Source organism: Actinokineospora xionganensis (assembly GCF_014323725.1).
Classification (GTDB): Bacteria; Actinomycetota; Actinomycetes; order Mycobacteriales; family Pseudonocardiaceae; genus Actinokineospora; species Actinokineospora xionganensis.
In genome coordinates this window covers 624,381-735,619 of the sequence record NZ_JABVED010000001.1, presented here as the reverse complement: position 1 = coordinate 735,619, position 111,239 = coordinate 624,381, and the positions used below count along the sequence as shown (strand labels likewise).

The window sequence follows — 111,239 nt, the reverse complement described above, 5'->3', positions numbered from 1 at the left end:
CTTGACTCCCAGGTCCCGTAGGGAGAACACGGCGGTCACGGCCGTGGCCAGCAGCACGCCGATCAGCGGCACTGGCAGCCGCGGCAGAGTCCGTCCGACCATCAGGAGGAAGACGAGGACACCGGCGGCCAGCAGCAGGGTCGGCGGGTGGACCCGGTCGAGCTGCTCGGCGAAGGACCGCACCTGGGCCAGGATCGACTCGCCCGACACCGGGACCCGGCTGAGCTTGCCGAGCTGGCCGACGATCATGAGGACCGCGATGCCCGCCATGTAGCCGACCAGGACCGGCCGGGAGAGCAGGTCGGCGAGGAAGCCCAGCCGACCCAGCCTGCCGAGCACGCACAGGACGCCGACCAGCAGGGCGAGCGCCGAGGCCAGCGCGGCGTAGTGGCCGGGGTCACCCGCGGCCAATGGCGCGATCGCGACGGCGGTCATCAGCGCGGTCGACGACTCCGGGCCGACCGAGAGCTGCCGGGACGTGCCGAACACCGTGTAGACAAGCAGGGACGCCATGATCGCCCACAGGCCCACCACCGGAGCCAGGCCTGCGACCTCGGCGTACGCCATGACCTGCGGGATCAAGTACGCCGCGACGGTGACACCGGCGACGACGTCACCGCGCAGCCAGCTCCGCTGGTACCCGCGCAGCGCGGTGATGCCCGGGGCGAAAGGGAATCGCACGGCGTCCTCCGATCCGCTGTGGTGTCCACACCGGAGTCGCGGGTCAGGTTCCGGTCAGCGTAGCCAGAGACCGCGGTCGCTCGAACGAAACCAGGCCCTCCCGTTGTGGGCGGATTCTCGGGGTCCTCGCAACACCTGATGGCTTATGCGGTCGTCAGTAGATCACGCAGGCGCTCGGCTGGGGTGTTCCAGCCGAGCGTTTGCGTGGCCGGCCGTTGAGTTGCTGTCGTACTCCGCACGCGCAGGCCAGCCTTCCGCACCCACCCGAACGCCGTGTTCAGGTTCACCCCAACCGACCGGGCGGCCACCGAGACATTGCCGCCTTCACGATCCAGCTCCTCGAAGAACCCCGCCCGCAACCGTGGTGAAAACACGATCCCCGCAACTCCCTGAAGTCCAGGGTGTTGCGGGGATCGCTAGAACCCGCCGTGCCGGGAGGGCCTATTCCTGTCGTGCCTAGGAAAGCGCGCCCGTGTACCCGGTGATCCAGGTCCGGTAGGCAGGCACGTCGCTGTAGATCGACGGGTCGACGGCGCAGGTGCTGGTGCGGCCACCGGCGCGGCTGGTCGCCCCGATGAGCTCCCACGTGCCGTTGACGGCCTTGATCTGCGGGCCGCCGGAGTCGCCGTAGCAGGCGCCCGCGTTGTCGTTCGGGTTGTCGGTGCAGATCTCGGTCGGGCCGTCGATGCGCCCGCCCTTGCATAGCCGGTCCGCCACGATGGAGGTGTCGAGCTCCTGCAGGATCACCGGAGCGCCACACCCGCCGCGGACCGGGCAGGTCTGGCCCCAGCCGATGATGCGGGTGCTGGTGCCCACCGGGCCGGAGGTGTCCGCGATGCGGATCGGGGTCTGCGAGACCGCGCTGCTCAGCTGCAGCAGCGCGATGTCCCCGGTGGTGCGGTAGTTCGGGTGAATGATGATCCGGCTGACGCCGACCACGGTGCCGCCGCTGGTGCGGTCCGTGGTGCCGACGCGCAGACGCGTGTTGCCCGGGGTGCGGCCCGAGACGCAGTGCGCGGCGGTGACCGCCCAGTCGGCCTTGATCAGGGAGGCGCCGCAGACGTGCGAACCGGTGGTGCTCTGCATGGACGCCATGAAGCTGTAGGTCTGGGTGGCGTTTCCGCCGCCGACGATCATCGGCGAGACCGGTCCGTCGTCCGGTGCGGCGCTCGCGATCGGCGCGGCGAGCGCGGTCGCCGCGGCGGCGACCATGCCCACGAGCAGGGTACGTGCCCTCATGTGGTGCTCCTTCCGTCACCGAAGCCCTCGATTCGGTGACGTAGGGAACCTAAGCACTGCGGATGGCCTTGCATACCTGTGCGGAACTGTCACCAGTTGCCATTTGTTGCGCGTAAGGCACGTAAAGTAGTCAATTAATGGCGTAGCCGCAGGCTCAGCCCACCCAGGGCCAGCAGGACGGCCCCGGCGATCAGCACGATCGCGGCGCCGCCCACGGAGCCGCCGGTCCAGTCCCAGATCGCCTCGGGCACCGCGAGGGTGAACCCGACGACGCCTGCGGCGAGCAGCACGGGGGACCGGGTCAGCCGGTAGGCCAGCAAGCCCGCGACCGCGACCGCGGCGGTCAGCAGATAGCCCCACGCGGTCCATTCGGAGGACCCGAGCGGCACCTGGGCGCCGATCAGGGCGATCCCCGCGGCCACGGTGTACCCGGCCCACGCCGGCCGCATCACACCTGCCACCGTCAGGGCACCCCACGCGGCCCCGATCAGGATCAGCGTCCCGGCCAGCCAGGGGGCGTCGGCGTCGAGGAGCTCCACGACCACCTGCCACGCGACGGCCACACTGCCCACGGCCGCGACGGCCAGGCAGGTGAGGGACGGCAGGGCCAGGTAGCCGCAGCCGGCGAGCACAAGCATCGTCGCGGTCGCCCACAGCCCTTCATGGCTGGTCGCGATCGTCGCGGCGGTGATCCCACCCACCACGGCCGTCAGCCCGAACAGCACCCCTGCGACCCGCGTCCGCGCCGTCCCCACCCGCGGTCGCATCCCTTGGGGTCCACCCGCGATCAGTATCCCCGCGGCCGGCAACACCGCTGCCGAGACCAACAACACCGCGATCCGCGCGCCCCGGCTCAACTCCTCCCAGGACGTCCCGATCAACAACGCGGTCCCGGCGAGGACAAGCCCGCCACCGAGGTACCCGAGCACCTCCGCCACCCGCCGCGGCACCCCCGAGTCCACCGTCAAGGCGCCCCGCACGGCATCCCGTTGCCCAGCGGTGAGCACCCCGTCGGCGACGAGCTTGGCCAGGGCTGCGTCCTGTTCGGGGGTAAGTGTCGTGGCCATGGCTGCCTCCTGGAGTGGATGTCACCAGGGTGAGGCATCGGCCCTCGATCAGCGCGGAACGTTCGGCAACGACTTCGCGTGTTCCACGCCGATGGACTAACGACAGAGCGGCTTCGCAGGCGCACCTTGGCGTTCGCCTCCATCCAGACCGGCAGCGCGCCCGACCGTGGTTCCCGTGTGGGCCTCGGCAGGGCGGTGGGTGCGACTGTCCTGACCGGAGGGATCGCCGGGCTGTACCCGGCGATCCGGCCGGCGCGGCTCTCGCCCACGGAGGCGCCCGCCGCCCCATGGCGGCGGCGGTTCGGTGGTGGCGCACCTGCGGGCCGGTTCCCAGCCCGCAGGTGCGCCACCGCGCAAAGCCGTTTACGGCGCGGTGATCGCCGTGATCGTCGCGCCCGCGTCCACCAAACCGGCGCCGCAACCGCCCGGGCAGGAGACGAGTGGGCGTGCGTTGGCGATGAGCGCCGCCTCCACCTCAGCCGGAGCCATCGGGACCTCCCCGAGCATCAGCGCGACCAGGCCCGCCACGTGCGGGGCGGCCATGCTGGTGCCCATGTACGTCTTGTACGACTCGGCGCCCTGGACCGTGGTTCCGGAGTTCAGCGTCGACAGGATGCCGTTCTCCGGGGTGGTGCGGGTTCCCGGCGGGTCCGTCGCCCGACGGACTTCGCCACCGGGGGCGGTGACGTCGATCTTCGGGCCGAAGTTGGAGTAGAAGGAACGTTCGGCGCCGCGGTCGCTCGCCGCGACGGTGACCACGTTCTTGCAGTTGGCCGGGGTGAAGCCCGCGACGTCGGAGTTCGAGTTGCCCGCCGCGACGACGACGGTGGTGCCAGCCTTCACCGCGGTGTTGATCGCCTTCTGATATGTGCCGCCGCAGCGCGGGCTGGCGCCGCCGAGGCTCATGTTGATGACCTTGGCCGGGTGCGGGTTGTTCGGGATGCGCGCGACGCGGCCGCCCGCGGCCCAGGTGATGGCGTCGGCGATGTCGGAGGTGTAGCCGCCGCACTTGCCGAGTACACGCAGCGGGACGATCTTGGCCGCGCCCGCGACGCCCGCGATGCCGGCGGCGTTGTCGGTCAGCGCGGCGATGGTCCCGGCCACGTGGGTGCCGTGCCAGCTGGAGGCCGCGGGCGCGGGGGCGCCGCCGCACTCGCCGGTGTCGTACCAGTCGCCCTCGTCGTTCGGGTCGGCGTCGCGGCCGTCACCGTCGCGGGAGACCGACGGGTAGCTGATGAAGTCGTATCCGGGCAGGACGTTCCCGTTGAGGTCGGAGTGCGACACGATGCCGGTGTCGATCACCGCGACGGTCACGCCCGCACCGTCGGCGCCCGCCCACGCCGGTTCGACGTTCATGCCGCCGAGTGGCTCGTACAGGTCCCACTGCTGGGCGTAGAGGGCGTCGTTCGGCGCGGCCTGGGCGGTGACGATCAGGTCGGCCTCGACCTCGACGACGCCTGCCTGCCTGCGCAGCTCGGCCATCAGCCGCTGCGAGCCCGCTGCGTCGAGTGCCCGGTTCGCCCGGACCACCACGCCACCGGTCGCCAGCTCGCGGTCCTGGGTCACGTCCTTGTGGCTGACTTTGCGCTCACTCACCGTGTCGGCGAACGTGACGATGAACTGGTCCGACACCTGCTTGTTCGCCGCGGCCGCGGGCTGCTTGCCGGTCGGCGCGCCACCCGCCGCGGCGGGAAGGGCCACCAGCCCGCCGACAGTCAGGCCCAGGGCGGCCAGCGCCGCCACGTAGCGTTTCTTCATCGGAAATGACCTCCCGGTCGACCGGGGATGAACCCGGTCTAGTGCCTTCACGCCCCAGTCGCGGACGTTATGTGACAGCGGGCACATACGAAAGGGTCGTTACGTACTGGTGGCACTTTGCCGCTCGGCGGCCGACTCACGCACGCCGACGGTCCACGCGATCAGCGCCGCGCACACCAGGACGGCCGCGAAGTGCAGGACGGTCGACGGCACGGAGATCCCCAGCGGCTCGTTCTCGGCGTCGTCGATCAGCGCGACGACCGAGTACACGCTCAGGCCGAGGAAGAAGACCAGGCCGATGAACCCGAACAGCCGGGTCGTCCTCGAATGGAGCGCGGCGGCCAGGGCCAGCGCGCCCGCGGCGGTGTGGATGATGTTCAGCAGGGTCGTCCCGCCGAGCCCGGCGACCGACTCCGTCCCCTCAAAGGCCTCGGCGCCGGTCTCGACGAGGCCGAGGATCCCGATGACCAGGTAGACCAGGCCGAGCAGGGCGCAGAACGTTCGCGCACCCCAAACCCGAGGACGTCGGCCCCAGCGCCGCGCGGTGGTGCTCATCGACCCGCTCCCTTCATTCGGTCCGGCTCCGGTAGTCCTCGACCTCGTCGGCGGTCGGGTCGACGCCGATCGCTTCGGCGAAGTCATCCGGGTCGGCGTAGTCGTCCACGTCGGTGGTGGTCGACCGCAGTGCCTCCAGGACAGCGTCGAGCACGTCCGGATGGCCCAGCGGGATCGGCGGCGGCACCCGGTCGCGGGCCCCGCCTTCGCTGTAGGCGACGAGCGAGACGTCCACCCCCGCCGCGGCCAACGCCTGGCGCCTGCCCGCGCGTGACCGCATCCACTCGTCGCTCGCCTCCTCGGCGGGCCCGCCGGGGGCCACGTCCGCGTCTGCGCCCGGGTCGACCAGCAGGACGCGGTTCACGCGGTCGGGGGATTCGGCGGCCACTTCGAGTGCCGGGTCGGCGGCGATGCCCGCGGCCAGCAGGTCGACCGGTCCGTCGGCCTCGGCCAACGCCCTGGTCACGGCGTTGCGGAGGCCATCGCGGGCGGTCGCGCACCACAGGACGCGACGGGTCTGGGCGAACGGGCGCCAAGTCGCCGGGAGATCGCCGTGCGCGGCGGTGTCGGCCGGGTCCAGCACGACCAGCGTGGCGTCCATCGCTTCTCCCTCCGGGCGTTCACCGGGGGATTACCCAGATCGGGGCGACCGAATCATGAGTGGTCGTCCTCCGGCTCCTTGCGCGCCAAGAGTCGTTGCAGCAGGTAGAGACCGGCCACGGTCAGACATTGCTCGGAGGTCAACTGGGGGCCGGAGACCAGGAAGTCAGGGCCGGTCAGCAAGATCAGGCCGTGCAGCCCCAGCACCACGTACGCGGCGATCAGACCCGCCCGCACGGTGTCCCGCATGCGGGTGCGTGAGGTCTCACTTTCCTTGGAGCGCACGGTATTCCCTCTTCGGCTCACCGGTCGGACATTGGTCGTCGGCGTCGCACAGCCGTTCGTCCCAGTGAAGTTCCCCCTGGCGGCGTGAAGTAATCGTCCTCCGCTTGGCCTGCCCTGATCGGGGGTACCCGGCGGGGCATGGAGAACTTCCTGAGCATTTACCTCAACGACCAGTTGGCCCTCGGCGTCGGCTGGCGCGAGCTCGCGAAGCGGTCGCGAGCCGCCAACCGCGAAACGGCGCTCGGCGAGGCGCTGGGGACGGTCAGCACTGGCATCGCCGAGGATGTCGCGACCTTCGAGCACCTCATGCGCCGCCTCGGCATCCGCCGCAACCTCGTCAAGACGTCCCTGGCCTTCGCCGCCGAGCGGCTCGGCAGGGTGAAACCGAATGGGCGGCTTGTCCGGTACTCGCCGCTGAGCCGCTTCGAGGAGCTCGAGTTCCTGGTGATGGGCATCGAGTCCAAGAAGCAGCTGTGGGCCACCCTGCGCGACCTCGCGGGCCTGGCCCGACGTCTGCCGGACGTGGACTTCGACGCGTTGATCGACCGGGCGGGCCACCAGATCGCCGCGATAGAGCCGTTCCGCGAACGCGCGGGCCGCGAGGCGTTCGGCGGGCCGAACGCCGCCTGACGCGGTGCCTGCGAGACTGCGCCCATGCACCTGGGGGTGATCGGTCAGGCGGCCGGGATGTTCGCGGTCACCAATGTCGACGACATCCTGATCCTGGCGCTGTACTTCGGGCGGGCCCGCGACCGGGCGGCGGCTGTGCGCGTCGTCGTCGGGCAGTACCTCGGCTTCGGCGCGATCCTCGCCCTGTCCGTCGTTGGGGCGCTGGGCGCATCGCTGCTGCCCGAGTCCGTCCGGCCCTACCTTGGCCTCATCCCGCTCGCCCTTGGCGTCCGCGCGGGTTGGAAGGCTTGGCGCGAACGCGGCGGCGGCGGTGAAGGCGACGATCCGGTCGCGGGCCCCGGTGTGCTCGCGGTGGCTGCCGTGACCCTGGCAGGCGGCGGGGACAACCTCGGCGTGTACATCCCGGTGTTCACCGCGGCGGGGACCGGCAGGCTGCTGGTCTATTCCGCCGTGTTCCTCGCCTTGGTCGCCGTGTGGTGCGCGGCGGGCCGCTTCCTCGCGACCCGCCCCACCGTGGCCCGCGCCCTCTCCCGCTGGGGCCACGTGGTGCTACCCGTCGTGCTGGTCGGCATCGGACTGGTCATCCTCATCGATCGGTGATCACGACTTGTCGAGGCGCGAGGGCCACCACACCACCCGGCCGAGGTCGACCACCAGGGCGGGCACCAGCAGCGACCGCACGATCAGGGTGTCCACGAGCACCCCGAACGCGACGATGAAGGCGAGTTGGGCGAGGAACAGGATCGGTATCACCGCGAGAGCGGCGAACGTGGCGGCGAGGACGACACCCGCCGAGGTGATCACCCCACCGGTCAGCGAGAGACCGCGCAGCGTGCCCTCCCGGGTGCCCAGCGCGCGGGTCTCCTCGCGCACCCGGGTCATGAGGAAGATGTTGTAGTCGATCCCCAGCGCGACCAGGAAAACGAAGCCGAACAGCGGGACCACGGGGTCCGCGCCGGGAAAGCCCAGGATCTCGTTGAACACCAGGGCGGACACGCCCATCGTCGCGGCGAACGACAACACCACGGTGGCGATCAGCAGGGCGGGCGCCAGCAGTGACCGCAGCAGCAGCGCGAGGACCGCGAAGATCACGACCAGGACGATCGGGATGATCACCGCGCGGTCCCGTTCGGAGGTCGCCCGGGTGTCGAGCTGGCTCGCGGTCGGTCCGCCCACGAGCGCGTCCGCGCCGGGGACCGCGTGCACGGCTTGGCGGACACGGGTGACGGTGTCGATCGCGGCGTCGGAGTCGGCCGGGTCCGCGAGCACGACGTCGAGTTTGACCCGGCCGTCGACGACCTTCGGCTGTCCGTTCGACATGGTCACCGCCGCGGTCGAGACGCCGTCGACGCGGGCGGCGGCCAGCACCTGGTCGGCTCGGTCGGCGCGGGCGATCACGACTGTGGGCGCGCCGGTGCCGCCCGGGAAGTAGCGCGAGACCACCTGCTGCCCCGCGGCCGAGTCCACGTCGGTGAGGAACACCTCCGACTGCGAGGTCCCGCTCGCCCGCAGCTGGGGCAGGAAGGCGGCGCCGACGAGCAGCACCAAGGTGGTGACCACCCAGATGGCGCGCGGGGCCCGGCCCACCCACCCGGACACCCGGCCCCACAGGCCCGAGGTCTCCGGGTGCGGTGATCCGAGCGTGGGCCTGCGCGGCCAGAAGGCTGTCCGGCCGAGCACGACGAGCACCGCGGGCAGGAAGGTCGTGGTGGTGAGGAAGGCGGCGGCGATGCCGATCGCGGCCACCGGTCCGAGGCCGCGGTTGGAGTTGAGGTCGCTGAACAGCAGACACAGCACGCCCAGGACCACGGTGCCCGCGGACGCCGCGATGGGCTCGATCGTGGTGCGCAACGACGTTCGGATCGCGCGATGGCGGTCGTCGGTGTCGCGGAGTTCCTCGCGGAACCGCGACACCAGCAGCAGGGCGTAGTCGGTGGCGGCGCCGAAGACGAGGATGAACAGGATGCCCTGGCTCTGGCCGTTGAGGTCGAGCACGTCGTTCTTCGCCAGCAAATACACCGCGAGGCTGGCGAGTCCGAGGGCGAACACCGCCGACAGCAGCACGACCAGCGGCAGGATCGGGCTGCGGTAGACCACGATGAGGATGACGACCACGACGGCGCCCGCGACGAGCAGCAGCAGGCCGTCGATCCCGCCGAACGCCTCGCCCAGATCGGCGGCCTGCGCGGCGGGCCCGGTCACCAGAACCGTGAGTCCGTCCGGTCGACCGGTGTCGAGCCGGTCCCGGACCTCCTCGATGGCCGTGCCGGGGTCGACCTCCGCGTCGACGGAGATGATCGCCTGCCGGGCGGCGGGGGAGTCGGGGGCGGGCAGCCACCTCGGGGTCGCCTGGTCCACGCCGGCAACGTCGCCGACCGCGCCCAGCCGGTCGGCCAGGTAGCGGTCGTCCTGCGCGGTGATCCCGGCCTGCCGCTCGGCGATGAGGATCGCGGGCACGGCACGGCTGCCCGCGAACGCGCGCTGCAACTCGCCGACCCGGGTGGCCTCGGCCGAGCGGGGTAGGAAGGTGGTGCTGTCCTGCTCGGCGACCTCGCTCAGCTTGCCCGCGAAGGGCCCGCCGACGGCGCCGACCAACAGCCAGCCGATGATCAGCAACGCGGGGAGCAGCCACCGCGCCGGTCCGGGTCGCGCGGTGTCGGATGTGGTGCTCACACTCACTACCCTCGGGTCTCGCCGGGACAAGTAGTTCGATCGCCGAATAGTTCGACGACCGAAAGAATAGGGTGGTTTCGCTCGATGGGCAAACCGGAGGATGGGTCAATGGTCGGACCGCGTGCGGACGCCGAGTGCACCGACCAGCAGTTGGTCACTCGGCTACGGCAGCTCGTGGTGGAGTCCGATCGGTTCGCGGAGATGTTCGGCGAGACCCGGGGCATCCACCGCACGGACCTCAACGCGCTCGCCGTGATCATGCACGCCGACCACGCGGGCCGCTCCCTGAGTCCGGGTGACCTGGCCGGATCGCTGCATCTGAGCGCGTCCGCGGTGACCGCGCTGCTCGACCGGCTCGAGGCCGCGGGTCATATCCGCCGTGAGCGCGGCATCGCCGACCGTCGCCGGGTCGAGCTGCGGGTGAACGACCGTGCCCTGGACGTGGGCCGGGCGTTCTTCGCCCCGCTCGGCGCGGAGATGAGCCGCGTCTGGGCCGAGTTCGGGCAGTCGGAGCGCCGGATCATCGACCGGTTCCTCGCGTTGAGCACCGAGGCCACGGTTCGCGTTCGGGAGCAGTTGACCGCGCCCGACCAGCACTGACACCTCAACGCTCGGTGACTCGCAGCCACCGGCACCCGTAGGACTCGAGCTCGATAGTCGCCTTCCCCTTGGTCGACACCTCTGTCTCGCCCTCCCGCAGCAGGTCCACGAGCACCTGCGAGTTGTCCACGCCGTCCAGCGTGATCTCCGGGGCGACCTCGCGATCTGCCAGATTGTGCAGGACCACGACGGTGCCTTGGATGTCGCAGCGGTGCGCCAGCACGGACGACTCGTCGGTGTCGAGCACCTCGTAGCGGCCCCACGCCAGTTCCGGGCACTCCCGGTACCGGTCGATGAGGTGCCGGATCCACGAGTGCAGCGACTCCGCGACACCCTCCTGCGCGCGGACGTTGACGTGCTCCGGCCCGAACCGCCCCTGGGGGATCGGCCCCGGCAGGTCCTTCACGTCCGCCTGGGAGAACCCCGCGTTGCGGGTGGACGACCACTGCATCGGGGTGCGGACCGCCAGCCGTCCCTCGGCGCGGAGGTCCTCGGCCATGCCGATCTCTTCGCCGTAGTAAAGGACGGGGCAGCCCGGCAGCGAGTACAGCAGGCTGTAGACCATCCGGATCCGCCGCTCGTCACCGTCGAACATGGAGGGGACGCGCCTGCGCAGCCCGCGGTCGTAAAGCTGCATGTCCTTGTCCGGCCCGAACGCCGCGAAGACCTCTTGGCGCTGGGAGTCGGTGAGCTTGTCCAGGGTCAACTCGTCGTGGTTGCGCACGAATGTCGCCCAGTGCCCGTCGCGCGGGGGCAGGGGGCGCTCCCGCAGCGCGTCGGCGAGCGGTTCGGCGTCCTCGCGGGCCAGAGACAGATACATCTTCTGCATGCCGATGAAGTCGAAGCACATCGTCAGCTCGTCGGCGACCCCGTCACCGTCGCCGAAGAACTTCATCGTGTCCTTGTACGGCAGGTTCACTTCGCCGAGCATCACCGCGTCGCCGCGGCGACGGCCCAGGAACGCGCGCAGGTCAGCCAGGTAGTCGTGCGGATCGGGCAACTGCGCCGCGTCGTGGCTGCCCGCGGTGTCGAGCAGGAACGGCACCCCGTCGACCCGGAACCCCGATAGGCCCAGCTCCAGCCAGAAGCCCATCACCCGGGCGATCTCGTCGCGCACCGCCGGGTTCGCCACGTCGAGGTCGGGCTGGTGCTTGTAGAACCGGTGCAGGTAGTACCGCTTCGCCTTGCGGTCGTAGGTCCACAGGCTCTCTTCCTGGTCGGGGAAGACGATGCCCTTCTTGGCGTCCGGCGGCGGCTTGTCCTGCCACACGTACCAGTCGTGGTACTGCGAGTCCGGGCCCTCGCGGGCGCTCTGGAACCATGGGTGCCGGTCGGAGGTGTGGTTGACCACCAGGTCGGCGATCACCCGAATTCCTCGGTCGCGTGCGGTACGCAGGAACTCGACGAAGTCTCCGAGCGTGCCCAGCCGGGGGTCGACGTTGTAGAAGTCGGTGATGTCGTAACCGTCGTCGCGATCGGGGGAGGGGTAGAACGGCATCAGCCACACGCAGGTGACGCCGAGCCGGTCCAGGTAGTCGATCTTCTGCGTCAGGCCGCGGAAGTCGCCGTGGCCGTCGCCGTTGCTGTCGAAGAACGTCTCCACGTCCAGGCAGTACACGATCGCGGTCTTCCACCACAGGTCGGCGGTCCGGGTCAGCTCCACGACCCCACCTCCGCGAGTTTCGGCAGCACCGACTCGCCGAACGCGGCGATGAACTCGTCCTGGCGCTGCCCGACGTGGTGCAGGTAGATCTCGTCGAAGCCGAGGTCGGCGTAGGACCGCAGCCACTCGATGTGCCTGCCCAGGTCGGCCGAGACGTTCACGACCTTCGCCACGTCGTCCGCGGTGACGTGCCGGGCGGCGGCGTCGAAGTGCTCGGCCGACTCCCAGTCCCACGACATCGGCGGCCCGAACACGTTGCTGCGCCACTGCTCGTGCGCGACGTGCCGCGCGGTGTCCTCGTCCGGCGCCCACGACAGGTGGACCTGCAGCGCCACCTTGCCGCGTCCCCCGGCGTCGCGGTACGTGCCGATCATGCGCTTGAGGTGCTCCTCCGGGCCCGCCACGGTGATCAGCCCGTCCGCCCAGTCCGCGCACCAGCGGGCGGTCTGCACGCTCACCGCGGCCCCGATCAGCGGCGGTGGCGTCTGCGGCAGCGTCCACAGCCGAGCCCGGTCGACTGTCACCAGCCCGTCGTGGCTGACCTCCTCGCCCGCCAACAGTGCCCGGATGACGTCGACGCACTCGCGCAGGCGCGCGTTGCGGACGTCCTTGCGTGGCCACCGGTCGCCGGTGATGTGCTCGTTGCTGGCCTCCCCGGACCCCAGGGCCACCCAGAACCGGTCGGGGAACATCGCCCCCAGCGTCCCGATCGCCTGCGCCAGGACCGCCGGGTGATACCGCTGGCCGGGGGCGCTGACCACGCCGAACGGCAGGCTCGTCGCCTGCAGCGCCGCACCCAGCCACGACCAGGCGAACCCGGAGTGGCCCTGCCGCGCGCTCCACGGCGAGAAGTGGTCCGAGGACATCGCCGCCCGGAACCCCACCCGCTCGGCCCTGCCCGCGGCGTCGAGCAGCGCCCGCGGATGGACCTGTTCATGCGAGGCATGGAAGCCGAAGACAGTCATGCCATCAGCAATACCCAGGTCGGCCGTTTTGAAGCCCCGCGTTCAGAGCAACTGCACGTCGTCGATCAGCCAGCGGTCGCCGCTCTGGACGAGGCTCAGCCGCATCCGGTTGCGGTCGACCCGCGGCTGCGGCGAGTTCGTGTTGGTGATCGTCTGGTCCAGGAACAGGATCAGCACGGCGCTGTCCGCGTCCGACTCCACGACGCCGAGCTGGGTGACCGACCCCTTCGACGTCGCCTTCATCTGCACGATCAGCTGCGTGAGGTTGTCGCTGACCTGCTTGTACTGCTGGGCGAACTTCTCCGTCGAGTTGGCGGTGACAGTGGTGAAGTTGCCTGCCAGGTTGGTGAAGTCGTAGCTGGCCAGGTCGGTGGCGTAGCGGGTGCCCGCGTCGACGGCGGCGGCCCGGGCCGTGTCGGCCTGGCGGCGCTCAAGGAACTTCCACCCCAGCAACCCCGACAGCACCAGGAGCACGACGATCAGCAGCGCGAGCGCGATCGTCAGCACCCGCGGCCGTCGCTTGTCCTCAGTGGACCCCTCCGGTTCCACAGTGGACTCGGCGGACTCGGCGGACTCGGCGGACTCGGCGGACTCGGTCGACTCGTCGGTGTCGGTCGGTGTCGTCATCAGCTGACTCCCTGCAAGAAGAGTGATTGCCACGAACGGGGTCCGAGCACCTCGGACTGGCCGCCGCCCGCGCCCACGGAGAACCGCTCCCCGGACGGGGTGCTGCCCTGCCCGGTCGCGGGGTCGTACGTCGCCACCGGACGCGGCGCGTTCATCGCCCCGCGCTGCGAGAGCCCTGGGCCCGGTTGACAGTGCCAGCCCAGCTGCGGGTCACGCGGGGAGGTGTCGGTCGGTGTCCGGCGGTCGGTGTCGTTGAAGCACACCGGCCCCTGCGCGCCGACGAGGTACATGTCGACGGTGTCGCCGTGCGCGGTGCTCGCCAGCGCGTCGAGTGCCAGGGGCAGCGCGACCATCGTCTCCTTCAGCGCGGGTATCCGGACGCTGACGATCTGGCTGGTCGTCAGCAGGTTCCCCAGCAGCGCGGTCGCGGCCTGCTGGTTGTTCGCCATCAGCGGCGCCAGGGTCGCGGTGAAGCCGGGGGCGGTGTCGAGGATCGAGCGGACCGCCGGGTCCTGCGCCCGCACCTGGTCGGTGAGCCCGCGCATGCCCGCGGCCAGCTTCGGCAGCCCGTCCGCGGCGCCGAGCACCGAGTCGGCGTTGGTGAGCAGGTTGACCAGGATCGGATCGTTGGCGCGCAGGGCGTCCATCAGGGTCTGCGTGTTGGTCATGATCTGCCGCAGCTGCGGGCCCATTCCGCTGAGTCCGGTGGCCAGGGCGTCGGTGAGCACCCGCAGGTCCTCCGGGTCGATGCTGTCGGCGAGTTCCATGAAGTGCACGAGCAGGGTGTTCAGCGGCAGCGGCACCGCCGTGTCCTTGGCCTGGATCACGCTGCCCTCGGTCAGGTACGGCGGCCGATCGTGGGTGGGCCGCAGGTCGACGTGCTGGATGGCGACCGGCGTGTCCATGCTGATCACGGCCTGGGTGTCGGCGGGAATCCGCAGACCCGGGTCGAGCGTGAGTTCGAGGGTGACGCCCAAGCCGTCGGGGTCGATGGCGACGGAGCTGACCGTGCCCGCGTCGACACCGCGGTAGGTCACCTGCGACTCGCGGGCCAGGCCCGCCGCGTCGGGCAGTCGGACGGTCACCTTCATCGGGGTGCCGAACGCCTGTGGCCCGAGCACGTTGTCCACCACGTAGAGCCCGGCGGCGAGCCCCATCACGGCGAACAGGACGAGCTGGACGACGACCGTGCGGTTCACCGGACCCCACCTCCCAGCGGCACGGGCAGCGGCAGCCCGCCGGTCGACTGGATCAGCCGCAGGACCGAGTTCGGCACGTCGAGCGTCATGTCGACCTTGAGGTAGTCGCCGGGGACCGCTCGGTCGAGCAGACCGCCGAATTTGGTGAGCTGGGCGAGGGTCGGCTCCAGGCGTTTGTCGAACGCGCTGAGCGAGTCGAGGACCGGCCGCAGCTGCCTGAGCTGGGTGGTGAACGCCTGCCCGGTCTCCCCGAGGATGCCGTTCGCCGACGTGCTCAGCGCGGTCACCTTCGTGAGCAGTCCGGTGAACTGGTCGCGCTGTGAGATCAACACCTGCAGCGCGGGTGTGATGTCGGTGAGCGCGGCCTCCAGCAGGGGGCGCTGGGCGGCGGTGTCGGCGGCCAGGGTGTTCATCGAATCGATCAGCCCGGCGATCTGGGCGCCGTGGCTGTCGAGAGAGGCCAGCACAGCGTCGAGTTGGTGCAGCAGGTCGCGGACCTCGTCCTCGCGTCCGCCGAGCATCGTGTTCAGCTCGGTCACAATCGTGCGCACGTGGTCGAGGCCGCTGCCGTTGAGCAGCCCGCCGACCGCGGCCAGCATGTTCTCCACGTCCGGCCCCCGTGAAGTCGCCGACAGCGGGATGACGGAGCCGTCGCGCAGCGGCTCGCCGGGCGTCGGCGTCGCCGGTGGCCGCAGGTCGACGAACTCCTCGCCCAGCGCGGAGGTGAGCTGCAGCTGCGCCGTCGTGCCGGGCGGCAGCACAGTGTCGGCGGTGAGCTCCAAGCCGACCACCGCCTGGAAGTCGCGGGTGTCGATCCTGGAGACGCGGCCGACCGTGGCCTGGCCGATCTTGACCATGCCGCCGATCGGGACGTTCGAGGCGTCGGCGAACACCGCGGTGACGTGGTAGGTCGGGCCGTCGGGGGAGCGGCCGATGGGCAGGTTCTGCATGCTCAGGCCGCAGCCGCTCAGCAGCGCCACGGTCAGCACAGCGGGCCCCAGGCGTCGCATCAGCCACCGCCAAGGGGAAGGCCCGAAGGCGGCAGCGGGATCGGGTTGACCAGGCCCGGACCGGAGCACAGCGGCACCGGCAGCCGCTGGCAGAGCGCCGCGGAGACGGGGAACTGGCTGAGGTTGGTGGACATGTCCATGCGTAGGCGCAGCCGTTCGTCCGGTGACACCGCCCGCGCGGTGTTGCCCATCGCCAGTGGCAGCACATCGAGGGTCTCGGCGAGGTTCTGTTGGTGGGCGGCGAGCATTCCGGTGAGGTTGGCCAGGTTCGTCAGGTCCTCGCTCAAAGCGCCGCCGTGCGCCCGGACCAGTTTGTCCACTTCGGACAGGACGGCCGACAGGTCGCCGATCGTCTTCGAGATCCCGTCCCGTTCGGTCGTGAGATCCGTTCCGAGCCTGCCGACCACCTGGGTCAGCGTGGCGATCTCCGCCTTGTGGTCGGCCAACACCTGGACGAGCTTGTCGACGTTGCCCAGCACCGCGCCCAGGTCGCCCGTGTCGCCCGCGAGCAGGCCGGTCGCCTGGCTGATCTTCGTGACCGCGTCGCGCAGGGCGAGCCCGTTGCCTTTCGCGGTGACCGCCGCGGAGTGCAGCAGCGCGGTCAGGTCGCCGTCCTTGTCGGCGCCGTTCGGTCCCAGCGCCGTGGCGAGCGTGTCCATCGCCCCGACCAATTGGTCCCACTTGATCGGCGCGTGCGTTCGCTGCACCGGGATCACCGCGCCCTCGCGCAGTTCGGCACCGGTCCGGTAGGGCGGGCTCAGCTCGACGAACCGGTCGCTGACGACCTGCGGGCTCATGATGTAGGCCTGCGCGCTGTCCGGGATCCGGGTTTCGCCGGGCAGGGCCATCGTCACCCGAACCACCGAGCCCATCGGCGTGACCGACTCGACCGTGCCCACCGGCACGCCCAGGATCGCCACCCGGTTGCCCGGGTAGACCTGGTCGGCGGCGGTGAAGTCGGCCGAGACCCGCAGCACCGCACCGGGTTTGAACGTCAGCCACGCGCCCGCGGCCAGCAGGGTGAACACGCACACCCCGGTCAGCACGGCGGCAAGTCGGCTCTTCATCGGCACCCCAGGATGAGTCCGGACACGCACAGCAGGTTGTCCGGCAGCGGCCCGGCCGGTCCCACGACGTCAGCCCACGGCCCGTTTCCGGTGGCGTTGGCGAGGTAACGGCTGGTCGGAGCGAGCTGGGTGAGCGTGTCCGACAGGGCTTTCTCGTTGGCCGACATCGCGGTCACCAGCTCGTGCAGGCGGTTCAGCAGCGGACCGAGGACTTCGGCGTTGTCGGCGAGGAACTTCCGCAGCTGCTCGGACAACGAACCGACGTCGGCGATCAGCTGCCGGATCACCGCCCGCCGCGAGTCGAGCAGCTGGGCGACGGTCGTGGCGTCGCCGACCAGGGAGACCAGGGTGTCGCGCTGGCTGAGGAGATCGCCGGTGACGGTCTTGGTCGCTTCAAGCAATTGGTCGAACTGCTGGTCGCGACGGGCGATCAGGTCCGAGGCCGCGGCGACTCCGGTCAGCGCGTTGTTCACCAACCCCGGGTCCTGCGGGATGACCTCGCGCATCGTGTGGACCATCTTCTGCAGCGCGGCCAAGTCGAGCTGCTCGACCGCGCCGGTGGCGGCGCCCGCGAGCTCGTCGAGGCTGTAGGGCACCGACGTGCGTTCCAGCGGGATGACCGCGTCCTCGTCGAGCCTGCCGCCACCAGCGGGCTGCACGCTGAGGTAACGGGTGCCGAGGATGGTGAGCAGCTTGATCGACGCGCTGGAGCCCTCGCCGAGCGGCTGGTCGTTGTCGAGTCGGAACCTCACGTGGACCCGGTCGCCCGCCAGGCTCACCTCGGTGACCCGCCCGGAGGGCACGCCCGCGACGTAGACCTGGTCGTGGGCGGTAAGCCCGGCGGCGTTGGCGAACTCGGCGGTGTAGTCGTTGGTGCGAGCCAGGAACACCAGCTTGGGTGCGATCACGGCGGCGGCGACGAGTGCGAACAGGACCGCGCCCGCGAGGGCGCCGGTGATCATGGGGTTGCGGTGTCTCATCGGCACACCGCCGAATGCGGGCCGACGCCGAGATCGGTCGGGGTGGCGGCGAGGGTGACGCTGAGGTTGCAGATGTAGATGTTGATCCACGACCCGTAATCGCCTGCCCGGTTCAGGTCGGCGAAGAACGCGGGCGCGGCCGCGAGGGCCGCGTCGATGCCGTCGGAGTTGCGCAGGAGCGTCTGGGCGAGGGCGTCGACCGAGCGGACATCTCGGGTCAGGGTCGGGGTGAGGTCGCCGAGGAGATCCGAGAGCGTGCCCGCCAACTGGGCGCCCGAATCAAGCGCCGCCGCGATCTGGTCCCGGCTCGCGGCGACGTTGTCGGTCAGGGTGGCCAGTCCGTCGAGGAGGGCTTCGAGATCGTCGCGGTGGCTGTTGATCGTGCCCAGCACCGCCGTGAGATTGTCGAGCACCTGGCCGATCACCTGGTCCTTGCCGTTGATCGTGGCGGTCACCGACACCACATGCCGCAGCAGGCTCGCGATGGTGCCCGACTCGCCCTGGAACACCGCGACGAGTTCGCCCGCGAGCTGGTTGACCTCCTTCGGATCGATTGCGTTGAACAGCGGCTTGAACCCGTTGAACAGCGACGTCATGTCCAGCGCCGGCGCGGTCCGCTCCACCGTGATGGTCGAGCCCGGCGGCAGGTCGCCCACGCCGCCCGGACCGGGCACGATCGCGATCGCCCGGGCGCCGAGCAGGTCGGCGTAGCGGATCACCGCTCGCGCGTCGGCCGGGATTCGCTGGTCCTCACGCAGGTCGAAGTCCACTGTGGCCAGTCCGTTCTCCAGCCGTACCCCGCTGACCGTGCCGACCCGCACGCCGGCGATCGTGATGTCGCTGCCGTTGATCAGCCCGGCGGCGTCGGTGAACACGGCGTGGTAGTCGTCGGTGTCGTGTCCGATCGGGTCGGTCAGCGTGTTGACCACGACCACGCCCGCGAGGACGGCGACCACGATGTAGAGCGCGAGCTTCATCGAGACGGCGGTCATCTTCACCGGATCATCACCTGGTTTCCGCGCACGAGCGGACCCAGCAGCAGGCTGAACAAGTCCGGCTGGGCCGACCGCTCGGGCAGGGGGCCGATGGGCGGTGTATCCGTTGGCAGATAGGGAAGTAGCTGCTGCAGGGTCTGCTGCTCCTGGGGGCTCCCGACCGGCCCGGTGGTCCCGCTCGACGCCTCGGGCACCGCCTGCCCGCAGTTCGGCCCGGCCAGGCCGGGATAGCGCGGGCAGTCGGCCGGCGTGTACGGGTACGGCTGGTCCATCGTGATCGCGACCCGGATCTTGAGCCGCCCGGTGGAGAACCCGCGGTTGGCGGCTTCGAGGAAGCCGTTGGTGCTGTCGAGCATCCTGCCGAGCAACTCGGGTCGGCCGCCGATCACCTTGGTCACCGGCGCGGTCGTGCGCACCAGCTGGATGAACCGGCCGGAGTTGTCGGTGAGCATCCGCTGAGCCTGGTCGGCGACCTGGCCGCCGCCGACGAGCAGGGCGGCGAGGTTGTGCTGCTTGTCCACCACCGTGCGGGAGAGCGCGACGGCGTTGTCGAGGGTGGCCAGCAGGTCCGGCGCGCTCGCGGCCAGCTGCCGGGTGATGCCCGCGACCTCGGTGACGGTGTCGCCGAGCGAGTCGACCAGTGGCCGGGACCCGTTTACCAGGGTGGCGGCCTCGTCGATCATCCGGCCGTACTCGCCGCCGCGACCCCGCAGCAGGTCGGCCACCGCGCCGAGCGCGACCTGGATCTTCGCCGGCTCCAGGGCGGTGATGAGGTCGTAGAGCTTGGTGTAGGCCACATACAGCTGCACGGTCTGCGCCGAGGTGTCCGGCCGCAGCGCCGCGCCCCGCCGCAGCGTGCCCGCCGACGCCTGGCCCTGCGGGACGGCGAGGTCGAGGTACTGGTCGCCGAACAGGGTGCGGGGCAACAGGCGGGCCTGGACTCCGTCGGGGATGCGGTCGAGTTGGCCGTCCTTGATCCGCAGGGTCAGCGTGGCGCTGTCGGTTCCCGGCCGGATGTCGACGACCCGGCCGATCGGCACCCCCCGGTACTGCACCGGCACGTTGTCCTGGATCGGGCCGCTCGCCGCGGGCAGCACCGCGGTGATCTCGGGTTCCGACGTGAACCCGCCCGCGCTGTTGATCAGGGTGAGCACGGAGACGGCGGCGAGCGCGGTCACGCCCGCGATCCCGCGCAGCAGCAGGCTCGTGCGGCTGACTCCGCCTCGGGTGAGGTCCGGCATCACTGCACCCCCAGACCGGGAAGCGACGGGTGCAGACCCCAGAAAGTGAACGACAGCAGCATGTCCGCGACCGCCAGGGTCACGATGCTCGTGCGCAAGGCCGCCCCCGCCGCGCGGCCGACTCCCTCGGGCCCGCCGGTGGCCGTGTAGCCGTAGAAGCAGTGCACGAGGGTGATGATCACCGCGAAGATCAGCACCTTGAGCAGCGACTTGAGGACGTCGCCTGGGGTGAGCATCAGGTGGAAGTAGAAGTCGTACGTGCCCTGGGACTGGCCGTTGATCGACACCACCGCGACGTTGGTCGCCAGGTAGGAGGCGAACAGCCCGATCAGATACAGCGGGATCACCGCGATGAACGCGGCCGCGATCCGGGTGCTGACCAGGAACGTCATCGACGGGATCGCCATGACCTCGAGCGCGTCGACCTCGTCGCTGATGCGCATCGCGCCCAGCTGCGCGGTGAAGCCGGTGCCGACCTTCGCCGCCAGCGCGATCCCGGCCACCAGGGGCGCCAGCTCGCGGGTGTTGACCAGCGCGGTCATCAGGCCGGACATCGGGGTCAGGCCGATCAGGTCGAGGCCGCGGTAGCCCTCCAGGCCGAGTTGGGTCGCGGAGACGAACGACATGGCGAAGACGACGCCGATCGTGCCGCCTCCCGCGAGCAGCGACGCCCGGCCGAAGCTCACCTCGGCGACCAGCTTGACCACGTGCCGCCAGTAGTGGATGACCGCGCGCGGGACGGCGGCCAGCGCGTAGGCGTAGAAGCTGACCTGGACGCCGAGCCGGATCAGGCCGCCGGCGACCGGCTGGACCAGCCTGCTTCCGCGCCGTACCACGGTTCCCGCCATCAGTAGGCCCCCCGAGCCGGGACGATCACCGTGTAGAGCTCGGTGACCACCACATTGACGATGAAGACCAGCACGAACGCGAGCACGACGGCCTCGTTGACCGCGTCGCCGACCCCGCTGGGCCCGCCCTTCACGGTGAGGCCCTTGTAGCAGGCGACGATGGCGGCGCAGACGGCGAACGCGGCGGCCTTGATCTCGGCGACCATGAAGTCCGACAGGCGGGAGAACTCGGTGAGCGCGCCGAGGAAGCTGCCGGGGGAGTTGTCCAGGGCGATCACCTGGAAGGCGAAGCTCACGCCGATCCCGACGGCCATCACCACCCCGTTGAGCAGCACGGTGACCACGGTCGCGGCGACCACCCTGGGCACCGCGAGGCGCTCGACGGTGGACACGCCCATGACTTCCAGCGCGTCGGTCTCCTCGCGGATCTTGCGCGAGCCGAGGTCGGCGCAGATCGCCGAGCCACCGACCCCGGAGATCATCAGCGCGCAGATCAGCGGCGCCGCCTGCCCGACGATGACGAACGCGACCACCGCGCCGCCGTATCCCTGGGCGCCGAGCTGGCCAGCCAGCGAGCCGATGTTGACCGCGACCATCACCCCGAGCGGGACGGTCACCAGCACGGCGGGCAGCGTGGTGACCGTGGCCAGGAACCACATCTGGTGCACACACTCACGCCACGGGAAGCGCCGGTAGCGCAGCGACCGCAGGCCGGCGAGCAGGGTGAGGACCGCGAAGTCGAGCATGTGCCCGATCTGCAGGGCGGCGTCGGCCACCGGCCCGCGTGAGGGCGGTGTCTCCAAGAGCACTCGCTGAGCCTCCTTCGCCGATGCGTGTCAAGTCACAACGAGCGTTACGTATCGTTGGTTACGGAACGGTCGTTATGCCCAGGAGTCGTCGGAGGTGAAGTCGTGGCACGACAGATCCGGGATCCACGAAGTCGCGAGCTGATCATCGCCGCGGGGTGGCGGCTGATCAGCACCCAGGGCGCGGCGGCGGCCACGATGCGCACCATCGCGGCCGAGGCCGGGGTCACCACCGGGTCCGTCACGCACTACTTCGAGGACAAAGCCGAGTTGATGGGCGCCATCCAGCGCCACAACGGCAGACTCGCGGCCGAGCGGGTCCGGGCCGCGGTGGGCCGCGGACGGGGCCTGGCCGCGGTCAAACGGGCGGCTTTGGGACTGCTCCCCACCGACGCGGACGGCGTCGCGATCTGGCGGATCTGGCTCGCCTTCTGGTCCGACGACCCGCAGCGCTCGCCGACCGCGGGCGGGTTCGGAGCGGGCTACCGCGCCTGGGGAGAGCTCGCCCACCGACACCTCAAAGAGGCCGTCGACAACGGCGAACTTCGCGTCGACCTCGACCTGCGCCACGAGGTCAGCAGGCTCGTCACGCTGGTGGCGGGCATGGGTTTGCTGTCCGGATCGGACCCCGATACCCGAGACCGGCTGCGGCGTCGGGCCAATCGGATGCTCAACGAGCATTTCGCGACCCTGCGGGCCGATGGCTCCGTCGGCTGAGCCGACCAGCCGAAGAGACGGCCGTGGGGCGCGAATGTCGAACTCGCTCGCCGGGCGGGGCGACTCACTTGCTGGAAGGGGCGAGTCGCGTGTGGGATGGTCGTGCGTCGTCATTGGGTTGCCAACTGGGCGGGGGCGCTTCTGCCGTAGAGGGCGCGGGCCTGGGTGGGGGTCAGGGTTTCGGCACGGAGCGGGGGTTCGTCGCGTAGGTGCATGGCCAGCATCCGTGAGGTGGCCGGGCCGAGCAGGCCGGTCGCTGCGAGCATTCCCTTACGCAGGGGGCCTTTGGCCTCCGCGTCGGGGCGGATTTGGCTGCCGATGATCTTCACCGCCAGTTTCGCGGCCGGCATGATCGTGCGGTCCACTACCGCCGGTTGGTCGAAGCCGCCCAGCTTGCGCATCCACTTGGGCAGGGTCGCGATCGCCGCGGGCGCGACTATCCGGCTGCCGCCCCACGCCTTGACGCCCTTCTCCCACGGCACATGCAGCAGGTAGTGCATGCCCTCGTTGGCGCGCTCCGAGGTGCACAGCCGCGGCCGCACCTGCGCGTAGTACTCGCGGACCTCGTCACGCGACCGTGGCACGTCACCGGGCTCGCAGGTCTGCAGTTCCGCGGCGGTGACGCACTCGGCCCAGAACTGGTCCTCCTCCTCCGGGGACAAGCCCGGTCCGTACATCTCGTAGCACTTCAACACCGAGTGCCAGCCCGTGATGTGGATCCACAGCTGCGAGGTCGGGTTGTTCGCGCTGTAGCGCTGCCCGCTGATCGGCTCGACGCCGGTTGCCTTGGCGTGCACGCGCATAAGGAAGTCCGAGGCCTCGATGGCGGTTCGGGAGTCCGCGACGGCCACGGTCAGGAAGTACGCCAGGGTGCGGTCCAGCCGCCCGTACGGATCGTTGTAGATCCCGCGCGAGTCCGCGACCGCCGCGGTCAGGATCGGGTCGAAGTGTTCCAACACGACGGCTCGCTGGAACCCGATCAGCGCGGTCGGGTTCGTCCACACCTTCCACGACGGCGAGCCGGGCCCGAAGAACCCGTGGTCCAGCCGCCGTGGCATCGGCTCGGGCTGTCGCGCGTGGGCTGCCATCGGATCTCCCTCGGTGCCGCAATTGCTACTCCAGAGTAGTAAATATGCTTCAGTGGAGTAGCTTTGTCCAGAGGGTGACACGAATCAGCGAAGTTTGTCGGCGAGCTTGCCTTCGGCGCCGAAAAGCTCGGCGGTCCAGCGCTCCAGCAGTTCGCTGTTGTCGTGGTCGTCCGGATGGAAGCCCGGCCGGTTGTACGCCGTGATCCGCCGGAACACCTGCCGGGTCAGGAACGGCGAATGCCGCAGTGCCGCGATGCTGCGCACGAGCCGGACCGGGTTGTACGCCGCCCGATCCTGCAGCAGCGACAGCAGCGTGTGGCCCAGCACGCCGAGGATGAACGTGACGGTCACGAAGTGCATGGTCCGGATGCGCCTGCGCTCGGTGCCGCCCGCCGCGCGGTAGACGTCGAAGGCGACGGCCTTGTGCTCGGACTCCTCGACCGCGTGCCACAGCAGCAGTGAACGCACCTCGGTCGACCCGAGCAGCCGCTGGGCCCGCTCGTCGGTCAGCAGGGTCTCGGCCAGCGCCGCGGTGTAGTGCTCCAGGGCGGCGGTCATCGCCAGGCAGCTCAGGCCCGACAGCTTCTGCTCCGCCCGGCCCAGGCCGATCCTGGTCCGGCGGTCGACCCGGCGCGTCGGGTAGCCCATCTCCTGTAGTCGCTCGTTGAGCGCCCGGTGCTCACGCCCGTGTGTGACCTCTTGCCCGATGAACCCGGCGACCTGCGCCTTGAGCTCCGGGTCGTCGACCTTGTCGGCGTAGCGCCGCACCGAGCGGACGAAGAAGTCCTCGCCCTCGGGGAACATTGCCGAGAGCACGGCGACGATGTGGCTCATCACCAGGTCGCCCTCGCCTTCGCCCTCCTTCTTCACGAAGTGCCGGTCGAGTGCGCCCGTGGGGTAGGCGAACCGGATGCGGCGCACGCGCGGCACGGGCTTCGGTGTCGGTTCGGTGCTCATGCGCGCTCCCCGGGAAAGGTGTGACCTGCCGTCACAGGGACTTTAGCTACAGTGGTGTAGCAAAACAAGGTTAGAATGCGCCGGTGACCGCGACGAAGGAAGCGAACGGGAAGCGCCCGTACGCACCGCGCCTGCCCGCGGCCGAACGCCGCGAGCAGTTGCTCGACGCGGCGCTGGAGATCATCAACACCCGTGGTCTCGCCGCCGTCTCGATCGACGCCGTGGCGAAGGCCTGCGACGTCACCCGACCGGTCGTCTACGGCCAGTTCACCGACGCCCACCACCTGCTCAAGGAGCTGCTCGACCGCGAGGCCAAGCACGCTCTCGGGCAGCTCGCCGCGGCGGCCGCCCTGCCGGTCGACCTCGCCGACCCGGCGAAGTGGTTCGCCGACGTCTGCCGCGCGCTCGTCGCCGCCGTGCTGGAGCGGCCCGCGACCTGGCGGGCCATCCTGCTCCCGGTCGGCGCGGTCCCCGCCCCGGTGCGGGAGTACCGCCGTCAAGGCGAGCAGGCGGTGATGACGCAGTTCGCCGGGGTGGGCAGGCGGTTCCTGCGCGGCCGGGACAACGCCGCCGACGTCGACGTCGAACTCCTCGCGCGGAGTCTGGTCCGGGTGGCGGAGGAAATGGGCAGGCTGCTCCTGGAAGCCCCCGACGATTACCCGCCGGAGCGCGTGCTCACGTTCGCCGCGATGGCAGCGGACGCCTTCCTGGCCCGCTACCCAGCGCGCGAGCCCGTCGGCGACGCGTAGTTTCGGCCGGTCGTGGGTACCCCGACGGCATGAACGAGCCCAATCGCAGTGTCGCTGAACTGTCCACCGGAGAGTTGGTGGGGCGACTGGGCGAGCAGGTCTCGCGACTCGTGCGCGACGAGCTCGCCCTCGCCACCGACGAACTGAAGGAGAAAGGCAAACAGGCGGGCGGTGGCGCCGCGCTGGGCGGGGCGGCCGGTGTCACGGCGTGGTTCGGCGCCGCGGCGCTGGTCATCGCCGCCATCGCCGCCCTCGCGCTGGTGCTGCCGGTGTGGGCCGCCGCGCTCATCGTCGGCGGCGTGCTGCTGCTGATCGCGGGCGTGCTGGGGCTGATCGGGATGCGCAAGATCAAGCACGCCACCCCGCCGGTCCCGGAGCAGGCGATCCGCAGCACGCGGCGCGACTTCGAGGCGATCAAGGAGGGTGCACACCGATGAGCCGACCGGACGACTTGCGCGAGGACATCCAACGGGTGCGCGGCGATCTGGCCGAGACTGTGGACGCGCTCGTGGCCAAGACCGAGGTGAGGCGGCGGGCCGAGGAGAAGGCCCACGACGTCAAGGACCGGGCAGTGCACAAAGCCCACGAGCTCAAGGAGCGGGCCGCCGAGAAAGCCCATGAGGTCAAGGAGAAGGCGCAGGAGGTCAAGCAGCGCGCCGACTCCAGGGCCCATGAGGTGAAGGAACGCGTCGAGACCAAGGCCCACGAGGTCAAGGACCTGGCGGGCCGCAAGACGCACGACGGCGAGACCGATGCCTGGGGTGGCCAGGTCGACGGCCGCGTCGACGCGGTGCGCCACCGGGCCGACAACCCCTCGGGCAGCCACCCGCTGGGCCAGGTGACCGCGCTGGTGCGGCGCAAGCCGGTTCAGGCAGGCGCGCTCGGGCTGCTGATCGGCGCGCTGATCGCCCTGATCACCCGGCGCTGGGAGAGGTGAGCGCGGTGAAACTTCTCTACCGACCCCTGAGCATGCTCATCAGCGCGCTCGGCGGCCTGGTGTCGGCCGCGCTGTTCAGGCGGATCTGGCGTGGCGTCTCCGGCGAGGACGAAGCCCCCGAGGCGACCTCGCCGGACCACCGCACCCGGGAGGTCCTTCTCGCGGCGCTGCTGCAGGGCGCGATCTTCGGGGTGGTCAAGGCGGGCATCGACCGCGCGGGCGCCAAGGGCTACCGGAAGCTGACCGGCGAGCACCTCGACGACTGACCGACGACGACTGACCGACCCGGGAAGAGGCCTTGGACATGGTGTCCAGGGCCTCTTCGCCGTGCGGGTCGGTCGGGTCGGATCTTTCAGATCTTGGCGTCGGAGACGGTGGCCCGGCGCTTGCCGAGCGCGAGTCCGAGAGCGAGCATCCCCAAACCGAGCAACAGGTGCAGCCAGTTGTCCGCGGTGTTGACCGGGACGAAGTTGGCGGCACTGCTGTGGTCGATGACCAGGCCGTAGATCCACAGCACCAGGTAGATCACACCGCCACCGACCAGGAAGGCCGCGGCGCCTGCCGCGGTCCGCGCCATCGCCAGACCGACGGCGCCGAAGAGCAGGTGGACGATGTTGTGCAGGATCGACACCTTGAACACGCCCAGCAGCATCGCTGTGGACTCGTGTCCGGCGAAGGTCATCCCGTCGTATTCGGTGGTCAGACCGGGGATGAACCCGGCGATACCGACAACGAGGAAGACGGCGGCGACCGCCATAGCGGCCAGCTGCACCGGCGTTCGGGTGGTCTGTTGAGGTAGTGGGTGTGCCATGGCGTACCCCTTCGTGTGTGGATCGTGCACACGGAGTACCCAAACTGGACCGACAAACACCTCCCCACGGTCAACTTCCGCCCCATCGGGCAGCGACCACTCGTTGTCGCCGATCTTTCCCGCCATCATGGGTGGATGGACGTGAACGAGGTTCTCCTGCCCGGGGTCGGCCTGCGCTACGAGTTCACCAACGCCGACGGCCAGCGGATCGGCATCGTGGCCCGCCGCACCGGCGACTTCGAGCTGGTCGACTACCCCAGGAGCGATCCGGATGAGGGCAGGCCACTGTTCCGGCTGACCGCGCAGGAGGCCGACGCCGTCGCCGAGATCCTGGGGGCGCCCCGCATCGCCGAGCGGTTCGCCGACCTCACCCGGGAGGTGCCGGGACTGAGCGCGGGCCAGATCGCGGTGCCCGCAGGCTCGCCGTTCGCGGGCGGATCGCTCGGGCAGAGCCGCGCGCGCACCCGGACCGGGGCGTCGATCGTGGCGATCGTGCGCGGCGAGACCGTTATCGCGTCGCCGTCGCCCGCGGAGGTCATCCAGGCCGACGACGTGCTCGTGGTGATCGGGACCCATGAGGGCATCGCGGCGGTGCGCGAGATCTTCCGGGGCTGAGCCGGATGCACACCTCACTGGCGCTGCTGCTGGAACTGGGCGTCATCCTGTTGGTCCTGAGTGGACTGGGGACGCTGGCCCGGCGGTTCGGGGTGCCGCCGATCCCGCTGTACCTGCTCGCCGGGCTCGCCCTGGGCGAGGGCGGGTTCGCCCCGGTGCCCGCGGCCGCCCAGTTCGTCGAGGCAGGCGCGGCCATCGGGGTCGTCCTGCTGCTGTTGACCCTGGGACTTGAGTTCTCCACCGCGGAGTTCGCCCACAGCGTGCGCAGGCACGTGCCGTCGGCACTGTTCGACATGGTGGTGAACGCGGCGCCCGGTGCGGTCGCGGGGTGGCTGCTCGGGCTGGACGGCATCGGGATCCTCGCCTTGGCCGGGGCCACCTGGATCTCGTCGTCGGGCATCGTCGCGCGCCTGCTGAGCGACTTGCGCAGGCTGGGCAACCGGGAGACGCCCGCGGTGCTGTCGATCCTCGTCCTGGAGGACTTCGCGATGGCCGCCTACCTGCCGGTGCTCGCGGTGCTCGCCTCCGGGGGCGAGTGGTGGGAGGCGGTCATCGGTGTCGTCGTCGCGCTCACCGCGGTGGCGGCCGCGTTCGTCGTGTCGCACCGCTGGAGCCACCACATCAACCGGTTCCTCGCCCACCCCGACGACGAGCAGCTGATGCTGCGGGTGCTCGGGACCACCCTGGTGGTGGCCGCCTTGGCGGAGTTCGTCGACGCCTCGGCCGCGGTGGGGGCCTTCCTGGTCGGCCTGACGCTCACGGGCGCGGCGGCCGACCGCGCCCGTGCGGTGTTGGCCCCGCTGCGCGACTTGTTCGCCGCCGCGTTCTTCCTGGCCATCGGACTCGCTGTCAGCCCGGTCGAGCTGGTCCCGGTGCTGCCCGCCGCTTTCGCGCTCGCCGCGGTCGGGGTGGTCACGAAGATCGCCACGGGCTGGTTGGCGGCCGGTCGTGACGGTGCGGGCAGGCGGGGCAAGCTGCGTGCCGGGACAGCGCTCATCGCGCGTGGCGAGTTCTCGATCGTGATCATCGGGTTGGTGGGCGCCGGGCACGCGGTGCTCGGCCCCCTGGTGACCGCGTATGTGTTGATACTGGCCACGACTGGGCCGCTGATCGCCCGGTGGGCGGGGACAGCCCGGGCGGTTGTCCAGCGGTGACAACGAGAACGCGACCGGATGGTGTGCCCATCCGGTCGCGTGTCCTTCGGCGGAGAGAACGGACGTCAGTCGGCAGGCCTGCGCCTGCCCACCAGGATGAGGCCGGTTCCGGCGCCCAGCAGGAGAAGACCCGCGCCCACCGGGACGCCGAGGTTCACACCGGTGTCCGCGAGGGCCGTGGTGTCGGCCGCCGCGCCTGCCGCTGCCGCGGAGCCCGCCGCCGGGTTGATGCCAGGCTGAGGCGCCGGGACGGTCGACGCGCCAGGTTTGGTCACCGTGGTGGTCGACGTCGTGGTGGTCGTGGTCGTGGTCGGCGGCGGCGGCGTGGTGGTGGTGGTCGACTTGCACCCGGTGTGCGCCGGGTTGCTGCGGCCGATGCCCTTGTTGCCGTCGCACTCATAGCCCTTGTTGCCGTCCTGCGGGCCGGGGAGCTGACCCTTCGGGTTCTTGTTGTCGGCCTTGCCGACACAGCCCGCGCACGGCTTGCCGACGGCTTCGCCGCCGCCGTTGCCGTTACCCGAGGGCGAACCATCCCGAGTGGAGTCATACGGGCCGTGGGTGTCGGCGCCGTGGTCGGTGAAGTCCGCATTGGACGGTGGCTGTGGCACGGTGGTGTCCGCCGGGGCGGGTTTGCCGTGGACCTGGCCGGACTGACCCCGCCCGGTGTTGCCGGGTCTGTCTTCCGGCTGCTCGGCCCAGGCCATGGCCAACCCTGGCCCGCCGACGAGCGCGCCGCTCAGCACCACTGTCGTGAGAATGTTTCGCACGCGCATGATGACCCTCCAGCTGTAACAGCCTCTGGTGAATCCATCGCCCATTCGGACCACCCCGTTACGGACCGTTCACGCCTGAGCGCTCCAGAGTTAGAGACGGCTACCACCGCTGAGGGTTGTCTAACGGACACTTTCGGGGGTTCGCGTGCGGGTGCGGGTGATGGCTTTGCCGATCAGCGGCCAGAGCAGGATCACTGCGATGATGGCGTAGACCGTGACCGAGAAAGTGGTGTTCACCAGGCCACTCAGGTTACCGTCGCTGATCTGCAGGGCGCGCCGGAGTTGTTGCTCGGCGTTCGGGCCGAGGATGACGCCGATGATGGCGGGCAGCACCGGCAGGCCGAACCGTCGCATCATGAAGCCCAGCAGGCCGATCACCAACAGCAGCACCAGGTCCAACACGTCGCCACTGACGGCGTAGGCGCCGACGCTGGCGAAGAACAGGATGCCCGCGTACAGGTAGGCGCGTGGGATGCGCAGGAGTTTGGACCACAGTGGAGCCATCGGCAGGTTCAGCACCAGCAGCAGCACGGTCCCGACGAACAGGCTCGCGATGAGCGCCCACACCAGCTGCGACTCGCGCTGGAACAGCAGCGGGCCGGGCTGGATGCCGTACTGCTGGAACGCGGCCAGCATCACCGCCGCGGTGGCCGTGGTCGGCAGGCCCAGCGTCAGCATCGCCGTGAGGGTGCCCGCCGCCGACGCGCTGGCGGTCGACTCCGGACCGGCGACGCCCTCGATCGCGCCGTGGCCGAATTCGGCGCGGTGCTTGGAAAGGCGCTTCTCGGTCACATAGGACAGGAACGTCGGGATCTCCGCGCCACCCGCCGGGACCGCGCCGAACGGGAACCCGATGACCGGGCCGCGCAGCCAGGGCCGCCACGACCGGGACAGGTCCGCGCGGCTGAGCCAGGCGCGGCCCACCGGGATGGGTTTTCCGGTGGTGCGCCGCAGGTGCGCGGCCACCCAGAGGGCCTCGCCGACGGCGAAGAGTCCTACTGCGACGACCACCACGTCGATGCCGTCGGCCAGGTGCAGCGAGCCGAACGTCAGCCGGGCCTGGCCGGTCATCGGGTCGAGTCCGACCAGACCGATGGCCAGACCGATCGCCAGCGACGCGAAACCGCGGATCCGCGACGATCCGAGCACCGACGTCACCGCGATGAACGCCAGCAGCATGATCGCGAAGAAGTCCGGCGCGCCGATGTTGACCGCCATCTTCGCCACCATCGGGGCCAGCAGCACCAGCAGCGTGGTGCCGATGATGCCGCCGACGAAGTGGCCGATCGCCGCGGCGGCGAGCGCCTGGGACCCGCGGCCCTTGCGGGCCATGGGATGGCCTTCTATCGCCGTCACCACCGCCGCGGTTTCCCCTGGGGTGTTCAGGAGGATCGACGTGGTCGAGCCGCCGAACATGCCGCCGTAGTAGATGCCCGCGAACATGATGAACGCGCCGGTCGGCTCCATGCTGTAGGTCAGCGGCAGCAGCAGCGCCACCGCCATCGCCGGGCCGATTCCCGGCAGCACGCCGATCGCGGTGCCGAGCAGCACCCCGAGCGCGGCCAGGAGCAGGTGGGTCGGGGTCAGCGCGGTCGCGAACCCCTCGATCAGGTTGGACAGGGTGTCCATCTCAGATCCCTTCGAGCGGACCGCCGGGCAGCGGCACGCCAAGCAGCTTCTGGAACAGCAGGTACGCCGAGACCGACAGCACCACCGCGATCACCGGGTCGCGGACCCAGTGCCTGCTGCCCAGCGCGTACGCCGAGCCCCAGAACAGGATGGCGCCCGAGATCGGGAAGCCGACCAGGTCGATCAGCGCGATGTTGGCGATGAAGGACGCCGCCAGCAGCAGCACCGTGCGCCACTCCGGCGGGATCGTCAGGTCGACGTCCTCACCGCCCTCGGCCTCACCCTTGCCGCCGCGCAGCACGTCCACGGTCAGCGCGACCGCGATGGCGATCAGCAGGCCGCCGACGGCCAGCGGGACCACCCGCGGCCCGACCGGACCGCGCTGGGCGAACGACGTGGACATCGACAGCGCGTCGACGACCACCAGCCCGCCCAGGGCGAGCAGCACGACCGCGACCCCGAGCTCCGAGTGCTCCCGCAGCCACTGCCGGGCGCCTGCCGGGGCCGGGTCGGCCGCCGCGGGGGCGGCCGACCCGGTCTCGTGTTCGGTCATGGTGTTCACGCCGTCAGCCCGAGCGCCTTGAGCACGCCGCCGACCCTGTCGTTCTCCTTCTGCAGGAAGGAGGCGAACTCGTCGCCGGTGGAGAAGGCGTCGTGCCAGCCGTTCTTCGCCAGCGCCTGCTTCCACTGCTCCGAGGCGTGCAGCTTGGTGTAGAGGTCGATCATGGCCTGCTTGTCCGCGTCGCTGATGCCGGGAGGGGCCACCACGCCGCGCCAGTTGGTGAACTCGACGTCCACACCGGACTCCTTCAGCGTCGGCGCGTCCACACCGGGCACCCGGTCCTTGCTGGTGACCGCGAGGACCCGCAGTTCGCCTGCCTTGATCTGGTCCATGTACTCGCCGACACCGGAGACACCGAAGGCGACCTTGTTGCCCAGCACGGAGGCCAGCAGCTCGCCGCCGCCGTCGAACGGCACGTAGTTGACCTTCTTCGGCTCCAGTCCGATCGCGTCGGCGACCAGCATCGGCGCGAGGTGGTCCGGGCCGCCGGGGGAGGAGCCGCCGCCGACCGGCACCGCGCCGGGTTCGGCCTTCCAGGCCTCGATCAGCTGCTTGATGTCGGTGTACTTCGAGTTCTTCGACACCACGATGATGTCGGGCTCCTCGATCAGCCGGGCGATCGGCGTGGTGTCCTGCAGCGTCGAGGGGGACTTGTTCGTGTAGACGCTGCCGACGACACCGAGGCCCATCTGCATGGCCAGCTTGCCGTTGCCCTTCTCGCCGACCAGCCTGCCGAGGCCGACGGTGCCGCCCGCGCCAGGCAGGTTGAACACCTCGACGTTGCGGGCCAGGCCTGCCTCCTCCATGGCCTTGGCCGAGGTGCGGGCGGTGACGTCGTACCCGCCGCCGGGGGTGTTGGGCACCATGACGCGGAACCCGGTGACTCTGTTCTGTCCGCCGGACTGCCCGCCGGAGGTGCCGCCCGCCTGGGTGCACGCGGTCCCGGTCGCCGCGACGATCAGTGCCGCGGCCAGTGGGAGCAGCTTTCGCAGCCTCATTGTGATCCCTGCCTCTCTTCGCCAAGTGCCCCGAATCGTGCGGTGTCGCGGCGGTTACGTCTGCATTGCGGCCGCATAGATCCTTGTGGTCGTTGTGTTCACGTGCACGCGCGCGTATCGGGGGCCACACTCAAGGCCCGTCGACGTGGCCGGAGGTGACGCATGGGCAAGAAGGGCTCGCTCGCCCGTCAGCTCCTCGTGCTGCAGCTCGGGATCGTGCTGGTTCTGCTGGTGGCGGTGGCCGCGGTGAGCATCGCCCAGGCGTCGGCGTCCTTCCGCGACACCGAGGGCAGGCGGATGCTCGGTGTCGCCGAGGACGTCGCGGCCAACCCGGGGCTGCGCTCGGCTTTGGAGGACCCCGCCCGGCACGAGACGCTGGCGCCGTTCGCCGAGTCCGGGCGGGCGTTGTCCGGGGCCGACTCGGTGGTGATCACCCGGGCGGACCTGGTGGTCCTGACCTCGTCGGACCCGCGGCAGGACGGGCTGCCGCTGCCGATCGGCGACAGCACGGTCCCCTCCGGGCGGTCCTGGGTCGGGGTGATCGACGGGTCGGTCGTCGCGCATGTCCCGGTGGTCACCAAGGAGGGCCGGATCATCGGCGTCGTGGTCGCGGGCCGGGAGCAGCCCAGCCTGTGGCAGGCGCTGGTCGACTCGCCGGGCAACCTGGTGGTGCTCCTCGGGATCGCGACCGGCCTGGGGGTGGCGGGGTCGCTGTGGCTGGCGTGGTGGGTCAAGCGGCAGACGCTCGGCCTGGAGCCGCACGAGATCACCGGGCTGGTGGAGCACCGCGAGGCGATGCTGCACGGCATCCGGGAGGGTGTGCTCGGCCTCGACCAGCAGCACCGGGTGACGCTGGTGAACGACCAGGCGCGCAGCCTGCTCTCCCTGCGCCCGGACGCGGTGGGGTGCACAGTGGACGAACTGGACCTCAACGACCGGCTCGTCGACGTCCTCACCGGCCGGGCGACGGGCGCCGACCAGATCGGCCTGCGGCGAGGCAAGGTGCTGGTCATGAACCGCATGCCGATCGCGCGCGACGGCCGTTCCCTCGGCGCCGTGGTCACCCTCCGGGACCGCACCGAGCTCGTCCAACTGCAGGACCAGCTCGACGCGAACCGCAACATCACCGAGACCCTGCGGGCGCAGGCGCACGAGTTCACCAACCGGCTGCACACCATCGCAGGCCTGATCGAACTCGGCGAGTACGACGAGGTCCGCAACTACGTCGACCGGGTCAGTGCCACCCAGGACCAGTGGCACGCCGAGGTCAGCGGCCGGATCGCCGACTCCGCGGTCGCCGCGCTGCTCATCGCGAAAGCCAGCCTGGCCGCGGAGCAGGGGGTGGGGCTGCGCCTGTCGCCGTCGAGCACACTCGGGGACGTGGACGACGCCCTGTCCGGCGACCTGGTGACGGTCCTGGGCAACCTGGTCGACAACGCCCTGGACGCGTTGCGTGGGCAGCCGTCCGACGGCCCCGGCTGGATCGAGGTCGACATCCGGCACGGGTCGACGGAGGTGGCGGTGACGGTGCGGGACTCCGGGCCGGGGGTTGCGCCGGAGATCGTCGAGGAGGTCTTCCGACACGGGTTCACCACGAAGGCTGCGGAAGAGGGCGGGCAGCGTGGCCTGGGCCTGGCGCTGACCCGGCAGACCTGCGTCCGGCGGAACGGCACGGTCTCGGTGCACAACGCTGATGGAGCGGTGTTCACAGCCACGCTGCCGTTGGAGGTGCCCGCGTGATCCGGGTCCTGGTGGTCGACGACGACTTCATGGTCGCGAAGGTCCACAGCGGCTATGTCGCCCGGACGCCGGGCTGTGAGGTCGTCGGCGTGGCGCACACGGGAGCGGACGCGCTTCGGCTGGTTCGGGAGCTGCGGCCGGATCTGGTGTTGTTGGATATCTATTTGCCGGACATGGACGGGCTCACTGTTCTCCGTCACCTGCGGGCGGGCCACGACGACACCGACGTGATCGTGATCAGCGCCGCGAACGATGTGGACACGGTGCGTGGGGCGATGCGGGGTGGGGTGCTGCATTATCTGATCAAGCCGTTCACGTATCCGGCTTTGTATGACCAGTTGCAGCACTTCGCTTCCCTGCATACGAAGTTGGGGGCGTTGTCCACGGCTGGGCAGTCCGATGTGGACCAGGTGTTCGGGTCTCGGCCTCGGGGGTCTACGAACTTGCCGAAGGGGTTGACTGCTCAGACGGCTGAGTTGGTCGAGCAGGTGTTGCGGGCTTCTTCGTCGGAGGACATGTCGGCTGCTGAATGTGCTGCGGTGGCCCAGTTGTCTCGGGTCAGTGCTCGGCGGTATTTGGAGCACTTTGTCGATACTGGGCGGGCCGAGGTCCGGCTGCGGTATGGGGGGACCGGGCGACCTGAGCGGCGGTATCGATGGACTGGTTGAGGTCAGCGGTTGGCTGGCATGTAGTGCAGATTTCCTTGGTGTGGGAGTAGGTATCCGGCCCAACGCTCCTCGGGGGCGACGCCGTTGAGGTCACGTGCGTAGGCCTCACCGGACTGCTCGAAACCGATCAGGGCTAGGTGGAAGTCGACCTGCTTGAAGATCTCGCGGCCGATGTCGGCCAGCCAGTCGTCGATCGGGCGACGCCACGAGAGGGAGCTGGGGCCGCTATCCGGGCCGAACGGGAAGCCGCCGATCCGTCGATCGGTGCGGCCCAGAGCGCCGAGGGGAAGGTCGAAGACCAGCCAATCCACGCCTTCTACCTCGCGGATCGCGGCACATACGCAGACGATTCGTCGGCCGTCCGGGAGTTGGACCGTGCCTCGAAGGCGACCGGCCTCGGTCAGCGCCGCGATCGTGGGGGCCAGCTCGGGCTGGTCCTCGGGTTCCTTGTCGCGGTGGGCGTAGCAGCCTTCGATGCGGGCCGCTACCCAGAGCGTTTCCAGGGTGCGATGGAGGCGGTCGTCGTCGGGGTCGCCGACCTCGATGGCCAGTTGGTAGAAGCCGCCGGACCAGTTTTCGTCGTCGGTGAAGGTTGTCAGGTTGTGCACGGATTGATTCTCCGGATCGAGGGGCGATGGCTGGAGCCAGGCTTGGGGGCCGTTCTGTTGGGCCCCAAGCGCATCGACCCCATGATTACTATCCGCTATTTACTATCAAGATATCTGCTAGAGCTGGTCAACAAGGGTACGCACTGTCTGGGGGAAACCACAAACGCCTGGGCAGGGGAGGGTCCTGCGCTGGATCGTTTGACTGATCGGATCGGGTCGACTCGCGGTCGGCTGCTAGGAGCGGCGTCGGGGTTTGCCGCGCTTGGCTTGTGCCGCACCGGAAGCGCGGCGTTTGTTCGCGCCGCCTGACTTGGGTTTGCGGGCCTCTGTCTCGGGGCGCTTCGCCTTCGCCGGGGCCGCGGGCTGCTGTCGGCCCCGGGTGCTGTTGTCGGTCCGGCCGCGCACGATGCCGATGAATCGTTCGATGGCGTCGGTGGTTTCGTCCTCCAGCCAGGACAGTGCGACCTGTGACTGCGGCGCGTCCGGCACGGGGCGGTAGGTGAGGTCCTTGCGGTGGTGCAGCCGGGCCAGCGACTGGGGGACCACGAGCAGCCCGACGCCCGCTGCCACCAGTTCGATGGCGTCCAGGGTGGTGGCGGGGCGCTCGTTCGCCGGGAGGCCAGGCGGGCGGTCCCAGTCGAGGGTGTTGTCGAGCGGGTGCAGCACGAGGCTGTCGGCAAGGTCCTCCATGGACACCTCGTCGGCGGCGGCCACGAGATGGTCCTTGGGGACCACGACCACGGTCGTCTCGGTGTAGAGGGGAATGGCGTGCAGGCCGGTCCGGTCGATCGGCAGCCGCAGGAGGGCCGCGTCGGCGCCGCGGTCGCGCACGGTGGTGGCGGCGTCCGCGGCGGGGAGCTGCAGGAGGGTGAGCGGCTCGTCCGGTGTGCGTTCGTTCCAGGTCCGCACCCACTTGCCGGGGATGACCCCGGGGACGTACGCGAGGGTGAATGGTGGGGGTACGTCCGGGCCTGTCACCAGGTCAGATTACCGGGCGTGAATGGAGTTGGAGCACACGCCCGATACGCTGGACGCCATGACGTCGCCAAAGACACCCCAGACGATGAAGCCCGCGACCGCGGCGAAGAAGCTGGGCGTGTACCTCGAAGCCACCCCCGCGCAGTTCCAGGAGGGTGTCGTCTCGCGCGACGAGTTGAACTCGCTGCAGGCCGATCCGCCGCAGTGGCTGCGCGACCTGCGCCGCAACGGCCCGCACCCCCGCCCGGTCATCGCGGCGAAGCTGGGCATCTCCATCGGCGGCCTCGCCCGCGCCGGCATCACCGAGGCCCTCACCACTGAGCAGATCGACGCGCTGAAGGCCGAGAGCCCGCAGTGGCTGCGCCAGGAGCGCGAAACCCAGGCCGAGGTCCGCAAGGAAGAGGCCCGCATCAAGGCCGCGAAGGCCATCCAGCCGCAGCGTCGCCCCCGCTCCTGACAGGGGATCGGCGGAGGCGACCACGCGTCCTGAATCATCACGATCCGCAGACGGCTGGCGAGCGTCGGAACTAACCTCCTCGCTCGTGACGCCACCCCGTCCCGAGTTTCGGCAGCGGGTCCGTGCGCTGGCCGAGAGCCAGTGGCGGTCCTCGTCCCCGACGCGCTCGGGGTTTGGACAACGTGGAGCTCGGCCGGTAGTTGCGGAAGGCGCCCGCGCGTGCGCCGTTCTTGTCGGTGAGTGGGGTTAGTGTGCCAGTGCCCAGTATCCGACCGGCAGAGAAGGCGTCGTGAGCACGCTGACAGACCGACCCAACACCGCCCTGATGGTGATCGACGTCCAGAACGGCGTCGTCGCGGGCGCGCACCGCCGCGACGACGTCGTCGCCAACATAGGCGCGCTCGTCGACAGGGCGCGCGAGGAAGGGGTGCCGGTCGTCTGGGTCCAGCATTCCGACGACGACCTGGCGAAGGGGAGCGAGGCCTGGGACTACGTCCCGGAGCTGGCTCGCCGGGAGTCCGAGCCCTTGGTGCACAAGGAGTTCGGCGACTCGTTCGAGGACACCGACCTCGATGACGTGCTGGCCCGGGCGCGAGTGGGACACCTGGTCGTCTCCGGGGCGCAGACCGACGCCTGCATCCGGTCCACCATCCATGGTGCCTTCGCGCGCGGTTACGACGTGACGCTCGTCGGAGACGCGCACACGACCGAAGACCAGACCGAGTGGGGCGCTCCGCCGCCGGATCAGGTCATCGCGCACACGAACCTGTACTGGCGGTTCCAGTCGGCCCCGGGCCGCAGTGCCGCCGTGACGGCCACGAAGGATGTCACGTTCGCGGGGGAGTAGAGCGCTTTGATCAGGGCAGGGCGCCGTGGGGTTGACCACCGCGATGGTCAGGTCGTCCCCGGCGTCACCGGTGACGGTCGCCTTCAGGCCGTGGCCCGCCACCTTGACGCTGCCCCGCGGGTTGGCCGCGCTGTAGTAGGCGTCCGGATTGGTGTCGTCGAAGACGGGGATGCCCGGGCAGGCGGGCGCGCACGCCTGCCCGGGTCACCACGGTCTGCGCCTTGCCCTTGGCGGACAGCGTTTCCTTGTGCGGGCGGGTCGCGTCGGTCGCTTCCAGGCTGAAGGTCGCGTCGAACGGCTGCCGCCGGTTGCTGGGGCTGCTGGTGAGTAGGTGGCCGTGGTCTTCGGTGAGCAGCGTCCACGGCACGCAGCGAGGACCTCGTCAAGGGACCCGTGGCTCCCTCCGTGGGCTCAGATGCTGCGCAGTACCGAGACGACGATGCCCAGAACGACCGCGTTATCCCCGTCGATGACGTCGTACTCCGGGTTTCGCGGCTCTAGATAGACGTGTCCGTTGCGGCGGCGGTAGACCTTGACGGTGGCCTCGTCATCGATCATCGCGGCGACGATCTGGCCGGAATGGGCCTCGTGCTGCCTGCGCACCACGACGATGTCGCCGTCGCAGATCGCGGCGTCGACCATCGAGTCGCCGCGCACGCGCAGGCCGAAGACGTCGCCGCGCCCGGTGAGCTCGCGCGGCAGGTTCAGCGCGTCGTCGAGGTGCTCGTCGGCCGTGATGGGCGTCCCCGCCGCGATGTGGCCGACCACGGGCACCGTCACCGAGTCGTCGGCGGGCTGCCGCGACGGGTGCTCGCGCAGGAACAGGCGCACGTCCATCGGCCGCGCCATCGTGGCGCCCCGGCGCAGGAACCCGCGCTCCTCCAGGCTGGCCAGGTGTTTCGACACTGAAGACGAGGACCGCAGGCCGACCGCGTCGCCGATCTCCCGGGTGCTCGGCGCGTATCCGTGCCGGACCACCCATTCCTGGATCGTGGCGAGGATGCGCTGCTGACGCGGCGGCAGGGTCGAGGTGTCCAGGTGCTCGAACGCACCGAAGTCGTCGTAGGCGGTCACCCGGGAATCGTAGGGGCTCGATCATGACCGGGTGGATCAACGCGCCGGGTGCCTGCCCAGCCTCGCTTCTAGTCCATTTCGGACATCGGGCCACTCCGGGGCGGTGACCGAGTAGACGACCGTGTCCCGCAGGGTCCCGTCCGGCCGGATCTTGTGGGAGCGCAGCACGCCCTCGCGGGTCGCCCCGAGCCGCTCGATCGCCCGCTGCGACCGTTCGTTGCGGAGATCCGTGTGCCATCCGACGCGCAGCGCGCCCAGGTGGTCGAACGCCCAGCGCAGCAGCATGAGCTTCGCCTCGGTGTTCAGCGCGGTGCGCTGCCAGCGCGCGCCGATCCAGGTGTGGCCGATGTAGAGGCCGCGGTTGCGCTCGTCGATCTCGTAGAGCGACGTGGTGCCCGCGACCGCGCCGGTCACCGCGTCCAACTGGACGAGGGGAAGCCGGGTCGGGTCGTCCAAGGCGTCCGTGACCAACTGCTCGGAGTCGGCGAGGGACTGCGGTTGGCGATTGCCGAGCCAGGTCCAGACGCCTGGTTCCTTGCCCGCCTCGAACAGGCCGAAGGCGTGGCTCACGGTGAGCGGGGCGAGTTCGACGTAGGTGCCGGACAGGGTCGGGCGGTGCTGCCAGTCGTTCACACCCTCGACGCTAGGTGCCAAAGGTGGCCTTCCAATATGGCCACCGTTGCATCATTCCAGCAGGCCACTTAGCGACGTCTGCCGCTGAGGTTCGGTCCGCGCAGCGCGTCGACCAGGGCGAGCAGGTTGGCGGTCACCGCGGTGAGGCCTGGCGACGCGGGCGGGGGCGAGTCACGGGGCGGGCGTTCCTCCCTGATCGCCGCGCCGACCTCGTCGAGGGCGGCCACGATCCGGTCGACGTCGGCCCGCCCGGGTGGCGCGGAGCCGTGTGCGAGATCGACGGCGACGCCGGTGACCGCGTCGGTGATCCGGTCCAGTCCGACGATCGCGGGCCACCAGGCGGCAGCGTCCCTGCCCGCCCGGGAGGGTTCGGAGATCAGCCGCTGGGCCTGCAGGCGCAGGTCCGACAGCTCGCGGTAGGTCTTGCGGCGCGACGCCGACCAGTCGCCCTGGTCGGGGCTCAGGGCGCGGGCGGCGTACTCGGCGAGGGTGCGGGTCACGTCGGCGATCTCCGTGCCGAGGCGGGGCGTGCGGCTGCCGGGCCAGAGCAGGTAGCCGAACACCAGGACTATCGCGCAGCCCACCGCGGTGTCGATCAGCCGGGCGGAGACCAGCGACCAGCTGCCCGCCTGGCCGAGGTCGAGCTGCATGATCACCAGCGGTGTCACGAAGACCGAGAACAGGCCGTAGTTGCGTGCCTGCCCCACCGGCAGCAGCCCGGCGAACAGCGCCGCCAAGGCCACCAGTGCCCAGCCGCCCGGATCCAGCGCGAGCACCGCCGCGCCGAGCACGACGCCGAACACCGTGCCGACCGCGCGCTGCACGGCCCGCGCGAACACCGAGCCGAAGTCCGGTTTGAGCACCAGCGCGACGGTCAGCGTGACCCAGTAGGACCGGTCCAGCTGCAGCTGCCGCGACCCCACCTCGGCGAGTCCGACGCAGAACGCCAGCCGGGCGGCGAAGCGCCACGTGGCCGGGCCCGGCCGCAGCGCGTCCAGGTACGCGGCGAGTCGCTCGCGCCGGTCGGGGCGTGGCCGATCCGCGGGCACGGGTGGCGCTTCGTCGCCGAGTTCGCGTGCCACCCCGCGCAGCGCGACCGCCAAGGGGGAGTCGTCGACCAGGTCGAGCGGCGGCGCGGGCACGTCCTCTCCGATGGCGGCGCCGAGGGCGATCACCGCGTAGACGAGGCCACCCGGCGGCGGGGTCCGTGCGTTGTGCAGCGCGACGGCGGCCTCGACCACCGGCGTGGTCTCCGACAGCAGGACGAACAGCCTGCGGTAGTCGGCGTCGCGTCCCTCCAGCCGCGACCGCGCGGTCAGCAGCGCGTCGTAGGCCTCGTTCATGGCCGCGGTGAGGCGCTGTCGGGCGAAGCCCGATTCCCGTGTGCCCACCACGGTGAGCAGGTCGGCGAGTCGGGAGTAGACGAACGCGAGGGCGGCCCGCTCGGGGACGGTCGCCCGGACCGGCCAGGCCGCGACGGCGAGCAGCAGCGTCCATGCCGCGCCGAGCACGAACCACCCGGTCGCGGCGACGGGGTGCCACACCCCGGCCTGTCCGGTGCCGAGGACACCGAACACCAGCAGCATCAGGCCCGCCGCGGACGCGTTCGCCCCGATCGAGGACACCACGGCCGAGATCGCCGCCAGCGCCACGACGACCACCGCGGCCACCCACCCGTGGTTTGCCGCCAGCCCGCCGACGAGGAAGCCGACCGCCCCGGCCGGCGCGGAGAAACCTATGCGGCGCAGGCGGAACCGGTACGGGCCCGACCGCGCCATGAACGTCGCGCACAGCGCCCCGAGCGAAGCCTGCACCCCGAGGTCGAGCCGCCCGAACACCAACCCGACGGCGATCGGCACCGCCACGGCGAGCGCGGCCCGGGCCGCCAGCCGCCAGTCGGCGGGCGCGGGCCGCAGCCGCGCCAGTTGCCGCAGCCAGTGCGGCGCCGCGACGTCCTTGAGCGGACGAGGACCCGGTGTCTCCACACCCGACACGCTATCCGGGCGCCGGTGGTTGTCCACCCGCTCAGCTCGTGACACCAACCACGAGGTCGAAGCCGCTGATGCGAACGCAAGTTGGACTCAGGTATGTCGTGACTTCGCGCGCGAACCAAAGTATAACTGGTTCTAATTCAGGCGAGAGTGGTGAACCTCACATGGCGAGTAAATCTGGAAGCAGCAGGGACTCTAGCTCCGTCTCCCGGCGCGGACTCTTGGCAGGAACAAGTTCCATTCTAGCGGTGGCGGCGCTCGGTGGGCGCGCAAGCGCGTCCACCCCGCCGCACGTTCCCGCTTTGGTCATCGGCACCGGTTACGGCGGAGCCGTCGCCGCCCTGCGGCTCGCGCAGGCCGGTGTCGAGGTGCGCATGGTCGAGATGGGGATGTCGTGGGACACCCCGGGGTCCGACGGCAAGATCTTCGCGAACACGACCAAGCCGGACTACCGCTCGTTCTGGCTGCGCACCCGGACCAAGCAGCCCATCAACAACTTCCTCGGATTCCCGCTCGACAAGGACGTCCCGCGGCACACCGGGATCCTCGACGCCGAGGAGTTCGGCGGCATCACGGTCTATCAGGGCCGCGGCGTCGGGGGAGGGTCCCTGGTCAACGGGGGCATGGCGGTCACACCCAGGCGCGAGAGGTTCGCCGCTGTCCTTCCGTCGGTGAACGCCGACGAGATGTACGACCGCTACTACCCGCGCGCCAACGCCGGGCTCGGCGTCAACCATGTCGATGTTGCCTGGTGGGAGACCGCCGACTGCTACCAATTCGCCAGAGTCGGCCGCAAACACGCCCAGCGCTCCGGGTTCGCGTTCGTCTTCGTGCCCAACGTCTACGACTTCGACTACATGAAGCGGGAAGCGGCCGGGCTCGCGCCCAAGTCCGCGTTGGCCGGGGAAGTCATCTACGGCAACAACCACGGCAAGAGGACGTTGCGGCAGACCTACCTCGCGCGGGCCCTGGCCACCGGCAAGGTCACCATCTCGCCGCTGCACGAGGTCACTTCGGTCGCTCCCGCGGCAGGCGGCGGCTATGTCGTCGTCATGAACCGGCTCGACACCGGAGGTGCTGTTGTCGCGTCGGTGAGCATGACCGCGGGCAAGGTGTTCTTCGCGGCGGGCAGCGTCGGCACCGGCAAACTGTTGACGAAGCTGAAAGCGACCGGCGCGCTACCCGGCCTCAACGACGAGATCGGCAAAAGCTGGGGCGACAACGGGAATGTCATGTGCGGCCGCGCAAACCACATGTGGGACCCGACGGGCAAGGTCCAGGCGTCCATGCCCACCGCGGGAATCGACAACTGGGACGCGGGCGGCGCGTTCGCGGAGGTCGCGCCGCTGCCCACCGGGATCGAGACCTACGCCTCGCTCTATCTGTCGATCACGAGGAACCCGAACCGCGCGGCGTTCACCTGGAACGCCGCGACCGGCAAGGTGGACCTGAACTGGCAGACAGCGTGGAAGCAGCCTTCGATCGAGGCGGCCAAGACCATCTTCGACAAGATCAACGCCAAGGAGGGGACGATCTACCGCACCGACCTCTTCGGCTCGTACAAGATCTGGGGCGACCACCTCACGTACCACCCGCTCGGCGGCGCGGTGCTGAACAAGGCCACCGACAACCACGGCCGCCTGCACGGCCACCCCGGCCTCTACGTCATCGACGGTGCGCTGATTCCCGGCAACACCACCGTCAACCCGTTCGTCACCATCACCGCGCTCGCCGAGCGGAACATCGAGGAGATCATCGCCACCGACCTGTGACGGTCACGCGCCCTGGCGCAAGTTCCTTCGCACCAAGGCGAACCACACGACTCCGGTCACCGCGTGCATGCCCGCCAGCGTGACGGCCGTGCTGGTCGACGCCTCGACGGTGAACGGCGACACAATCGTGAGCAGCCCGATCGCGAGTCCCAGCCAGCCCACCGCGGACCACCCCTGGCGTCCCCGCCGGGTGGCCACGGCGAGCGCCGCGGTGCCGAACGCGACCGGGAGCACGGTCATCAGCGCGACGAGTCCGGCGCCGAGTTCCAGCACCTCCGTCGCGCCGGGTTGGAGCACCCGCAGGTCGGCGCCCGCCAGCCGCCCGACGACGAGAACCAGCAGATTGCCCACGACGGCGCCGATCGCGGCCAGGCCGCCGAGGGTCAGCGCGCTCCGGACCGTCTGGGTCCGCGGGACGGCAGCAACGACAGACATGTTGACCTCCTGAAAGATTGACCACCTCAAGTAACTGTCGCCAGCGTGGCACAACTAGTTGAGGTCGTCAAATATTGAGGTGTCGGTAGACTGGGTTCATGAATGCCGCCCGCTTGGCCGAGGCGCGCGACCTCGGCGTCAAGCTCTTCCGGGTCGTGCGGCAGATGGAGCAGGACTTCGAGGTCGTCGCCGCCTCGCTCGGCCTGACCCGCCTGCAAGCTCGCACCCTGCTGGGCCTTGAGCAGCCGATCCCGATGCGCGACCTCGCGACAACCATGTCCTGCGACGCCTCCAACGTCACCGGTCTGGCCGACCGCCTGCAGCGGCTGGGTCTCATCGAACGCGTCCCCGGCGCCGACCGCCGCGTCAAACTGCTCAGCCTCACCGAACAGGGCAAGTCCCTGCGCGTCGAGCTCGCCGACCGGGTGGCCGCGGGCTCCACCGTGTCCGCCCGGCTGGACAAGGCCGAACGCGCACAGCTCGAAGCCCTGCTGGACAAGCTGCTCGCGGACTAGGTGCAACTAGGTCCTGGGGCCACGGCCCCGGGACGCGATGAGCGCGCCCCGGGGCCGTGAAAGTGTCGGGCAAGATCCAGAATCAGACGCCGAAGCAGCGGACCTTGGTGTTGAACGGGTTGACGCACACGACGGCCACCTTGACCTTGACCCACTTGCCGCCCGGGATGTTGTGGCCGTTGATGGCGAAGTCGCCCTTGAACATGACCGCGTCGGTGTCGCGGATGCCCGCCGTCTTGCCTGGCTTGACCGTGTGGCTCGCGCATTTCATCGTGTTGCTGATCTTGTGGCCGCTGGTGTCGTAGACCGTGCACTGCTTGCCGCCGTCGAGGGTCGCGGCGTACATGGTCTTGTTGGTCTTGTTCAGCGCCGCCCCGCAGACCGTGAAGTCGCGGATCGGTGTGGAGACCGTCCGACAGGTGTCGGCCTGGGCGGTCGAGGCGCCGGTGAGGGCCATCGCCGCGGCGGCCATGGCGGCGAGCGTGGCGATGCGGCGCATCATGGTCGTCATGTTCTTCTCCCTTGGTCGCAGCCGTCGCGCTCCGTGACAGTCCCGTGGACCGCGGCGTGCTGGTAGGTGATCTTCAGAGCAGTCGGCCGACCATGAACCCGATGAGCAGGCACCACGCGCAGACGGTGATCAGGGTCTGGATTCGCATGAGGATGTTCATCTCGCCTGTCGCCTCCTGTGGTCGCGGCTGGAACCTCGCGTCGATGGATGAATCGGCTCACTCGACCTGCGAGCACCAGTACACGTTCAGTGACTGTTCGGCTGCAATCCGTTGTGCGTCCCAGGACGTTGGGACACACTGGGACGCTGGTCAGCGCGACAAAGTGGGACCGAACCAAGGAGCGCCGTGGACGGCCGAATGGAGTTCTCAGATCTGATCGACCCGCGCTCGGCGACCGATCTGGTCGAGTTCGTCGCGCTGCTGAACGCCCTGCGCGGGCGCGCGGGGAACCCCGGCTACGGGCGGCTGGAGGCGATGGCGCGCGACACGGTCGGGCCTGGGGTGCTCTCCAAGGCCACCGTCCACCGCGTGCTCAGCGGGACCTACGACCTGAGCAGGCTGCAGCAGCCGGAGAAGTTCGTGGTGGCCCTGGTGACCACGCTGGGTGAGGATCCGGGGCCATGGCTGGCGACGTTCGAGCGGCTGCTGAAGCGGGCCCACCACCCGATGGCTCCCGACCCGGAGAGCGTCGCCGCTGAGGGGCCCGGGCGGTCGCTGGTCGACCGGTTCCGGCGACTCGGCCGCGGTGGCAAACTGCTGGTCGGCGCCGGTGCGGCGGCGTTGGTCGCGTCGATCGTGGCCGCGTCCGTCCTCGCGGGCGCTCCCGCCAGTCCGTTGTCCGTGGACTATGACCGGGCTGTCGCGATCGGCCCGGCGTCCGGCGCGTTGCGGGTCGCGCTCGACGAGAACACCACGCGGCTCGGCGCGCCCGCCATGGTGCTGGAAGCGGCGCCAGGGGAGGTGGCGACCTGGTCGGTCACCGCGCCGTTCCGCGCGAACCGCAACTTCCACCAGTTGCGGCAGGTCGACGGCGGACGGGAGCTGATTTGTCTGGAGGTGCGGGACAAGAGCCTCGCTGACGACGCGGTCGTCCAGTTCGCGGGCTGCAACGGCGAGCCGCACCAATACTGGCGCCTGCTGCCCACCGGACACGGCACGCTGCGAATCACGAACCTGCACAGCGGCAAGTGCATGAGCGTCGCGGGCGCGGGTGAGCCGCAGTCCGGCATGCACGTGATCCAGCGCCTCTGCGATGACGGCCTACCCGCCCAGCAGTGGATGACCCGGCCGGTCTCCGAGCCGGTCGCGTCGAACCCGGTGCCGGTGGCGTCCGCGCTCGACCCCGCCGAACTTCCCCGTGGCGGCAAGGACCAGCCGTGCGCGGGGATGCCGATGCTGGAGGTCGACAAGACCGCGTGGGTCAGCGAGAAGTTCTCCGTGCGCCAGGAGTGGGCCCACCGCGGCCACGCGGCGATCCGGCCGTCGGCGGGCGGCGTCGAACTGTTCCGCGCCAACATCCGCGACCCGCGGACCCAAGCCGAGGTCACGTACTACTGGGCCGAGGGCTTCGTGAAGTTCACGCCCAGCCAGTTCACCCTCTATCTGCAGTGGACCACCGTCCGGGGGCCGGGCGGGTGGCACACCTGTGCGGTCGCCTTCCCGGACCAGGGCTCGGCGAAGTCCCCGGCGCTGCCCAGGGACAGCGCGCCAGGCAGGTTCCGTGATGTCCAGTTTCGGATCTGCGTGTCCTACCAGCCACGGCAGGGCGACGCGATCCTGGAGTGCTCCGCGGATCGATACTGAGCGGTGCAAGATAATGTGTGAAACTGCGATATTTCACGCTTGTAGGATCATCGACTATGACTTCGCCTGCATCGAAGCCCCTTGCTTTCGCTCTCGCGCTCGTCGCGGCCGTCCTCGGGTCGGTGGGCCCAGCCGCCGCTGAGCCGACCGCGCGGCGCGTCGCCGTGGTGCTGGTCGAATTCGACGACAGCGCGCTCACCGACGTGCCCGGACTCAAGCGCAAAGCCCGCGACCTGATTTTCGACGCCCCAGGTTCGGCCGCGCGCTACTACGCCGCGCAGAGTCACGGACAGCGGACGATGACGCTCGCGGGCGGCGAGGTCCACGGCCCGGTCACCCTCGACGGCGCCGCCACCTGCGACACCAAGGCGATGGTCGCGAAGGCGGAGAGCGTGCTGGCGGACGTGCCGCACGACGACCTCGCCGTCGTCTTCCCCAACGCGAAGGCGGACTGCGGCTGGGGCGGGCTGGGGGAGATGCCCGGCAAACGGACCTGGTTCCCGGCCGAGCACTTGAATCAGGCGGCCGTGTTGCACGAGTTCGGGCACAACCTCGGCTTCAACCACCAGGTGCGCGACATCTGCGAGTCGGGGACGGTGACCGGCTGCAGGAAGGACGGTCACAGTGGCCGCACGCCGATGGGCGGCGGCGGGGCCGAGGTCGGCCTGAGCGCGCCGGAGCTGGTCTCGATGAAGTGGCTGGCCGCGGGCCGCCGGGTCGCTCCGAGGGCGACCACGTCGGTGCGGCTGGTCGCGCTGCACGCCCCGGAATCCGCGGGCGGCACGCGCGCGGTCGACGTGCCGCTCGGCGGTGACCGGCTCGTCGTGGAATACCGCGCCCCCGGCGGCGTGGACCGCTCAGTCCCGCGCGGTGTGAACGTCTACCGCGTGCCTGGCGGCAAGTACCAGGCCGCACACCTGATCGACGGTGGCTCGGAGAAGTCCGTCCCGGTAGGCCGGACGCTCGTCGCCGCCGACATCTCCGTCACCGTGCTCGCCGCCGACGCCACGTCGGCCGAGGTGCGGATCGCCGTCGGCCCGGACCTCCCCGCCACGACCGCGAAACCGTCGTCCCCGCCCGCGTCGGCGACCACGACCGCGCCGCCGTCCTCGTCGACGACCAGTGCGACCAGCAGCAGTGCGACGACCAGCGACGACCCCCTGGCGGACGACATCGTGGTGGGCGCCCCAGTCCCCGCGGCGGCCTCTGTCCAGACCGCTGACGAGGAGTGGTTCGGCTACGCGGTCATCGGTGGCGCCTTGATCGTCGTGCTGTTCGGCGTGCTGCTCGTGCGCGCCCAACGGGACCGGTAGTCCCTCGGCCTTCACCTCGCGAGCCATGTCGCCTGCGCTGTGGAGCCACGCGTGAAAGCGCTCCCACGTTCAACCGAAAGTTCTATTGACGGACCGGGTCGCGGTGGTCGAGCATTCGACCGGGCCGCCCCGACGGGCGCGTAGCCGCCGCCGAGCCGCGAGGACTGACAGATGGCACACGGGTATTCGAAACGTGCGGGACGAATCGTGCTCACCGTGGTGCTGGGTGCCACGCTGGTCGGCGGGGCCGCGGCGGCGGACCCCGCCGAGAGCGCGGGGCAGCCGGTGGTCGGGCAGCCCCGCGCTCGGGGCTGACGGCTGTGCCCGCATCGAGGAGCGGTTACCCACGCTCTCGGACTGGCCCAAGGTGCGCAGCCGCTTCGTGCGCAACCCCGCGGACGAGTGGCGGGTCGCCCGGATGGTCGCGGACATGACTCTCGCCGAGAAGGTCGGGCAGATGACCCAGCCCGAGATCTCCGCGATCACCCCGGACGAGGTCCGCCAGTACGGCATCGGCTCGGTCCTCAACGGTGGCGGTTCCTGGCCGGAGGCGAACAAGCGCGCCGCGCCCGCGGACTGGCTGGCGCTGGCCGACGCCTACTGGTCCGCGTCGAAGGCGACCCGGACCAAGGTCCCGGTGATCTGGGGAATCGACGCCGTGCACGGCAACAACAACGTCCACGGCGCCACCGTCTTCCCGCACAACATCGGGCTTGGCGCCGCCCATGACCCGTGCCTGGTGCGCGCGGTCAGCGCCGCCACCGCCGAGCAGATCCGCGTCACCGGGCAGGACTGGGCGTTCGCGCCCACCCTGGCCGTGGCCCGCGACGACCGGTGGGGTCGCACGTACGAGGGCTTCTCCGAGGACCCGCGCATCACCCGCGCCTACGGCTGGGAGGCCATCCGCGGGCTGCAGGGCCGCCACCCGCTGCGCATCGGCGCGGACGGGGTGATCGGCACCGCCAAGCACTTCATCGGCGACGGCGGCACCGAAGGCGGTCGCGACCAGGGGGTCAACCCGTCGTCGACCGCTGAGATGATCAACGTTCACGGCCAGGGCTACTACGGCGCCCTCGCGGCGGGCGCGCAGACGGTGATGGTGTCGTTCAACAGCTGGACCAACCCCGAACTGGGCATCAATGAGGGCAAGCTGCACGGCAGCGACCTCGCCCTCAACGGCATCCTCAAAGGCAAGATGGGCTTCGACGGCCTGGTCGTGTCCGACTGGAACGGCATCGGCCAGGTCGACGGCTGCACGAACGCGAGCTGCGCCAAGGCGATCAACGCGGGCATCGACATCGTGATGGTGCCCAATGACTGGAAGGCGTTCATCCAGAACACGATCGGCCAGGTCGAGAGCGGTCAGATCCCGATGGCGCGGATCGACGACGCCGTCACCCGGATCCTGCGCGTGAAGCTGCGCTCGGGCGTGTTCGACGCGCCGAAGCCGTCCGCCCGTGAACACGCGGGCTCGGCCGACGGCTTGCGGGCGCGAGCGCTCGCCCGCGACGCGGTTCGCAAGTCCCAGGTGTTGTTGAAGAACAACGGCAACGTGCTGCCGCTGGCCGCGGACTCGAAGGTGCTGGTGGTCGGCAAGAGCGCCGACAGCCTGCAGAACCAGACCGGAGGCTGGACGCTGACCTGGCAGGGAACCGGGAACACCAACGACGACTTCCCTGTCGGCACCACAATCCTCGGCGGCCTGCGCGAGGTGCTCGGCGCCGGGAACGTCACATTCAGCGAGACCGCCGACGTCGACCCGGCAGGCTTCGACGCGGTGATCGCGGTCATCGGCGAGACCCCGTACGCCGAGGGCGTCGGCGACCTCACCCGCCGCACCCTGGAGCTGGCCCGCCTGCAGCCCGCGGACCTCGCCGTGCTGGACAAGGTGAGCGGCAAGGGCACGCCAGTCGTCACCGTGCTGGTGTCGGGCCGTCCGCTGCACGTCAACCGCGAGCTGAACCGCTCGGACGCGTTCGTCGCCGCCTGGCTGCCCGGCACCGAGGGCGGCGGCGTCGCCGACCTGCTTGTCCGCGGCCCCAACCACGGCCGCGGGTTCACCGGATCACTGTCGTACTCGTGGCCCCGCTCGGCATGTCAGACGCCGTTGAACGCGGGCATGGCGGGCTACGACCCGTTGTTCCCCTTGGCCTACGGCCTGCGTGACGGACAGACCGGGTCGGTCCCGGCGCTGGACGAGACCTCGCCCGGCTACAGCTGCGGCGGGGGAGGCGGCGGCGACGCGGATGAGGAACTCGAGGTCTTCGTCCGCCAGGATGTCGCGCCGTACAAGAGTTTCCTTGGTTCGCCCGACAACTGGGGCGGCACCGAGATCGGCCCCGACCTGACTGAGGCGCACGGCTCGATCTCGGTCGCCGCGGCCGACGTCAACGTCCAGGGCGACGCCCTCAAGACGACCTGGACGGGTACTGGGCCAGGGCAGGTCTACCTGCAGAACCCCGGCGGTGGAACGGATCTGCGGCCCTATCTGAACGCCGACAGCGCCGTGGTGTTCGACGTGATCGTCCATCAGCCACCGGTCAACCGAACGGTCATCGGGGTCCACTGCGGATACCCGTGCATGTCGGAGGTCGCGGGCACGAAGCTGTTCCAAGGTCTGCCCGTCGGCGTGAAGTCCACCGTCAAGATCCCCGTCGACTGCTTCGCGGCCGTCGGGCTCGACCTGGAGAACGTCAACACCCCGTTCCTGGTCTACACCGACGGCCCGTTCCAGGCTTCCTTCGCCAACGTGCGCTGGGTGCCCAAGGCCGCGGCCGACCCGGACGCCACCCAGTGCTCGGACCTGACTTGATCGTGATCAACAGGCTGGTCGGCGGGCCGCGAACTAGGGTGAACCACCTGGCTCCCCGAACGTGAGGTGACGATGGTCGACGTGGTGGACAACCGTGAGCGGACACGGTTCGAGGCGCGGGTCGGTGACGAGGTGGCGGGATTCGCCGAGTACCAGCTCACCGAGAAGCTGATCATCTTCACCCACACCGAGGTCGACCCGCGGCGCGAGGGCGAAGGCATCGGCTCCGCGCTCGCGCGTGTCGCGTTGGACGCCGTGCGCGCGGAGGGCACGCGCCAGGTCCTGCCGCTGTGCCCGTTCGTCAAGGGCTGGATCGAGCGTCACCGCGACTACGCCGATCTCGTCTACGGCGCGCCCGCCACGACCGCGAAGGACTGAGATGGCGCGCAAGACCTACACCGGCCCGCTGCTCGACGTCTCGTTCGACTCCGCGATCTGCGAGCACTCCGGCAACTGCGTGCGCGGCATGCCCGCCGTGTTCGACACCGCGGCCCGCCCGTGGATCAACCCCACCGTCGCCGCGGACGAGGACCGGGCGGGCCGCCTGCGCGCGGTGGTGGTCAACTGTCCTTCGGGAGCGCTGCGGATCGAGGAGCACTGACCTGGGTCGGGCAACTCCGCGGCGGTGCGACCCGACGTCAAATCTTGATTGATTCCAGAAAATGGGGCACACTCGGAGTCGTGCCCACTCCAACGGACTTCCAGCGCATGCTCCGCGGGGTATCGCTGCGTGTGACGCGGCCCCGGCTGGCAGTGCTGTCCGTGGTGCACGACCACCCGCACGCCGACACGGATTCGATCATCGGCGCGGTCCGTGAAGACCTGGGTGGGGTGTCCCACCAGGCCGTCTACGACGTGCTGCGCGCGCTGACCACCGCTGGTCTGCTGCGGCGGATCGAACCGCCCGGCTCCGTGGCGCGCTATGAGGCCCGGGTCGGCGACAACCACCACCATGTCGTGTGCCGTTCGTGCGGCGCCATCGCCGATGTCGACTGCGCCGTCGGCGACACACCGTGTCTCACCGCTTCCGACGACCACGGCTTCACGATCGACGAGGCCGAGGTCATCTATTGGGGCCTGTGCCCTGGCTGCTCCACCACCACCAGTTCCTGAGCACGCATCTCATCTTGGAAGGATTCCTGTGTCTGACAGTCCTGACGCCGTCGTTGGAGAGATGAACGAGCCGAAGGCGGGCGGGTGCCCGGTCTCGGTAGGCAAGCTCAACCACCCGACCGAGGGCGGCGGCAACCGCGGTTGGTGGCCCAACCAACTCAACCTGGCGATCCTTCGCAAGCACTCCGCCGCGTCCGACCCGATGGGCGGCGAGTTCGACTACGCCGCCGAGTTCGCGACGCTCGACCTTGACGCCCTGACCAGGGACGTCGACGAGCTGATGACGTCGTCGCAGGACTGGTGGCCCGCCGACTTCGGCCACTACGGGCCGTTCATGATCCGGATGGCGTGGCACAGCGCGGGCACGTACCGCATCGAGGACGGCCGCGGCGGCGCGGGCGCGGGCATGCAGCGCTTCGCCCCGCTCAACAGCTGGCCCGACAACGGCAACCTGGACAAGGCCCGCAGGCTGCTCTGGCCGATCAAGCAGAAGTATGGCCGCAAGATCTCCTGGGCCGACCTGATGGTCTTCGCGGGCAACCGCGCGCTGGAGACCATGGGATTCAAGACCTTCGGCTTCGCAGGCGGCCGCGCGGACGTGTGGGAGCCGGACGAGGACGTCTACTGGGGCCCGGAGCGCACCTGGCTCGGCGACGAGCGTTACACCGGCGACCGGGAGCTGGAAAGCCCCCTGGCGGCCGTGCAGATGGGTCTGATCTACGTCAACCCCGAGGGCCCCAACGGCAACCCGGACCCGCTGGCCGCGGCCCGCGACATCCGCGAGACGTTCCGCCGCATGGCGATGAACGACGAGGAGACCGTCGCGCTGATCGCGGGCGGGCACACCTTCGGCAAGGCGCACGGCGCGGCCGACCCCGACGAGCACGTCGGCGCCGAGCCCGAGGGCGCGTCCATCGAGGAGCAGGGCCTCGGCTGGAAGAACACCTTCGGCAGCGGCAAGGGCCGCGACGCGATCACCAGTGGCCTTGAGGTCACCTGGACGCCCACGCCGACGAAGTGGGACAACACGTTCTTCGAGACCCTGTTCGGCTTCGAGTGGGAGCTCACGAAGAGCCCCGCGGGCGCCCACCAGTGGCAGCCGAAGGACGGCGCGGGCGCGAACACCGTGCCGGACCCGGAGGACGGCTCGCTGACCCGGCCCCCGACGATGCTCACCACCGACCTCGCGCTGCGCATGGACCCGGTGTACGAGCCGATCTCGCGGCGCTTCCTCGAGAACCCCGACGCGTTCGCCGACGCGTTCGCCCGGGCGTGGTTCAAGCTCACCCACCGCGACATGGGCCCGATCCAGCGCTACCTCGGGCCGCTGGTCCCGCAGGAGACGCTGATCTGGCAGGACCCGGTGCCCGCTGTCGACCACGACCTCGTGGACGCAGACGACATCGCCGCGCTCAAGGCCCAGATCCTCGCCTCGGAGCTGTCGGTATCCGAGCTTGTCTCGACCGCGTGGGCGTCGGCCTCGACGTTCCGCGGCGGCGACAAGCGCGGCGGCGCGAACGGCGCCCGCGTCCGCCTGGAGCCCCAGCGCGGCTGGGAGGTCAACAACCCCGACACGCTCGCGAAGGTGCTGACCGTCCTGGAGGGAATCCAGTCGGGCTTCAACAGCTCGCAGCCGGTGGGCGGCAAGAAGGTCTCCCTCGCCGACCTCATCGTCCTCGGTGGTTGCGCCGCGGTGGAGAAGGCGGCCAAGGACGCGGGCTTCGACATCGATGTCCCCTTCACCCCGGGCCGCACGGACGCCTCGCAGGAGCAGACCGACGTCGAGTCGTTCGCGCCGCTCGAGCCGACCGCGGACGGGTTCCGCAACTACCGCGGGAAGGGCAACCGGCTGCCGTCGGAGTACCTCCTGATCGACCGCGCGAACCTGCTGACCCTGACCGCGCCCGAAATGACCGTCCTCGTCGGCGGCCTGCGGGTCCTGGGCGCGAACCACCAGCAGTCCCAGCTGGGCGTCCTCACCTCGACGCCCGGGTCGCTGACCACCGACTTCTTCGTGAACCTGCTCGACATGGGCACGCAGTGGAAGGCGACGTCGGAGGACGCGGAGACCTTCGAGGGCCGCGACCGCGCCACCGGCACCGTCAAGTGGATCGGCAGCCGCGCCGACCTCGTCTTCGGCTCGAACTCGGAGCTGCGCGCGGTCGCCGAGGTCTACGCCGCCGACGACTCCCGTGAGAAGTTCGTCCGCGACTTCGCGGCGGCTTGGGACAAGGTCATGAACCTGGACCGGTTCGACCTGGTGTGATCCTGCTGTCCAGGTCGGCCGCTCGTCGGCCGGCCTGGGCAGCCAGGTTCTACTTCGTCGAGGTGGCCGGAGAACGGTGTGGAGTTCGTCGCGGCCTCAGGTGTGACGTCGGCACTGTGCGCGATGGTCACCGTGGCGGTGGAGGACCTGCCGGATAGCCGTGACCGGGATGTGGGGGATATCCGGTTGGGTAACCCGGCTGATAGGGGGCCGGTGGCTGCTGTGGCGGGTAGGACGGGTGCGGCTGTGGATAGCCGGGCTGTGAGTGAGCCTGGGGCGCGGGCTGCCCGCCGCCGAGGTGGAGCGGCAGTTGGGAGACCAGCATGGCGAGCTTTCCCAGCGTCTCCAGCACCTTGTTCGGCCCGGTGCCGCCGAGGTAGCAGTTCTCCGCGTACACAAGCTCGTCGCCGAGCAGGGTCCAGGTGCCGAGCCGGGCTTCCCGCACGGTCGTGATCACACCAGGGGTGAGAACCTGGGCGGCGACAGCGGGATCGGTGTCGACCAATTGGTGCCGCTTGTCGAACTCGCGGTCGCCCGTCGCCGGGTGCGGGCTGTCGTCGAGGTCGAAGTACACCTGGTCGCGCGAGGTGATCTGGAAGAACGGCAGGAGCGCGGGCAGCCGGACCACCCAGACCGAATCGGTGACCATCTTGTCGTGTTGGTTCACCGTCATGCCGTACAGCTGCTTGTTGATCACCATCTGCCCGCGCATGAAGTCCAGCATCGTGAACCGCAGACCGTCGCAGGTTCCGCCAGCACCCCGTAGGCCAGTCGCATGTCGCCGCGCTGGGTGAAGGGCAGGACCGGCCAGCGCTCGAGCAGCTCCGGCGCCTCCTCGGCGAACTGCCAGCCGCGCGGCTGCGCGAGCTTGCTCCTGTTCTTGTTCACCCCGTTGACCTGGGGCATTCGCGCCCACGCGCGTTTGCTGTCGAAATCCACGGATTCCCCCCGTCTCCGCGGGCAAGAACAGCGGGGCGGTCAGTCGCCGATGGCCTCGTCCGCCCAGGTCATGACGAAGTCGTGGTAGGCGGGTGCGTCGGGGGCGTAGTTGAACGCGTGCCCGTAGCCGTGGTGCACGTAGGTCTTCAGGCGCGCCGCGGGGGAATAATAGATGGCTTCGCTCGCGCGCAGCGTCTCGGCTGAAGAGCAGTTCGTGCCGAGCAGACCACAGAACGACGGGTCGTCGCCCAGGGCGACCAGCACCGGCACATCGATGAGCCGGGTGTAGGGGATGACCGCGCCGATCAGCGCGCCGTCGACCACCTCGCCCGGCGCGATTACGTCCTTTGTGGACTCGTCGGTGGCGGTCACTTCGGGGTTGAGCGGGCCGGGGCTGTGGAACGCGGTGTACCGGGTGCCCGCCCGCGTGGTCAGATACCCCGCATCCAGGTTCGAGAACCTGGGCTCCAGCGCGGCCGGGACGAGCGAGGTGAACAGCGGCAGCGTGCCGAGCACGCTGAGCCGGTGCGCCATGCCGGTGATCAGCACCGCGTCGACGTCGTGATAGGTCCCCGCCTCCATCATGGCGATGGCCGAGCCCAGCGAGTGTCCGCCGAGGATGACCTTGTCGAACGCCGTGCCCAGCGATCCCGCCCGCAGCGCCTGAACGACCTCGTGCACCGCGTGCGCCTGGCCGATCGCGGTGACGGTGGCGCTCAGCGGTTTCGTGCTGCGCCCGGTGCCGAGCCGGTCGACGGTCAGCGTGGCGTGTCCGGCATTGTTCGCCGCGACTCGGAACGAGCGGATCGCCGGGTCGTACGGGGAATCCCAGTAGGCGCTGTTGTACGTGCCACCCGGGATCAGCACCTGCACCGCTGTGGCGCCCGCGGGGACGCAGAGCCTGCCGAACATCTCCTGCGGCGTGCCCGCGAGCGTGACCGGGATGTGTCGGTCCTCGCAGCTGACCTGGCCGGCGTGCGACGGCGGGGACAGCACCACGGCGATTCCGAGTACGGTCAGCGCCACCGCGCAGGCGCGCCGAACGCGCTTGCGTCCACTGTGGAACAAGGAAAACCTCCGGAGACGGGCGATCAGGGTCGCGGGACGGCGGTCATGGGCAGTCTGCTGGGGTACGCGGTCGAGGTGACCTTCACGGTGACGGGCTTGTCCGGTACCGGGACCAGCCGCCAGCGCGCGGCGATGGTGGCCACCACGGTGATGATCTCGGTGAGGGCGAAGGAGTTCCCGATGCACTGCCGGGCGCCCGCGCCGAACGGCAGGTAGCTGCCCTTGGGCATGGCCGCGGCGCGCTCGGGGGTCCACCGGTCGGGATCGAACGTGTCGGGCTCGGGATGGGACTCGGGGTCGAAGTGCATCGCGTGCGGGCTGATGATCACCTCGTCGCCGGGCGCGAGCCGCACGCCGCCGAGGTCGATCTCGGTGATGGCGCGGCGCATCAGGATCCACAGCGGATACATGCGCAGGGTCTCGCTGACGACGCGGCGGGTGTACTCCAGCTTCGGGACATCGTCGAAGGTGACGGGCCTGCCGTCGAGGACCGCGTCGACCTCGGCGTGCAGGCGACGCTCCACCTCGGGGTGGCGCGCGAGCTCATGGAACACCCAGGCCAGGGCGAGCGCGCTGGTCTCGATGCCCGCGCTGAGCAGGGTGATGACCTCGTCGTGCACCTGCACGTCGGACATGCCCTCGCCGCTCTCCTCGTCCCGCGCGCGCAGCAGCATGGACAGCAGGTCGCCGTGGTCGGCCCCGCTCGCGCGCCGCCGCGCGATCAAGTCGAGCACGATAGCCCGCATCCGGCCGGTGGCCTCGTCGAACCGCCGGTTGGGCGGGATCGGCAGCCGTTCGAGGAACGCTGGGGACAGCACCCGCAGCATCCCGTACTTGATCACCACCGGAATGGACCGACGTGCCTCCTCGGTGGCCGCGCTGCCCAACCCGGCGGAGAACAGCGTGTCCCCGACGATGGTGACCGCCACGGCCTGCATGTCCTGGTCGACTTCGCGGACCTCGCCCGGCCGCAAGGAATCGGCCAGCTCGCCGGCCGCACGCACCATCGTCGCCACATGGCGGGCGAGTTCGGTGCGCTGGAACGCGGGCTGCATCAGCCTGCGCTGTCGCAGGTGGAAGGTGCCCGACGACATGACCAGCCCGTTTCCCACATAGGGCCGGAACTTGTCGAACATCGCCCCCTTCTCGAAGGCCGGGCCGTCGGCCACAAGGACGCGGTGCACCAGGTCCGGCGTGGTGACGAAATGCGTGCGCATCGACCCGAGATCGACCCGCACGATTTCGCCATGCCTGCGCAGTGACGAGGTGAAACCCATACGGTGTCGCAAAATCGCGGGTGTGTGTCCGAGCAGTGGCCAGCGACCTGGGGCGACCGGAACAGGCATCCACACTCCTGGTGGGGTGGAAGAGGGGCACTCACAGTAGAAGCGTTCGGTCGTGATCGACATCCACCGATCGGGTTAGACATGATCACCCGGTCGGGGCGTTACCCGATCGGCAGGCAGCGGTACTCTGCCCCTCTTGTGGTCCCTGGCGGAAAAGGTTGTGGCGCCGTGAATGTGTCCGAGCGGGAAGAGTGGGTCCCGTCAACAGTCGACGTGTCCGTGCCGAGCATGGCCAGGGCCTACGACTACCTGCTAGGCGGCGCGCACAACTTCGAGGCCGACCGGATGCTGATCCAGCAGGCCGAGCAGATGATGCCGGGGCTGCGCAAGCTCGTGCGGATGAACCGGGCGTTCCTCGGCCGCGCGGTCCGCTACATGATCAGCCAGGGCGTCCGCCAGTTCCTCGACGTCGGTGCCGGGATTCCCACCGTGGGCAGCCTGCATCAGGTGGCGCACAAGGAAGACCCGACGTGCCGGGTGGTTTACGTCGACCGCGATCCGGTGGCGGTCGCGCACAGCGAGCTGATCCTGTCGGGGGAGGAGCGCGTCGCGATCGTGCGCGCCGACATCCGCGACCCGGAGGGCATCTTCGACAGCCCCGAGGCGCGCGGGCTGCTCGACCCCGACGAGCCGGTCGGTGTGCTGATGCTGTTCATGCTGCACTGGGTGCCCGACGAGTGGGGCCCGCGGGATCTGCTCACCCGATACCGCGACCGGCTGGCCCCTGGCAGCCACCTCGCGATCACCCACGCCAGCCACGACCGCAAGAAGGAAGAGATCACCGGGGTCGCCGACCTGGTGCAGCGGAGCCAAAGCCGTGAAAGCGTCCAGCTGCGCACGCACGCCGAGATCGAGACCATGTTCGAGGGATTCGAGCTGGTCGATCCCGGTCTGGTCGGCTGTGGCCTGTGGCGGCCGTCGGGTCCGGCGGACATCTCCGACGAGGCCGACCTGAACGTCCAGTTCTACGCCGGTGTCGGCCGAAAACCCTGACGGCCGACCGCCGGGCTCGTTGGGCGCACTGACCCCGAGCTGTCACCCGCCCGTGTGGATCTTGGCGAAGGGCTGTTCGGCCTCCAGCGCGTAGGCCACTTCGAGCAGGGTGCGTTCGTCGCCGTGGGCGGCGCTGAGGTGGACACCGATCGGCAGCCCCTGCGGTGTCATCCCCATGGGCAGTGAGATCGCGGGAGTTCCCGCGATGTTGTTCAGCGGCGTGTAGGCGACGTAGCTGGTCAGGCGGTCGAGCAGCTCGTCGAAGTCGACGGTGGGGCTGATGTGCCCGAGGGGCGGCGTCGTGTGCGCCAGCACCGGTGAGAGCACAAGTTCGTGGCGGGCGAACAGTTCCGCGTAGGCGCTCGGTATCCGGCGCAGGCGGCGCAGCGCTCCCGGTGTGCGGCGCAGGTTGGCGCGGTGGTGGCCGCGCAGGCCGCGGGTGAGTCCGTCGACGCGGTGCCGGTCGAACGTGCGGTTGAACGTGAGTTTGCCCGTGTCCACCGCGAGTTGGGCGAGCAGACCCCAGTACTGCAGGAAGTCGGCCGCGAACTGGTCGGTCACGGGCAGACCGATCGGCTCCACGGTGTGGCCTGCTTTTTCCAGCAGCCGCGCGGTGTGTTCGACCGTGGCGCGGGTGTGGTCGTCGAGGGTGCCGTTGAGGGGGTCGAGTACCAGGCCGATCCGCAGCCGCCGCTGCGCGGGCCCGTGCACCAGGCCGATGGGCGGGAGGCTCGGGTTGCGCCAGTGGTCCTCGGCGGCGGCGAGGAAGGCCGCGGTGTCGCGCACACTGCGGGTGAGGACGCCTTCGGAGACCATGTTGATCGGCAGCCGTCGGGCCTGTTCGCCGTCGACGTGCCGGTGTCGGGTCGGTTTGAGCCCGACGAGTCCGGCGCAGGCCGCCGGGATCCGAATCGAGCCGCCGCCATCGTTGGCGTGCGCGATCGGGACGACACCCGAGGCGACGAGCGCTGCCGAACCGCCGGACGAGGCGCCGACCGAATGCCCGCTGTGCCAAGGGTTTCGGGTCGGTTCCCCGGTCATGTACTCGGTCGTGGCGTTCAGCCCGAACTCGGGCAGCCGGGACTTGCCCACCACGGTCAGCCCGGTGCTGAGGTACTGCGTGGCGTAGGAGCCGTCCTTCTTCGCGGGCGAGGCGGTGTAGGCCTCGCTACCGTGGTTGGTGGGCAGGCCGCGCAGATCGGTGTTGTCCTTGACGAAGGTGGGCACGCCGTAGAGCGCGCCTGCCCTGTCCGGGGCGACCCGCGGCGTCGCCGGTTGGCACGCGATGGCGTTGAGCAGCGGCTCGACCCGCCGGGCCCGGGTGATCGCCGCGTCCGCGAGTTCCTGGGCGCTGACCGCGCCGTCGCGGACCAGGCGGGCGAGCGCCACCGCGTCGTGGTCGCCGAGCGCGTCGTCTGCGAAGGCGTGCACCGGCGTCGGCCGGGAAGGCGGAGGTGTCGTCACGGGCACCACGGTACGCCAATCTTGAATGAACCTACAAGATTGGTAGTCTCGTTGGCGTGCCACCGGACAAGCGCTACGCCAAGGGGGAGCGGCGTCGCGAACAGCTGCTCCGCGCCGCCATCGAGATCGCGGCGGAACAGGGAGTCGCGGCGGTCACCCACCGCGCCGTCACCGAACGGGCGGGCGTTCCCTACACGTCCGTGTCGTATTTCTTCGGCACCATCGAACAACTCGGTGTCGAGGCCCTCCAGCTCGCCGCGGACGACCTCATCGCCCGGCTCGACGCCCTCGCCGCAGACCTCGCGGCCGCCAGGGTGAGCTCCGACGCCCTCGCCCGCCACGTCGCCGAACTGCTCACCCTGTTCCCCCCGTCCCTCGAACTGGCCCGCTACGAGGTGTTGCTCCAGACGGCCCGCTCGCCCGAACGGTCCGAAGCGCTGGCCCGGGTCGTCGACACCATCCACCACGTCGCGGAGTCCGCGCTGCGCGCGGCCGGGGCGCCGAGGCCCGCCGACGGCGCCCGTGCCTTCGCCGCCATGGCCGAGGGGTTCACCCTCCATCACCTCGTGTCCCCGCGCCCCGACGACGTCGCCACCGCCGAACATGCCTACCGCGCGCTGTTCCGGGCCTATGCCGGCGCATGACCGGCGTCGGCGGCACCCGACGCCGCTCGCCCGGGGCCGCGCAATCACCCGATCGCTGTGCGGTCAGCTGGGATATGTCCACTTCCAGTCCTTGTGGACGTCAGGACCGCGGCCCCGGCGGAGCTGACCAGTGTGTCGAACCCGCCCCCGTCTCGACGGCGACGCTCAACACCACCAGGTGCGGGCCACGGTCGAACCACAGCCCGCGGTGAAGAAAGAGCGGGCCGTCAGTCGAGTGCGCACGGCGGCATTGTGCTCCAAGCACGGGCCGACCGATGGGACAACGGGATTCCGGTCCGGTCGTGACCGGCGGGGTCCGTAGCCTCCACAGTGGACCAAAGGGTCCAGGATCACGATGACAGTCGCGCCGCCAGTGTCAGCCGCGGGTACTGGGCCGGGGTCGGCGGTGCCCGGAGGAGGCCGGCTTCTTGTAGCGGTCCGCCGCCGCGCGTTCGGTGATTCCCGCCGCGTCGGCGAGTCCGCGCAAGGTGATCCCGCTGTCCCGGGCGATCGCCGCGGCCGCGCGTTCGATGGCGGCCAGGTGCTCCTGGGCGGCGCTGGCGGCCGACACCACCGCCAGCGCGGCGCCAGGGTCCAGGGCGCCGTCCGGGTCGGCGTCGGCTCTCGCGTCGTGGGCGTCGTGGTGGCTTGCCTGGACCAGCACGGTGCGCAGCTGCGGCACCACCTCGCCCAGGACGTCCGTCGTGTGGTCGGGCTCGGCCTGCCGTTCGCGGATCAGCCGCTCCAGCAGGGTGCACAGCGCGTCGACATAGGGCACGACCGCTCCACCTCCCTGTCGCTTGCCAACCGTTGCCATGAAGCAAACTTCACGGGATTACGCGAGCACGGCCCGTCAGGTCCAGAGCAACAGCCAGGCACCCTTGAGGCGGGTCAGGGAGACGATGAGCGTGGTGTCCGAGACGGGCGCGCCGCGGCGCGAGGTCGGGGCTTGATGGTCACCGGTAGTGGGCTGCCCGGTGGCGTGGTCGTGGTCCGCGCGGTCGGCGAGGTCGACACGGCCACCGCCGCCACCCTGGTCACCGGTATCGACGACGCACGCGACAAGAAGCCCGCCGTCCTGGTCGTCGACCTCAGCGAGGTCGGCTTCTTCGGCTCGGTCGGCATCAGCGCCCTGATCGAGGCCGAACGCCGCACGCGCTGCCCCATGCGGGTGGTGGTCACGCCCGCCATCCGCAGGATTCTCGGCATCGTCGGCTTCGACGCGATGCTCGACCTCTACGGCACACTCGACGACGCACGGACGGCCGCGTAGGCGCTCACTCGACCTGGTGGCGCCGGATCGCGGCGTCGGCCTCCGCGCGCCGCGGCGGGTCGGCACCGGGCCGCGTGCATGCCAGGCCCGCAACCGTGATCGCGAACTCCAGCGCTTGGTCGATGGCCCGGTCGGTGAGAGACCGCAGGCCATCGCGGCTCAATGAGCCGTTCTCGTCGAGCCAGTGCAGCAGCCCGCCGGTGAACGTGTCACCCGCGCCCACGGTGTCCACAACGGACACCGGGTCCGCCCGTCGCCGGTAGCTGAGTCCACTGTGGAGCGCGACGGCGCCGTCGCCGCCGAGGGTCACCACGACGAGCGGTGTGCCCAGGTCGTCCTGCAGGTTCAGCGCGACCGCGACCGGATCCGTGTCCGGGTACACCCACTGGAGGTCCTCGACGCTGACCTTGACGAGGTCGCTGACCGCCCAGAGCGCCGTCAGGCGCCGGGCGTACTCGGCTCGCGGCCCGACCAGGGCGGGGCGGACGTTGGGGTCGAAGCTGGTGACCCGGTGCTCGCGCTGGGCGGCGAACCAGCGCCCGAGCACACTCGCGCCCGGCTCCAACGCCAGTGCCAGCGACCCCGCGTGCACCGCCCCGACGTCGGCGGGCAACTGGGCGGGAAGCTCGGCCTGCCGCCAGGCCCAGTCGGCGGTGCCGCTGACGTGGAAGCCGTAGGCCGGGCCGTCCGGGGTGCGGGTCACCACGGCCAGGCTCGCCGGTTCGTCCGCCGCCACGGCGTAGGCCAGGTCGACACCGTCGGCCGCGAGATTCGTCCGCAGGAGTCTGCCGAAAGTGTCGTCGCCGAACCGCCCGAGAAACGACACAGGGGTGCCCAGCCGGGCCAGGGCGATGGCGGTGTTGGCCGGGCTGCCACCAGGAACGGCCGTGGGGTGGCGAGGGTCGTCGTCGACGATCAGGTCGATGAGGGCCTCGCCTGCCACGATGACGCGCGGGTTCAATGCCCTGCCTTTCGAAGCGGCGGCGGCCTCGGCTTACTCGGCCCTGCGTTGCCTGCCCAATACTTCCAGGCGGTCGGCTCCATCGCTGCCACGGCGCGGCCATGTCGCCGAGCGGAACCCCACACTCGCGGCCCAGGCGAGCATCTGCCCGCACCCGCTTCGTGACCCGGTCGTTCCCGGTGCCACCCCTGGCGGTTCCGGACACCGAGGACATTGGCTCAAGTGCCGAAGCGGAGCCGCGCGGCCGTCCGACTGTTGCTGGACCGGGGTGCTCGGTGCTGCCGTCCCGGCAGGCGTGGACCGGGTTCGGCTGCCTGGCAACGGGTTCTTCGGCGAGCACGAGCGTCGGCTGGGCAGAGTTGGGTGCGGCAAGGGTTCTCGGGCGCCCGGTGACAGCCGGGCGCCCGAGGTGGAGCGGTTACCAGCACCACCACTGGCACCACCACGGCGGCGGCGTGGTCGGCGTCGGGGTAGGGGTAGGGGTCGGCGTAGGCGTGGGTGTGGGGGTCGGGGTCGGGGTGGGAGTCGGGGTGCTGCCTGCCTGGGCGATGTGGAGCAGCCGGTTCGGGGTGTCGGTCCGGACGTTGAGGATCTTGCTGGTGGAGGCGTTGCCGGTGATCGCGCTCTTGGTCTGTGCCGGCGTGGCCGACGGGTTGGCCGCCAGGTGCAGCGCGACGGCGCCCGCGACGTGCGGGGCGGCCATGGAGGTGCCGGAGGCCGTCTTGGTCGCGGTGTCCGAGGTGGCCCACGCCGACGTGATCTCGTAGCCCGGGGCGTAGAGGTCCGTGCACTTGCCGAAGTTGGAGAAAGAGGCCTTGCCGTCGGTCTTCGTCGAGGCGTTCACCGTGATCGCGGGGCCCGTCGCGCCGCCGATCCTGGCCGGGGACTGGGTGCAGGCGTCCAGCGGCGTGCCGTAGGTGTTGCCGTTGCCCGAGGCCACCGCGTAGGTCACGCCGGCGTTGATGGACCGCCTGACCGCGTCGTCGAGGGCGGTCGAGAGGCCGCCGCCGAGGCTCATGTTGGCGACCGCGGGCCGTTTCGCGTTCGAGGTGACCCAGTCGACCCCGGCGATGACACCGGAGTTCGCACCCGAACCGGTGCAGCCGAGCACCTTCACCGCGACGAGCCTGACGCCCTTGGCGACGCCGTGCGCCTTGCCGCCGATGGTGCCCGCGACGTGGGTGCCGTGTCCGTGGCAGTCGGTGTCCTGGCCGTCGTTGACGGCGTTGACGCCCCAGGTCGCGCGGCCCGCGAAGTCGCTGTGGGTCGTGCGGATGCCGGTGTCGATGACATACGCGGTCACGGTGTCGGCCGTGGTCGGGTAGGTGTAGTCGCCGCTGAGCGGGAGGTCGCGCTGGTCGACCCGGTCCAGGCCCCACGACGGCGGGCTGGGCTGGGTCTCCCGTAGGCTGACGACCTGGTCTTGCTCCACATAGGCCACGGCGGGGTCCGCCGCCAGCCGCCGTGCCTGCCGCTCACTCATCGTGGCCGAGTACCCCCGGAACACGTTGCTGTACGAGTGCCGCACCTTGGCGCCGTACTCGCGGGTCGCGGTGTCGGCCGCCGACCTTGTCGCGACACCGCTTTTCAACACGACGATGTACGAACCGTCGATCGCCCGCACCGAATCCGCGCCGATGATGTCGGCTTCGGCGGCGTTCGCGGACAGGGGCACGGCCAGCGCCACGAGCACGGCGGCCACCGACACCGACCCGAGTGCCGCCCCGCGCCCACGCCAGGACCTCTTGCGCGAGGTCGTCATCGAACTGTTCGGCATCGAACTGTCCCTTCACCGGAAAACCTGCTCAGGTTCGGAGAATGCCGGAAAAATCGGCCCACATCGCCGGTGAATTCGTGGAGGGCCTAACTGGCCCGGGAGAACGCGCCCGGGGTGAGCGTTTCGACGCGCTTGATTGCGCGGAATGGCAAATATTCATCCGAACGGTCCGCGGCAAGCCGAACGCCGCGTCCACGTGACCGCGGGTCACCGGTGTCTTCACCGGATCGTGGCGACGTGGTACCCGGTTGGCGCCCACACCGTCCTCGACGCCATCGACACCAACGCCGACTCGGTCATCTTCGCGGCCGTGTACCGCGTGCTCGTCGAAGCCTGCAACGGCCTTCCCACCGACACCGACGACATCTTCCCGTCCTCGACCTCGATCAGGACGGCGCCATCTCCTGCGACGAGTTCACCGCCCACTGGGTCGAGTTTTCGGGCGGGCGGCGCCCCCGGCACCTGGGTCTTCGGCCGCTTCAGCCCGAACTGATCACCACGTCGGGTGGGCGCCGACCCCGCCATCGACAACCAGGTTGTGCCCGGTGATCCACCCCGCCAGCGGGGAGGCCAGGAACACGCAGGCGTTGGCGACGTCCTGCGGTGTGCCGAGGCGGGAGAGCGGTGCCGCCCGGTGCCAGCGGTCTACGCCGTCGGGCCACGCCTGCGCCAGGCCTGGGCGATCGATCAGGCCGGGGGAGACCGCGTTGACCCGGATTCCCCGTGGCCCGTACTCCAGGGCGGCCGCGCGGGCGTGGGTCACCAGCGCCGCCTTGGCGGCGCCGTAGTGGGCGTGGCCCAGAGCGGGCTGGGCCGCCTCGATGGAGGCGATGTGGGTGACGCTGCTGCCCCGGTCCATGACCCGGGCCACGGCCTGTGTGCACAGGACCGCGCTGGTCAGGTTGGTCTCGATCATCTCCCGCCAGCTTCGCGCCGACATCGACTCGAGCGGCTCGACCGGCTGGATGCCCGCGTTGTTGACCAGGATGTCGAGCCGTCCGCCCCAGCTCATGGCCGCGTCGATCAGGTCGTCGCATCCCTGGGTGAGGTCGGCGCCCACCGCGAGCGCGCGCCCGCCGGACGTCTCGATCCGGGTCAGCAGATCCGTCGGCCGGTTGCGGTGGAAGTGCAGGACCACCGCGCTTCCGGCCTGGGCGAACCGCCAGGCGATGCCGCCGCCGATGCCGCCGCTCGCGCCGGTCACCAGGGTCACCGTGCCGGTCAGGTCCGGCAGCATCGGGTCATGCATCGAACCGCAGCGGCGCCTCTGGGCGGCACAGCGCCCGGATCCGGTCGGCCATCGACGGGTACCGCGCGCACAACTCGTCCGCGTCGCCGCCCTCGTAGTCCGACGGCATGAATCCCGGCGCCATCGTGGTCCCGCACAGCGACCACCGCCCGCCCGGCGCGACCGCGGCGCCCATCCACGTGCCCGCGGGAACCACGGCCTGCACCAGCGACGGCCCCAGCGTGACGACGCGCGCGTCCCGCGGGCCCAGGAGCAGCAGCTCCAGTGGATCGCCCTGGTAGAAGTGCCAGACCTCGTCGATCGGCAGCCGGTGCATGGCCGAGAACAGCTCGCCGGCGGCGAACAGCGCGATGATCGCCGATCCGGCGGGCCGCCCCGTCTCGTCCGCCTGCCCGGCCCACGTCCGCCGGAACAGACCACCCTCGACCGGCAGGGGCTCCAGCCCGTAGCGCGCGGCGATCTCCGCGATCTCGTCCACCGAAGTGATCTTAGCCGCGGCCGGGACGCGACACCTGTCGAACCAACCCGCGACAGCTGTCCAGTGATCTCGCCCGGCGCCGCGTGTTTCCTCGGATCCCGGCAAGGGAGGAACTATGCGACAACGGTCGTTCACGGCATCGGCGCTCGTCTTGGCCCCGTGCTCCACGCCAGGGTGATCACTCATCACCCTGGCCAGGTCGTCAGGCTCCTGGAGCGGTGAGTTCCTTGCCGGGCAGCCACCCGTTCATCACATCGGTGACCCGCCACGACGGCACCTTCAGCCGCACGGCCGTGATCGGGGCGTCCATGAACGGTGCCGCCTCGGGAACCTTGGCCAACAGCACGCGGCGCACCTCCGCGTCGTCCTCGCCTTCGAGGATCTCGACGTTGGCGCGCCCCTGGAGGAACGGCTGGCCGGGGGACCCGGTGGACACGACCAGGCCTACCACCGGATTCTCGCGGATCGCGGTGAGGGTCCGCCCGTGCGTCTCCAGGACCAGGACGAGGGTGAACGGGTCGACCTCGGCGAAGTACACGCCGCTGTTCCAGGGGCCCGCGGTGCCCGCCGTCGCCAGGTACATGGAGTGGTGGGCCGCCAGGGTGTCGCGGATGACCGCCTCCACTTCAGACGCCTGCTGCTGTTCTGTGCTGGTCATGACGGGTCCTCCGGACATGCGATGTGCTCGGCCTGATGGCTTGGCCTCTGCATCGCGCCAGCGGTCCGGATGTTTCCCCGTCCGCGGCGCCCAACGAATGTGAGACGCCCGGCGGCACCCAGGTTGTCCCTCTCCCTCCCCCCGATTTCGGCCCCCCGAGTTGAGGGATCTTCCCTCACGCGAGGGGGCAGTGGGCTGCGCGAAGGTTGTCCCAACGCCGGCGGAGGGGTCGGAGGCGAGACAGGGGAGTCAGAGACGAAGAGCAGTATCAAGGGGACCGCGGTGGCGGTCGCGACGGCACTGGTGGGGGCGGGGTCGGCGGGGGCCGACATCATCACCCCGACCGTCGAGGTCGACACGGCGAAGGTGGCGCAGACGCTGCACGCCAAGCTCGGCAACGGCAACACGGTCGGCTACGCCTTCGCCATCACCGAGGACGGCCGACTCGCCGCCACCGGTGCGGGCGGCAAGGCGAGAATCGACAAGAACCTCGCTTTCACGGCGAACACCCGGATGGACATCGCCAGCGCGACGAAGAACATCTCCGCCGCCGCGCTGCTGAAGCTGGTCGAGAAGCGGGGCGTCACCCTCGACACCAAGCTGTGGGGCTACCTCCCGCTGGACCTGCGGGCGAACATGGACGAGTCGTGGAAGAGCCTGACCATCAAGCACATCCTGGGCCACCGCTCGGGCATCGCGCAGATGCTGGCAGGCCTGTCCGACGCCGACCGGGCGAAGACGTCCACGACGTCCGACGCCGCCACCGGCGCCGATGAGGAACACCTTCATGATCAAGCCCCCTCCGTGGCGAAAACCTGCGCGTCGTCGGCGAACGCCTTGAACTCCAGGGCGTTCCCGGCCGGGTCGAGCAGGAACATGGTCCACTGCTCGCCCGCCTGCCCCTCGAACCGCACGTACGGCTCGATGACGAACTCCGTGCCCGCCGCCCGCAGCCGGTCGGCGAGGTCGTGGAACGCCGGGACAGTCAGGATCAGCCCGAAATGGGGGACCGGCACGTCGTGCCCGTCGACCGGGTTGTGCACCCGCTCGGCCCGGCTCGGCGCCAGGTGCGTGACGAACTGGTGGCCGTGCAGGTTCCAGTCCACCCAGGTCTCCGCGCTGCGCCCCTGCTCCAGCCCGAGCACCTCACCGTAGAAGTGGCGCGCGGCGGGCAGGTCGTCGACGGGCACGGCAAGGTGGAACCGCGGGATCGGCGAGTCGACAGTGGTCATGAACTCAATGGTAGGGACCCGGCCGGGCTCAGGCGCGCAGGTCGATCTCCGCGACGAGTTGGGCGTGGTCGGAGGTGGTGCGGTCGGGGCGGTCGTTGCTGAGCTGGTTGTCGACCAGGTGGTCGTTGAAGTGCCGCAGGTCCGCCAGCTCACCGAACCGGTTCGGGTTGCGGTCGTAGAACTCCTGGCTCACCAGGATGTGGTCGAGGTTCTCGTAGTGGCTGTTGAAGATGTGCGAGTAGCCGACGTCCCGGCCGATGTTCCTGGCCTGCAGCGCGTGGGCGGAATAGAGCACCCGGTCCCAGTACGTCTCGCGCAGCTCGGGTCCGCGTGGCCAGAAGCGCGACGGGAGGTCGCCGCCGACGATCTCCGTGGACACCGCGCGCGGCCCGTCGTTGAGGTCGCCGAGCACGATCACGGGCCGGTTGTTCGCCACGACCTCGTCCAGCACGAGGAACCGCAGCGCGACGGCCTCGGCGGTGCGGCGGATCAGCGACCGCGCCTTGCCGAGCGCCTCCTCGCGCGGGTCGTGCTGGGGGATGGTGACGTCCACGATGGGGCGCTTGGACTTCAGGTGCACGACGAACACGGTCACGGTGACGGCGGGGGAAAAGACGACGCGGGCGCGCAGGACCGGGCGGCTGAACGTGCCGACCGGCAGGGCGATGCCGTCCACGGAGGTGTGCAGGCCCGGCGGGAAGTCGGTGATCGACTCGGCGGGCTCGGCCAGCGGCAGGGTGGTGGCCAGACCGACCCGCGGGCCGCTCGCACCGTCGGCGCCGGGCGCGAGGACGGTCGCGGTGGCGAACGCCTGGGAGCGGGCGCACACCTCGCGCAGCGCCGCCTCGGCGAAGACCTCCTGGAAGCCGACGACGTCGGCGTCCATTCGCCGCAGCTGCTCGCCGATCCAGGCAGCTTTCCGGTCGAACTCCGCGATCGAGTACGGCAGCTCGTCCGGGTAGTAGGGGACCTCGGGCAGCGCGAGATTCAGGACATTGAAGGTGCCGACTTTGACGGTCATGGCGTCACCCCGCCGTTCGGAGATGGGTCGACCCTTACATCGCCGGTGACCGCGATCGTGTGATCGCCTTGCGACAGACGATACCTAGAACTACTATGCATCGGAGATCTAGGGTACAAGTTGGTCGGAGGTCGTGTGAAAGTCACCAAAGATCTCGTGGCCGCCTCGGCGACGCCGATGGTGCTGGGCATCCTGGCCGAGGCCGACAGCTACGGCTACGCGATCCTGCGGCGGATCAGCGAACTGTCCGGCGGCGAGCTGGACTGGACCGAGGGACTGCTCTACCCGCTGCTGCACCGCCTCGAACGCCTCGGGCATGTCGAGTCCGACTGGCGGTCGGTCGCGGGGGAGCGGCGGCGCAAGTACTACCGGATCACCGACAGCGGCCTGGCCGAACTCGCGGAGCAGCGCCGCCAGTGGGACACGGTCGTCGACACGCTCAAGGAGATCTGGCTCGGCCGGGGCGATTCCCGGCCGCTGATCGCGATCCCGCTGGGGGGCCACGCATGACCGACGGCCAAGCTGAACTGCAGGCCCAGTTCGCGCAGTGGCGGCACTACGTGCAGCGCCGCCGGGAGCTGACGAGCGCCGACGCCGACGAACTCGAAGACCACCTCCGCGGTTGCGTCGACGAACTCGTCGGCGTGGGGCTGCGCGCAGACGAGGCGTTCCTGGTCGCGGTCAAACGCATGGGCAGTCTCGACGAGCTGTCCCGCGAGTTCGCCCGGGAGCACTCCGAACGCCTGTGGAAGCAGCTGGTCCTGACCGGCGACATCGACAGTCCGGCGGGCGCCCGCTCCCGGCGTGACCTGCTCGCCATGATCGTCTGCGCGGCGGGCGCGGCGGCGTCGATCAAGGCGCCGGAGCTGTTCGGCCTGAGCCTGGAACAGGATGGCGCCTTCTACGCGCCCAACCTCGCGCTGTTCGTGCTGCCCTGGCTCGCGGCGTTCCTGGCGTGGCGCAGGCAGGCGGGCAAGGCGGTGATCGGCGTCCTGGCTGCACTGTTCGCACTCGGCGCGGTGGCCGCCAACGTCTACCCGCTCGGCGACGAGTCCCAGTCGGTGGTCCTGACCGGCATCCACCTTCCCATCGCCCTGTGGTTCGTGGTCGGCCTCGCCTACATCGCCGACGACCTGCGCGCGCCGCGTAGGCGCATGGACTTCATCCGCTTCACCGGCGAGTGGTTCGTCTACTACGTCCTCATCGGACTGGGCGGCGGTGTGCTGATCGCCTTTCTGTTCGGCACCTTCGAGGCCATCGGGATCTCCCCGGAGGGCTTCATCGCGCAGTGGGTCGCACCCTGCGGGGCAGCGGCGGCGGTCGTGGTGGCGGGCTGGCTGGTCGAGGCCAAGCAGAGCGTCGTGGAGAACATCGCCCCAGTCCTCACGCGACTGTTCACTCCGCTGTTCACCTTGGCACTGCTCGCTTTCCTCGTCGCCTTCGCCGTCACCAGCGGGGGCATCGACGTCGAGCGGGAGGCGCTGATCCTGTTCGACCTGCTGCTGGTGGTGGTCCTCGCCCTGCTGCTCTACTCGATCTCCGCCCGCGACCCGCTGGCCCCGGCAGGGGTGTTCGACAAGCTGCAACTCGCCCTCGTGGTGAGCGCCCTGGCCATCGATGTGCTGGTGCTGATGGAGATCACCGGTCGCATCACCGAGTTCGGCACCACCCCGAACAAGGCTGCGGCGCTCGGGGAGAACATCATCCTGCTGGCCAACCTCGCGTGGTCGGCGTGGCTGATGCTGCGCCTGGTGCGCGGGCGCACACCGTTCGCCGCACTCGAACGTTGGCAGACCACGTACCTGCCGGTTTACGCGCTGTGGGCGTGGATCGTGGTCCTGGTCTTCCCGCCGCTGTTCGCCTACCTCTGAGCCGGAGCCTGCTGCGCGTGGTGGACGCCGAAGGTGTGCTACTCACCGGTTGCGCTCGACGAAGTCAGGCCCGCGCCAAGGTCTGTATCTTCCCCGACTACGGATGTCCCGCCCCGACCGGGCGGTTCCGTTGACCGCGGGTGAGGTGCGCATGTTCCTGTTGGAACCCGTCGGCTTGGGCCGACTCGAGAGCGACGCGTACCTCGCCCTGCTCGAACTGGGGCGCGCCACCGAGGAGGAAGTCGGCGTCCGCGTCGGCCGCCCGGCTGAGGAGACCGGCGCGTGCCTGCGTCGGCTGGTGGTCGCGGGACTGGCGTTCCAACTCGGCTTCGAGCCGTGCCAGTTCACCCCGGTCGCGCCCGAGGTCGCGGTGGCCGCGCTGGTCGACCGCCGCCGAGGCGAACTGGCCCAACTGCAGGTGCGCGTCGAAGAGCTCGCGGCGCGGCGGCGCGCGGCAGGCCCCGGTACGCGCAACCCGGTCGAGCTGGTCGAGGGTGAGGACGCGGTGGTCGCCGTGCTGGCGAAGTTGCAGCTCGAAGCCACCGAGGAAGTGCTGATCATCGACTCCCCGCCCTATCTCGGCGGCCAGGCGGGTCCCAACGCGATCCAGCTGGACCGGATGGCCGAGGGCGTCGCCTTCCGAGTCGTCTACTCCACGGAGTCCCTCGCCACCCCGACCCAGGTCGAGCAGATGCACGCCTGCGTGCGCGGCGGCGAGCAGGCACGGATCCTGGCGGGCGCGCGGCCGAAGCTGGTGATCGCCGACCGGTCGGTGGCGGTGCTGCCGGTGTCGTTCGACCCCTCCGACGCGGTGCGCAGGCTGGTGGTCCGGTCCGAGTCGATGCTCGCGGCGCTCTGCTCGCACTTCGAGGCGCTGTGGGAGCGCGCCGGGTCGATCTCGCTCGACATCCCGGACGAGGACGGCGTCACCGCGCGGGACAAGGAAATGATGGCCCTGCTCGCGGCGGGAATGAAGGACGTCACCATCGCCAGGACGATCGGCGTCACCGACCGGACGATCGGGCGGCGAGTCACCGAGCTGATGCGTGTCCTCGGGGCGGAGACGCGGTTCCAAGCCGGTGTGCTCGCCGCCCGTCGCGGCTGGTTGTAAGGAGTCCCACCTCACAACCACCGCGCGGACTCGGCATGGCGGGGGAACCGTGCCCCAGAGTCCGCGCGGTACGGCCCTGCCTGGCGGACGCTATTCACCGAGGGCGCGACCGGTCCAGTGTCGAACCCGACAACCGGCGGGACCGGACACCGGTCCCGCGTTCCCATTACCTCGGCTTTGACTGAGGAAATCTGGTGATGTCCGGATCCGCGCATTGTCCGGTTCGGCACTGTGATCGTTCCCGTCGCCGAATTACCGTGCCCGCGCACGAGGGCAATGGAAAGGACTCCCTGTGCAAAAGAAGACCAAGAGGTTACTCGCGGCCGCGGTCGCGAGCATCACCGCTTCGACCGGGGTGGTGATCGCGCTGTCGACCGGATCGGCCACGGCCGCCGACGCCGCCGCGGTCGACGCCGCGGTGGCCCAAGTGGACGGGTCGACGCCACGACTCATCGTCGGCTACAAGGCTTCCGCGGGCGCGGCGCAGTCCGATGTGGCCGCGGCCCAGGACGTCACCGGCAAGACCACCAACCGGGGCAAGCTGCTGCGCAGGCTGTCGACCGGCGCGGCGCTCGTCGACGTCGGCACGGCTGACCGCGGCGCGGTCCAGGCCGCCATGCGCTCCTACCTGAAGGACCCCGCGGTCGCCTACGTCGAGCCGGACCTGATGGTCCACGCTCAGCAGGTCACCCCGAACGACACCGAGTACGCCAAGCAGTGGGACCTGTTCGAGCCCACAGCCGGCATGAACGTCCCCGGCGCGTGGTCGCAGTCGACCGGTTCCGGGGTGACGGTCGCGGTGATCGACACCGGCTACGTCGCGCACTCCGACCTCGCCGCGCAGATCGTGCCCGGCTACGACTTCATCTCCGACACCAACAACGCCAACGACGGCGACGGCCGCGACGCCGACCCCTCGGACCCCGGTGACTTCCGGGCGGCGGGCGTCTGCCTGTTCCAGCCCGCGAAGCCCACCTCCTCCTGGCACGGCACGCACGTCGCGGGCACCATCGCGGCGCAGACCAACAACACCAAGGGCATCGCCGGCATCGCCTACAACGCCAAGATCCAGCCGATCCGCGTGCTCGGCCGCTGCGGCGGGTCCACGTCGGACATCGCCGACGCCATCACCTGGGCCTCGGGCGGAACGGTCGCGGGTGTGCCCGCCAACCAGACGCCCGCGAAGGTGCTGAACCTGAGCCTTGGCGGCGCGGCGTCCTGCGCGACCACCTACCAGAACGCCATCAACGGCGCCGTGCAGCGCGGCAGCACCGTGGTCATCGCCGCGGGCAACTCGAACCAGGACGTCTCCGGCTTCACCCCGGCGAACTGCAACGGTGTCGTGGCTGTCGCGTCGAGCGACCGCGTGGGCGACCGGGCGTTCTACTCGAACTTCGGCGCCAAGATCGACGTCACCGCCCCCGGTGGCGAGGTGCGCCTGGAGTCCGACCCGCCGGGCAGCATCACCACGCCGGAGAACGGCATCTGGTCCACCCTCAATGCCGGTGACACCACCCCGACCGGTGAGAACTACGAGCCCTACATGGGCACCAGCATGGCGGCCCCGCACGTCGCCGGTGTCGCCGCGCTGATGGTGGCGAAGAAGTCCAACCTGACCCCGGCCGAAGTGGAGACCCTGCTCAAGGCCAACACGCGGCCGCTTCCGGGCACCTGCTCCGGCGGCTGCGGCAGCGGCCTGGTCGACGCCACCAAGACCGTGAACGCGGTCGGCGGCGGCGGCTCGACCACCGTCTCGGTCGCCAACCCCGGCGACAAGACCTCCACCGCGGGCACCGCGATCACGCCCGTGCAGCTCTCGGCCTCGGGCGGCGCCGCGCCGTACACCTGGACCGCAACCGGCCTGCCCGCGGGCCTGTCGGTGAACGCCTCGACGGGCGCCATCTCCGGCACCCCGACGACGGCGGGCACGTCGACTGTGACCGCTACCGCGAAGGACGCGGGCGGCGCCACCGGTTCGACGTCGTTCACCTGGACGGTCACCACTGTGGCGGGTTGCCCGGCGCAGACCAACGGCACCGACGTGGCCATCCCGGACCTGGGTGCGGCGGTGACGAGCACGATCACCGTCTCCTGCTCGGGCAACGCCTCGGCCACCAGCAAGGCCGAGGTCCACATCAAGCACACGTGGCGCGGCGACCTCGTCATCGACCTGGTCGCGCCGGACGGCACCAGCTACCGCCTGAAGGCATCGAGCTCGTTCGACAGCGCCGACAACGTCGACGTCGTCTACACGGTGAACCTCTCCGGAGAGGCACGCGCCGGGGCCTGGAAGCTCAAGGTCCAGGACGTCGCACGCTACGACGTGGGCACGATCGACACCTGGACTCTGACGCTCTGACCTGATCAGCGTCAGTAGGCACGCGGTGGCGGATGGGGTCTGGCCCATCCGCCACCGCTGTCGTGCGTGGCGCCCTCAGCGGCACTGTGGACGGAAGGCGCGGATCCGCTTCGGTCAGGCGGCCCTGTCGCTGGGCGTGAGCCAACCGAAGCCGCCGGGGTGCCCCCACTGCGTCCATCGATCCCAGCCCTTTCTGGGGTACACCCAGGGGCTGCGTTCGTCGCGGTCCAGGCAGTCGTAGGCGATCAGGGCGTCGCGGGCGGTCTTGCACTCAGGGTGGGCTTCGGCGAACCGGGCGACTCTGCTCCTCGCCGCGAGGGTCCACTCGCGGACCGGTGTCACCGGGTCGTCGGTGTACCACCAGCCGAACCAGTCGCTGTCGCCCCACAGCAGGTCCGTCGCCCAGTGGCACGCGAGCCGGATGACGCCGCCCTCCGCGCCCGGTCCGGCGGCGGCGTCGAGGCGGGCCAGCCAGGGCCGGAGGTCGTCGTACACGCTGGCCAAGCCGCCGAGCAGCTTCACGAGCTGCCATGGATCCCAGCGCTCCAGGGCGTGCTCCAGCACCGCGGCCAGGGCGTCCTCGGTGGCTTCGCGCTCGTCAGAGGGCCAGCTCGACAAATCGCCGTACCACTGGCCCAAGGTCCGCAAGGCCAGCCCAGGATCGACCTTTTGTGCCCGCACCAGCGCGGCGATACGAGGTGCGAACCGCCGCGTCAGGTAACGCCACTGCTCGCTGGACCAATGGTCGACTGTGTCGCACGCGAACCTGGTGACCAGGTCGTCAGGCACAGCGGCCGGGTCGCCCGCGAGGGTCACCAGGTCTTCCGGGGCGTTGCAGTGCCCGCATCCATCCGATAGGTCCACTGTCCCATCCTGCCGGTGTAGGACCCGGGCCGTGCGGGTAGGCCGGGGGAGGGGGAGTCGACGACAGTTGGAGGTGCCATGAAGGAGCACGAGATCCTGGCCGCGGTCCGCGCCGGGGGAGACCTTGCCGAGTCCGACCAGGCCGACGTCGCCACGCACGCCACCCTGGAGGTGCTCGCGTGCCGGCTCAAGGGCGGCGACGTGCCCGCGGGCATCGCCGAGGCGCTTCCGAGCGTGACCCAGGGCGAGGAGTTCGGCCTGGAGGAGTTCTACCGCCGAGTGGCCGAGGCGGAGGGGGAGACTTCCGCGCAAGGACCCGCGCGTGAACACGCCCGCGCGGTCATCGCCGCGTTGAAGTCGGGTGTGAGCGAGGGCGACTTCGACGACCTGGCCGCCCGCCTGCCCGCCGACTACCGCGAAGACCTCCTCTCCACCTCCGCGCCCAACAACTGACCATCGCCTACCCGCAGGCTCCCGCCACCGCCTCGTCGACCGTCCGGCGCAGTGTCACCGTGACCGGTGGCGGGTCGGGCACGGCCGAATCGGAGACGCCGCCCGGCCCGAACAGGCGCAGGTCCGCGCCGTCCCAACGACCCTTCGCCGTGCCGAGGTAGATGCCTTCACTCTGCGTCTCCTCGTCCAGGTCAAGAGTCAGCCTGCTGCCGGAACGGTCGGCCGCGTAGCCGTAGACCCGGTACCGCATCGTGCCCGCCGGGCCGCACACCACCGCTTCGCCATCGAGGTCGGAGTCACCGCGCCCCTGGCCGGGGTATGAGACCAGGGTCATCGCCACCACCCGCTCACCGCCGGGCCCGAACACCGCGGTCCCCATCCATGGCCTCCGCCTCGCCTCTCCCCTGCTCAACATCATCCGAATCGCCAACCTTACTATCCATTATCAACTATCAAGATATCCGATGGAGCCGCCAGAAGGCGGAGTCCGGTCTCATGTCAAAGACAAAAGCGCCAAGACGTGGGGGGCCTTCTGGTCGAGCGGCGCGGCCCTCCTGACAAGCGGGGCGCCCTTATGACGAGGGGCGATTCTTGCTGGTGCCCGCAGGGGAACGGTTGCGGTGTGGAGCCTCAGGCGCGCTGGGCGGTGATGAGCCAGGCGGCGGAGCGGTACTGGATGCCGTGCGGTGTCAGGTGTTCGGCCAGGTTCGCGCGGAGGGTGTCGAGGACGCGGGTGCGGGTGTCGGCGTCGAGGGGGCGCAGGGCCCAGCTGAACTGGGCGCTGAGGAATTCGCAGGCGTCGTCGACGTCGCGGCCGAAGTACATGGGTTCCTCAAGGCCCTGCAGTCCCACGTCGGCGAATCCGGCCGCGGTGAGCAGGGTTCGCACGTGGTCCGGGTCGCTCAGTGAGAACGGGGGTGGTGACTTCGGCGCGGGCTGGTCGGGGCCGGTGAAGAGGGCGCGGAACGTGCTGATCCACTCGTTGCGGTCGGCGGGCTGCCAGGTCAGGAGCACCAGTCGGCCGGTGGGGCGCAGGGCTCGGGCGAGGTTGGCGAACGCGGCGGGTGGGTCGCCGAAGAACATGGCGCCATGGCGGCTCAGGGCGAGGTCGAAGGACTCCGGTGGGAACGGGTGGATCTGGGCGTCGGTCTGCTGGAACGTCGCGTTCGCGAGGTGTTCGGCCCGGGTGCGGGCGAGGTCGAGCATGGGGGAGGAGAGATCGACGCCCAGCGCCGATCCCTCGGTGGCGAGCCGGGCGGCGTCGCGGGTGGTTTGGCCGGTGCCGCAGCCGAGGTCGAGGACGGTGTCGGTGGGCTTGATCGCGGCGGCGGTGAAGAGGTGATCGCGGTAGGCGGCGACGCCGTCGTCGAATCGGTCGGCCCACTTGGCCCAGAACGCGCCTTGGTCGCCGTCCCAGGCGGTCAACTGCTCGGTGTTGGTCGCGTCGACGCGCATCGGAGGTCCTCCCCAGTTGTCCGGCGGCAACCGTATCGCGGGGATCAGCCCACCAGGGTGGGATCGGTGAGGACGCGTTCGAGGGCGACGTGGGCGCCGCCGCGGCAGGCGGCGGCGAAGCCGAGGGTGGACAGTTCGATGCGGCAGCCGCCGAGTTCGGGGGCGACGACGCGGGCGCCGACTTCGCGGGTGACGCCGTCGAGGAGGAAGTCGCCGAGTGCGGCGAAGTAGCCGCCGAGGACGAGCACCGCCGGGTTGACCATGTTGATCAGGACGGAGGCGCCAAGGCCGAGGTTGGCGGCGATGGTGTCGAGGGCGTCGAGGGTGCGGCGGTCGCCGTGTTCGGCGCGGCGGCGTAGTTCGGTGAGGCGCTCGTCGATGTCGCGGTGGGGGTCGTGGACTTCGTCGCCGGGGTCGGCGGCGAGGCTCAGGAGATGGGTGAGGCTGACGATGGTTTCCCAGCAGCCGCGGCGCCCGCAGGTGCATTCGCGTAGGTCGGGGTCGAGGGGGAGGTGCCCAATCTCGCCGGAGAAGCCTCGGGTCCCGCGCACGATCCGGCCCTCGGAGAGGAAGCCGGCGCCGACGCCGGTCTCGCCGGAGAGGTAGGCGAGGTCGGGGGTGCCCGCGGCGACGCCGCTGGCCCATTCGGCGACGGCGGAGAGTTTGACGTCGTTGTCGACGTGGATGGGGATGCGGTGCCCGCGCAGCCGTTTGGTCAGTCCGGCGGTGACGGGGACGTCGTGCCAGCCGAGGTTTGAGGCGTACTGGACGACGCCTTGGGCGTGGTGGACGACGCCGGGTGCGGCGACGGTGATGCCGACCGGTCGGCAGCCGCGCAGGGCGGTGGCGCGCAGCGTGTGGCGGAGCAGTCCGGCGACGGTGTCGAGGACGTCGTCGGGGGTGGTCGCCTTGGCGTCCAAGGAGACTCGGCGGCTGTCGCGGACCTCGCCCGCGAGGTCGAGGGCGACGGTGCTGACGTAGTCGACGTTGATCTCGACGCCGATCCCGTAGACGTGTCCGTCCACTTGGTACGCGCGGCCGGGTCGGCCGGTGTAGCCGGTCTGCTGGTACTGGCCTTCGCGGACGAGGCCGCGGTCGACGAGGTCGGCGACGAGGCTGGACATGGCGGCTTTGGTGAGGCCGGTCTCGTCGGCGATCCTGGCACGGGTGTTGGGTCCGCCGTCGCGCAGGGAGCGCAGCACGAGGGAGAGGTTGTGCCTGCGCATGTCGGACTGGTCGGCCGACTTCTCGGCGGGCGTCGCCGGGTGTTCCAGCATCGGACTCCCTCCGCGGTGGGCGCCGCCGAGTTTACGGCCCATGATCGTGGCGGCTTTAGGATTGTGCGTTAACTATATCAGCGCTGGTAGAACGCTTGAGTGTTGACTCATGTTGGTTTGCGCGCTAAAAAGTGGGCCCACAGCTCTCACTCTTGTAGGAGTAGCCAGTGCCCCTTCCCCACCGGCAGGCGCGCGTCGCCGCCGCGGCAGTTCTCGCGTTAGGCGCGGGTCTGATCGCAGTTCCCGTCGCGGGCGCCCAGCCCGCGTCGCTCACTGTTCGTTCCGCTGAGCTCACGGTCACCGTCGCGGCCGATTTCCCGCGGGTGATCTCCTATGCCGACAACGCTTCGGGCGCGACCCTGTCCGGGCGTGCCGAGGCGGTGACCAGTGTGGTGATCGACGGGAAGGCCCAGCAGCCGAAGCTGGACGGCGTCCCGGTCTCCGATGGTCGCAAGGTGTCCTATCGGTTGACGTTCCCGCAGCTGCCCGGTGTTCGGCTGGACGCGAGCCTGTCGGTTGACCGCCGGGTGACGACGTTCCGGATCGACGCGGTGCGCGACACCGAGGCGTCGCGGGTCCACACGATCGAGATTCCCGACCACGACTTGGTGTCGGTGCGCGGCACGGACCCGGGTGCGCAGGTCGCGGCGGCGAAGGTCGACCTGTCGATCAACCGGCGCGGGGACACGATCTACGGTGTCACCCCGGCCACGCCCGCGGACGCGGCGCCGATCGGCTCGTACTTCACGTTGGTGTCCACGGGAAAGCTGGCCGCGGCGTTGGAGACCAACTCGGTCTATGACAAGCCCGCTGGGCCGACGGTGAACGACAACGCGCATTTCTGGCGGCAGGCCCGCAAGTCCGGCGCCGACACGGTGGTCGGGGTGTGGAGTGGGCAGTGGACGTACCGGGCCGCGGGTGCGGCGGCGGCGGACACCGAGCCGCTGCCGGAGGTGAAGATCGCGGTCACCCCGGAACGCAATGGTGACAACGTGGTGGACTGGCAGGACGCGGCGTTGTCGCTGCGCGAGATCGCCTACGCGCCCAAGGGTGGTGAGAAGGTCGCCGATCGGGTGGTGCAGCGGATCCCGTTCAACATCGCGTCGATGGCGACCAACCCGTTCGCGAAGACCCTCGACGAGACGAAGCGGATCAGCCTGGCCACCGATGGGCTCGGTCAGCTGGCGATTCTCAAGGGCTACCAGTCGGAGGGCCATGACGCGGCGCACCCGGACTACGGCGGCAACTACAACACCCGAGCCGGTGGTCTGGCCGACCTGAAGACGTTGCTGGACAAGGGCTCGGTGTACAACGCGGACTTCGGGGTGCACGTCAACGCGACGGAGTCGTACCCGGAGGCGCGGTCGTTCTCCGAGACGCTGGTCGACAAGAACAACGAGCAGTGGGCCTGGATGGACCAGTCCTACCGGATCGATCAGCGTCGGGACCTGATCAGCGGCGACATCCAGAAGCGGCTCAGGCAGTTGGCCGAGGAGACCGGCGGGAAGCTGGACTTCCTGTACTGGGACGTGTTCCGGGAGTCGGGCTGGACGGCGGACCGGCTCGCCCGGGAGGTTCGGGCCCTGGGCTGGGAGACCGGCACGGAGTGGTCGCACCGGTTCGTGCGGGATTCCCTGTGGACGCACTGGTCGGCCGACATCGACTACGGCGGCGCCGATTTCAAGGGCGTCAACTCGCAGATCATGCGGTTCGTCGATAACCACCGCCGTGATGTGTACATCTCGAACCCGCTGCTGGGCAGCGCGCAGATCGTGGAGTTCGAGGGCTGGACCGGCGAGGTGGACTACGGCGCGTTCTCCCGCAACGTGTTCGGCAACAACCTGCCGGTGAAGTTCCTGCAGCACTTCCCGATCCAGCGGTGGGGTGCCGAGGAGATCGTGCTGGACAAGGGTGTGCGGGTGACGGGCACGTCGGCGGCGGACCGGAAGATCTTCGCGGGTTCGGCGAAGGTCGCCGATGGTGACGCGTACCTGTTGCCGTGGAACCCGGCGGCGCCGGACAAGCTGTACCACTACAACGCCAAGGGTGGTCAGAGCACGTGGCAGGTCCCGGCGCCGTTCACTGGTGCCGCTTCGCTGACGGTGTCGAAGCTGACGGACACGGGTCGGGTCTCGGCGGGCACGGTGGCGGTGGAGGGTGGTCAGGTGAGGCTGACCGCGGAGCCGAACACGGCGTATGTGCTGGAGTCGGGTTCAGCGGTGGCTGTCCCTGATGTGCGGTACGGCGAGGGTGGCCCGCTGCGCGACCCCGGGTTCAACTACGGCGACTTCCGGGCGTGGCAGGTCGCGGGCGACCCGGGTGCGGCGAAGGTGGAGCGCAACGCGCGCGGGCAGTACGAGGCTGTCGTGTCCGGGCACGGCAACACGGTGATCAGCCAGGACCTCGCGGGTCTCGCGCCGGGCAGCTATGCGGCGTCGGTCGATGTCGAGGTGGAGCAGGGGCGGACCCGCCCGGTGTTCGTCGGGGTGAATCCGCGGTCGGGTGCCCCGGAGTCGACGTTTGTGGACCGTTCCACGTTGGTGAACACCACGGCGTCGGATGAGAAGCTCCAGACGCGGTTCCAGCGGGTGCGCGTGTTCTTCGACGTGCGGGTCGGTGGCGCGGTGACGTTGTCGCTGCGGGTGGCGCCCGGGCAGGGTGTGGTGAGGTTCGACAACGCGCGGGTCGTGGCGATGAAGCGGCCCGCGGCGCCGGGTCGGGTGACGTCGTGGGACTTCGAGGACGTCGACGCGGGTTGGGGTCCGTTCTACCGGGGTGTGCTGCCGATCGGGGATGCGAACACGCACCTGTCGGAGCTGCACGCGCCGTTCACGCAGCGCGGGTGGAACGGGAAGGTGATCGACGATGTGATCTCGGGGAAGTGGAGCCTGAAGTCGTATGAGTACGACCATGGGATCAGCTACCGGACCACCCCTGCGACGGTGCGGTTCCTGCCGGGTCACCGGTACCGGGTGAGCTTCGACTACGAGAACGCCATGGCGGGCGCGTACGGGTGGACGCTCGGTGTGGACGGTCCCGCGGGCACCAAGGAGGTCGGGACGACCCCGTTCGGGAAGCAGACGACCGCGGCCCGGCATGTGCAGGAGTTTGTGGCGGGCGCGTGCGGTGACTACTGGGTGGGCCTCAAGCGGCTGGGTCCCAACGGTGACCAGGTCGAGTTCGCGTTGGACGACTTCGCGGTGGAGGACCTCGGGAAGGCGGACAGTGCGGACGCGTGCGGCAGCGTGGATGTCGCCTCGGCGACGCAGAAGTTGCTGCCGGGCAAGGCGAACACGGTGACGACGACGTTCCGCAACGGTGAGTCGGGCGCGGCGACCGGGGTGTCGATGGCGTTGACGGTGCCGCAGGGTTGGCAGGTCGCGGCGACGGGTCCGGCGGTGTTCGAGTCGGTGGCGTCGGGTGCGTCGGTGAGTACGCAGTGGGCGGTCACACCGCCCGCTGACGCGGCGACCGCGGTGTACGACGTGGTCGCGAACACCGCCTACGAGGTGAAGGACGGTCCGCGGGCGGTGACGAACGTGCTGCGGATCGAGACGGTGCCCGCGCCGCCGACGGTGGACGTGTGGGCCGGCGACCATGGGTGGCTCTCGGCGAGCAACGGGTGGGGCCCGGTCGAGCGGGACCGGTCCAACGGGGAGTCGGGTGCCGGTGACGGTGGTCCGATCACGTTGAACGGGGTCGTGCACGAGAAGGGGTTGGGCACGCACGCGCCGAGCACCGTCGTCTACTACCTGGGCGGCAACTGCGCGTCGTTCACCGCGCAGGTCGGTGTGGATGACAGGCAGGCGAGCCGCGGGTCGGTGCAGTTCACGGTGTTGGCGGACGGCAGGCAGGTGGCTCAGTCGCCGGTGATGCGGCCGGACACGGCGACGTTCTCGCTGGCGGCGGACATCGGCGGGGCGCAGGAGGTCCGGTTGGTGGTGTCCGACGGTGGTGACGGTGTGGGCAACGACCACGCCGACTGGGGTTCCGCCCGGTTCCTCTGCGGCTGAGTTTCCTTGACTGGTGGGGGCCGGCGACGTGGTGTCGCCGGCCCCATTTTGCCTGCTTAAGGGTTCGGTAACCGATCCATAAGCGCCTGGCAATGGCTTGTGCGGGGCTCGCGGCGTTCGCTTGGACGCGAGGTCGGACGTTCGGTTTCGGCCCCCCAGTCAGGACCCCCGTGAGGAGAACGACGATGAGCAGATCCGTCTTGTGGCGTGGCGCGGCGCGGCGGTCCTGGTGGCGGCTGTCGCGTCGGTTGCGTTCGTCGCTCCGGCGAGCGCGGCCGGACCCGACACGGCCGACGGTGTGGAGGTGTTCAGCGGGGACGTGTTCGAGATCGTCGGTTCCACGCTGCGCAATCCCACCGCGGAGACCGACCCGTCGGCCCGGCTGTTCAGCAACTCCGGTGTGTAGCTGGAGCGGACCTGGGGCCAGTGGTCCGCCGCGACGGCGTCGTCGGTGGTGCGTAGCTCCGGTGGGCGGTCGCCGCGCACCGATGTGCGGCTCGGCTTCACGGGCCTGGTCCCGGGCGGGGTGTACTCGGTGTTCTGGGGCACGCTGACGCCCGACTCGGAGAACCCGTTGTGCCCCGGGGGTGGAGCGCACGCTGGCTCTGCCCAGCGTGGACCCTGCTCAGGCGCCCGACGCGTCGTCGTTCGTGGCCGGTGCTGATGGGACCGCGGCGTTCCGGGGCAAGCTGGACGGTTCGTTGCTGGACTCGGCGTCGCAGGTGTTCTTCAGCGTCGTCTACCACTTCGACGGGAAGACCTATGGCGCGCTGCCCAACGCCGGGGAGTTCCAGACCCAGGGGGTGAACTGCCGCGGCAGCTTCGGCGAGGACGCGATGCGCCACCTGTTGATCCTGCAGAAGTGGTGACGGTTTCTGTCACATCGGCGGGGCCGGGTGTCGTCTGTCCAGTGACGGATCGATGCCCGGCATCCGCGACCGACAGGAGCCCCATGTCCACCCCGTACGTTGTCGTCACCCTGGTCGCCGCCGCCATGGCGGCGTTTTCCGCGGTCGCGAGTTTCCTGAACCTCGGGTTCGCGGTGGCGTCTTTGGTTGCCTACGGGGTGCCGCGGTCGTGGTGGCCGTGGCTTGGGGTGGCGAAGGCCGCGGGTGCGGTGGGCTTGGCGGTGGGCCTGTTCGTGCCGGTCGTCGGGGTGCTCGCGGCCGCCGGGTTGGTGCTGTACTTCGCCGGGGCGGTGATCACCGTGGTCCGGGCGCGCCGGTACGCCCACGTCCCGTTCCCGCTGCTGTACCTGGCCCCGGCGGCGGGCTCGCTGGTCCTGGTGTGACCCGTCAGGCCTCGATGACGACCGGGATGACGACGGGCCTGCGCCGGTAGGCGCGGTGGGCCCACTGCTTGACCTCGCGGCCGATGATCTTCTCGAGTTCCTCGAGGTCTTTGACCTCGCGTTCCGCGGCGCCTGCGAGGGCTTTCTCGATGGCGGAGGTGGCGGGTTTGAAGGTCTCGACGTCGTGCTCGAAGCCGTGGGCGATGTAGTCGGGTTCCTCGGCGAGGCCGCCGGTCTCCATGTCGATGATGGCGACGACTGTGATGACGCCTTCCTCGCCGAGGTTGCGGCGCTGCGCCAGGGAGGCTTCGGTGACGCCGCCGACGGTCTGCCCGTCGACGTAGACGTAGTGCAGCTTGATCTTGCCGGTGATCGAGGCGCGGCCGTCCTGCAGGTCGACGACGTGGCCGTCGGCGGCGATGAGGACCCGGTCGCGGGCGACGCCGGTGCGGACGGCGAGTTCGGCGTTGGCCCGCAGGTGGCGGGCCTCGCCGTGCACGGGCATCACGTTGGAGGGCTGCACGATGTTGTAGCAGTAGACGAGTTCGCCCGCGCTGGCGTGGCCGGAGACGTGGACCTTGGCGTTGCCCTTGTGCACGACGTTGGCGCCGAGGTCGGTCAGGCCGTTGATGACCCGGTAGATGGCGTTCTCGTTGCCGGGGATCAGCGAGCTGGCCAGCAGGACCGTGTCACCTTCCTCGATGGTGATCATGTGGTGGTCGCCGGTGGCCATCCGGGACAGGGCGGCCATGGGCTCGCCCTGGGAGCCGGTGCAGACCAGCGTCACCTTGTTCGGCGCCATCCCGTCCATGGCCTTGATGTCGACGACGAGGCCGGGCGGGACGTTGAGGTAGCCGAGTTCGGTCGCGACGGCCATGTTGCGGACCATCGAGCGGCCGACGAACGCGACCTTGCGTCCGTGGGACGCGGCGGAGTCGATGACCTGCTGGATGCGGTGCACGTGGCTGGCGAAGCTGGAGACGATGACGCGGCGGCGGGTGGTGCGGAAGACCTCGTCGATCGCGGGCACGAGGTCGCGTTCGGACATGGTGAAGCCGGGCACGTCGGCGTTGGTGGAGTCGGTGAGGAACAGGTCGACCCCTTCCTCGCCGAGGCGGGCGAAGCCGCGCAGGTCGGTGATCCGCTTGTCGAGCGGGAACTGGTCCATCTTGAAGTCGCCGGTGTGCAGGACCAGGCCGGCCTGGGTGCGGATGGCGATGGCGAGGCCGTCGGGGATGGAGTGGTTGACGGCGAGGAACTCCAGGTCGAACGGGCCTTTGGTGAGGTGTTCGCCTTCCTTCACCACGACCAGGACCGGCTTGATGCGGTGCTCGACGAGCTTCGCGGCGAGCAGGCTCAGGGTGAGCCGGGACCCGACGATCGGGATGTCGGGGCGCTCGCGCAGCAGGTAGGGGACGGCGCCGATGTGGTCCTCGTGGCCGTGGGTCAGGACCAGGGCCTCGACCTCGTGGAGGCGTTCGCGGACGCAGCTCCAGTCGGGGAGGATCACGTCCACGCCGGGCTGGTGCTCCTCGGGGAACAGGACGCCGCAGTCGACGATGAGCAGCTTGCCCTCGTGTTCGAACACGGTCATGTTCCGGCCGATCTCACCGAGCCCGCCCAAGGCGAGGACCCGGAGGGCACCCGGGGCCAGTGGCGGGGGCGGGGCGGAGATACGGGCCATAGTCACCCCTTCACGCTACGTGCGGGGGTTTCGGAAGGAAAATCGGCCGTGCTGATCATGCGCGGCGACAGGGCCGCGGGTCCGGCCACGTAGGATTGTCTCCGAATCCGACCAGAACGTGGGGAACTCGCATGACCGCCGCCAGTCCGGTGACCGCCTCGACCTCGGATGTGGTGTGGGAAGCGGGCCGCCGCCGCACGTTCGCGGTGATCAGCCACCCCGACGCGGGCAAGTCGACGCTGACCGAGGCCCTGGCGCTGCACGCCAAGGTCATTTCGGAGGCGGGCGCGGTCCACGGCAAGTCCGGTCGGCGCGGTGTGGTGTCGGACTGGATGGAGATGGAACGGTCCCGAGGGATCTCCATCACGTCGGCGGCCCTGCAGTTCTCTTATGGCGACGCGGTCATCAACCTGCTCGACACCCCCGGTCACGCGGACTTCTCCGAGGACACCTACCGGGTGCTGTCCGCCGTGGACTGCGCGGTCATGCTGCTCGACGCCGCGAAGGGCCTGGAGCCGCAGACGCTCAAGCTGTTCGACGTGTGTCGCCACCGGGGCATCCCGGTCATCACGTTCATCAACAAGTGGGACCGCCCCGGCATGGATGCCCTGCGCCTGTGCGACGAGTTGGTGGAGCGGATCGGGTTGCAGCCGATGCCGCTGACCTGGCCCGTCGGCGACGCTGGGCACTTTCGCGGTGTCGTGGACCGCCGCGACGGCAACTTCATCCGCTACGCCCGCACCGCGGGTGGGGCGACCGCGGCGGGGGAGGAGCGTCTCGATCCGGCCGCCGCCGAGGAGGCCGAAGGCGGGGAGTGGACTCGCGCGGTCGAGGAGGCCGACCTGCTGGCCGAGACCGGCGGCGAGTTCGACCTCGACCGGTTCCTTGAGGCCTCGGCGACGCCGGTGCTGTTCGGGTCCGCGGTGCTGAACTTCGGGGTGCGGCACCTGCTGGACCTGCTGGTCGAACTCGCGCCCCGGCCCACCCCTCGACTTGACGTGAAAGACCGGCCCCGGCCACTCGACGCGCCGTTCTCGGCGTTCGTGTTCAAGGTGCAGACCGGCATGGACCCGTCGCACCGCGACCAGGTCGCGTTCGCGCGGGTGTGTTCGGGGATGTTCGAGCGGGGGATGGTCGTCACCAATGCCACGACCGGCAAGCCGTTCGCCACGAAGTACGTGCAGCAGGTGTTCGGTCGCGAGCGCACCACTTTGGACAGCGCGTTCCCGGGCGATGTGATCGGCCTTGTCAACGCGACTTCGCTGCGGGTGGGGGACACCCTGTACGCGGACAAGCCCGCCGTTCGATACCCCGGTCTGCCGAGCTTCGCCCCGGCGCACTTCGCTGTGGCGCGGCCGGCGGATCTGAGTCGGGCGAAGCAGTTCCGCAAGGGTGTGGACCAGCTGGAGTCCGAGGGCGTGATCCAGATCCTGCGGTCGCTGCGGCGCGGTGACGGGGCGCCGGTGTTCGCCGCGGTGGGGCCGATGCAGTTCGAGGTCGCCACCCACCGGATGGACGCCGAGTTCAAGTCGCCGGTTCGGCTTGAGCCGTTGCCTTACAGCGTGGTGCGGCGGTTGGCGGATCCGAAGCAGCGGTCGATTGTGGACGGCGGCACCCGCAGCGAGGTGCTGACCCGCACCGACGGGGTGGATCTGGCGTTGTTCATCGACGCCACGGCCATGGGCGTCATGCGTAGGCTCAACCCGGAGATCCAGTTGGAGCCGTTGGTCGCCAGCACCGACTGACAGGTGTTGTGTCGGCCCTGTCCGGCGCCCTGTCAGGCGCGTAGTGTCCGCCCTGGCAGGGGGACGCGATAAGGGAGCGGGCCCATGGGAGCCGACGCGACTACCGGGATCGACTACCACCCCGGGCAGCGGGAGCTGCAGGACCGGTTCGACACCCGCCGCATAGCCGACCGGATCAGCGAACGCCTCGTCCACCACGCGCTCACCGCCGATGACATGGCGTTCATCGATGCGCGGGACATGGTTTTCCTCGCCACCGTGGGCCCCGACGGGCAGCCGACGTGCTCGTACAAGGGTGGTGACCCCGGTTTCGTCCGGGTCGTGGACGAGTGCACCCTCGCGATGCCGTGCTACGACGGCAACGGCATGTTCCTCTCGCTCGGCAACGTGGCCGCGGGCTCGCCGGTCGGGCTGCTCTTCATCGACTTCGAGGACGGCGGTCGCACGCGGGTCGAGGGCACGGCCACCGTCGCGGCGGACGACCCGCTGCTCGGGACGTGGCCCGGCGCGCTGCTGGTCATGCGGATCCAGGTCACCCGGGTGTTCCCCAACTGCGGCCGCTATGTCCATCACTACGCCCTCGTCGAGCGGTCCACGTTCGTGCCCCGGCACCGGCAGGTGCCCCCGGTGCCGTCGTGGAAGCGCGCCGACTGGGCGTGCGACGCGCTGCCGGCGCACGACCCGGCCAACGACCCGGGCGACCGGCCCGTGCGCTGGCGCTGAGCGGAGAACACCATGAACCTCGCTGAACTGCACCGTCGTTCCTGCGAACGCTTCGGTGAGCACCTGCGCGCGGTCCGCCACGACCAGTGGACCGCCCCGACCCCGTGCGCGGACTGGGATGTGCGTGGGCTGGTCAACCACGTCACCGGTGAGGATCTGTGGACCGGCCCGCTGATGGCGGGCGCCACGATCGGGGAGGTCGGCGACCGGTTCGACGGTGACGTGCTCGGCTCCGACCCGGTCGCGGCCTACACCGACGCCGCAGAATCAGCTGTCGACGCCGTCAGCGCGGACGGCGCGTTGGGCCGGACCGTGCACTTGTCGTTCGGGGACGTGCCGGGCGAGGAGTACGCGTGGCAACTGTTCGCCGACCACCTCATCCACGGCTGGGACCTGGCCCGGGCGATCGGCGCCGACGACCGCCTCGACCCCGACCTGGTCGCGGCCTGCGCGCAGTGGTTCGCGAAGAACGAGGACGGCTACCGGGAGGCGGGTGCGGTGGGGGCGCGGCCGGAGGTCCCCGCCGACGCCGATCAGCAGACGCTGCTGCTGGCGGGGTTCGGGCGGCGACCGTAACCGCTGGTCACCGGCCTGTTAGACCGGTTGATACCGCTGTCGGTGCCGGATCAGTGCAGCTGGGACGACCGCGACGTAGGCTACTGCGGCGAGGAGCAGCGCGCCCCATACCCGTGGTTGCTGCCCGAGTGGCCCGGTGTCCACGCCGCCGATGGCGAGTGCCAGCGAGTCACCGATCCGGACGGTCCACCCGGTCAAGGGCAACGGGTCGTCCTCCGCGGTCTGGGAGAAGACGGGAATCCAGGTTTGGCAGGCACTGAAGCCCAACGTGTAGACGGCGGTGAGGATCATGGCCCGGCCGAGGCCCGGCCTGATCCCGCAGGCCGTCGCGAGTGGACCGACCGCGAAGAACGGAAACATGATGACGAGCCCGATCAAGCCGAGGCCGAGGCGCAATATCCCCCCTTCGAAGTCTTCCTTGCCAAGACCATGAAGGCCCTGAAATGCGACGAAGCCCGATATCACCATGGCGACAGAGCTGTACCAGTCGCCTTCGTGGTCTTCGGAGAAGCCGCTGTGCCTGTTGACCGGGGGCGGCTCGCCGAAACCGGTGTCCTGGTACACCACCGTTTTCTTGACTTCGTTGACCAGCCCGGCTATCGCGTCCAAGTTGGTCAAGTAGGAGAAGTCGACCTTCTTGTCCCCGACTTCCAATGAGTCTCCGCGGCTGGAGACCGTTGCCTCCGCGAGCTCCTCGTAGGGCACGACCACGTATGACTTGCCGCGCAGGTGCACGGCGCGGTCGGTGAACCAGACCCGATCCTGGGTGCTCTTGACCGTGGCGACCGCGATGACCGGGCCGCAGGAGAGCACGCGACTCGACCGGCTGGTCACCGGCCGCACCGAGTTGAAGTCCCGCACCTTGATATCCGGCACGACGCCGAGCCGGATCCCTTTCCACTCGACGTCGTCGGCGAGCAGCGTCGCGCGGATCGCGGCGGCCAGTTCCTCCCGCCGGTCGGGTGAGCCGTGGGCCGCGCTGCGCTGGGCGTAGATCCGCCGGTCGTCGATGGTCAGCCGGAAGTCGGATTCGGTGACCCCGAGGCACGCTTCGGTGTCGCCGAGCAGGCAGGTCAGCTCGAACTGGTTGGAGCCCTTGTGGATCGAACGCCCGTCGACCAGTACTTCGGCCCGCTGCGCTGGGAGGGACCGGTATTCGATGGTATGTCGCCGGGTGCCGTCGGTGACCTCCAGGATGCGGTCGACGCCGCCGGTGCGTGCCCGGTGCGCCACCCAGGTCGTGCTCGGCACCGGCTCCGTCTGCCGCGGAGTCGGCGGTGGTGGCTCGGGACGTGGCAGGCTCGCCCCGCGAGCGATGATCACATCGCCCTCACCGGAGAACCGCAGCTGCGGGGTCGGTCCGCTGGCCTCGGTGAGCCACCGGTGCACCTGCCGGTAGAGGTCGGTCACGGTCACGTACCCGTCGGCGTCGGCCTCGCGCAGGCCACGCACGAGTTGCGCGGTGAACGGGCTGAGCTCGCCCTTCCTGGTGGTGTCCAGCGCGAGCTGGGTGGATCTGCTGCTGGCGAGCACATACCTGCCCCGGCCACTCGTGCCTGCTCTGTTCGGCGTGCCCCTGAGGACGTCGATCGCCTCGACGAGGCGGCGGGCCGCCCTCGGGTGCTGTTTCGTGGTGATGGTCCGGAAGATGTCCGCGCCCTTGAACGCACCGCTGTTGCAGCAGTCCAGCACGACGATGACGCTCGTTGCCGCACACCTGGTGATCAGCTTGTTGACGTCGTCGGCCGGGAGCGCCGTCGAGTGCAGTTTGGCAGTCCTGGTGTCCTTCGCGCACAGGTGGAGCCGGTTGTCGAGGTCGAGCCTGCCGTGGCCGCTGTAATAGAGCAGCAGCACGTCGTCGCGGTGCGCGGTGGTGAGGAACTCGTCGAGTTGCTCCCGCAGCGGCTGGACCTCACGGTTGGCGAGTTTCTGGACGTCGTCCCTGTCGAACAGGCCTATCTCGTCGTCGGTCAGCACCTCGGCGAGTGTCCTGATGTCGGTCAGCGGACCGTTCAGGGTGCGGAGTTCGTGGGGGTCTTCGGGGAAGTCCGCGTTGCCGATCAGCAGTGCTCGGTAACGCGGCATCACCTGCTCCCGAACCGGCCGCTCACGGCGTTGGCGAGTGCTTGCAGCGACGCCCGGTCGATGTTCTCGCCGGTCAGCGTGATGCGCTGCTCCTTGCCGGAGTCGTCGGTCCAGGTGATGGTGACGGTCCTGGTCTTGTCCCTGGCCAGCCAGGACCGGAAGCACGCCACGGCCGCGGTCAGCGCCCCGGACGAGCCCAGCGCGATGACCACGGTGTCCAGTGTGCCCTTGGCGTTCGGCATCACCTCGTGGCGCACCGACGGTGTCGTGACCTCCTCGCGAAGCGCGGTGTACAGCGTCGCGACCTGATCTCGCCAGCCGGGGTCATCCGGGTCGAACCTGCTCGTTCCCGGCACCACCGTCACATCGACCCCCACGTCGCGACCGCCCCTCCGCACGCTCGAAACCAGTACCTATATCTACCATCGTCGGTGCGGCCGGGGATCGGTGTTTTGTGAACTCCCGCTGTCCTGATCAACGGCGTTTGGTGCAGTCAACTGAACTCCGCCGCGATCGACGGCCCCGCCGCACCTGCCGAGCCCGCCGGCAGAGGGGCTCACCGGGCTGTCAGCTCACGCAGGTGGTCCAGCGATTCCCCGTGGATGCGGCCGGTGGTTCTCGACAGCGGCCGCCCGCCCGCACCCCACCGGGCGGCGATGATCTCCGCGGCGATCGACACCGCGGTCTCCTCGGGGGTGCGGGCGCCGAGATCCAACCCGATCGGCGATGACAACCGGCCCAACTCGGCCGGGGTGAGACCCAACTCGGTCAGGCGCGCCATTCGGTCGGCGTGGGTTCGCCGCGAGCCCATGGCGCCGATGTATCCGGCGTCGGTGCGCAGCGCGAGTTCCAACAGTGGCACATCGAATTTCGGATCGTGGGTGAGCACGCACAGGGCGGTGCGCCCGTCGATCAACCCGCGGGAGATCGCGTCCGCGAGGTACCGGTGCGGCCAATCGACCACGACCTCGTCGGCGTCGGGGAACCGCTTCCGGGTGGCGAACACCGGGCGGGCGTCGCACACCGTCACGTGATAGCCGAGGAACTTGCCGATTCGGGCGACCGCGGCGGCGAAGTCGATGGCGCCGAAGACCACCATCCGGGCCGGTGGGGCGAACGACTGCACGAACACCGAGATGTCCTCCCGCATCCGCTCGCCCCGCGGCCCGTAGTGGCGCACGGAGGTGCTGCCCTGTTGCAGCATCGCCACCGCGTCCTCGATGACCGCCGCGTCCAAGGACGCGTCACCGAGACCACCGGAGACTCGGTCCGGCCAGATGATGATCCGGTTGCCCAAGTCCGATCCGGCGCTGACGACGGTCGCGATCGCCACCGGGTTGGTGTCGATCGACGCCGCCACGTCCTCGAACTCGGCGAACGTGGTGGCGTCGACCGGCTGCACCAGGATGTCGATGATCCCGCCGCAGGTCAGGCCGACGGCGAACACGTCGTCGTCGGCCACCCCGTACCGGACCACCGCGGGCTTCCCCGTCTCGATGACCTCTCGGGCCAACTCGTACACGGCGCCCTCGACGCACCCGCCGGACACGCTGCCGACCGCCTCCCCGCCCGCCGAGACCGCCATGGCGGCCCCTGGCAGGCGGGGCGCGGACCGGAACGTGTCGATCACGGTGGCCACCGCGAACCGCTGACCTTCGCGGTACCAGGGGCCGAGGTGGTCGAGGACGTCGCGCACGTCAGTACTCCACTCGCGCGGGGTTGTTGGTCCAGGCGTCGAACGGGGCGTTGTGCGCCTCGACCGACAGGTGGGCGACCGGCACGGTCCACGTGTCCCTGGGGGACTCGAACAGCTTGTAGAACGCCAGGTCGTCGAACCCGGCCGCGGCGGCGTCGTAGCGGTCGGCGGCGTAGACGACCTGGTCGACGCGGGACCACAGGGCCGCGGCCAGGCACAGCGGGCACGGCTCGCACGAGGTCACCAGGACGCAGCCGTCGAGGGTGAAGCTCGACAGCTTGCGGCACGCCTCCCGGATCGCCACCACCTCCGCGTGGGCGGTGGGGTCGAAATCGCGGGTGACCCGGTTGACGCCGACGGAGATCAGTTCGCTGCCGTCGCGGACGATCACCGCGCCGAACGGGCCGCCGCCGTCGGCGACGTTCTCGGTCGCGAGGGCGACCGCCCGGTCGAGCCAGGGCTTCAGGTCGGGCTGCACGGACATCAAAGTTTCCCTACTTCTCTGAGATGGCGAGCGAATCGGCGGGCTGGGGTTGCTCGACGAGGTCGCGCAGCCGCAGGTTGGCGATCTTGGCGATCTCCACCAGCGCCGTGGCGCGTTCCTGGCCGATCGAGTTCTGCATCCGGGCCTCGGCGGCGGCGAAGATCGTCTTCTTGGTGTTCTCGCGGACGCACACGACCAGCGGGAACCCGAACTTCTCGTGGTAGGCCTCGGTGAGGTCGTGGAAACGGTCGTATTCCTCGAAGGTGAGCCGGTCCAGGCCCGCCGCGCACTGGTCGCGCAGTGACTCCGGGCCCAGGACCCGTTCGATGAGCGCCTTGCCCGCGAGGTCCGGGTAGGACTTGATCAGCTCCAGCGCGACCGGCTCGGGTGCGGTGAACAGGGCGCTGTGGAAGGCGTGGCGCATGGCGTAGACACCGTCGAACGGGCGGCCGGTCCAGGCTTCCTCGGCGATCCACGGGCCGTTCTGGAACAGCACCGAGAACCGGCGGGTGAACTCTTCGCGCGACATCCGGTTCACCTCATCGAGAGTGACTTTCTCCGGCTCCGGCGTCGGGTACACCACGTCGGTCTTCTTCTTGCCGCCCCACACGTTGAACAGCAGGTTGAGGAAGATCGCCGAGAGGCTGCCGAGGGTGATGCCGCTGCCCACGATGATCTGCAGGCTGTCGGGCACGTTGCTGAAGAACTTCGGCACACCCACCGGGATCAGGGCGAGCCCGACGCTGACCGCGACGACCATGACGTTGCGCTGGTCGTGGAAGTCGACGCGCCCGAGGGTTTGGAAGCCGACGACGGCGACCGTGCCGAACATGGCCAGGCCCGCGCCGCCGAGCACCGGGTGCGGGATGCCCGCCACGATCGCGCCCGCCTTGGGGATGAGCCCGATCAGGATCATGAACACACCGGCGGAGGCGATCACGTAGCGGCTCTTGATGCGGGTCAGCCGGACCAGGCCGACGTTCTCGGCGAAACAGGTGTACGGGAACGAGTTCAGGACACCGCCGAGGGTGGTGGCCAGGCCGTCGGCGCGCAGCGCGCGGGAGATGTCGTCGCGGGTGATGCGCTTCTTGACGATCTCACCGGTGGCGAACACGTCGCCGGTGGTCTCCACGGCGGTGATCAGCATGACGACGATCATGGAGATGATCGCGGTGATGCTGAACTTGGGCCACCCGAAGTGGAACGGGGTGGTCACGCCAAACCAGTCAGAGCCGGCGACGGCGTCGAAGTGGGCGTGGCCCAGAATGGTGGCGAGCAGGGTGCCGCAGACGAGTCCGATGAGGACGGCCACGGTGCTGAAGAACCCGCGGGAGAGCCGGTAGATCACCAGGATGATGGCCAGGGTGCCGCCGGCGTAGGCGAGGTTCGTCAGGCTCGCGTAGTCCGCGGCGCTGCTGTTGCCGCCGGCGGCGTCGTTGGCGGCCACGGGCAGCAGCGCGATGCCGATGACCGAGATGACGGTGCCGGTGACGACCGGTGGGAAGAACCGGACGAGCTTGCTGAAGTACGGGGCGATGAAGAAGGTGAACAGGCCCGCGACGATGACCGAGCCGTAGATCGTCACCAGGCCTTCGGTGCCGCCCCCGGCGGCCATGCCGATGGCGATCATCGGGGATACGGCGGTGAACGTGACGCCTTGGAGCAGCGGCAGCCGCACCCCGACCTTCCAGAACCCGATGGACTGGATGATCGAGGCGATGCCGCAGGTGAACAGGTCGGCGTTGATGAGGTGGATGAGCTGCTCGTCGGTCAGCCCGATCGCGTTGGCGAGCAGGATCGGGACGATGACGGCGCCCGCGTAGAAGGCGAGGACGTGCTGGAAGCCGTACAGGGCGAGCTTGCCCGCGGGGAGCACTTCGTCCACGGGATGTTGGTGTGCGGGCGTTTCACGGGTTTTTGGGGACATTGCGGCCAACTCCTCTAAGGGGGCACATGTCTTATGCGGTACCGGTGATGTCTTCCGGTCGGACAGGGACCCGCGCGATGGCGAGCCCGGTCGCGGCGCGGATGGCGGCGACGATCGCGGGGGTGGACGAGATCGTCGGCGGTTCACCGACACCACGCAGCCCGTAGGGCGCGTGCGGGTCGGCCAGTTCGAGCACGTCCACCTTCATGGGGGGCATGTCGAGGATCGTGGGGATCAGGTAGTCGGTGAAGGACGGGTTGCGGATCTTGCCGCCCTTGACCTGGATTTCCTCCATGACGGCCAGGCCGAGGCCCTGGGCGGAGCCGCCGTGGATCTGCCCGACCACGGCGTCGGGGTTGATCGCCTTGCCGACGTCCTGCGCGCAGTCCAGGGCGACCACGCGCACCAGACCGAGGTCGACGTCGACGTCGACGACGGCGCGGTGCACGGCGAAGGCGTACTGCACGTGCGCGAAGCCCTGCCCGGTGGTGGGGTCGAGCGCCTCGGTGGGGCGGTGGCGCCACTCGACGGTCTCGTCGATCGCGTCGTCCCCGAGCACGTCGGCGACGGCGGCGAGCACCCCGAGCCGGTCGGAGACGATCTTGCCGCCCTCCATGCGCAGCTCGCCGTCGATGTCGAGCCGTTCCCGGGCCAGGTCGAGGACCATGCCGCGGACTTTCTCGCAGGCGGCCTTCACCGCGCCGCCGGTCACGTAGGTCTGCCGGGATGCGGAGGTGGAGCCGCCGCTGCCGACCTGGGTGTCCGCGGGGTGGATGGTGACCCGCTCGACCCCCAGTTCCGTGCGGGCGATCTGCGCCTGCACGGTGACCAGGCCCTGCCCGACCTCGGCGGCCGCGGTGTGGACCATGGCGGTGGGCTCCCCGGCGATGATCTCCAGCCGCACCCGGGCGGTGGAGAAGTCGTCGAAACCCTCGGAGAAGCACACGTTCTTGATGCCGATGCCGTACCCGATACCGCGCACGACACCTTCTCCGTGGGTCGTGTTCGACACCCCGCCGGGAAGTTGCCGCAGGTCGTAGCTGTCGGTGGGCGCGGCGTCGGGCAGCGGCATGGCTTCGACCCGGCGCAGCAGCTCCGCCACGGGGGCGGGGCTGTCGATGATCTGACCGGTCGGCATCGCCGTGCCCTCCGACATGGCGTTGAGCACCCGCACGTCCACGGGGTCGAGCCCGAGTTCAGCGGCGAGTTTGTCCATCTGGGACTCGTAGGCGAACGCGGCCTGCACCGCGCCGAACCCGCGCATCGCACCGCACGGCGGGTTGTTGGTGTAGGTGCCCCAGCAGTCGATCGACACGTTCGGCACCTCGTACGGGCCGACACCCAGGGTCGCCGCGTTCGCGACCACGGCGCCGGTGCTCGACGCGTACGCGCCGCCGTCGAGGAACATCCGGGCCTTGACGTAGACGAGCTTGCCGTCGCGGGTGGCGCCGTGCTCGTAGTACATCTTCGCCGGGTGGCGGTGCACGTGGCCGAAGAACGACTCCTCACGGGAGTAGACCATCTTCACCGGGCGACCGGTCCGCAGCGCCAGCATCGACGCGTGGACCTGCATCGACAGGTCCTCCCGCGCACCGAACGCGCCGCCGACCCCGGCCAGGGTCAACCGCACCTTCTCCGGGGGCAGCCCCAGGCACGCGGCGACCTGCTTCTGGTCGACGTGCAGCCACTGGGTGGCGATGTAGAGGTCGATCCCGCCGTCCTCGGCCGGGACGGCGAGCCCGGACTCCGGTCCGAGGAACGCCTGGTCTTGCATGCCGACCTCGTACTCCCCGCGGATCACCACGGGGGCGGTGACCTCCTGGTCGCCGCGGCGGATCGGCAGGTGCCGCACCACGTTCCCGCCCGGGTGCAGGGTCGGCGCGTCGGTGGAGTGGACGGCCTCTTCCATGTCGGTGAGCGGTTCGAGGACGTCGTAGTCGACGACGATCTTCGCGATGGCGCGGCGCGCGGTCTCCGGGTGGTCGGCCGCGACGACCGCGATCGCTTCCCCTTGGTAGCGCACGATGTCGACGGCGAGAACGGGCTGATCGGTGTGCTCGAGACCGAACAGCATTTGCCCGGGCACGTCGTCGTGGGTGAGCACGGCGTGCACGCCGGGCACTTTGAGGGCCTCGGTCAGGTCGACGGAGTTGATGCGGGCGTACGGGTGCGGGGAGCGCAGCGTGGCGCCCCACAGCATGTCGTCGATCCACATGTCGGAGGAGTAGGCGAACTCGCCCTTGACCTTCAGCGTGCCGTCGGGGCGCGGCGGGCTGGCCCCCACGCCGCCGCTGATGGGCGTGGTGATGCGGTCGGGGGCAGACGTGGGTCGACTCATGCGGTCACCTCACAGCTTCGGTGACTCCGCTGGCGAAGACACTGTGACATTGATTCACTCGCGGGCTCGTTCATGTGGGTCACCTCGACAGAAGCGTGCGGTGGGCGGCGCGGGCGGCGGCGGCGAGTCGCCGCTCGTCGGCCATGCGGAGGTGGTCGTCCTCGACGACGGGCTTGCCGCCGACGAGGAGCAGGTCCAGTGGTGGGCGTGGGCCCAGGACGACGGCGGCGACCGGGTCCTCGATGCCGGCGTGGCCGAGGCCGTCGACGCGCCACAGGGCGAGGTCGGCGAGCTTGCCGGGTTCGATCGACCCGATCTCGTCAGCCCTTCCGAGGCAGGCGGCGCCGCCGATGGTGCCCAGGCGCAGCGCCTCCCGGGCGGTCAGCGCCGCGGGGCCGCCGCGCAGGCGGGCCACGAGCAGCGCTTCGCGGACGTCGTCGATCAGGGAGCTTTGCTCGTTGGACGCGGCGCCGTCGACACCGAGGCCGACCGGGACACCGGCGTCCAGCAGGGCGCGCACGGGGGCGATGCCCGCGCCGAGGCGGGCGTTGGAGGTGGGGCAGTGCGCCACCCCGGTGCCGGTCTGGCCGAACCGCTTGATCGCCACGTCGGACAGGTGCACGCAGTGCGCGAGCCACACGTCCTCGCCCAGCCAGCCGAGCCGGTCCAGGTACTCCGTCGGGGTGCAGCCGAAGCGCTGCAGGCAGAACTCCTCCTCGTCGAGGGTTTCCGCGAGGTGGGTGTGCAGGCGGACCCCCTTGCGGCGGGCCAACTCGGCGGCGTCGCGCATCAGCTCCGAGGTCACCGAGAACGGTGAGCACGGCGCGACCGCGACCCGGACCATCGCCCCGGGGGACGGGTCGTGCCAGCGGTCGATGGCGGCCTCGGTCGCGGCCAGCGCCTCGTCGCGGTCCTCGACGACCGCGTCCGGCGGCAGCCCGCCCTGGGACTGGCCCAGGTCCATCGACCCGCGCGCCGGGTGGAACCGGACCCCGATACGGCCCGCGGCGGCGATCTCCTCTGCGAACAGGTCGCCGCCGTCACGCGGGAACACGTAGTGGTGGTCGGTCGTGGTGGTGCACCCGGACTTCGCAAGCCACCCGAGGGCGGCCTCGGCGGCCCCGGCCAGGACGCCGGTGTCGATGCGCGACCACACCGGGTACAGCTCGCTGAGCCAGCCGAACAGGGTCGCGTCCTGCGCCAGCCCCCGGGTCGCCCACTGATAGAGGTGGTGGTGGGTGTTGACCAGGCCGGGGGTGATCACGCAGCCGCTTCCGTCGATGCGCCGCACGTCCCCGCCGCGCACGGGCGGCGCGGAGCCGGGGCCGACCGCGACGATGCGGTGCCCCTCGACCACGACGTGCCCGGACGCGTACTCGGCGCCCGCCGTGTCGACGGTCGCCACGGCGCAGTCCTCGATCACCAAAGTGGTCATGAGGCGGCCTTGCGGTCGGCGGCCAGGCGCACGGCGTCGAGGATCTTCTCGTACCCGGTGCAGCGGCACAGGTTCCCGGCCAGCGCCTCCCGGATCTCCGGGTCGCTGGGCTGACAGCGGCGCTCCAGCAGGTCGTGCGTGGCGACGATCAGGCCTGGCGTGCAGAAACCGCACTGCACCGCGCCCTTCTCCACGAACGCCTGCTGCACCGGGTCGAGCCGCTCCCCTTCGGCCAGACCTTCCACGGTCGTGACCTCGTGGCCCTCGACCTGGCCCGCGGCCACCAGACACGAACACACCGGCACCCCGTCGAGATACACCGTGCAGGACCCGCATTCGCCCTGCTCGCAGGCGTTCTTCGAGCCGGGCAGACCCATCCGCTCACGCAGCACGTACAGCAGGGACTCCCCGGGCCACACGTCGTCTGCTTCGAGGGCCTCGCCGTTGACTTTGCAGCGAAGTCGCATCAGTTCCTCCGGTAGGAGTCCCAGGCCCAGCCGAGGGTGCGGCGGGCCATGACGGACAGGGCGTGGCGGCGGTAGTCCGCGGTGCCGCGGACGTCGTCGATCGGTGAGGCGGCCTGGGCGACCAGCTCGCCGAAGCGGACAAGGACGCTGTCGCGCAGCGGACCCGGCGAATCCCACTCCAACTCGCCGGCGAGGAACGTCTCCGCGTCCGACGCCCGACGCGGGGTCGGGGCCGCGGAGCCGACACCGGTGCCGACCGTGCGGGTCGACGGGTGCAGCGCGAGCCCGAACGAGCAGACCGCGATCACCATGGCGTTGCGGGTGCCGATCTTCGCGAACTGCTGCGGGCCGTCGGCGGCGGCGATGTGGAACGCGGCGATCAGCTCGTCGGGTTCCATCGCGTTGCGCTTGACGCCCTTGTAGAACTCCGCGGCCGGGATGCGGCGGGTGCCGCGCACCGAGGCGACCTCGATGTCGGCGGCCCCGGCCAGCAGCGGCGGGTGCGAGTCCCCGGCCGGTGAGGCCGCCCCGAGGTTGCCGCCGACGGTCCCTCGGTTGCGGATCTGCGGGGATCCCACGGTGCGCGCGGCCATCGCCAGGCCAGGCAGCGACGCGCCCAGCTCCTCGATGATCCGGGCGTAGCTGACCCCGGAACCGACCCGGAACCCGTCGCCCACCGCGGACCACTCCCGCAGCTCGGCGATCTCGGTCAGATCCAGCAGCGCGCCCGGGCGGCGCACGTCGAAGTTCAGCTCGACCATGATGTCGGTGCCGCCCGCGATCGGGGTGGCGTCCGGGTGCTCGGCCTTGATGGCCAGCGCCTCGGACCAGGTGGCGGGTTTGAAGAACTCCATCATTCGCTCCAGGCCAGTCCCGGCTCCGGCGAGTCGTCGCGGAGCACGGTGCCTTCGATCAGCCCGTAGGGGCGGTCGGCGGCGAAGAACACCTCGTTGTCGTTGTCCAGGTCGAACGCCGAGAGGTCCACGACGAAGTGGTGCTTGTTGGGCAGCGTCAGCCGCACCTCGGCGACCTCCGGGCAGTTCTCCAGCACCCCCTGGCCCATCGCGTAGAGGGTCTGCTGCAGCGAGAGGCTGTGCGTCTGCGCGAACGCCTCCACCAGGTGCTGCCGCGTCTCGGCATAGGACTTGCCCCAGTCGCTGTCGTCTCCAGCGTGCCGCCAGCGCGCGGTCACCGCCGTGGCCAGCACACGGTCGGCGGTCTCGCGCAGCGTGGTGTACGGATCGCGGATATATCCCCAGAACTCCGACGCCGTCGAGTTCAGCACCACCAGGTCCTTGAGCCCGGAGACCACCCACGCCTTCGTGCCGTCATAGGTGACGGTGGCGGTGCGGGTCTCCACGCCGGAGCGCTGGAACGAATGCGGGGCGGGCGCGCCGCCCACCGACAGCCGCTCCCAGGTGAACTCCTCGATCGCCACCCGCGCGGAGTGGATCGTGGGCTGCGTGTCGACGAAATGCCTCGCCAGCCGCAGACCGAACTCCTCGATCTCGCCGACGCCGTGCTCCTTGGCGAAGGCGAACACCGTGTTCTTCTGCGTGTCGGTCGGCAGGACCTTGGAGTTGTCGCCGGTGATGTGCGTGTCGGTCATGTCGCCGCCGAGGGCGACGCTGACGTTGAGATCCTTGATCTCGTGCACGGAGCCGGTGCGGGTCACGCGCACCACGCGGGTCTCGGCCTTGCCGTACTGGTTGGGGCCCAAGATGATGGCCATGGGATCAGCTCCCTCGGTAGGTCGAGTAGGCGAATGGGGAGAGCAGCAGCGCAACGTGGTAGTGCTGCTCGGGGTCGTCGATGCTGTGGGTGATGACGACCTCGGGGTAGAACGCGGGCACCCCGAGGCCGGTGAAGTAGGCGCCGGTGTCGAACACCAGGCGGTGCGTCCCCGCGGTCAGCGGGCCGAAGTCACGGACCCGGCCGTCGTCGTCGGTGACCGCGGTGGTGGTGCCCTGCGGGGACTCCAGGCGCACGGTCATCGCCGCGGCCGGTCGCCCGCGGGTGCTGTCCAGGACATGGGTGGAGAGGCTCATGCGCCCGCCCCCCGAGTCCGGCGAGGGCACCGCGTCGACGCGCTCACGGGATCGTCACCAGCTTCCGCAACCGCAGGTGGGTGATCTTGCGGAGCTCGGCGTGCACCACACCGCGCTCGGTGGCCTCGTCGTTGCCCAGCCGGGCCCGCAGGTTCGCCAGGATCTCCTCGGCGGCCAGCCCGGTCGCGCAGATCAGGAACACGTGCCCGAAGCGGTCCTCGTAGGCCCGGTTGCCCTCGGCGACGTCCTTGAGGGTCTGACTGGCCGCCCGGCTCGCGGCGGACTGCTCGCCACGAGACCAGGCGGCCTCCCGGTCAGTGCCCCCGGCCCGGTCGCCGATGCGGGGGTGCGCGGCGAGCGCCTCCTCGAGGTCGGCCCAGCCGAGGTCGTCGAGCGCGGTGTCCGCCGCGTGCGCCGCCGCGGAGAGGGTGTCGTACGGCCGCCCGGCCGCGACCTTCCCCGCCCACGCGCGGGACGCGCAGCACGTGCGCAACTCCCGCTCGGCGTCCTCCGGTGCCAGGCCGTTGAGCCAGGTCAGGCCGGGTGTTGCGGTCATCGCGGTGCTCTCCTCGATCTCGTGTCGCTGTGAGCAGAAGCACACCAGTCCGAGGGGGTGGGGGCCTAGGGGCGGCGACCACGAAACATGTCCGATGTGGAGCGCCCCATTTGGAGGATCCTCCAACTAGGCTTGGTGGATGCGGGTCCGCGATCTGGTCGACAAACCTGAGTTGGCGCTCACCGTGCTGGCGGGCGAGGAGTCGCTGGACCGACCCATCCGCTGGGTCTACACGACCGACCTGCTCGACCCTGGCCGGTACCTCAGCGGCGGTGAACTGGTGCTCACCGGCCTGATCTGGCGGCGTGGCCCGGAGGATTCGGAGACTTTCGCCGCGGCCGTCGCCGCCGCGGATGTGGCCGCGGTCGCCGCAGGCGACGCCGTCTACGGCGAGATCCCACTGGACCTGATCGAGGCGTGCCGCAGGCATGGGGTCACGCTGATCGAGGTCCCCATCGACATCTCGTTCGCGACCGTCACCGAGGACGTGAGCCGCCGGCTCGCCGAGGAGAGCGGCAGCGGCATCGCCGGGGTCCTGAGCAAGCGGCGACGGCTGGTCAACGCCATCGCCGAGGGCGACGGCCTCGACGGCCTCGTGCGGGTGTGGTCGCACGACAACGACATCCCGTGCGCACTGCTGTCCACCTCCGGGCGGCAGATCGCCTCAGCGGCCACCCTCGAAGAGTCTGATGTGGACACTCTGGTTCGTGCGTTCCTTACCGCGCAACAGGTTCCGGCGGTGGTACGCCTGGCCGGAGACCGGCGGATGAGTGTGTTCCCGGTCGGCGCCCGCGGCCTGGTCGGGTGGTTCCTGGCCGGTGAGGGAACACATGACCAGTGGCCACGCGAGGCGCGGGAATCGGTGATGGAACTGGCGAGCCTGGCCGGGGTGGAGCGGTCGCGGACCGAGGAAGGGTCCCGGGCCCGGCACCGGTTCGGTGACCAGATCATCCCGCTGGTCACCTCGGCGGTGCGCAACCCGGCGGAACTCGCGGCCCGGCTGCGGGCCGCGGACCTGGAACCCGAAGCGGCGTTCGTCGCGGTGGTGGTGTCGGCGCACGGGATGACGGGCCCGGTCGACGTGCCGCGTGCGCTTATCGATGAGCAGCTCGGGCCGGTGTTCCCGTCGCTGATGGTGGCCCGGATGGGGTCGGAGACGGTCGCGCTCATCCCGGTGGGATCGGCCGCACACGCCCCTTCAGTGGCCCGTCTGCTGCGGGAGGCGGGCGAACGGCTGGAACGAGCGATGGGCAGGCGGCGGCTGGTGATCGGGGTCAGCGGACCCGCTCAGGGCTCAGTCGCCCTGCGAGGGGCGATCGACGAGGCCCGGCACGTGCGGGGGCTCGCCGAGCTGCGGCCGCCGCGGGTAGCGGTGGCGACGGCCGACGAGGTCGACTCGCACATGCTGCTGATCGCGTCGGTACCCGACGACGTGCGGGAGACTTTCCGCACGCGGGTGCTGGGGCCGGTTCTTCGCTACGACTCGTCGCACAACTCGGAGCTTGTGTCGACGTTGCAGGTCTTTCTTGATTGTTCGGGTTCCTGGCAGCGCACTGCGGAGTTGCTGCACGTGCATGTCAACACGCTGCGGTACCGGATGCAGCGGGTGGAGGAACTGACCGGGCGGTCGCTGTCGTCTTTGGAGGACCGAGTGGACCTGTTCCTGGCGCTTCGGATCCGCTCCTGGACGAGCCACTAGCTCGCGATAGGCGCCGTCCGATTGCCTTCGCCCCACAGCAACCCGTGCAGTCCTTCCCAGTCGACGGCCGCGAGCCACCACAAGGCGCTGGTCTGCCGCCGTTCGCGTAGCGCGGCTATGGCGGGTACCCGTGTATGACGCACGGCCACGCCTTTGGCGGTGAACGGGCTTTCGTCCAGGTATTTCGCACCACCAGTGCCGCAGACGTATTCGTCTGCGCCGACGGCAACCGTGAGATCGGCAAGACGCTGTGAGCGTTCCGGCCGCGTGGTGAACGCGCTGCTACAGGCACCTTCATGCTCTTTCGCCACAACCGCGCGACCAAACGCCCAGCCTGCATTTGGGGCGACACACCCAAGCCGGAAATCATGAGAGCGCGCGCCTACACCTACCTCGGTAGGATCACCGGACTCGACCTTAAAGGCGTCGACTGGATCAACTCCGACCGCGTTCTCGCGGCCGTGAACCGACCTCGCTGACCGATCAAGTCCGGGAATCGGTGTAGCGCTGAGTCATTCGAGCGAGGCCGGCGCTGGTCAGGGAGCCATAGACGCGCAGTCGCCCGAATCCGCCGTCCGGGTACGTGTCGACCCGGATGTGTTGGACAGGGGCGGGCAGGTCGACCTTGAACAGGTGGCGGGTGTCGGGCTGTAGGCGGGTGCGGGGGATCAGTTCCACCTCGCCGCCGCTGAGCCGGAACCAGCCGGGGGCGTTGCCGACGAAGTGGGTGGTGTCGATCTCGACCTGCCGCACCACACCTTCCTCGGCCAGTCGCACCTCCACCCACTCGTTGCCGTCGTCGCGGCGCCGGGCGGTTTCCCAACCTTCGCCCATGGTTCGGGCCTTGCCGGGCAGCAGGAGGTTCGCCGGGCCGCCGAAGAACATGTTGGAGCAGCCAGTGATCACGCCGCCGTTCTCCATCGCGGCCAAATCCAGGGGCACGCCGTCGAACAGTGCCGGGTCGGGGACGACCTCCCCGTGCACGCGCAGTCGGGCGACGCCGCCGTCGGGGAAGATGTTGAGGCGGACGTGGGTGAAGCGCATGGTCGAGTCGACGGCGAAGAGGTTGCGGGTGTCGCCTTTGAGGGCCGACTTCGGGACCAGCTCCACCCAGTCTGCGTCGGCCAGTTCTTCGGGGCTCGGGTAGCCGGTGACCGCGGCGCCCTCGACCGCGCAGTGCTCCGGGTAGTTCCCGACGAACCATGCCGTGTCCACCACGACACCGTGGATGATGCCGGCGACGCCCAGGCGGACGATGGCCCAGTCATGCCCCGGTGAGCGCCTGCGACGGGTTTCCCAGCCGTCGTAGATTTGGCCCTTGTGGCCGAAGGTGTGGGGTTGGTAGACGGCCGCGGTGGGGCGGATGAGGTTTTCCCGCTCGGCGAACAGCTCGTCGTTGGCGGCGACCACGCCGCCGCCCAGGGTGCGCACGGCCAGATCTGGCAGGTCGGTGAAGCCGGTCATGACTCTCCTCGGGATATCAGCCGTCCGTGCGGCCGTTCGGCGATGCGCGTGCCGCGCAGCCAGGTGTCGCGGACGACACCGGTCAGCGTGCGGCCCGCGTACGGGGTGATGGGGTTCTTGTGGTGCAGGACGGCTGGGTCGACCACGAACTGCGCGTCGGGGGCGAAGACGCAGAAGTCGGCGTCGGCGCCCACCGCGATGCGGCCCTTGCTGCTCAACCCGGCCAACTCCGCGGGCCGCTCGGCCATCCACGCGACGACGTCGGCCAGGGTGTGGCCGCGGTCGCGGGCGCCGGACCAGATGGCGGGCAGACCCAGCTGGATCGAGGCGATCCCGCCCCACGCGACGGCGAAGTCACCACGGTCGAGGCGTTTCAGTTCGGGGGTGCAGGGGGAGTGGTCGGACACGACGCAGTCGATGACGCCGTCGGCCAGGGCCTGCCACAGCTGTTCGCGGTTGTCGGCCTCCCGGATCGGTGGGCAGCACTTGAACTGGGTGGCGCCCTCGCCGATCTCCTCGGCGGTGAAGCTCAGGTAGTGCGGGCACGTTTCCACCGTGAGCCGCACACCCTCGCCGCGTGCGGCGGCGATCATCGGCAGGGCGTCGGCGCTGGACAGGTGCAGGATGTGCGCGCGGCACCCGGTGCGCCGGGCCAGTTCGATGACCTGGGCGATGGCCACGTCCTCGGCCACGCGGGGCCGTGAGCGCAGGAAGTCCGCGTAGGCGGCACCGGGTTCATGTGGGGCGTGGTCGATGGTGTCCGCGTCCTCGGCGTGCACGATCAGCAGGCCGTCGAACGCGGCCACCTCGCGCATGGCCTCGTCGAGTTCGGCGGCGGTCAGGTGGGGGAACTCGTCGACACCGGAGTGCAGCAGAAAGCACTTGAACCCGAACACCCCGGCGTCATGCAGCGGTCGCAGCGCAGAAACGTTGCCAGGCACAGCGCCGCCCCAGAAACCCGTGTCCACCCACACCTGACCGTCGGCCGTCTTGCGTTTCACCCGCAGCGCGTCGACGTCGACAGTGGGGGGAATGCTGTTGAGCGGCATGTCGACGATGGTCGTCACCCCGCCCGCGGCGGCGGCCCGGGTGGCGCTGGCGAAGCCCTCCCACTCGGTGCGGCCGGGTTCGTTGACGTGCACATGGGTGTCGACCAGCCCGGGCAGCAGCACCTCGTCGTCGGCCAGGTCGATGATCTGACCGGCCCGCACCGGGGTGTCGAAGGGTTCGACGGCGGCGATGCGCCCGCTGCGGACACCCACCCAGCCTGCCTGCTCGCCGGACGCGGTGATGACCCGCCGGGACCGCAACACCAGGTCGAAGTCGGTCATGGAGAAACCTCCAAGTGGGCGGCGACCCGCTGCGCGGCGAGCCGTTCGAGCAGGGGGCCCGCTTCGGCCATGCAGCGGGCCGGGTCGGGTTCCAGGTCGGTCAGGGCGTACGCCCCAGCAAACCCCGCCGCGGCCAGGTCCGCACGGGCCAGCTGGATCCGACCCGCGACCGCGACCACGGGAACCCCGGCCGCTCGGGCAGCCGCGCCCACTCCGGCCGGGGCCTTGCCGCGCAGGGTCTGCTCATCGAGCGAACCCTCACCGGTGACGACCAGCCGGGCCTCGGTCAGGTGCTTGCCGAACCCGAGGACGTCGAGCAGGTAGGCGATACCCGGTCGCAGGGTGGCGCCGAGGGCGAGCGCGGCAAATCCGACACCACCGGCAGCACCCGCACCCGGCAGGTCAGCGGCGTCCACCCCGGTCTCCCGGCGCACGACCGCCGCCCACCGGGCCAGCGCGGTGTCGAGCAGCCGCACCTGCGCGGGGCTCGCCCCCTTCTGCGGCCCGTACACCGCCGCCGCGCCGTGGTCGCCGAGCAGCGGGTTGTCCACATCGGAGGCGACCACGATCTCGGCGGACCGCACCCGAGGGTGCAGCCCGGCGAGATCGAGACGCTCCACCGACGCCCAGGCGCTCACCTCGGCGCCGCCCCCGTCGAGGAGGCGGGCACCGAGCGCCCGGAGCATCCCGGTCCCGCCGTCGGTGCAGGCGGAGCCGCCGAGACCGAGGACGACGGTGCGCGCACCCGCGTCGAGCGCCGCGCGCACCACCTCCCCGGTCCCGTACGACGACGCCCGCACCGGCTCCAGGACGCCACCCGGCAGCCGCCCGAGCCCGGACACGTCGGCCAACTCGACCACCGCGACACCGTCGCGCAACGCGTACCCGGTGTCGACCGGCTCCCCGGTCGGGCCCGACGCCCGGACCTGGACCAGCCGGAACCCACCGGCGACCACCGCGTCGAGGGTGCCATCGCCGCCGTCGGCCACGGGCACCTCCCGCACCGCGAGACCCGGCAACACCGACCGCAACCCGGCGGCGATGTGCGCGGCGACCTCGCGGGCGGTCAGCGAGCCCTTGAACTTGTCCGGTGCGACCACGACATCCATACCCTGATCCTCGCTCAATCGAGCGTGCGGACGGCGGTCGGCGCGTGCTCCGGTCGGGTGGCGAGTTCCTCGAACTCGACCACGTTGTCGATCTCCGTGCCCATCGAGATGTTGGTGACCCGCTCCAGGATGACCTCGACGACCACGGGCACCCGGAACTCGGCCATCATCGACTTGGCCTTCTCGAACGCCGAGAGCAGGTCGTCCGGGTCGGTCACCCGGATCGCCTTGCAGCCCAGCCCCTCGGCGACCTTCAGATGATCGACGCCGTAGGCGCCCAGCTCCGGGGAGTTGATGTTCTCGAAGGACAGCTGCACGCAGAAGTCCATGTCGAACCCGCGCTGCGCCTGCCGGATCAACCCCAGGTAGGCGTTGTTCACGACCACGTGGATGTACGGGATGGAGAACTGAGCGCCGACCGCCAGCTCTTCGATCATGAACTGGAAGTCGTAGTCCCCCGACAGGGCGACCACCGGGGTGTCCGGGTCCGCGACCGCGGTGCCGATCGCCGCCGGCAGCGTCCAGCCCAGGGGACCGGCCTGGCCGCAGTTGATCCAGTGCCGGGGCCGGTAGACGTGCAGAAACTGTGCCGCCGCGATCTGCGAGAGCCCGATCGTGGTGACATAGCGGGTGTCCGGGCCGAACGCGCGGTTCATCTCCTGGTACACCCGCTGCGGCTTGATCGGGGTGTTGTCGAAGTCCGTACGCCGCTGCAGCGTCCGCTTCCGCGCCTGGCACGACCCCGCCCATTCGGTTCGGTCCGGGAGGCTGCGTTCGCGGGCGATCTCGACGAACAGCTCCAGAGCCGCCTTCGCGTCGGACGCGATCCCGTAGTCGGGGGCGAACACGCGCCCGATCTGGGTGGGCTCGATGTCGACGTGGACGAACGTGCGGCCCTGCCGGTAGGTGTCGAGACCACCGGTGTGCCGGTTGGCCCAGCGGTTGCCGATGCCCAGGACGAAGTCCGACTCCAGCATGGTGGCGTTGCCGTAGCGGTGGGCGGTCTGCAGGCCGACCATGCCCGCCATCAGCGGGTGGTCGTCGGCGATCGCGCCCCAGCCCATCAGCGTCGGCACGACGGGGACACCGGTCAGCTCGGCGAACTCGACGAGCAGGTCGGCGGCGTCGGCGTTGATGATGCCGCCACCGGCGACGATCAGCGGGCGCTCGGCCTCGGCGAGCATGTCCAGCGCCTTGGCGATCTGCGCGCGGGTCGCGGCAGGCTTGTAGACCGGCAGCGGCTCGTAGGTGTCGGGGTCGAAGTCGATCTCGGTGAGCTGCACGTCGATCGGCAGGTCCAGCAACACCGGGCCGGGACGGCCCGAACGCATCACGTGGAACGCCTGTTGGAACGCGCCCGGAACCTGCGCGGCCTCCAGCACGGTCATCGCCATCTTGGTGACCGGTTTGACGATCGAGGTGATGTCGACGGCCTGGAAGTCCTCCTTGTGCAGCCGGGCCACCGGGGCCTGCCCGGTGATGCACAGGATGGGGATCGAGTCGGCGGCCGCGGAGTACAGGCCAGTGATCATGTCGGTGCCCGCGGGCCCCGAAGTCCCGACACACACACCGATGTTGCCCGGTTTGGCCCGGGTGTAGCCCTCGGCCATGTGCGAGGCGCCCTCGACATGGCGGGCCAGGACATGATCGATACCGCCGCTGTCGCGCAGCGCGGCGTAGAACGGGTTGATGGCGGCGCCGGGCAGCCCGAAGGCGTGCGTGACGCCCTCGCGCTTGAGGATCTCGACCGCGGCGCGCGCGGCGGTCATTCGTGGCATGTGTCTTCCCTACTCAGCGGCCGGACAGTTCTTGGACGAGCTTGAGCAACCCGGAGTGGTCCAGGGAGCCGTCACCACGCGCCACCATCGACGCGACGAGCTGAGACACCACCGCGCCCAGGGGGATCGCCACACCGGCGTCGCGGGCCGCGGCCTGCACGATGCCCAGGTCCTTGTGGTGCAGGGAAAGCCGGAAACCGGGGGTGAAGTCGCGCTTGAGCATGTTCGCGGCCTTGCGGTCGAGGATCGCGTTGCCCGCGAGCCCGCCGGCGAGGACCTTGATCGCCGCGTCCATGTCGACGCCGTGCGCCTCCAGGAACACGATCGCCTCGGCGACAAGCTCGATAGTGCCGGCCACGATGAGTTGGTTGGCCGCTTTCACCGTCTGCCCCGCGCCGTGCGGTCCGACGTGCACGACGGTCTTGCCGACCGCGTCCAGGACGGGCTTGGCGGTCTCGAAGTCGGCGGCCTCACCGCCGACCATGATCGACAAGCTGGCGTCGATCGCGCCCTGCTCGCCGCCGGAGACCGGGGCGTCGAGCACCCGGACCCCTTGCGCGACAGCGGCTTCGGCGACCGCGCGGCTGGTGGCCGGGCGGATCGAGCTGCAGTCGATGAGCAGCAGACCCGGCTTGGCGTTGGCCAGCACACCGTCGTCGCCCAGGACCGCGTCCTCGACGTCGGGGGAGTCGGGGACCATCGTGATCACGATGTCGGCGTCGCGGGTGGCCTCGGCGATCCCGCTCGCCGCGCGCCCGCCCGCGGCGACGAGCCGCTCGACCGGGGGCTGGGTCAGGTTGCAGCCGACGACGTCGTAGCCGGCTTTCACCAGGTTGGCCGCCATCGGGCCACCCATGATCCCGAGTCCGATGAATCCGATCGTGGTCATGTTCGTTCTCCTCTACTTGCCGGACCGGCGCTCGCGTGGCAGCCACGCGAAGCTCTCGACGGTCGTGGTGCTCGGGACGTATTCCAGGCCGACCCAGCCGCGGTAGCCCACCCGTTCCAACCGTGCCAAGGCGGCGTCGACAGCGAGGTCGCCGCTGCCGGGCTCGTGCCTGCCGGGGGCGTCGGCGATCTGGACGTGCGCGGTGCGGTCGGCGTACTCGTCGATGACCTTGTCCAGGCCATTCCCATCAATGCGGCCGTTCACAGTGCTATTCATGGCAAGGTGGAACAGGTCGGCGAGGAACCGCACGTTCGGCGCGCCGACCCGGTCGATCACGGCGAACGCGTCGGCCGCGGTGCGCAGCGGGTAGGGCTGCGGGCCGCTGACGGCCTCGACCAGGACGGTGCCGCCGATGCGGGCGACGGACTCGGCGGCGTGCGCCAGGTTCGCCGCGCCCAGGTCGTCCTGGGCGCCGGGGTCGACACCGTCGATCCGGTTGCCGTACAGGGCGTTGAACGCCCGGCAGCCGGTGCGGACACCGATCTCGGTGACCAGGGCGACGTTGTCGCGGAACTCCTGCTCGCGGCCAACCCAGGACACGAGTCCACGGTCGCCGCCGGGCATGTCGCCGGCGAAGAAGTTCAGCCCGACCAGCCGCACGTCCGCGTCTTGCAGCGCGGAGACGAACGCGTCGACCTCGGCCTGAGCGGGGACCGCCTCGGGGAACGGCCACCAGAACTCGACGGCGTCGAAACCGGCGTCCTTGGCCGCCCGCGGCCGCTCCAGCAGGGGCAGGTCGGTGAACAGGATCGAGCAGTTCACCTCGAAGCGGAGCGAGTGACCCACCACGAACCTCCGGAATTTCGTATTGTGGAATAAATGTTTTGCTGTGTGAAAACGACAGTACGAGTCGGGGCGTCGAGAATCAAGGCCCCGCGGTGCTGGGATCAGCCGACTCGGCGGCAGGCGAAGCTGTCGAGCGTGGCGCGGTCGAGCCCGGTGAGCTCGGCGACCTCGGCGTCGTCGGTGGCGCCGCAGTTCAGGCCGCGCACGACGAAGGCGGCGAGCGCCTGGGCGGTGGCGGGCTCGTCGAGCACCTCGCCGCCGGTCTGTCCCACGTAGTCCCGCAGCCGTTCGGCGGCTGCGGGAAGACCCTCTCGGAAGAAGGCGTAGGTGGCGGCGTACCGGGTCACCAGCTGCGCGGGATGCAGGTCCCAGCCCTGGTAGAAGCCGCGCTCCAGCGACCGGCGCACCAGCCGGGCGTGCAGCCGCCACGCGTCGGGCGTGCTGTCGCCGACGGGCGCGACGTTGGTGGATCCGTCGGATACCCGGACCCCGGTGCCCGCGGCGGCGAGCTGCATGACCGCCTTGGCGTGGTCGGCCGCGGGGTGC

Annotated in this window: 113 protein-coding genes and 1 pseudogene (2 of these 114 cut by a window edge); 42 read left to right on the top strand and 72 right to left on the bottom strand. The window is 70.1% G+C overall.

All coding sequences use genetic code 11. The annotated features are described in order from the left end of the window. The 7 genes from sulP to GPZ80_RS03405 form a co-directional block, all read right to left on the bottom strand. Window positions 1–681 carry the 5' end (the start) of a sulfate permease gene (sulP, locus tag GPZ80_RS03435; RefSeq protein WP_312880085.1) on the bottom strand. It extends 1,053 nt beyond the left edge of the window, so only the first 681 of its 1,734 coding nucleotides appear in the window; it begins with the start codon at window positions 679–681; its stop codon lies off the left edge, out of view. A gap of 456 nt (window positions 682–1,137) precedes the next feature. After that, window positions 1,138–1,920: a S1 family peptidase gene (locus GPZ80_RS03430; protein ID WP_187218255.1), complete on the bottom strand. Its 783-nt coding sequence runs from the start codon at window positions 1,918–1,920 to the stop codon at window positions 1,138–1,140. Window positions 1,921–2,054: 134 nt separating this feature from the next. After that, window positions 2,055–2,987, bottom strand: coding sequence for a DUF2157 domain-containing protein (locus tag GPZ80_RS03425; RefSeq protein WP_187218254.1), 933 nt, complete (start codon window positions 2,985–2,987; stop codon window positions 2,055–2,057). 363 nt (window positions 2,988–3,350) lie between these two features. Beyond that, window positions 3,351–4,745 (bottom strand): S8 family peptidase, encoded by a 1,395-nt coding sequence (locus GPZ80_RS03420; protein WP_187218253.1) that lies wholly within the window; start codon window positions 4,743–4,745, stop codon window positions 3,351–3,353. A gap of 99 nt (window positions 4,746–4,844) precedes the next feature. Next, window positions 4,845–5,300, bottom strand: coding sequence for a DUF4383 domain-containing protein (locus GPZ80_RS03415; protein ID WP_187218252.1), 456 nt, complete (start codon window positions 5,298–5,300; stop codon window positions 4,845–4,847). Between the two features lie 13 nt (window positions 5,301–5,313). Continuing rightward, complete coding sequence (locus GPZ80_RS03410) at window positions 5,314–5,901, bottom strand: hypothetical protein (protein WP_187218335.1); 588 nt, start codon at window positions 5,899–5,901, stop codon at window positions 5,314–5,316. Window positions 5,902–5,954: 53 nt separating this feature from the next. Next, entirely contained in the window at window positions 5,955–6,185 is a 231-nt protein-coding gene (locus GPZ80_RS03405) for a hypothetical protein (RefSeq protein ID WP_187218251.1), read from the bottom strand. 138 nt (window positions 6,186–6,323) lie between these two features. On the opposite strand from GPZ80_RS03405, the gene GPZ80_RS03400 reads away from it, so the two are divergent. Further along, window positions 6,324–6,815, top strand: coding sequence for a hypothetical protein (locus GPZ80_RS03400; protein WP_187218250.1), 492 nt, complete (start codon window positions 6,324–6,326; stop codon window positions 6,813–6,815). Window positions 6,816–6,839: 24 nt separating this feature from the next. Beyond that, the gene (locus GPZ80_RS03395; RefSeq protein WP_187218249.1) at window positions 6,840–7,415 is read left to right on the top strand and encodes a cadmium resistance transporter; all 576 of its coding nucleotides are present in this window, start codon (window positions 6,840–6,842) and stop codon (window positions 7,413–7,415) included. Here the strand turns inward: GPZ80_RS03395 and GPZ80_RS03390 are convergent, their stop codons facing one another. Beyond that, complete coding sequence (locus tag GPZ80_RS03390; RefSeq protein ID WP_187218248.1) at window positions 7,416–9,488, bottom strand: MMPL family transporter; 2,073 nt, start codon at window positions 9,486–9,488, stop codon at window positions 7,416–7,418. Window positions 9,489–9,596: 108 nt separating this feature from the next. On the opposite strand from GPZ80_RS03390, the gene GPZ80_RS03385 reads away from it, so the two are divergent. Then, on the top strand, window positions 9,597–10,088 hold the full coding sequence (locus GPZ80_RS03385; RefSeq protein WP_187218247.1) for a MarR family winged helix-turn-helix transcriptional regulator: 492 nt from the start codon (window positions 9,597–9,599) through the stop codon (window positions 10,086–10,088). A gap of 4 nt (window positions 10,089–10,092) precedes the next feature. Here the strand turns inward: GPZ80_RS03385 and GPZ80_RS03380 are convergent, their stop codons facing one another. The 11 genes from GPZ80_RS03380 to GPZ80_RS03330 are packed head-to-tail and all read right to left on the bottom strand — an operon-like array spanning window position 10,093 to window position 21,492. Further along, window positions 10,093–11,751, bottom strand: a complete 1,659-nt coding sequence (locus tag GPZ80_RS03380) for an alpha-amylase family protein (protein ID WP_187218246.1) — start codon at window positions 11,749–11,751, stop codon at window positions 10,093–10,095. Then, a complete protein-coding gene (locus GPZ80_RS03375; RefSeq protein WP_187218245.1) occupies window positions 11,742–12,716 on the bottom strand; it encodes a TIGR03885 family FMN-dependent LLM class oxidoreductase in 975 nt (324 codons plus the stop codon). Before GPZ80_RS03375 ends, GPZ80_RS03380 begins: the two co-directional genes overlap by 10 nt. 42 nt (window positions 12,717–12,758) lie before the next feature. Continuing rightward, window positions 12,759–13,343: an Rv1363c family protein gene (locus tag GPZ80_RS03370; RefSeq protein ID WP_187218244.1), complete on the bottom strand. Its 585-nt coding sequence runs from the start codon at window positions 13,341–13,343 to the stop codon at window positions 12,759–12,761. After that, a complete protein-coding gene (locus GPZ80_RS03365; protein ID WP_187218243.1) occupies window positions 13,343–14,542 on the bottom strand; it encodes an MlaD family protein in 1,200 nt (399 codons plus the stop codon). The genes GPZ80_RS03370 and GPZ80_RS03365 overlap by 1 nt, the downstream gene beginning before the upstream one ends. Then, window positions 14,539–15,552 (bottom strand): MCE family protein, encoded by a 1,014-nt coding sequence (locus tag GPZ80_RS03360; RefSeq protein ID WP_187218242.1) that lies wholly within the window; start codon window positions 15,550–15,552, stop codon window positions 14,539–14,541. Before GPZ80_RS03360 ends, GPZ80_RS03365 begins: the two co-directional genes overlap by 4 nt. Continuing rightward, window positions 15,552–16,619, bottom strand: coding sequence for an MCE family protein (locus tag GPZ80_RS03355; protein ID WP_187218241.1), 1,068 nt, complete (start codon window positions 16,617–16,619; stop codon window positions 15,552–15,554). Before GPZ80_RS03355 ends, GPZ80_RS03360 begins: the two co-directional genes overlap by 1 nt. Beyond that, window positions 16,616–17,599: an MCE family protein gene (locus GPZ80_RS03350; RefSeq protein ID WP_187218240.1), complete on the bottom strand. Its 984-nt coding sequence runs from the start codon at window positions 17,597–17,599 to the stop codon at window positions 16,616–16,618. Before GPZ80_RS03350 ends, GPZ80_RS03355 begins: the two co-directional genes overlap by 4 nt. Continuing rightward, window positions 17,596–18,591, bottom strand: coding sequence for an MCE family protein (locus GPZ80_RS03345; protein ID WP_187218330.1), 996 nt, complete (start codon window positions 18,589–18,591; stop codon window positions 17,596–17,598). The genes GPZ80_RS03350 and GPZ80_RS03345 overlap by 4 nt, the downstream gene beginning before the upstream one ends. Window positions 18,592–18,593: 2 nt before the next feature. Beyond that, window positions 18,594–19,835 (bottom strand): MCE family protein, encoded by a 1,242-nt coding sequence (locus GPZ80_RS03340; protein ID WP_187218239.1) that lies wholly within the window; start codon window positions 19,833–19,835, stop codon window positions 18,594–18,596. Next, window positions 19,835–20,683 carry an MlaE family ABC transporter permease gene (locus tag GPZ80_RS03335; protein WP_187218238.1) on the bottom strand — a complete coding sequence of 283 codons (849 nt, stop codon included), beginning with the start codon at window positions 20,681–20,683 and terminating at the stop codon, window positions 19,835–19,837. The genes GPZ80_RS03340 and GPZ80_RS03335 overlap by 1 nt, the downstream gene beginning before the upstream one ends. Beyond that, window positions 20,683–21,492 carry an MlaE family ABC transporter permease gene (locus GPZ80_RS03330; RefSeq protein WP_187218237.1) on the bottom strand — a complete coding sequence of 270 codons (810 nt, stop codon included), beginning with the start codon at window positions 21,490–21,492 and terminating at the stop codon, window positions 20,683–20,685. Before GPZ80_RS03330 ends, GPZ80_RS03335 begins: the two co-directional genes overlap by 1 nt. A 102-nt stretch (window positions 21,493–21,594) precedes the next feature. On the opposite strand from GPZ80_RS03330, the gene GPZ80_RS03325 reads away from it, so the two are divergent. Then, window positions 21,595–22,206, top strand: coding sequence for a TetR/AcrR family transcriptional regulator (locus GPZ80_RS03325; protein ID WP_187218236.1), 612 nt, complete (start codon window positions 21,595–21,597; stop codon window positions 22,204–22,206). Between the two features lie 110 nt (window positions 22,207–22,316). Here the strand turns inward: GPZ80_RS03325 and GPZ80_RS03320 are convergent, their stop codons facing one another. After that, on the bottom strand, window positions 22,317–23,294 hold the full coding sequence (locus GPZ80_RS03320; protein ID WP_222718773.1) for an oxygenase MpaB family protein: 978 nt from the start codon (window positions 23,292–23,294) through the stop codon (window positions 22,317–22,319). An 84-nt stretch (window positions 23,295–23,378) separates the two neighbouring features. Then, a complete protein-coding gene (locus GPZ80_RS03315) occupies window positions 23,379–24,251 on the bottom strand; it encodes a metal-dependent hydrolase (RefSeq protein ID WP_187218235.1) in 873 nt (290 codons plus the stop codon). An 83-nt stretch (window positions 24,252–24,334) separates the two neighbouring features. Between GPZ80_RS03315 and GPZ80_RS03310 the strand changes: the two genes are divergently transcribed. Genes GPZ80_RS03310 through GPZ80_RS03295 form a run of 4 tightly spaced genes read left to right on the top strand, consistent with a single transcriptional unit; the run spans window position 24,335 to window position 26,203 of the window. Beyond that, entirely contained in the window at window positions 24,335–25,000 is a 666-nt protein-coding gene (locus GPZ80_RS03310; RefSeq protein ID WP_187218234.1) for a TetR/AcrR family transcriptional regulator, read from the top strand. Window positions 25,001–25,029: 29 nt separating this feature from the next. Beyond that, the gene (locus GPZ80_RS03305; protein WP_187218233.1) at window positions 25,030–25,437 is read left to right on the top strand and encodes a phage holin family protein; all 408 of its coding nucleotides are present in this window, start codon (window positions 25,030–25,032) and stop codon (window positions 25,435–25,437) included. Beyond that, entirely contained in the window at window positions 25,434–25,937 is a 504-nt protein-coding gene (locus GPZ80_RS03300; protein ID WP_187218232.1) for a DUF3618 domain-containing protein, read from the top strand. The genes GPZ80_RS03305 and GPZ80_RS03300 overlap by 4 nt, the downstream gene beginning before the upstream one ends. Window positions 25,938–25,942: 5 nt before the next feature. Continuing rightward, on the top strand, window positions 25,943–26,203 hold the full coding sequence (locus GPZ80_RS03295; RefSeq protein ID WP_187218231.1) for a DUF4235 domain-containing protein: 261 nt from the start codon (window positions 25,943–25,945) through the stop codon (window positions 26,201–26,203). An 86-nt stretch (window positions 26,204–26,289) separates the two neighbouring features. Here the strand turns inward: GPZ80_RS03295 and GPZ80_RS03290 are convergent, their stop codons facing one another. Continuing rightward, window positions 26,290–26,748: a DUF4383 domain-containing protein gene (locus GPZ80_RS03290; protein WP_187218230.1), complete on the bottom strand. Its 459-nt coding sequence runs from the start codon at window positions 26,746–26,748 to the stop codon at window positions 26,290–26,292. Window positions 26,749–26,883: 135 nt separating this feature from the next. On the opposite strand from GPZ80_RS03290, the gene GPZ80_RS03285 reads away from it, so the two are divergent. Then, window positions 26,884–27,363: a cation:proton antiporter regulatory subunit gene (locus GPZ80_RS03285; protein WP_187218229.1), complete on the top strand. Its 480-nt coding sequence runs from the start codon at window positions 26,884–26,886 to the stop codon at window positions 27,361–27,363. 5 nt (window positions 27,364–27,368) lie between these two features. Continuing rightward, window positions 27,369–28,517, top strand: a complete 1,149-nt coding sequence (locus GPZ80_RS03280) for a cation:proton antiporter (RefSeq protein ID WP_187218228.1) — start codon at window positions 27,369–27,371, stop codon at window positions 28,515–28,517. A gap of 65 nt (window positions 28,518–28,582) precedes the next feature. On the opposite strand, the gene GPZ80_RS03275 is transcribed toward GPZ80_RS03280, so the two are convergent. The 4 genes from GPZ80_RS03275 to GPZ80_RS03260 all read right to left on the bottom strand — a co-directional run bounded on the left by GPZ80_RS03275 (window position 28,583) and on the right by GPZ80_RS03260 (window position 32,479). Beyond that, window positions 28,583–29,290 carry a hypothetical protein gene (locus GPZ80_RS03275; RefSeq protein ID WP_187218227.1) on the bottom strand — a complete coding sequence of 236 codons (708 nt, stop codon included), beginning with the start codon at window positions 29,288–29,290 and terminating at the stop codon, window positions 28,583–28,585. Between the two features lie 120 nt (window positions 29,291–29,410). Beyond that, a complete protein-coding gene (locus GPZ80_RS03270; RefSeq protein ID WP_187218226.1) occupies window positions 29,411–30,919 on the bottom strand; it encodes a tripartite tricarboxylate transporter permease in 1,509 nt (502 codons plus the stop codon). Between the two features lies 1 nt (window position 30,920). Beyond that, the gene (locus GPZ80_RS03265; protein WP_187218225.1) at window positions 30,921–31,472 is read right to left on the bottom strand and encodes a tripartite tricarboxylate transporter TctB family protein; all 552 of its coding nucleotides are present in this window, start codon (window positions 31,470–31,472) and stop codon (window positions 30,921–30,923) included. A gap of 5 nt (window positions 31,473–31,477) precedes the next feature. Continuing rightward, window positions 31,478–32,479 (bottom strand): Bug family tripartite tricarboxylate transporter substrate binding protein, encoded by a 1,002-nt coding sequence (locus GPZ80_RS03260; RefSeq protein WP_187218224.1) that lies wholly within the window; start codon window positions 32,477–32,479, stop codon window positions 31,478–31,480. Window positions 32,480–32,641: 162 nt separating this feature from the next. Here GPZ80_RS03260 and GPZ80_RS03255 point away from each other — a divergent pair, with 162 nt between their 5' ends. Then, entirely contained in the window at window positions 32,642–34,219 is a 1,578-nt protein-coding gene (locus tag GPZ80_RS03255; RefSeq protein ID WP_187218223.1) for a sensor histidine kinase, read from the top strand. Next, window positions 34,216–34,887, top strand: a complete 672-nt coding sequence (locus GPZ80_RS03250) for a response regulator (protein WP_187218222.1) — start codon at window positions 34,216–34,218, stop codon at window positions 34,885–34,887. The genes GPZ80_RS03255 and GPZ80_RS03250 overlap by 4 nt, the downstream gene beginning before the upstream one ends. Window positions 34,888–34,889: 2 nt before the next feature. Here GPZ80_RS03250 and GPZ80_RS03245 read toward each other — a convergent pair whose 3' ends face one another. Then, window positions 34,890–35,495 (bottom strand): hypothetical protein, encoded by a 606-nt coding sequence (locus GPZ80_RS03245; RefSeq protein ID WP_187218221.1) that lies wholly within the window; start codon window positions 35,493–35,495, stop codon window positions 34,890–34,892. A 234-nt stretch (window positions 35,496–35,729) separates the two neighbouring features. Next, window positions 35,730–36,473: a LysR family substrate-binding domain-containing protein gene (locus GPZ80_RS03240; protein ID WP_187218220.1), complete on the bottom strand. Its 744-nt coding sequence runs from the start codon at window positions 36,471–36,473 to the stop codon at window positions 35,730–35,732. An 85-nt stretch (window positions 36,474–36,558) separates the two neighbouring features. Here GPZ80_RS03240 and GPZ80_RS03235 point away from each other — a divergent pair, with 85 nt between their 5' ends. Beyond that, window positions 36,559–36,930: a DUF5997 family protein gene (locus GPZ80_RS03235; RefSeq protein ID WP_222718842.1), complete on the top strand. Its 372-nt coding sequence runs from the start codon at window positions 36,559–36,561 to the stop codon at window positions 36,928–36,930. 289 nt (window positions 36,931–37,219) lie between these two features. Beyond that, window positions 37,220–37,777 (top strand): cysteine hydrolase family protein, encoded by a 558-nt coding sequence (locus tag GPZ80_RS03230; protein ID WP_187218218.1) that lies wholly within the window; start codon window positions 37,220–37,222, stop codon window positions 37,775–37,777. Window positions 37,778–37,841: 64 nt separating this feature from the next. Here the strand turns inward: GPZ80_RS03230 and GPZ80_RS03225 are convergent, their stop codons facing one another. The 4 genes from GPZ80_RS03225 to GPZ80_RS03210 all read right to left on the bottom strand — a co-directional run bounded on the left by GPZ80_RS03225 (window position 37,842) and on the right by GPZ80_RS03210 (window position 41,469). Further along, on the bottom strand, window positions 37,842–38,144 hold the full coding sequence (locus tag GPZ80_RS03225) for a hypothetical protein (protein ID WP_187218217.1): 303 nt from the start codon (window positions 38,142–38,144) through the stop codon (window positions 37,842–37,844). A gap of 44 nt (window positions 38,145–38,188) precedes the next feature. Continuing rightward, entirely contained in the window at window positions 38,189–38,851 is a 663-nt protein-coding gene (gene lexA, locus GPZ80_RS03220) for a transcriptional repressor LexA (protein WP_187218216.1), read from the bottom strand. A gap of 36 nt (window positions 38,852–38,887) precedes the next feature. Continuing rightward, the gene (locus GPZ80_RS03215; protein WP_187218215.1) at window positions 38,888–39,484 is read right to left on the bottom strand and encodes a GNAT family N-acetyltransferase; all 597 of its coding nucleotides are present in this window, start codon (window positions 39,482–39,484) and stop codon (window positions 38,888–38,890) included. Between the two features lie 68 nt (window positions 39,485–39,552). Beyond that, complete coding sequence (locus GPZ80_RS03210) at window positions 39,553–41,469, bottom strand: FUSC family protein (protein ID WP_187218214.1); 1,917 nt, start codon at window positions 41,467–41,469, stop codon at window positions 39,553–39,555. 170 nt (window positions 41,470–41,639) lie between these two features. On the opposite strand from GPZ80_RS03210, the gene GPZ80_RS03205 reads away from it, so the two are divergent. Continuing rightward, on the top strand, window positions 41,640–43,247 hold the full coding sequence (locus GPZ80_RS03205) for a GMC oxidoreductase (RefSeq protein ID WP_187218213.1): 1,608 nt from the start codon (window positions 41,640–41,642) through the stop codon (window positions 43,245–43,247). Window positions 43,248–43,250: 3 nt separating this feature from the next. Here the strand turns inward: GPZ80_RS03205 and GPZ80_RS03200 are convergent, their stop codons facing one another. Then, window positions 43,251–43,682 carry a DUF6069 family protein gene (locus tag GPZ80_RS03200; protein WP_187218212.1) on the bottom strand — a complete coding sequence of 144 codons (432 nt, stop codon included), beginning with the start codon at window positions 43,680–43,682 and terminating at the stop codon, window positions 43,251–43,253. A 98-nt stretch (window positions 43,683–43,780) separates the two neighbouring features. Here GPZ80_RS03200 and GPZ80_RS03195 point away from each other — a divergent pair, with 98 nt between their 5' ends. Further along, window positions 43,781–44,197: a MarR family winged helix-turn-helix transcriptional regulator gene (locus GPZ80_RS03195; RefSeq protein WP_187218211.1), complete on the top strand. Its 417-nt coding sequence runs from the start codon at window positions 43,781–43,783 to the stop codon at window positions 44,195–44,197. Window positions 44,198–44,279: 82 nt separating this feature from the next. On the opposite strand, the gene GPZ80_RS03190 is transcribed toward GPZ80_RS03195, so the two are convergent. Beyond that, entirely contained in the window at window positions 44,280–44,708 is a 429-nt protein-coding gene (locus GPZ80_RS03190; protein ID WP_187218210.1) for a hypothetical protein, read from the bottom strand. Between the two features lie 358 nt (window positions 44,709–45,066). Here GPZ80_RS03190 and GPZ80_RS03185 point away from each other — a divergent pair, with 358 nt between their 5' ends. The 8 genes from GPZ80_RS03185 to katG all read left to right on the top strand — a co-directional run bounded on the left by GPZ80_RS03185 (window position 45,067) and on the right by katG (window position 54,016). Then, entirely contained in the window at window positions 45,067–46,512 is a 1,446-nt protein-coding gene (locus tag GPZ80_RS03185) for an RICIN domain-containing protein (RefSeq protein WP_187218209.1), read from the top strand. Window positions 46,513–46,568: 56 nt separating this feature from the next. Next, window positions 46,569–47,825 (top strand): metallopeptidase domain-containing protein, encoded by a 1,257-nt coding sequence (locus tag GPZ80_RS03180; RefSeq protein ID WP_187218208.1) that lies wholly within the window; start codon window positions 46,569–46,571, stop codon window positions 47,823–47,825. Between the two features lie 171 nt (window positions 47,826–47,996). Next, window positions 47,997–48,140: a hypothetical protein gene (locus tag GPZ80_RS34200; RefSeq protein ID WP_446678419.1), complete on the top strand. Its 144-nt coding sequence runs from the start codon at window positions 47,997–47,999 to the stop codon at window positions 48,138–48,140. Window positions 48,141–48,207: 67 nt separating this feature from the next. Further along, a complete protein-coding gene (locus GPZ80_RS03175; RefSeq protein WP_446678418.1) occupies window positions 48,208–50,637 on the top strand; it encodes a glycoside hydrolase family 3 N-terminal domain-containing protein in 2,430 nt (809 codons plus the stop codon). A gap of 72 nt (window positions 50,638–50,709) precedes the next feature. Further along, on the top strand, window positions 50,710–51,015 hold the full coding sequence (locus GPZ80_RS03170) for a GNAT family N-acetyltransferase (protein WP_187218328.1): 306 nt from the start codon (window positions 50,710–50,712) through the stop codon (window positions 51,013–51,015). A gap of 1 nt (window position 51,016) precedes the next feature. Further along, complete coding sequence (locus GPZ80_RS03165) at window positions 51,017–51,238, top strand: (4Fe-4S)-binding protein (RefSeq protein WP_187218207.1); 222 nt, start codon at window positions 51,017–51,019, stop codon at window positions 51,236–51,238. An 80-nt stretch (window positions 51,239–51,318) separates the two neighbouring features. Further along, entirely contained in the window at window positions 51,319–51,750 is a 432-nt protein-coding gene (locus GPZ80_RS03160; protein ID WP_187218206.1) for a Fur family transcriptional regulator, read from the top strand. Window positions 51,751–51,778: 28 nt separating this feature from the next. After that, window positions 51,779–54,016, top strand: a complete 2,238-nt coding sequence (gene katG / locus GPZ80_RS03155; protein WP_376771627.1) for a catalase/peroxidase HPI — start codon at window positions 51,779–51,781, stop codon at window positions 54,014–54,016. Window positions 54,017–54,143: 127 nt separating this feature from the next. Here the strand turns inward: katG and GPZ80_RS03150 are convergent, their stop codons facing one another. The 4 genes from GPZ80_RS03150 to GPZ80_RS03135 are packed head-to-tail and all read right to left on the bottom strand — an operon-like array spanning window position 54,144 to window position 57,369. After that, the gene (locus GPZ80_RS03150) at window positions 54,144–54,728 is read right to left on the bottom strand and encodes a hypothetical protein (protein WP_187218204.1); all 585 of its coding nucleotides are present in this window, start codon (window positions 54,726–54,728) and stop codon (window positions 54,144–54,146) included. Next, window positions 54,710–54,955, bottom strand: a complete 246-nt coding sequence (locus tag GPZ80_RS03145; RefSeq protein WP_187218203.1) for a hypothetical protein — start codon at window positions 54,953–54,955, stop codon at window positions 54,710–54,712. The genes GPZ80_RS03150 and GPZ80_RS03145 overlap by 19 nt, the downstream gene beginning before the upstream one ends. Window positions 54,956–54,994: 39 nt before the next feature. Then, a complete protein-coding gene (locus GPZ80_RS03140; RefSeq protein ID WP_246476644.1) occupies window positions 54,995–56,023 on the bottom strand; it encodes an alpha/beta hydrolase in 1,029 nt (342 codons plus the stop codon). A 23-nt stretch (window positions 56,024–56,046) separates the two neighbouring features. After that, a complete protein-coding gene (locus GPZ80_RS03135; RefSeq protein WP_187218202.1) occupies window positions 56,047–57,369 on the bottom strand; it encodes a cytochrome P450 in 1,323 nt (440 codons plus the stop codon). A gap of 174 nt (window positions 57,370–57,543) precedes the next feature. Here GPZ80_RS03135 and GPZ80_RS03130 point away from each other — a divergent pair, with 174 nt between their 5' ends. Next, complete coding sequence (locus GPZ80_RS03130; protein WP_312880090.1) at window positions 57,544–58,362, top strand: SAM-dependent methyltransferase; 819 nt, start codon at window positions 57,544–57,546, stop codon at window positions 58,360–58,362. A 42-nt stretch (window positions 58,363–58,404) separates the two neighbouring features. Here GPZ80_RS03130 and GPZ80_RS03125 read toward each other — a convergent pair whose 3' ends face one another. Continuing rightward, window positions 58,405–59,826, bottom strand: a complete 1,422-nt coding sequence (locus GPZ80_RS03125) for an amidase (protein ID WP_187218200.1) — start codon at window positions 59,824–59,826, stop codon at window positions 58,405–58,407. Window positions 59,827–59,882: 56 nt separating this feature from the next. On the opposite strand from GPZ80_RS03125, the gene GPZ80_RS03120 reads away from it, so the two are divergent. Next, on the top strand, window positions 59,883–60,470 hold the full coding sequence (locus tag GPZ80_RS03120) for a TetR/AcrR family transcriptional regulator (protein WP_187218199.1): 588 nt from the start codon (window positions 59,883–59,885) through the stop codon (window positions 60,468–60,470). A 376-nt stretch (window positions 60,471–60,846) separates the two neighbouring features. Here the strand turns inward: GPZ80_RS03120 and GPZ80_RS03115 are convergent, their stop codons facing one another. Next, the gene (locus GPZ80_RS03115) at window positions 60,847–61,248 is read right to left on the bottom strand and encodes a hypothetical protein (RefSeq protein WP_187218198.1); all 402 of its coding nucleotides are present in this window, start codon (window positions 61,246–61,248) and stop codon (window positions 60,847–60,849) included. Window positions 61,249–61,422: 174 nt separating this feature from the next. On the opposite strand from GPZ80_RS03115, the gene GPZ80_RS03110 reads away from it, so the two are divergent. Then, window positions 61,423–61,743 (top strand): STAS domain-containing protein, encoded by a 321-nt coding sequence (locus GPZ80_RS03110; protein ID WP_187218197.1) that lies wholly within the window; start codon window positions 61,423–61,425, stop codon window positions 61,741–61,743. A gap of 4 nt (window positions 61,744–61,747) precedes the next feature. Here the strand turns inward: GPZ80_RS03110 and GPZ80_RS03105 are convergent, their stop codons facing one another. Further along, the gene (locus tag GPZ80_RS03105; protein ID WP_187218196.1) at window positions 61,748–62,704 is read right to left on the bottom strand and encodes a carbohydrate kinase family protein; all 957 of its coding nucleotides are present in this window, start codon (window positions 62,702–62,704) and stop codon (window positions 61,748–61,750) included. Between the two features lie 418 nt (window positions 62,705–63,122). After that, complete coding sequence (locus GPZ80_RS03100) at window positions 63,123–64,481, bottom strand: S8 family peptidase (protein WP_187218195.1); 1,359 nt, start codon at window positions 64,479–64,481, stop codon at window positions 63,123–63,125. A gap of 229 nt (window positions 64,482–64,710) precedes the next feature. On the opposite strand from GPZ80_RS03100, the gene GPZ80_RS03095 reads away from it, so the two are divergent. Next, complete coding sequence (locus GPZ80_RS03095) at window positions 64,711–64,974, top strand: hypothetical protein (protein WP_187218194.1); 264 nt, start codon at window positions 64,711–64,713, stop codon at window positions 64,972–64,974. Here the strand turns inward: GPZ80_RS03095 and GPZ80_RS03090 are convergent, their stop codons facing one another. From GPZ80_RS03090 to GPZ80_RS03080, 3 genes are all read right to left on the bottom strand, one after another. Then, complete coding sequence (locus tag GPZ80_RS03090) at window positions 64,975–65,730, bottom strand: SDR family NAD(P)-dependent oxidoreductase (protein ID WP_187218193.1); 756 nt, start codon at window positions 65,728–65,730, stop codon at window positions 64,975–64,977. Then, window positions 65,723–66,208 carry a cupin domain-containing protein gene (locus GPZ80_RS03085; protein ID WP_312880082.1) on the bottom strand — a complete coding sequence of 162 codons (486 nt, stop codon included), beginning with the start codon at window positions 66,206–66,208 and terminating at the stop codon, window positions 65,723–65,725. Before GPZ80_RS03085 ends, GPZ80_RS03090 begins: the two co-directional genes overlap by 8 nt. A gap of 202 nt (window positions 66,209–66,410) precedes the next feature. Next, window positions 66,411–66,866 carry a pyridoxamine 5'-phosphate oxidase family protein gene (locus GPZ80_RS03080; RefSeq protein ID WP_187218191.1) on the bottom strand — a complete coding sequence of 152 codons (456 nt, stop codon included), beginning with the start codon at window positions 66,864–66,866 and terminating at the stop codon, window positions 66,411–66,413. A 69-nt stretch (window positions 66,867–66,935) separates the two neighbouring features. Between GPZ80_RS03080 and GPZ80_RS32405 the strand changes: the two are divergent. Further along, window positions 66,936–67,568: pseudogene (locus GPZ80_RS32405) on the top strand (serine hydrolase domain-containing protein); the annotation flags it as partial. An 89-nt stretch (window positions 67,569–67,657) separates the two neighbouring features. Here the strand turns inward: GPZ80_RS32405 and GPZ80_RS03075 are convergent. Together GPZ80_RS03075 and GPZ80_RS03070 are read right to left on the bottom strand one after the other, a co-directional pair. Then, entirely contained in the window at window positions 67,658–68,098 is a 441-nt protein-coding gene (locus GPZ80_RS03075; protein ID WP_187218190.1) for a VOC family protein, read from the bottom strand. Between the two features lie 28 nt (window positions 68,099–68,126). Further along, entirely contained in the window at window positions 68,127–69,119 is a 993-nt protein-coding gene (locus GPZ80_RS03070; RefSeq protein WP_187218189.1) for an endonuclease/exonuclease/phosphatase family protein, read from the bottom strand. A 135-nt stretch (window positions 69,120–69,254) separates the two neighbouring features. Here GPZ80_RS03070 and GPZ80_RS03065 point away from each other — a divergent pair, with 135 nt between their 5' ends. The 4 genes from GPZ80_RS03065 (at window position 69,255) to GPZ80_RS03050 (ending at window position 74,460) form a co-directional block, all read left to right on the top strand. Continuing rightward, entirely contained in the window at window positions 69,255–69,629 is a 375-nt protein-coding gene (locus tag GPZ80_RS03065) for a PadR family transcriptional regulator (RefSeq protein ID WP_187218188.1), read from the top strand. Then, window positions 69,626–70,990 (top strand): permease prefix domain 1-containing protein, encoded by a 1,365-nt coding sequence (locus tag GPZ80_RS03060; protein WP_187218187.1) that lies wholly within the window; start codon window positions 69,626–69,628, stop codon window positions 70,988–70,990. Before GPZ80_RS03065 ends, GPZ80_RS03060 begins: the two co-directional genes overlap by 4 nt. A 103-nt stretch (window positions 70,991–71,093) precedes the next feature. Continuing rightward, window positions 71,094–72,101: a helix-turn-helix transcriptional regulator gene (locus GPZ80_RS03055; protein ID WP_187218186.1), complete on the top strand. Its 1,008-nt coding sequence runs from the start codon at window positions 71,094–71,096 to the stop codon at window positions 72,099–72,101. Window positions 72,102–72,393: 292 nt separating this feature from the next. Next, on the top strand, window positions 72,394–74,460 hold the full coding sequence (locus GPZ80_RS03050) for a S8 family serine peptidase (protein WP_222718770.1): 2,067 nt from the start codon (window positions 72,394–72,396) through the stop codon (window positions 74,458–74,460). A gap of 114 nt (window positions 74,461–74,574) precedes the next feature. Here GPZ80_RS03050 and GPZ80_RS03045 read toward each other — a convergent pair whose 3' ends face one another. Then, complete coding sequence (locus GPZ80_RS03045) at window positions 74,575–75,324, bottom strand: hypothetical protein (protein WP_187218185.1); 750 nt, start codon at window positions 75,322–75,324, stop codon at window positions 74,575–74,577. Window positions 75,325–75,402: 78 nt separating this feature from the next. On the opposite strand from GPZ80_RS03045, the gene GPZ80_RS03040 reads away from it, so the two are divergent. After that, window positions 75,403–75,777, top strand: a complete 375-nt coding sequence (locus tag GPZ80_RS03040; protein WP_187218184.1) for a DUF2267 domain-containing protein — start codon at window positions 75,403–75,405, stop codon at window positions 75,775–75,777. 7 nt (window positions 75,778–75,784) lie between these two features. On the opposite strand, the gene GPZ80_RS03035 is transcribed toward GPZ80_RS03040, so the two are convergent. From GPZ80_RS03035 to GPZ80_RS03025, 3 genes are all read right to left on the bottom strand, one after another. Next, window positions 75,785–76,156 carry a hypothetical protein gene (locus tag GPZ80_RS03035; RefSeq protein ID WP_187218183.1) on the bottom strand — a complete coding sequence of 124 codons (372 nt, stop codon included), beginning with the start codon at window positions 76,154–76,156 and terminating at the stop codon, window positions 75,785–75,787. A 251-nt stretch (window positions 76,157–76,407) separates the two neighbouring features. Further along, a complete protein-coding gene (locus GPZ80_RS03030) occupies window positions 76,408–77,232 on the bottom strand; it encodes a class I SAM-dependent methyltransferase (RefSeq protein WP_187218182.1) in 825 nt (274 codons plus the stop codon). 44 nt (window positions 77,233–77,276) lie between these two features. Then, window positions 77,277–78,509 (bottom strand): ROK family transcriptional regulator, encoded by a 1,233-nt coding sequence (locus tag GPZ80_RS03025; protein WP_187218181.1) that lies wholly within the window; start codon window positions 78,507–78,509, stop codon window positions 77,277–77,279. A gap of 167 nt (window positions 78,510–78,676) precedes the next feature. On the opposite strand from GPZ80_RS03025, the gene GPZ80_RS03020 reads away from it, so the two are divergent. The 4 genes from GPZ80_RS03020 (at window position 78,677) to GPZ80_RS03005 (ending at window position 83,813) form a co-directional block, all read left to right on the top strand. After that, window positions 78,677–82,522: an endo-alpha-N-acetylgalactosaminidase family protein gene (locus GPZ80_RS03020; protein ID WP_187218180.1), complete on the top strand. Its 3,846-nt coding sequence runs from the start codon at window positions 78,677–78,679 to the stop codon at window positions 82,520–82,522. 202 nt (window positions 82,523–82,724) lie between these two features. Continuing rightward, complete coding sequence (locus GPZ80_RS03015) at window positions 82,725–82,928, top strand: hypothetical protein (RefSeq protein ID WP_187218179.1); 204 nt, start codon at window positions 82,725–82,727, stop codon at window positions 82,926–82,928. Between the two features lie 181 nt (window positions 82,929–83,109). Continuing rightward, complete coding sequence (locus GPZ80_RS03010; RefSeq protein ID WP_187218178.1) at window positions 83,110–83,391, top strand: hypothetical protein; 282 nt, start codon at window positions 83,110–83,112, stop codon at window positions 83,389–83,391. A gap of 83 nt (window positions 83,392–83,474) precedes the next feature. After that, window positions 83,475–83,813 carry a DoxX family protein gene (locus GPZ80_RS03005; RefSeq protein WP_187218177.1) on the top strand — a complete coding sequence of 113 codons (339 nt, stop codon included), beginning with the start codon at window positions 83,475–83,477 and terminating at the stop codon, window positions 83,811–83,813. Between the two features lie 4 nt (window positions 83,814–83,817). Here GPZ80_RS03005 and GPZ80_RS03000 read toward each other — a convergent pair whose 3' ends face one another. Beyond that, entirely contained in the window at window positions 83,818–85,497 is a 1,680-nt protein-coding gene (locus GPZ80_RS03000; protein WP_187218325.1) for a ribonuclease J, read from the bottom strand. Window positions 85,498–85,628: 131 nt separating this feature from the next. Here GPZ80_RS03000 and GPZ80_RS02995 point away from each other — a divergent pair, with 131 nt between their 5' ends. From GPZ80_RS02995 to GPZ80_RS02985, 3 genes are all read left to right on the top strand, one after another. Next, on the top strand, window positions 85,629–87,242 hold the full coding sequence (locus GPZ80_RS02995) for a peptide chain release factor 3 (protein WP_187218176.1): 1,614 nt from the start codon (window positions 85,629–85,631) through the stop codon (window positions 87,240–87,242). Between the two features lie 84 nt (window positions 87,243–87,326). Further along, complete coding sequence (locus GPZ80_RS02990; protein ID WP_187218175.1) at window positions 87,327–87,965, top strand: pyridoxamine 5'-phosphate oxidase family protein; 639 nt, start codon at window positions 87,327–87,329, stop codon at window positions 87,963–87,965. Between the two features lie 12 nt (window positions 87,966–87,977). Continuing rightward, complete coding sequence (locus GPZ80_RS02985; protein ID WP_187218174.1) at window positions 87,978–88,541, top strand: TIGR03086 family metal-binding protein; 564 nt, start codon at window positions 87,978–87,980, stop codon at window positions 88,539–88,541. 18 nt (window positions 88,542–88,559) lie between these two features. On the opposite strand, the gene GPZ80_RS02980 is transcribed toward GPZ80_RS02985, so the two are convergent. From GPZ80_RS02980 to uraD (GPZ80_RS02925), 12 genes are all read right to left on the bottom strand, one after another. Beyond that, a complete protein-coding gene (locus GPZ80_RS02980) occupies window positions 88,560–90,626 on the bottom strand; it encodes a caspase family protein (RefSeq protein WP_187218173.1) in 2,067 nt (688 codons plus the stop codon). Then, window positions 90,626–91,003 carry an effector-associated constant component EACC1 gene (locus GPZ80_RS02975; protein WP_187218172.1) on the bottom strand — a complete coding sequence of 126 codons (378 nt, stop codon included), beginning with the start codon at window positions 91,001–91,003 and terminating at the stop codon, window positions 90,626–90,628. Before GPZ80_RS02975 ends, GPZ80_RS02980 begins: the two co-directional genes overlap by 1 nt. Before the next feature lie 179 nt (window positions 91,004–91,182). After that, window positions 91,183–92,322, bottom strand: coding sequence for an XdhC family protein (locus GPZ80_RS02970; protein ID WP_187218171.1), 1,140 nt, complete (start codon window positions 92,320–92,322; stop codon window positions 91,183–91,185). Between the two features lies 1 nt (window position 92,323). Then, entirely contained in the window at window positions 92,324–92,806 is a 483-nt protein-coding gene (locus tag GPZ80_RS02965) for a nucleoside deaminase (RefSeq protein ID WP_187218170.1), read from the bottom strand. A 10-nt stretch (window positions 92,807–92,816) separates the two neighbouring features. Then, window positions 92,817–94,691: a 2-oxo-4-hydroxy-4-carboxy-5-ureidoimidazoline decarboxylase gene (gene uraD, locus GPZ80_RS02960; protein ID WP_312880078.1), complete on the bottom strand. Its 1,875-nt coding sequence runs from the start codon at window positions 94,689–94,691 to the stop codon at window positions 92,817–92,819. Window positions 94,692–94,764: 73 nt separating this feature from the next. Then, on the bottom strand, window positions 94,765–97,071 hold the full coding sequence (gene pucD / locus GPZ80_RS02955) for a xanthine dehydrogenase subunit D (RefSeq protein WP_187218168.1): 2,307 nt from the start codon (window positions 97,069–97,071) through the stop codon (window positions 94,765–94,767). A gap of 79 nt (window positions 97,072–97,150) precedes the next feature. After that, window positions 97,151–98,506: an 8-oxoguanine deaminase gene (locus GPZ80_RS02950; RefSeq protein WP_187218167.1), complete on the bottom strand. Its 1,356-nt coding sequence runs from the start codon at window positions 98,504–98,506 to the stop codon at window positions 97,151–97,153. Next, entirely contained in the window at window positions 98,503–98,973 is a 471-nt protein-coding gene (locus tag GPZ80_RS02945) for a (2Fe-2S)-binding protein (protein ID WP_187218166.1), read from the bottom strand. The genes GPZ80_RS02950 and GPZ80_RS02945 overlap by 4 nt, the downstream gene beginning before the upstream one ends. Beyond that, window positions 98,973–99,827, bottom strand: coding sequence for an FAD binding domain-containing protein (locus GPZ80_RS02940; protein ID WP_187218165.1), 855 nt, complete (start codon window positions 99,825–99,827; stop codon window positions 98,973–98,975). The genes GPZ80_RS02945 and GPZ80_RS02940 overlap by 1 nt, the downstream gene beginning before the upstream one ends. Further along, the gene (gene pucL / locus GPZ80_RS02935) at window positions 99,827–100,705 is read right to left on the bottom strand and encodes a factor-independent urate hydroxylase (RefSeq protein ID WP_187218164.1); all 879 of its coding nucleotides are present in this window, start codon (window positions 100,703–100,705) and stop codon (window positions 99,827–99,829) included. Before pucL ends, GPZ80_RS02940 begins: the two co-directional genes overlap by 1 nt. A gap of 4 nt (window positions 100,706–100,709) precedes the next feature. Then, window positions 100,710–101,021: a hydroxyisourate hydrolase gene (uraH, locus tag GPZ80_RS02930; RefSeq protein WP_187218163.1), complete on the bottom strand. Its 312-nt coding sequence runs from the start codon at window positions 101,019–101,021 to the stop codon at window positions 100,710–100,712. Between the two features lie 43 nt (window positions 101,022–101,064). Further along, window positions 101,065–101,577: a 2-oxo-4-hydroxy-4-carboxy-5-ureidoimidazoline decarboxylase gene (gene uraD / locus GPZ80_RS02925; RefSeq protein ID WP_187218162.1), complete on the bottom strand. Its 513-nt coding sequence runs from the start codon at window positions 101,575–101,577 to the stop codon at window positions 101,065–101,067. A 139-nt stretch (window positions 101,578–101,716) separates the two neighbouring features. Here uraD (GPZ80_RS02925) and GPZ80_RS02920 point away from each other — a divergent pair, with 139 nt between their 5' ends. Beyond that, window positions 101,717–103,276: a PucR family transcriptional regulator gene (locus GPZ80_RS02920; protein ID WP_187218161.1), complete on the top strand. Its 1,560-nt coding sequence runs from the start codon at window positions 101,717–101,719 to the stop codon at window positions 103,274–103,276. On the opposite strand, the gene GPZ80_RS02915 is transcribed toward GPZ80_RS02920, so the two are convergent. The 8 genes from GPZ80_RS02915 to GPZ80_RS02880 form a co-directional block, all read right to left on the bottom strand. Further along, window positions 103,273–103,587: a WbqC family protein gene (locus GPZ80_RS02915; RefSeq protein ID WP_312880076.1), complete on the bottom strand. Its 315-nt coding sequence runs from the start codon at window positions 103,585–103,587 to the stop codon at window positions 103,273–103,275. The two genes, GPZ80_RS02920 and GPZ80_RS02915, sit on opposite strands and share 4 nt — an antisense overlap. A 172-nt stretch (window positions 103,588–103,759) precedes the next feature. Then, a complete protein-coding gene (gene alc, locus GPZ80_RS02910; RefSeq protein WP_187218160.1) occupies window positions 103,760–104,740 on the bottom strand; it encodes an allantoicase in 981 nt (326 codons plus the stop codon). Further along, window positions 104,737–106,071 carry an allantoinase AllB gene (gene allB / locus GPZ80_RS02905; RefSeq protein ID WP_187218159.1) on the bottom strand — a complete coding sequence of 445 codons (1,335 nt, stop codon included), beginning with the start codon at window positions 106,069–106,071 and terminating at the stop codon, window positions 104,737–104,739. Before allB ends, alc begins: the two co-directional genes overlap by 4 nt. After that, window positions 106,068–107,180: a glycerate kinase gene (locus GPZ80_RS02900; protein WP_187218158.1), complete on the bottom strand. Its 1,113-nt coding sequence runs from the start codon at window positions 107,178–107,180 to the stop codon at window positions 106,068–106,070. Before GPZ80_RS02900 ends, allB begins: the two co-directional genes overlap by 4 nt. Before the next feature lie 14 nt (window positions 107,181–107,194). After that, the gene (gene gcl, locus GPZ80_RS02895) at window positions 107,195–108,958 is read right to left on the bottom strand and encodes a glyoxylate carboligase (protein WP_187218157.1); all 1,764 of its coding nucleotides are present in this window, start codon (window positions 108,956–108,958) and stop codon (window positions 107,195–107,197) included. A 13-nt stretch (window positions 108,959–108,971) separates the two neighbouring features. Then, on the bottom strand, window positions 108,972–109,847 hold the full coding sequence (locus GPZ80_RS02890) for a 2-hydroxy-3-oxopropionate reductase (protein ID WP_187218156.1): 876 nt from the start codon (window positions 109,845–109,847) through the stop codon (window positions 108,972–108,974). Window positions 109,848–109,859: 12 nt separating this feature from the next. Next, window positions 109,860–110,693: a hydroxypyruvate isomerase family protein gene (locus tag GPZ80_RS02885; RefSeq protein ID WP_187218155.1), complete on the bottom strand. Its 834-nt coding sequence runs from the start codon at window positions 110,691–110,693 to the stop codon at window positions 109,860–109,862. A gap of 101 nt (window positions 110,694–110,794) precedes the next feature. After that, a protein-coding gene (locus GPZ80_RS02880; protein WP_187218154.1) for a DUF6986 family protein crosses the window boundary here: on the bottom strand, window positions 110,795–111,239 show its final stretch. 743 nt of this gene lie beyond the right edge of the window; 445 of the gene's 1,188 nt are visible here — the last part of the coding sequence; its start codon lies beyond the right edge, outside the window; it ends in the stop codon at window positions 110,795–110,797.

Bases quoted from the DNA above. Each gene is read 5' to 3' on its own strand.
- GPZ80_RS03430 (WP_187218255.1), bottom strand. From the start codon at position 1,920: ATGAGGGCACGTACCCTGCTCGTGGGCATGGTCGCCGCCGCGGCGACC.
- GPZ80_RS03425 (WP_187218254.1), bottom strand. From the start codon at position 2,987: ATGGCCACGACACTTACCCCCGAACAGGACGCAGCCCTGGCCAAGCTC.
- GPZ80_RS03420 (WP_187218253.1), bottom strand. From the start codon at position 4,745: ATGAAGAAACGCTACGTGGCGGCGCTGGCCGCCCTGGGCCTGACTGTC.
- GPZ80_RS03415 (WP_187218252.1), bottom strand. From the start codon at position 5,300: ATGAGCACCACCGCGCGGCGCTGGGGCCGACGTCCTCGGGTTTGGGGT.
- GPZ80_RS03410 (WP_187218335.1), bottom strand. From the start codon at position 5,901: ATGGACGCCACGCTGGTCGTGCTGGACCCGGCCGACACCGCCGCGCAC.
- GPZ80_RS03400 (WP_187218250.1), top strand. From the start codon at position 6,324: ATGGAGAACTTCCTGAGCATTTACCTCAACGACCAGTTGGCCCTCGGC.
- GPZ80_RS03395 (WP_187218249.1), top strand. From the start codon at position 6,840: ATGCACCTGGGGGTGATCGGTCAGGCGGCCGGGATGTTCGCGGTCACC.
- GPZ80_RS03385 (WP_187218247.1), top strand. From the start codon at position 9,597: ATGGTCGGACCGCGTGCGGACGCCGAGTGCACCGACCAGCAGTTGGTC.
- GPZ80_RS03375 (WP_187218245.1), bottom strand. From the start codon at position 12,716: ATGACTGTCTTCGGCTTCCATGCCTCGCATGAACAGGTCCATCCGCGG.
- GPZ80_RS03370 (WP_187218244.1), bottom strand. From the start codon at position 13,343: ATGACGACACCGACCGACACCGACGAGTCGACCGAGTCCGCCGAGTCC.
- GPZ80_RS03360 (WP_187218242.1), bottom strand. From the start codon at position 15,552: ATGCGACGCCTGGGGCCCGCTGTGCTGACCGTGGCGCTGCTGAGCGGC.
- GPZ80_RS03355 (WP_187218241.1), bottom strand. From the start codon at position 16,619: ATGAAGAGCCGACTTGCCGCCGTGCTGACCGGGGTGTGCGTGTTCACC.
- GPZ80_RS03350 (WP_187218240.1), bottom strand. From the start codon at position 17,599: ATGAGACACCGCAACCCCATGATCACCGGCGCCCTCGCGGGCGCGGTC.
- GPZ80_RS03345 (WP_187218330.1), bottom strand. From the start codon at position 18,591: ATGACCGCCGTCTCGATGAAGCTCGCGCTCTACATCGTGGTCGCCGTC.
- GPZ80_RS03340 (WP_187218239.1), bottom strand. From the start codon at position 19,835: ATGCCGGACCTCACCCGAGGCGGAGTCAGCCGCACGAGCCTGCTGCTG.
- GPZ80_RS03335 (WP_187218238.1), bottom strand. From the start codon at position 20,683: ATGGCGGGAACCGTGGTACGGCGCGGAAGCAGGCTGGTCCAGCCGGTC.
- GPZ80_RS03320 (WP_222718773.1), bottom strand. From the start codon at position 23,294: ATGGCAGCCCACGCGCGACAGCCCGAGCCGATGCCACGGCGGCTGGAC.
- GPZ80_RS03315 (WP_187218235.1), bottom strand. From the start codon at position 24,251: ATGAGCACCGAACCGACACCGAAGCCCGTGCCGCGCGTGCGCCGCATC.
- GPZ80_RS03305 (WP_187218233.1), top strand. From the start codon at position 25,030: ATGAACGAGCCCAATCGCAGTGTCGCTGAACTGTCCACCGGAGAGTTG.
- GPZ80_RS03300 (WP_187218232.1), top strand. From the start codon at position 25,434: ATGAGCCGACCGGACGACTTGCGCGAGGACATCCAACGGGTGCGCGGC.
- GPZ80_RS03290 (WP_187218230.1), bottom strand. From the start codon at position 26,748: ATGGCACACCCACTACCTCAACAGACCACCCGAACGCCGGTGCAGCTG.
- GPZ80_RS03285 (WP_187218229.1), top strand. From the start codon at position 26,884: ATGGACGTGAACGAGGTTCTCCTGCCCGGGGTCGGCCTGCGCTACGAG.
- GPZ80_RS03280 (WP_187218228.1), top strand. From the start codon at position 27,369: ATGCACACCTCACTGGCGCTGCTGCTGGAACTGGGCGTCATCCTGTTG.
- GPZ80_RS03275 (WP_187218227.1), bottom strand. From the start codon at position 29,290: ATGCGCGTGCGAAACATTCTCACGACAGTGGTGCTGAGCGGCGCGCTC.
- GPZ80_RS03270 (WP_187218226.1), bottom strand. From the start codon at position 30,919: ATGGACACCCTGTCCAACCTGATCGAGGGGTTCGCGACCGCGCTGACC.
- GPZ80_RS03265 (WP_187218225.1), bottom strand. From the start codon at position 31,472: ATGACCGAACACGAGACCGGGTCGGCCGCCCCCGCGGCGGCCGACCCG.
- GPZ80_RS03260 (WP_187218224.1), bottom strand. From the start codon at position 32,479: ATGAGGCTGCGAAAGCTGCTCCCACTGGCCGCGGCACTGATCGTCGCG.
- GPZ80_RS03255 (WP_187218223.1), top strand. From the start codon at position 32,642: ATGGGCAAGAAGGGCTCGCTCGCCCGTCAGCTCCTCGTGCTGCAGCTC.
- GPZ80_RS03235 (WP_222718842.1), top strand. From the start codon at position 36,559: ATGAAGCCCGCGACCGCGGCGAAGAAGCTGGGCGTGTACCTCGAAGCC.
- GPZ80_RS03205 (WP_187218213.1), top strand. From the start codon at position 41,640: ATGGCGAGTAAATCTGGAAGCAGCAGGGACTCTAGCTCCGTCTCCCGG.
- GPZ80_RS03200 (WP_187218212.1), bottom strand. From the start codon at position 43,682: ATGTCTGTCGTTGCTGCCGTCCCGCGGACCCAGACGGTCCGGAGCGCG.
- GPZ80_RS03195 (WP_187218211.1), top strand. From the start codon at position 43,781: ATGAATGCCGCCCGCTTGGCCGAGGCGCGCGACCTCGGCGTCAAGCTC.
- GPZ80_RS03190 (WP_187218210.1), bottom strand. From the start codon at position 44,708: ATGACGACCATGATGCGCCGCATCGCCACGCTCGCCGCCATGGCCGCC.
- GPZ80_RS03185 (WP_187218209.1), top strand. From the start codon at position 45,067: ATGGAGTTCTCAGATCTGATCGACCCGCGCTCGGCGACCGATCTGGTC.
- GPZ80_RS03180 (WP_187218208.1), top strand. From the start codon at position 46,569: ATGACTTCGCCTGCATCGAAGCCCCTTGCTTTCGCTCTCGCGCTCGTC.
- GPZ80_RS34200 (WP_446678419.1), top strand. From the start codon at position 47,997: ATGGCACACGGGTATTCGAAACGTGCGGGACGAATCGTGCTCACCGTG.
- GPZ80_RS03170 (WP_187218328.1), top strand. From the start codon at position 50,710: ATGGTCGACGTGGTGGACAACCGTGAGCGGACACGGTTCGAGGCGCGG.
- GPZ80_RS03165 (WP_187218207.1), top strand. From the start codon at position 51,017: ATGGCGCGCAAGACCTACACCGGCCCGCTGCTCGACGTCTCGTTCGAC.
- GPZ80_RS03150 (WP_187218204.1), bottom strand. From the start codon at position 54,728: ATGCGCGGGCAGATGGTGATCAACAAGCAGCTGTACGGCATGACGGTG.
- GPZ80_RS03135 (WP_187218202.1), bottom strand. From the start codon at position 57,369: ATGCCTGTTCCGGTCGCCCCAGGTCGCTGGCCACTGCTCGGACACACA.
- GPZ80_RS03110 (WP_187218197.1), top strand. From the start codon at position 61,423: ATGGTCACCGGTAGTGGGCTGCCCGGTGGCGTGGTCGTGGTCCGCGCG.
- GPZ80_RS03100 (WP_187218195.1), bottom strand. From the start codon at position 64,481: ATGCCGAACAGTTCGATGACGACCTCGCGCAAGAGGTCCTGGCGTGGG.
- GPZ80_RS03090 (WP_187218193.1), bottom strand. From the start codon at position 65,730: ATGCATGACCCGATGCTGCCGGACCTGACCGGCACGGTGACCCTGGTG.
- GPZ80_RS03080 (WP_187218191.1), bottom strand. From the start codon at position 66,866: ATGACCAGCACAGAACAGCAGCAGGCGTCTGAAGTGGAGGCGGTCATC.
- GPZ80_RS03075 (WP_187218190.1), bottom strand. From the start codon at position 68,098: ATGACCACTGTCGACTCGCCGATCCCGCGGTTCCACCTTGCCGTGCCC.
- GPZ80_RS03070 (WP_187218189.1), bottom strand. From the start codon at position 69,119: ATGACCGTCAAAGTCGGCACCTTCAATGTCCTGAATCTCGCGCTGCCC.
- GPZ80_RS03060 (WP_187218187.1), top strand. From the start codon at position 69,626: ATGACCGACGGCCAAGCTGAACTGCAGGCCCAGTTCGCGCAGTGGCGG.
- GPZ80_RS03055 (WP_187218186.1), top strand. From the start codon at position 71,094: ATGTCCCGCCCCGACCGGGCGGTTCCGTTGACCGCGGGTGAGGTGCGC.
- GPZ80_RS03040 (WP_187218184.1), top strand. From the start codon at position 75,403: ATGAAGGAGCACGAGATCCTGGCCGCGGTCCGCGCCGGGGGAGACCTT.
- GPZ80_RS03035 (WP_187218183.1), bottom strand. From the start codon at position 76,156: ATGGGGACCGCGGTGTTCGGGCCCGGCGGTGAGCGGGTGGTGGCGATG.
- GPZ80_RS03030 (WP_187218182.1), bottom strand. From the start codon at position 77,232: ATGCGCGTCGACGCGACCAACACCGAGCAGTTGACCGCCTGGGACGGC.
- GPZ80_RS03025 (WP_187218181.1), bottom strand. From the start codon at position 78,509: ATGCTGGAACACCCGGCGACGCCCGCCGAGAAGTCGGCCGACCAGTCC.
- GPZ80_RS03005 (WP_187218177.1), top strand. From the start codon at position 83,475: ATGTCCACCCCGTACGTTGTCGTCACCCTGGTCGCCGCCGCCATGGCG.
- GPZ80_RS03000 (WP_187218325.1), bottom strand. From the start codon at position 85,497: ATGGCCCGTATCTCCGCCCCGCCCCCGCCACTGGCCCCGGGTGCCCTC.
- GPZ80_RS02995 (WP_187218176.1), top strand. From the start codon at position 85,629: ATGACCGCCGCCAGTCCGGTGACCGCCTCGACCTCGGATGTGGTGTGG.
- GPZ80_RS02990 (WP_187218175.1), top strand. From the start codon at position 87,327: ATGGGAGCCGACGCGACTACCGGGATCGACTACCACCCCGGGCAGCGG.
- GPZ80_RS02985 (WP_187218174.1), top strand. From the start codon at position 87,978: ATGAACCTCGCTGAACTGCACCGTCGTTCCTGCGAACGCTTCGGTGAG.
- GPZ80_RS02980 (WP_187218173.1), bottom strand. From the start codon at position 90,626: ATGCCGCGTTACCGAGCACTGCTGATCGGCAACGCGGACTTCCCCGAA.
- GPZ80_RS02965 (WP_187218170.1), bottom strand. From the start codon at position 92,806: ATGTCCGTGCAGCCCGACCTGAAGCCCTGGCTCGACCGGGCGGTCGCC.
- pucD (WP_187218168.1), bottom strand. From the start codon at position 97,071: ATGAGTCGACCCACGTCTGCCCCCGACCGCATCACCACGCCCATCAGC.
- GPZ80_RS02950 (WP_187218167.1), bottom strand. From the start codon at position 98,506: ATGACCACTTTGGTGATCGAGGACTGCGCCGTGGCGACCGTCGACACG.
- GPZ80_RS02945 (WP_187218166.1), bottom strand. From the start codon at position 98,973: ATGCGACTTCGCTGCAAAGTCAACGGCGAGGCCCTCGAAGCAGACGAC.
- GPZ80_RS02940 (WP_187218165.1), bottom strand. From the start codon at position 99,827: ATGGAGTTCTTCAAACCCGCCACCTGGTCCGAGGCGCTGGCCATCAAG.
- pucL (WP_187218164.1), bottom strand. From the start codon at position 100,705: ATGGCCATCATCTTGGGCCCCAACCAGTACGGCAAGGCCGAGACCCGC.
- uraH (WP_187218163.1), bottom strand. From the start codon at position 101,021: ATGAGCCTCTCCACCCATGTCCTGGACAGCACCCGCGGGCGACCGGCC.
- uraD (WP_187218162.1), bottom strand. From the start codon at position 101,577: ATGACCGCAACACCCGGCCTGACCTGGCTCAACGGCCTGGCACCGGAG.
- GPZ80_RS02920 (WP_187218161.1), top strand. From the start codon at position 101,717: ATGCGGGTCCGCGATCTGGTCGACAAACCTGAGTTGGCGCTCACCGTG.
- alc (WP_187218160.1), bottom strand. From the start codon at position 104,740: ATGACCGGCTTCACCGACCTGCCAGATCTGGCCGTGCGCACCCTGGGC.
- allB (WP_187218159.1), bottom strand. From the start codon at position 106,071: ATGACCGACTTCGACCTGGTGTTGCGGTCCCGGCGGGTCATCACCGCG.
- GPZ80_RS02900 (WP_187218158.1), bottom strand. From the start codon at position 107,180: ATGGATGTCGTGGTCGCACCGGACAAGTTCAAGGGCTCGCTGACCGCC.
- gcl (WP_187218157.1), bottom strand. From the start codon at position 108,958: ATGCCACGAATGACCGCCGCGCGCGCCGCGGTCGAGATCCTCAAGCGC.
- GPZ80_RS02890 (WP_187218156.1), bottom strand. From the start codon at position 109,847: ATGACCACGATCGGATTCATCGGACTCGGGATCATGGGTGGCCCGATG.